General features: G+C 36.8%; 114 protein-coding genes, 21 tRNA genes, 4 pseudogenes, 1 riboswitch and 2 other annotated features (1 of these 142 running past the window's edge). Of the genes and pseudogenes, 35 read left to right on the top strand and 104 right to left on the bottom strand.

Annotated features, from left to right (window positions below; all coding sequences use genetic code 11):
* On the top strand, positions 1-128 hold the 3' portion of the coding sequence (locus ACFSCX_RS22600) for a DeoR family transcriptional regulator (protein ID WP_377930505.1). It extends 94 nt beyond the left edge of the window; the window shows 128 of its 222 coding nt (coding positions 95-222); its start codon lies off the left edge, out of view; the stop codon is at positions 126-128.
* A gap of 258 nt (positions 129-386) precedes the next feature.
* On the opposite strand, the gene ACFSCX_RS22595 is transcribed toward ACFSCX_RS22600, so the two are convergent.
* A complete protein-coding gene (locus tag ACFSCX_RS22595) occupies positions 387-1,109 on the bottom strand; it encodes a pseudouridine synthase (protein ID WP_377930504.1) in 723 nt (240 codons plus the stop codon).
* Positions 1,110-1,241: 132 nt separating this feature from the next.
* Here ACFSCX_RS22595 and ACFSCX_RS22590 point away from each other — a divergent pair, with 132 nt between their 5' ends.
* Positions 1,242-1,457: a hypothetical protein gene (locus ACFSCX_RS22590; protein ID WP_377930503.1), complete on the top strand. Its 216-nt coding sequence runs from the start codon at positions 1,242-1,244 to the stop codon at positions 1,455-1,457.
* A 23-nt stretch (positions 1,458-1,480) separates the two neighbouring features.
* Here the strand turns inward: ACFSCX_RS22590 and ACFSCX_RS22585 are convergent, their stop codons facing one another.
* Together ACFSCX_RS22585 and ACFSCX_RS22580 are read right to left on the bottom strand one after the other, a co-directional pair.
* Positions 1,481-3,118, bottom strand: coding sequence for a putative polysaccharide biosynthesis protein (locus ACFSCX_RS22585; RefSeq protein ID WP_377930502.1), 1,638 nt, complete (start codon positions 3,116-3,118; stop codon positions 1,481-1,483).
* A 99-nt stretch (positions 3,119-3,217) separates the two neighbouring features.
* Positions 3,218-3,604: a hypothetical protein gene (locus tag ACFSCX_RS22580; protein ID WP_377930501.1), complete on the bottom strand. Its 387-nt coding sequence runs from the start codon at positions 3,602-3,604 to the stop codon at positions 3,218-3,220.
* Between the two features lie 172 nt (positions 3,605-3,776).
* On the opposite strand from ACFSCX_RS22580, the gene ACFSCX_RS22575 reads away from it, so the two are divergent.
* Together ACFSCX_RS22575 and ACFSCX_RS22570 are read left to right on the top strand one after the other, a co-directional pair.
* Positions 3,777-5,054, top strand: coding sequence for a BaiN/RdsA family NAD(P)/FAD-dependent oxidoreductase (locus ACFSCX_RS22575; RefSeq protein WP_377930500.1), 1,278 nt, complete (start codon positions 3,777-3,779; stop codon positions 5,052-5,054).
* 256 nt (positions 5,055-5,310) lie between these two features.
* A complete protein-coding gene (locus ACFSCX_RS22570; RefSeq protein WP_377930499.1) occupies positions 5,311-5,850 on the top strand; it encodes a site-2 protease family protein in 540 nt (179 codons plus the stop codon).
* Between the two features lie 37 nt (positions 5,851-5,887).
* On the opposite strand, the gene ACFSCX_RS22565 is transcribed toward ACFSCX_RS22570, so the two are convergent.
* From ACFSCX_RS22565 to ACFSCX_RS22540, 6 genes are all read right to left on the bottom strand, one after another.
* Positions 5,888-6,199 (bottom strand): rhodanese-like domain-containing protein, encoded by a 312-nt coding sequence (locus tag ACFSCX_RS22565; protein WP_377930498.1) that lies wholly within the window; start codon positions 6,197-6,199, stop codon positions 5,888-5,890.
* Between the two features lie 34 nt (positions 6,200-6,233).
* Complete coding sequence (locus ACFSCX_RS22560) at positions 6,234-6,773, bottom strand: hypothetical protein (protein WP_377930497.1); 540 nt, start codon at positions 6,771-6,773, stop codon at positions 6,234-6,236.
* Between the two features lie 441 nt (positions 6,774-7,214).
* The gene (gene leuS / locus ACFSCX_RS22555) at positions 7,215-9,629 is read right to left on the bottom strand and encodes a leucine--tRNA ligase (protein WP_377930496.1); all 2,415 of its coding nucleotides are present in this window, start codon (positions 9,627-9,629) and stop codon (positions 7,215-7,217) included.
* Positions 9,630-9,745: 116 nt separating this feature from the next.
* Positions 9,746-9,976 (bottom strand) — a binding site (T-box leader).
* A gap of 75 nt (positions 9,977-10,051) precedes the next feature.
* Positions 10,052-11,236, bottom strand: a complete 1,185-nt coding sequence (locus ACFSCX_RS22550; RefSeq protein WP_377930495.1) for an MDR family MFS transporter — start codon at positions 11,234-11,236, stop codon at positions 10,052-10,054.
* Positions 11,237-11,523: 287 nt separating this feature from the next.
* The gene (locus tag ACFSCX_RS22545; protein WP_377930647.1) at positions 11,524-11,682 is read right to left on the bottom strand and encodes a glycogen biosynthesis protein GlgD; all 159 of its coding nucleotides are present in this window, start codon (positions 11,680-11,682) and stop codon (positions 11,524-11,526) included.
* Positions 11,683-11,745: 63 nt separating this feature from the next.
* Positions 11,746-12,012 carry a YtzC family protein gene (locus ACFSCX_RS22540; protein ID WP_377930494.1) on the bottom strand — a complete coding sequence of 89 codons (267 nt, stop codon included), beginning with the start codon at positions 12,010-12,012 and terminating at the stop codon, positions 11,746-11,748.
* Positions 12,013-12,229: 217 nt separating this feature from the next.
* Between ACFSCX_RS22540 and mnmL the strand changes: the two genes are divergently transcribed.
* Complete coding sequence (gene mnmL / locus ACFSCX_RS22535) at positions 12,230-13,195, top strand: tRNA modification radical SAM protein MnmL/YtqA (RefSeq protein WP_377930493.1); 966 nt, start codon at positions 12,230-12,232, stop codon at positions 13,193-13,195.
* Positions 13,192-13,767: a tRNA 5-(aminomethyl)-2-thiouridylate-methyltransferase MnmM gene (mnmM, locus tag ACFSCX_RS22530; RefSeq protein ID WP_377930492.1), complete on the top strand. Its 576-nt coding sequence runs from the start codon at positions 13,192-13,194 to the stop codon at positions 13,765-13,767. The genes mnmL and mnmM overlap by 4 nt, the downstream gene beginning before the upstream one ends.
* A 52-nt stretch (positions 13,768-13,819) precedes the next feature.
* Here the strand turns inward: mnmM and ACFSCX_RS22525 are convergent, their stop codons facing one another.
* Both ACFSCX_RS22525 and ACFSCX_RS22520 read right to left on the bottom strand, forming a co-directional pair.
* Positions 13,820-14,902, bottom strand: a complete 1,083-nt coding sequence (locus ACFSCX_RS22525) for a tetraprenyl-beta-curcumene synthase family protein (RefSeq protein ID WP_377930491.1) — start codon at positions 14,900-14,902, stop codon at positions 13,820-13,822.
* Positions 14,903-14,921: 19 nt separating this feature from the next.
* Positions 14,922-15,716 (bottom strand): alpha/beta hydrolase, encoded by a 795-nt coding sequence (locus tag ACFSCX_RS22520; RefSeq protein WP_377930490.1) that lies wholly within the window; start codon positions 15,714-15,716, stop codon positions 14,922-14,924.
* Positions 15,717-15,842: 126 nt separating this feature from the next.
* Here ACFSCX_RS22520 and ACFSCX_RS22515 point away from each other — a divergent pair, with 126 nt between their 5' ends.
* The 3 genes from ACFSCX_RS22515 (at position 15,843) to ACFSCX_RS22505 (ending at position 18,256) form a co-directional block, all read left to right on the top strand.
* A complete protein-coding gene (locus ACFSCX_RS22515; protein ID WP_377930489.1) occupies positions 15,843-16,355 on the top strand; it encodes a gamma carbonic anhydrase in 513 nt (170 codons plus the stop codon).
* 182 nt (positions 16,356-16,537) lie between these two features.
* Positions 16,538-17,092 (top strand): phosphatase PAP2 family protein, encoded by a 555-nt coding sequence (locus ACFSCX_RS22510; protein WP_377930488.1) that lies wholly within the window; start codon positions 16,538-16,540, stop codon positions 17,090-17,092.
* Positions 17,093-17,110: 18 nt separating this feature from the next.
* Positions 17,111-18,256, top strand: a complete 1,146-nt coding sequence (locus ACFSCX_RS22505) for a glycosyltransferase family 4 protein (RefSeq protein WP_377930487.1) — start codon at positions 17,111-17,113, stop codon at positions 18,254-18,256.
* Positions 18,257-18,484: 228 nt separating this feature from the next.
* Here the strand turns inward: ACFSCX_RS22505 and metK are convergent, their stop codons facing one another.
* Entirely contained in the window at positions 18,485-19,678 is a 1,194-nt protein-coding gene (metK, locus tag ACFSCX_RS22500; protein WP_377930486.1) for a methionine adenosyltransferase, read from the bottom strand.
* A gap of 298 nt (positions 19,679-19,976) precedes the next feature.
* Positions 19,977-20,086: riboswitch (SAM riboswitch) on the bottom strand.
* 106 nt (positions 20,087-20,192) lie between these two features.
* Positions 20,193-20,525 carry a hypothetical protein gene (locus ACFSCX_RS22495; RefSeq protein ID WP_377930485.1) on the bottom strand — a complete coding sequence of 111 codons (333 nt, stop codon included), beginning with the start codon at positions 20,523-20,525 and terminating at the stop codon, positions 20,193-20,195.
* A gap of 238 nt (positions 20,526-20,763) precedes the next feature.
* On the opposite strand from ACFSCX_RS22495, the gene pckA reads away from it, so the two are divergent.
* Positions 20,764-22,350, top strand: coding sequence for a phosphoenolpyruvate carboxykinase (ATP) (gene pckA, locus ACFSCX_RS22490; RefSeq protein ID WP_377930484.1), 1,587 nt, complete (start codon positions 20,764-20,766; stop codon positions 22,348-22,350).
* A 103-nt stretch (positions 22,351-22,453) separates the two neighbouring features.
* On the opposite strand, the gene ACFSCX_RS22485 is transcribed toward pckA, so the two are convergent.
* Positions 22,454-22,696, bottom strand: a complete 243-nt coding sequence (locus ACFSCX_RS22485) for a DUF2584 domain-containing protein (protein WP_377930483.1) — start codon at positions 22,694-22,696, stop codon at positions 22,454-22,456.
* 45 nt (positions 22,697-22,741) lie between these two features.
* Positions 22,742-23,524, bottom strand: coding sequence for an alpha/beta hydrolase family protein (locus tag ACFSCX_RS22480; protein ID WP_377930482.1), 783 nt, complete (start codon positions 23,522-23,524; stop codon positions 22,742-22,744).
* A gap of 115 nt (positions 23,525-23,639) precedes the next feature.
* On the opposite strand from ACFSCX_RS22480, the gene ACFSCX_RS22475 reads away from it, so the two are divergent.
* The 3 genes from ACFSCX_RS22475 (at position 23,640) to ACFSCX_RS22465 (ending at position 26,285) form a co-directional block, all read left to right on the top strand.
* A complete protein-coding gene (locus ACFSCX_RS22475) occupies positions 23,640-24,635 on the top strand; it encodes an ABC transporter substrate-binding protein (protein WP_377930481.1) in 996 nt (331 codons plus the stop codon).
* 80 nt (positions 24,636-24,715) lie between these two features.
* On the top strand, positions 24,716-25,483 hold the full coding sequence (locus ACFSCX_RS22470; RefSeq protein ID WP_377930480.1) for an ABC transporter ATP-binding protein: 768 nt from the start codon (positions 24,716-24,718) through the stop codon (positions 25,481-25,483).
* Positions 25,473-26,285, top strand: coding sequence for an ABC transporter permease (locus tag ACFSCX_RS22465; protein ID WP_377930479.1), 813 nt, complete (start codon positions 25,473-25,475; stop codon positions 26,283-26,285). Before ACFSCX_RS22470 ends, ACFSCX_RS22465 begins: the two co-directional genes overlap by 11 nt.
* Before the next feature lie 38 nt (positions 26,286-26,323).
* On the opposite strand, the gene ytkD is transcribed toward ACFSCX_RS22465, so the two are convergent.
* The 3 genes from ytkD to ACFSCX_RS22450 all read right to left on the bottom strand — a co-directional run bounded on the left by ytkD (position 26,324) and on the right by ACFSCX_RS22450 (position 27,775).
* Complete coding sequence (gene ytkD / locus ACFSCX_RS22460; RefSeq protein WP_377930478.1) at positions 26,324-26,794, bottom strand: RNA deprotection pyrophosphohydrolase; 471 nt, start codon at positions 26,792-26,794, stop codon at positions 26,324-26,326.
* A 201-nt stretch (positions 26,795-26,995) separates the two neighbouring features.
* Positions 26,996-27,304 carry a hydrolase gene (locus ACFSCX_RS22455; RefSeq protein WP_377930477.1) on the bottom strand — a complete coding sequence of 103 codons (309 nt, stop codon included), beginning with the start codon at positions 27,302-27,304 and terminating at the stop codon, positions 26,996-26,998.
* A 69-nt stretch (positions 27,305-27,373) separates the two neighbouring features.
* Entirely contained in the window at positions 27,374-27,775 is a 402-nt protein-coding gene (locus tag ACFSCX_RS22450) for a phage holin family protein (protein WP_377930476.1), read from the bottom strand.
* Positions 27,776-27,957: 182 nt separating this feature from the next.
* Here ACFSCX_RS22450 and ACFSCX_RS22445 point away from each other — a divergent pair, with 182 nt between their 5' ends.
* A complete protein-coding gene (locus ACFSCX_RS22445) occupies positions 27,958-28,215 on the top strand; it encodes a DUF6154 family protein (protein ID WP_377930475.1) in 258 nt (85 codons plus the stop codon).
* 38 nt (positions 28,216-28,253) lie between these two features.
* Here the strand turns inward: ACFSCX_RS22445 and ltaE are convergent, their stop codons facing one another.
* Positions 28,254-29,285, bottom strand: a complete 1,032-nt coding sequence (gene ltaE / locus ACFSCX_RS22440; RefSeq protein WP_377930474.1) for a low-specificity L-threonine aldolase — start codon at positions 29,283-29,285, stop codon at positions 28,254-28,256.
* A gap of 341 nt (positions 29,286-29,626) precedes the next feature.
* Between ltaE and ACFSCX_RS22435 the strand changes: the two genes are divergently transcribed.
* A complete protein-coding gene (locus ACFSCX_RS22435) occupies positions 29,627-29,995 on the top strand; it encodes a hypothetical protein (protein ID WP_377930473.1) in 369 nt (122 codons plus the stop codon).
* A gap of 633 nt (positions 29,996-30,628) precedes the next feature.
* Here ACFSCX_RS22435 and ACFSCX_RS22430 read toward each other — a convergent pair.
* Complete coding sequence (locus tag ACFSCX_RS22430; protein ID WP_377930471.1) at positions 30,629-31,186, bottom strand: GNAT family N-acetyltransferase; 558 nt, start codon at positions 31,184-31,186, stop codon at positions 30,629-30,631.
* Positions 31,187-31,520: 334 nt separating this feature from the next.
* Entirely contained in the window at positions 31,521-32,039 is a 519-nt protein-coding gene (locus tag ACFSCX_RS22425; RefSeq protein ID WP_377930470.1) for an LURP-one-related family protein, read from the bottom strand.
* A 243-nt stretch (positions 32,040-32,282) separates the two neighbouring features.
* On the opposite strand from ACFSCX_RS22425, the gene ACFSCX_RS22420 reads away from it, so the two are divergent.
* Complete coding sequence (locus ACFSCX_RS22420) at positions 32,283-33,272, top strand: nuclease-related domain-containing protein (RefSeq protein WP_377930469.1); 990 nt, start codon at positions 32,283-32,285, stop codon at positions 33,270-33,272.
* 31 nt (positions 33,273-33,303) lie between these two features.
* Here the strand turns inward: ACFSCX_RS22420 and ACFSCX_RS22415 are convergent, their stop codons facing one another.
* Complete coding sequence (locus ACFSCX_RS22415) at positions 33,304-33,744, bottom strand: Dps family protein (protein WP_377930468.1); 441 nt, start codon at positions 33,742-33,744, stop codon at positions 33,304-33,306.
* Between the two features lie 125 nt (positions 33,745-33,869).
* On the opposite strand from ACFSCX_RS22415, the gene ytzI reads away from it, so the two are divergent.
* The 5 genes from ytzI to ACFSCX_RS22390 all read left to right on the top strand — a co-directional run bounded on the left by ytzI (position 33,870) and on the right by ACFSCX_RS22390 (position 38,269).
* A complete protein-coding gene (ytzI, locus tag ACFSCX_RS22410; RefSeq protein ID WP_377930467.1) occupies positions 33,870-34,034 on the top strand; it encodes a YtzI protein in 165 nt (54 codons plus the stop codon).
* Between the two features lie 15 nt (positions 34,035-34,049).
* Positions 34,050-35,519, top strand: coding sequence for an amidase family protein (locus ACFSCX_RS22405; protein ID WP_377930466.1), 1,470 nt, complete (start codon positions 34,050-34,052; stop codon positions 35,517-35,519).
* A gap of 184 nt (positions 35,520-35,703) precedes the next feature.
* A complete protein-coding gene (locus tag ACFSCX_RS22400) occupies positions 35,704-36,834 on the top strand; it encodes a DUF2927 domain-containing protein (protein ID WP_377930465.1) in 1,131 nt (376 codons plus the stop codon).
* Between the two features lie 398 nt (positions 36,835-37,232).
* Entirely contained in the window at positions 37,233-37,799 is a 567-nt protein-coding gene (locus tag ACFSCX_RS22395; RefSeq protein ID WP_377930646.1) for a nucleotidyltransferase family protein, read from the top strand.
* A gap of 140 nt (positions 37,800-37,939) precedes the next feature.
* Positions 37,940-38,269 (top strand): hypothetical protein, encoded by a 330-nt coding sequence (locus tag ACFSCX_RS22390; protein ID WP_377930464.1) that lies wholly within the window; start codon positions 37,940-37,942, stop codon positions 38,267-38,269.
* Positions 38,270-38,448: 179 nt separating this feature from the next.
* On the opposite strand, the pseudogene ACFSCX_RS22385 reads toward ACFSCX_RS22390, so the two are convergent.
* Both ACFSCX_RS22385 and ACFSCX_RS22380 read right to left on the bottom strand, forming a co-directional pair.
* Positions 38,449-38,936 (bottom strand): annotated as a pseudogene (locus ACFSCX_RS22385) (SRPBCC family protein).
* 125 nt (positions 38,937-39,061) lie between these two features.
* Positions 39,062-39,838, bottom strand: a complete 777-nt coding sequence (locus ACFSCX_RS22380; RefSeq protein ID WP_377930463.1) for a recombinase family protein — start codon at positions 39,836-39,838, stop codon at positions 39,062-39,064.
* A 164-nt stretch (positions 39,839-40,002) separates the two neighbouring features.
* Between ACFSCX_RS22380 and ACFSCX_RS22375 the strand changes: the two genes are divergently transcribed.
* Positions 40,003-40,203, top strand: a complete 201-nt coding sequence (locus ACFSCX_RS22375) for a helix-turn-helix domain-containing protein (protein ID WP_026089141.1) — start codon at positions 40,003-40,005, stop codon at positions 40,201-40,203.
* Between the two features lie 328 nt (positions 40,204-40,531).
* Here ACFSCX_RS22375 and ACFSCX_RS22370 read toward each other — a convergent pair whose 3' ends face one another.
* Together ACFSCX_RS22370 and ACFSCX_RS22365 are read right to left on the bottom strand one after the other, a co-directional pair.
* Entirely contained in the window at positions 40,532-40,969 is a 438-nt protein-coding gene (locus ACFSCX_RS22370; protein ID WP_377930462.1) for a hypothetical protein, read from the bottom strand.
* Positions 40,970-40,978: 9 nt separating this feature from the next.
* On the bottom strand, positions 40,979-43,072 hold the full coding sequence (locus tag ACFSCX_RS22365; protein WP_377930461.1) for a polymorphic toxin type 30 domain-containing protein: 2,094 nt from the start codon (positions 43,070-43,072) through the stop codon (positions 40,979-40,981).
* A gap of 567 nt (positions 43,073-43,639) precedes the next feature.
* Positions 43,640-43,905: a binding site (T-box leader), on the top strand.
* 66 nt (positions 43,906-43,971) lie between these two features.
* Between ACFSCX_RS22365 and lysS the strand changes: the two genes are divergently transcribed.
* Together lysS and ACFSCX_RS22355 are read left to right on the top strand one after the other, a co-directional pair.
* Positions 43,972-45,432: a lysine--tRNA ligase gene (lysS, locus tag ACFSCX_RS22360; protein ID WP_377930460.1), complete on the top strand. Its 1,461-nt coding sequence runs from the start codon at positions 43,972-43,974 to the stop codon at positions 45,430-45,432.
* 274 nt (positions 45,433-45,706) lie between these two features.
* A complete protein-coding gene (locus tag ACFSCX_RS22355; protein ID WP_377930459.1) occupies positions 45,707-46,249 on the top strand; it encodes a ribonuclease FAU-1 family protein in 543 nt (180 codons plus the stop codon).
* 33 nt (positions 46,250-46,282) lie between these two features.
* On the opposite strand, the gene ACFSCX_RS22350 is transcribed toward ACFSCX_RS22355, so the two are convergent.
* The 4 genes from ACFSCX_RS22350 to ACFSCX_RS22335 form a co-directional block, all read right to left on the bottom strand.
* Complete coding sequence (locus ACFSCX_RS22350) at positions 46,283-47,245, bottom strand: TIGR03943 family putative permease subunit (protein WP_377930458.1); 963 nt, start codon at positions 47,243-47,245, stop codon at positions 46,283-46,285.
* Positions 47,246-47,263: 18 nt separating this feature from the next.
* Positions 47,264-48,277, bottom strand: coding sequence for a permease (locus ACFSCX_RS22345; protein ID WP_377930457.1), 1,014 nt, complete (start codon positions 48,275-48,277; stop codon positions 47,264-47,266).
* Between the two features lie 197 nt (positions 48,278-48,474).
* A complete protein-coding gene (fhuB, locus tag ACFSCX_RS22340) occupies positions 48,475-50,454 on the bottom strand; it encodes a Fe(3+)-hydroxamate ABC transporter permease FhuB (RefSeq protein WP_377930456.1) in 1,980 nt (659 codons plus the stop codon).
* 2 nt (positions 50,455-50,456) lie between these two features.
* Positions 50,457-51,473 (bottom strand): ABC transporter substrate-binding protein, encoded by a 1,017-nt coding sequence (locus ACFSCX_RS22335; protein ID WP_377930455.1) that lies wholly within the window; start codon positions 51,471-51,473, stop codon positions 50,457-50,459.
* Between the two features lie 483 nt (positions 51,474-51,956).
* Between ACFSCX_RS22335 and folE2 the strand changes: the two genes are divergently transcribed.
* The gene (folE2, locus tag ACFSCX_RS22330; RefSeq protein ID WP_377930454.1) at positions 51,957-52,862 is read left to right on the top strand and encodes a GTP cyclohydrolase FolE2; all 906 of its coding nucleotides are present in this window, start codon (positions 51,957-51,959) and stop codon (positions 52,860-52,862) included.
* 127 nt (positions 52,863-52,989) lie between these two features.
* On the opposite strand, the gene ACFSCX_RS22325 is transcribed toward folE2, so the two are convergent.
* From ACFSCX_RS22325 to ACFSCX_RS22220, 22 genes and pseudogenes are all read right to left on the bottom strand, one after another.
* Positions 52,990-54,513 carry a M3 family metallopeptidase gene (locus ACFSCX_RS22325; RefSeq protein ID WP_377930453.1) on the bottom strand — a complete coding sequence of 508 codons (1,524 nt, stop codon included), beginning with the start codon at positions 54,511-54,513 and terminating at the stop codon, positions 52,990-52,992.
* Between the two features lie 42 nt (positions 54,514-54,555).
* The gene (locus ACFSCX_RS22320) at positions 54,556-55,182 is read right to left on the bottom strand and encodes a TetR/AcrR family transcriptional regulator (protein ID WP_377930452.1); all 627 of its coding nucleotides are present in this window, start codon (positions 55,180-55,182) and stop codon (positions 54,556-54,558) included.
* A 551-nt stretch (positions 55,183-55,733) separates the two neighbouring features.
* Entirely contained in the window at positions 55,734-56,507 is a 774-nt protein-coding gene (locus ACFSCX_RS22315; RefSeq protein WP_377930451.1) for a GNAT family N-acetyltransferase, read from the bottom strand.
* 386 nt (positions 56,508-56,893) lie between these two features.
* Positions 56,894-57,049 carry a hypothetical protein gene (locus ACFSCX_RS22310; RefSeq protein ID WP_377930450.1) on the bottom strand — a complete coding sequence of 52 codons (156 nt, stop codon included), beginning with the start codon at positions 57,047-57,049 and terminating at the stop codon, positions 56,894-56,896.
* 3 nt (positions 57,050-57,052) lie between these two features.
* The gene (locus ACFSCX_RS22305; RefSeq protein WP_377930645.1) at positions 57,053-57,232 is read right to left on the bottom strand and encodes a CPCC family cysteine-rich protein; all 180 of its coding nucleotides are present in this window, start codon (positions 57,230-57,232) and stop codon (positions 57,053-57,055) included.
* Between the two features lie 32 nt (positions 57,233-57,264).
* Positions 57,265-58,182, bottom strand: coding sequence for an alpha/beta fold hydrolase (locus ACFSCX_RS22300; protein WP_377930449.1), 918 nt, complete (start codon positions 58,180-58,182; stop codon positions 57,265-57,267).
* A 119-nt stretch (positions 58,183-58,301) separates the two neighbouring features.
* Positions 58,302-58,565, bottom strand: coding sequence for a hypothetical protein (locus ACFSCX_RS22295; protein WP_377930448.1), 264 nt, complete (start codon positions 58,563-58,565; stop codon positions 58,302-58,304).
* A gap of 207 nt (positions 58,566-58,772) precedes the next feature.
* Positions 58,773-59,180: an NUDIX hydrolase gene (locus ACFSCX_RS22290; protein ID WP_377930447.1), complete on the bottom strand. Its 408-nt coding sequence runs from the start codon at positions 59,178-59,180 to the stop codon at positions 58,773-58,775.
* Positions 59,181-59,318: 138 nt separating this feature from the next.
* Positions 59,319-59,426, bottom strand: a pseudogene (locus ACFSCX_RS22285) (helix-turn-helix transcriptional regulator); the annotation flags it as partial.
* A 104-nt stretch (positions 59,427-59,530) separates the two neighbouring features.
* Positions 59,531-59,941, bottom strand: coding sequence for a histidine phosphatase family protein (locus ACFSCX_RS22280; protein ID WP_377930446.1), 411 nt, complete (start codon positions 59,939-59,941; stop codon positions 59,531-59,533).
* Positions 59,942-60,926: 985 nt separating this feature from the next.
* Positions 60,927-61,676, bottom strand: coding sequence for an ABC transporter permease (locus tag ACFSCX_RS22275; protein WP_377930445.1), 750 nt, complete (start codon positions 61,674-61,676; stop codon positions 60,927-60,929).
* On the bottom strand, positions 61,677-62,438 hold the full coding sequence (locus ACFSCX_RS22270; RefSeq protein ID WP_377930444.1) for an ABC transporter ATP-binding protein: 762 nt from the start codon (positions 62,436-62,438) through the stop codon (positions 61,677-61,679).
* Between the two features lie 184 nt (positions 62,439-62,622).
* Positions 62,623-62,790, bottom strand: a pseudogene (locus ACFSCX_RS22265) (DUF1048 domain-containing protein); the annotation flags it as partial.
* Positions 62,791-62,994: 204 nt separating this feature from the next.
* Positions 62,995-63,333: a DUF1048 domain-containing protein gene (locus tag ACFSCX_RS22260; protein ID WP_377930443.1), complete on the bottom strand. Its 339-nt coding sequence runs from the start codon at positions 63,331-63,333 to the stop codon at positions 62,995-62,997.
* Position 63,334: 1 nt separating this feature from the next.
* Positions 63,335-63,673 carry a PadR family transcriptional regulator gene (locus ACFSCX_RS22255; RefSeq protein WP_377930442.1) on the bottom strand — a complete coding sequence of 113 codons (339 nt, stop codon included), beginning with the start codon at positions 63,671-63,673 and terminating at the stop codon, positions 63,335-63,337.
* A gap of 269 nt (positions 63,674-63,942) precedes the next feature.
* Positions 63,943-64,749 carry a VanW family protein gene (locus ACFSCX_RS22250; RefSeq protein WP_377930441.1) on the bottom strand — a complete coding sequence of 269 codons (807 nt, stop codon included), beginning with the start codon at positions 64,747-64,749 and terminating at the stop codon, positions 63,943-63,945.
* A gap of 278 nt (positions 64,750-65,027) precedes the next feature.
* Positions 65,028-65,522 carry a DUF4825 domain-containing protein gene (locus tag ACFSCX_RS22245; RefSeq protein WP_377930440.1) on the bottom strand — a complete coding sequence of 165 codons (495 nt, stop codon included), beginning with the start codon at positions 65,520-65,522 and terminating at the stop codon, positions 65,028-65,030.
* A 175-nt stretch (positions 65,523-65,697) separates the two neighbouring features.
* Entirely contained in the window at positions 65,698-66,324 is a 627-nt protein-coding gene (locus tag ACFSCX_RS22240) for a Type 1 glutamine amidotransferase-like domain-containing protein (RefSeq protein ID WP_377930439.1), read from the bottom strand.
* 38 nt (positions 66,325-66,362) lie between these two features.
* Positions 66,363-66,872, bottom strand: coding sequence for a GNAT family N-acetyltransferase (locus ACFSCX_RS22235; RefSeq protein ID WP_377930438.1), 510 nt, complete (start codon positions 66,870-66,872; stop codon positions 66,363-66,365).
* Positions 66,873-67,061: 189 nt separating this feature from the next.
* Positions 67,062-67,268, bottom strand: a complete 207-nt coding sequence (locus ACFSCX_RS22230) for a hypothetical protein (RefSeq protein WP_377930437.1) — start codon at positions 67,266-67,268, stop codon at positions 67,062-67,064.
* Positions 67,269-67,466: 198 nt separating this feature from the next.
* Positions 67,467-67,931: a GNAT family N-acetyltransferase gene (locus ACFSCX_RS22225; protein ID WP_377930436.1), complete on the bottom strand. Its 465-nt coding sequence runs from the start codon at positions 67,929-67,931 to the stop codon at positions 67,467-67,469.
* Positions 67,932-68,282: 351 nt separating this feature from the next.
* Positions 68,283-68,693, bottom strand: coding sequence for a hypothetical protein (locus tag ACFSCX_RS22220; protein ID WP_377930435.1), 411 nt, complete (start codon positions 68,691-68,693; stop codon positions 68,283-68,285).
* A gap of 398 nt (positions 68,694-69,091) precedes the next feature.
* Here ACFSCX_RS22220 and ACFSCX_RS22215 point away from each other — a divergent pair, with 398 nt between their 5' ends.
* Positions 69,092-70,102, top strand: a complete 1,011-nt coding sequence (locus ACFSCX_RS22215; RefSeq protein WP_377930434.1) for a serine hydrolase domain-containing protein — start codon at positions 69,092-69,094, stop codon at positions 70,100-70,102.
* Between the two features lie 331 nt (positions 70,103-70,433).
* Here the strand turns inward: ACFSCX_RS22215 and ACFSCX_RS22210 are convergent.
* Positions 70,434-70,851: pseudogene (locus tag ACFSCX_RS22210) on the bottom strand (GNAT family N-acetyltransferase).
* A 166-nt stretch (positions 70,852-71,017) separates the two neighbouring features.
* A complete protein-coding gene (locus tag ACFSCX_RS22205; protein WP_377930433.1) occupies positions 71,018-72,031 on the bottom strand; it encodes a phosphotransferase in 1,014 nt (337 codons plus the stop codon).
* A 235-nt stretch (positions 72,032-72,266) separates the two neighbouring features.
* Here ACFSCX_RS22205 and ACFSCX_RS22200 point away from each other — a divergent pair, with 235 nt between their 5' ends.
* Complete coding sequence (locus ACFSCX_RS22200) at positions 72,267-72,851, top strand: helix-turn-helix domain-containing protein (RefSeq protein WP_377930432.1); 585 nt, start codon at positions 72,267-72,269, stop codon at positions 72,849-72,851.
* A gap of 567 nt (positions 72,852-73,418) precedes the next feature.
* Complete coding sequence (locus ACFSCX_RS22195; RefSeq protein ID WP_377930431.1) at positions 73,419-73,868, top strand: AraC family transcriptional regulator; 450 nt, start codon at positions 73,419-73,421, stop codon at positions 73,866-73,868.
* A 210-nt stretch (positions 73,869-74,078) separates the two neighbouring features.
* Here ACFSCX_RS22195 and ACFSCX_RS22190 read toward each other — a convergent pair whose 3' ends face one another.
* From ACFSCX_RS22190 to ACFSCX_RS22175, 4 genes are all read right to left on the bottom strand, one after another.
* Entirely contained in the window at positions 74,079-74,858 is a 780-nt protein-coding gene (locus ACFSCX_RS22190) for a nitroreductase family protein (RefSeq protein WP_377930430.1), read from the bottom strand.
* Between the two features lie 644 nt (positions 74,859-75,502).
* The gene (locus tag ACFSCX_RS22185) at positions 75,503-75,676 is read right to left on the bottom strand and encodes a DUF3934 family protein (RefSeq protein WP_377930429.1); all 174 of its coding nucleotides are present in this window, start codon (positions 75,674-75,676) and stop codon (positions 75,503-75,505) included.
* A 237-nt stretch (positions 75,677-75,913) separates the two neighbouring features.
* A complete protein-coding gene (locus tag ACFSCX_RS22180) occupies positions 75,914-76,870 on the bottom strand; it encodes a nucleotidyltransferase domain-containing protein (protein WP_377930428.1) in 957 nt (318 codons plus the stop codon).
* A gap of 722 nt (positions 76,871-77,592) precedes the next feature.
* Complete coding sequence (locus tag ACFSCX_RS22175) at positions 77,593-78,066, bottom strand: S-ribosylhomocysteine lyase (RefSeq protein WP_377930427.1); 474 nt, start codon at positions 78,064-78,066, stop codon at positions 77,593-77,595.
* 112 nt (positions 78,067-78,178) lie between these two features.
* Here ACFSCX_RS22175 and yidD point away from each other — a divergent pair, with 112 nt between their 5' ends.
* On the top strand, positions 78,179-78,406 hold the full coding sequence (yidD, locus tag ACFSCX_RS22170) for a membrane protein insertion efficiency factor YidD (protein ID WP_377930643.1): 228 nt from the start codon (positions 78,179-78,181) through the stop codon (positions 78,404-78,406).
* Positions 78,407-78,413: 7 nt separating this feature from the next.
* Here the strand turns inward: yidD and ACFSCX_RS22165 are convergent, their stop codons facing one another.
* Positions 78,414-79,328: a phosphatidate cytidylyltransferase gene (locus tag ACFSCX_RS22165; RefSeq protein ID WP_377930426.1), complete on the bottom strand. Its 915-nt coding sequence runs from the start codon at positions 79,326-79,328 to the stop codon at positions 78,414-78,416.
* Positions 79,329-79,411: 83 nt separating this feature from the next.
* Here ACFSCX_RS22165 and ACFSCX_RS22160 point away from each other — a divergent pair, with 83 nt between their 5' ends.
* On the top strand, positions 79,412-79,960 hold the full coding sequence (locus tag ACFSCX_RS22160; RefSeq protein WP_377930425.1) for a hypothetical protein: 549 nt from the start codon (positions 79,412-79,414) through the stop codon (positions 79,958-79,960).
* 212 nt (positions 79,961-80,172) lie between these two features.
* A complete protein-coding gene (locus ACFSCX_RS22155) occupies positions 80,173-81,237 on the top strand; it encodes a metal ABC transporter solute-binding protein, Zn/Mn family (RefSeq protein WP_377930424.1) in 1,065 nt (354 codons plus the stop codon).
* 380 nt (positions 81,238-81,617) lie between these two features.
* On the opposite strand, the gene ACFSCX_RS22150 is transcribed toward ACFSCX_RS22155, so the two are convergent.
* Positions 81,618-82,136: a hypothetical protein gene (locus tag ACFSCX_RS22150; RefSeq protein WP_377930423.1), complete on the bottom strand. Its 519-nt coding sequence runs from the start codon at positions 82,134-82,136 to the stop codon at positions 81,618-81,620.
* Positions 82,137-82,304: 168 nt separating this feature from the next.
* Here ACFSCX_RS22150 and ACFSCX_RS22145 point away from each other — a divergent pair, with 168 nt between their 5' ends.
* The gene (locus ACFSCX_RS22145; protein ID WP_377930422.1) at positions 82,305-83,411 is read left to right on the top strand and encodes an aminopeptidase; all 1,107 of its coding nucleotides are present in this window, start codon (positions 82,305-82,307) and stop codon (positions 83,409-83,411) included.
* Positions 83,412-83,598: 187 nt separating this feature from the next.
* On the opposite strand, the gene ACFSCX_RS22140 is transcribed toward ACFSCX_RS22145, so the two are convergent.
* The 4 genes from ACFSCX_RS22140 to ACFSCX_RS22125 form a co-directional block, all read right to left on the bottom strand.
* Positions 83,599-83,760 carry a DUF1540 domain-containing protein gene (locus ACFSCX_RS22140; protein WP_377930421.1) on the bottom strand — a complete coding sequence of 54 codons (162 nt, stop codon included), beginning with the start codon at positions 83,758-83,760 and terminating at the stop codon, positions 83,599-83,601.
* 68 nt (positions 83,761-83,828) lie between these two features.
* Entirely contained in the window at positions 83,829-84,824 is a 996-nt protein-coding gene (locus ACFSCX_RS22135) for a CobW family GTP-binding protein (protein ID WP_377930642.1), read from the bottom strand.
* A gap of 522 nt (positions 84,825-85,346) precedes the next feature.
* On the bottom strand, positions 85,347-85,952 hold the full coding sequence (locus ACFSCX_RS22130; RefSeq protein ID WP_377930420.1) for a hypothetical protein: 606 nt from the start codon (positions 85,950-85,952) through the stop codon (positions 85,347-85,349).
* Between the two features lie 16 nt (positions 85,953-85,968).
* The gene (locus tag ACFSCX_RS22125) at positions 85,969-86,259 is read right to left on the bottom strand and encodes a DUF2325 domain-containing protein (RefSeq protein WP_377930419.1); all 291 of its coding nucleotides are present in this window, start codon (positions 86,257-86,259) and stop codon (positions 85,969-85,971) included.
* 204 nt (positions 86,260-86,463) lie between these two features.
* On the opposite strand from ACFSCX_RS22125, the gene ACFSCX_RS22120 reads away from it, so the two are divergent.
* A complete protein-coding gene (locus ACFSCX_RS22120; RefSeq protein ID WP_377930418.1) occupies positions 86,464-86,619 on the top strand; it encodes a hypothetical protein in 156 nt (51 codons plus the stop codon).
* Here ACFSCX_RS22120 and ACFSCX_RS22115 read toward each other — a convergent pair.
* From ACFSCX_RS22115 to ACFSCX_RS22050, 14 genes are all read right to left on the bottom strand, one after another.
* Positions 86,603-87,934 (bottom strand): cobyrinate a,c-diamide synthase, encoded by a 1,332-nt coding sequence (locus ACFSCX_RS22115; protein WP_377930417.1) that lies wholly within the window; start codon positions 87,932-87,934, stop codon positions 86,603-86,605. The genes ACFSCX_RS22120 and ACFSCX_RS22115 overlap by 17 nt on opposite strands.
* A 54-nt stretch (positions 87,935-87,988) precedes the next feature.
* Positions 87,989-88,879: a metal ABC transporter permease gene (locus tag ACFSCX_RS22110; protein ID WP_377930416.1), complete on the bottom strand. Its 891-nt coding sequence runs from the start codon at positions 88,877-88,879 to the stop codon at positions 87,989-87,991.
* Positions 88,880-90,241 (bottom strand): metal ABC transporter permease, encoded by a 1,362-nt coding sequence (locus ACFSCX_RS22105; RefSeq protein ID WP_377930415.1) that lies wholly within the window; start codon positions 90,239-90,241, stop codon positions 88,880-88,882.
* An 11-nt stretch (positions 90,242-90,252) separates the two neighbouring features.
* Positions 90,253-91,002 (bottom strand): metal ABC transporter ATP-binding protein, encoded by a 750-nt coding sequence (locus ACFSCX_RS22100; RefSeq protein ID WP_377930414.1) that lies wholly within the window; start codon positions 91,000-91,002, stop codon positions 90,253-90,255.
* Positions 91,003-91,078: 76 nt separating this feature from the next.
* Entirely contained in the window at positions 91,079-92,020 is a 942-nt protein-coding gene (locus ACFSCX_RS22095; protein ID WP_377930413.1) for a metal ABC transporter solute-binding protein, Zn/Mn family, read from the bottom strand.
* Positions 92,021-92,743: 723 nt separating this feature from the next.
* On the bottom strand, positions 92,744-93,979 hold the full coding sequence (locus ACFSCX_RS22090) for an MFS transporter (RefSeq protein WP_377930412.1): 1,236 nt from the start codon (positions 93,977-93,979) through the stop codon (positions 92,744-92,746).
* A 70-nt stretch (positions 93,980-94,049) separates the two neighbouring features.
* Positions 94,050-94,232: a hypothetical protein gene (locus ACFSCX_RS22085; RefSeq protein WP_377930411.1), complete on the bottom strand. Its 183-nt coding sequence runs from the start codon at positions 94,230-94,232 to the stop codon at positions 94,050-94,052.
* Positions 94,233-94,328: 96 nt separating this feature from the next.
* The gene (locus ACFSCX_RS22080; RefSeq protein ID WP_377930410.1) at positions 94,329-94,787 is read right to left on the bottom strand and encodes a VOC family protein; all 459 of its coding nucleotides are present in this window, start codon (positions 94,785-94,787) and stop codon (positions 94,329-94,331) included.
* Positions 94,788-94,951: 164 nt separating this feature from the next.
* Positions 94,952-96,061 (bottom strand): o-succinylbenzoate synthase, encoded by a 1,110-nt coding sequence (menC, locus tag ACFSCX_RS22075; protein ID WP_377930409.1) that lies wholly within the window; start codon positions 96,059-96,061, stop codon positions 94,952-94,954.
* Positions 96,058-97,548: an o-succinylbenzoate--CoA ligase gene (locus ACFSCX_RS22070; protein WP_377930408.1), complete on the bottom strand. Its 1,491-nt coding sequence runs from the start codon at positions 97,546-97,548 to the stop codon at positions 96,058-96,060. The genes menC and ACFSCX_RS22070 overlap by 4 nt, the downstream gene beginning before the upstream one ends.
* Before the next feature lie 341 nt (positions 97,549-97,889).
* Complete coding sequence (gene menB, locus ACFSCX_RS22065) at positions 97,890-98,708, bottom strand: 1,4-dihydroxy-2-naphthoyl-CoA synthase (protein ID WP_377930407.1); 819 nt, start codon at positions 98,706-98,708, stop codon at positions 97,890-97,892.
* 2 nt (positions 98,709-98,710) lie between these two features.
* Complete coding sequence (menH, locus tag ACFSCX_RS22060) at positions 98,711-99,535, bottom strand: 2-succinyl-6-hydroxy-2,4-cyclohexadiene-1-carboxylate synthase (protein WP_377930406.1); 825 nt, start codon at positions 99,533-99,535, stop codon at positions 98,711-98,713.
* Entirely contained in the window at positions 99,532-101,277 is a 1,746-nt protein-coding gene (gene menD, locus ACFSCX_RS22055; RefSeq protein WP_377930405.1) for a 2-succinyl-5-enolpyruvyl-6-hydroxy-3-cyclohexene-1-carboxylic-acid synthase, read from the bottom strand. The genes menH and menD overlap by 4 nt, the downstream gene beginning before the upstream one ends.
* Positions 101,270-102,685 carry an isochorismate synthase gene (locus ACFSCX_RS22050; protein ID WP_377930404.1) on the bottom strand — a complete coding sequence of 472 codons (1,416 nt, stop codon included), beginning with the start codon at positions 102,683-102,685 and terminating at the stop codon, positions 101,270-101,272. Before ACFSCX_RS22050 ends, menD begins: the two co-directional genes overlap by 8 nt.
* Before the next feature lie 254 nt (positions 102,686-102,939).
* Here ACFSCX_RS22050 and ACFSCX_RS22045 point away from each other — a divergent pair, with 254 nt between their 5' ends.
* Positions 102,940-103,869 carry a 1,4-dihydroxy-2-naphthoate polyprenyltransferase gene (locus ACFSCX_RS22045; RefSeq protein ID WP_377930403.1) on the top strand — a complete coding sequence of 310 codons (930 nt, stop codon included), beginning with the start codon at positions 102,940-102,942 and terminating at the stop codon, positions 103,867-103,869.
* 140 nt (positions 103,870-104,009) lie between these two features.
* On the top strand, positions 104,010-104,774 hold the full coding sequence (locus ACFSCX_RS22040) for a TraR/DksA C4-type zinc finger protein (protein ID WP_377930402.1): 765 nt from the start codon (positions 104,010-104,012) through the stop codon (positions 104,772-104,774).
* Positions 104,775-105,080: 306 nt separating this feature from the next.
* Here the strand turns inward: ACFSCX_RS22040 and cspD are convergent, their stop codons facing one another.
* The 26 genes from cspD to ACFSCX_RS21910 form a co-directional block, all read right to left on the bottom strand.
* On the bottom strand, positions 105,081-105,281 hold the full coding sequence (gene cspD / locus ACFSCX_RS22035) for a cold-shock protein CspD (protein ID WP_377930401.1): 201 nt from the start codon (positions 105,279-105,281) through the stop codon (positions 105,081-105,083).
* Positions 105,282-105,517: 236 nt separating this feature from the next.
* Entirely contained in the window at positions 105,518-107,920 is a 2,403-nt protein-coding gene (locus ACFSCX_RS22030; protein WP_377930400.1) for a glycogen/starch/alpha-glucan phosphorylase, read from the bottom strand.
* Positions 107,895-109,352: a glycogen synthase GlgA gene (gene glgA / locus ACFSCX_RS22025; RefSeq protein WP_377930399.1), complete on the bottom strand. Its 1,458-nt coding sequence runs from the start codon at positions 109,350-109,352 to the stop codon at positions 107,895-107,897. Before glgA ends, ACFSCX_RS22030 begins: the two co-directional genes overlap by 26 nt.
* Positions 109,349-110,383: a GlgC family sugar phosphate nucleotidyltransferase gene (locus tag ACFSCX_RS22020; RefSeq protein WP_377930398.1), complete on the bottom strand. Its 1,035-nt coding sequence runs from the start codon at positions 110,381-110,383 to the stop codon at positions 109,349-109,351. The genes glgA and ACFSCX_RS22020 overlap by 4 nt, the downstream gene beginning before the upstream one ends.
* Before the next feature lie 17 nt (positions 110,384-110,400).
* Positions 110,401-111,564 (bottom strand): glucose-1-phosphate adenylyltransferase, encoded by a 1,164-nt coding sequence (locus ACFSCX_RS22015; RefSeq protein WP_377930397.1) that lies wholly within the window; start codon positions 111,562-111,564, stop codon positions 110,401-110,403.
* An 857-nt stretch (positions 111,565-112,421) separates the two neighbouring features.
* Positions 112,422-112,493: transfer RNA gene (locus tag ACFSCX_RS22010), tRNA-Glu, on the bottom strand.
* 16 nt (positions 112,494-112,509) lie between these two features.
* Positions 112,510-112,600 (bottom strand) — tRNA-Ser (locus tag ACFSCX_RS22005).
* A gap of 5 nt (positions 112,601-112,605) precedes the next feature.
* Positions 112,606-112,680 (bottom strand) — tRNA-Asn (locus ACFSCX_RS22000).
* A 19-nt stretch (positions 112,681-112,699) separates the two neighbouring features.
* Positions 112,700-112,776: transfer RNA gene (locus ACFSCX_RS21995), tRNA-Ile, on the bottom strand.
* 19 nt (positions 112,777-112,795) lie between these two features.
* Positions 112,796-112,869 (bottom strand) — tRNA-Gly (locus ACFSCX_RS21990).
* A 3-nt stretch (positions 112,870-112,872) separates the two neighbouring features.
* Positions 112,873-112,947, bottom strand: a tRNA-Gln gene (locus ACFSCX_RS21985).
* A 56-nt stretch (positions 112,948-113,003) separates the two neighbouring features.
* Positions 113,004-113,079, bottom strand: a tRNA-His gene (locus ACFSCX_RS21980).
* A 15-nt stretch (positions 113,080-113,094) separates the two neighbouring features.
* Positions 113,095-113,179 (bottom strand) — tRNA-Tyr (locus ACFSCX_RS21975).
* 33 nt (positions 113,180-113,212) lie between these two features.
* Positions 113,213-113,288: transfer RNA gene (locus ACFSCX_RS21970), tRNA-Thr, on the bottom strand.
* A gap of 160 nt (positions 113,289-113,448) precedes the next feature.
* Positions 113,449-113,524, bottom strand: a tRNA-Phe gene (locus ACFSCX_RS21965).
* 7 nt (positions 113,525-113,531) lie between these two features.
* Positions 113,532-113,607, bottom strand: a tRNA-Asp gene (locus ACFSCX_RS21960).
* A 4-nt stretch (positions 113,608-113,611) separates the two neighbouring features.
* A tRNA-Met gene (locus ACFSCX_RS21955) sits at positions 113,612-113,688 on the bottom strand.
* A gap of 43 nt (positions 113,689-113,731) precedes the next feature.
* Positions 113,732-113,824: transfer RNA gene (locus ACFSCX_RS21950), tRNA-Ser, on the bottom strand.
* Between the two features lie 10 nt (positions 113,825-113,834).
* Positions 113,835-113,911, bottom strand: a tRNA-Ile gene (locus ACFSCX_RS21945).
* A gap of 33 nt (positions 113,912-113,944) precedes the next feature.
* A tRNA-Met gene (locus ACFSCX_RS21940) sits at positions 113,945-114,018 on the bottom strand.
* A gap of 115 nt (positions 114,019-114,133) precedes the next feature.
* Positions 114,134-114,206 (bottom strand) — tRNA-Ala (locus ACFSCX_RS21935).
* Between the two features lie 13 nt (positions 114,207-114,219).
* A tRNA-Pro gene (locus ACFSCX_RS21930) sits at positions 114,220-114,296 on the bottom strand.
* Positions 114,297-114,303: 7 nt separating this feature from the next.
* Positions 114,304-114,380: transfer RNA gene (locus tag ACFSCX_RS21925), tRNA-Arg, on the bottom strand.
* A gap of 4 nt (positions 114,381-114,384) precedes the next feature.
* Positions 114,385-114,473 (bottom strand) — tRNA-Leu (locus ACFSCX_RS21920).
* Positions 114,474-114,485: 12 nt separating this feature from the next.
* Positions 114,486-114,570 (bottom strand) — tRNA-Leu (locus ACFSCX_RS21915).
* Positions 114,571-114,600: 30 nt separating this feature from the next.
* A tRNA-Val gene (locus ACFSCX_RS21910) sits at positions 114,601-114,676 on the bottom strand.
* Between the last annotated feature and the right edge of the window lie 226 nt (positions 114,677-114,902).

Here is a 114,902-nt window from a genome sequence, read left to right as displayed (position 1 = left end):
ACGAATTTGGAACGACGCAACGAACCATCCAAAGGGACTTAAACGTACTTTCATATAACGATTTGGTAGAGAGCCCAAGCCGCGGAAAATGGTCAGCAACCAAAAAGAAAGTGAAGTTGACTTCGTAAAAAACACCCAAGAGATACAGACAGGGTACATAGGAACAATAGGCGCATGCGCCCCGGTTAGCCCCGAAAAGCAAATGTTCTGTCATGAAGAAAAGGGCGATCTTTCCCTGTTATGCATGACAGGTTATTTGACCTCAGGCGGGCTGGGCGCTGGAGCCGGATTAGTACGCACATCACTCAGTTATCCACAAATGATGACCTTTTATAGTTTCTTCAATAACAAAAAAGGAAGGACGAGTTTGCTCCTTCCTTTTCATTCTAACTGTACGAGCTTTCTTGTCTCAATAATTCAACCTCTTCTTCTGTTAACTCTCGATATTCTCCAAGCTGAAGCGTTTCATCTAATGCTAATGGCCCCATCTTAATTCTCTTTAAATACATTACCCGCTTACCGACTGCTTCAAACATTCTTTTAACTTGATGGAATTTCCCTTCTGTTATAATCAATTCAATTTTCGAAGTAGGACCAGCTTCTATTATTTTCAACTCACCGGGCTTTGTAACATATCCATCATCTAATTCAACACCTTGTTTAAATGCAAAAACATCCTCTTCAGTTACCTCATCATTTATATGGGCAAAGTATGTCTTTGGCACGTGTTTCTTTGGAGAAAGCAATTGATGTGAAAGCTGTCCATCATTTGTTATTAATAAAAGGCCTTCTGTATCTTTATCCAGCCTTCCTACAGGAAATGGGTTAAAAATCGCATCCTCTATTTCCAATAAGTCAATCACCGTTTCATCGTGGTTATCCTCTGTTGCAGAAATGACCCCAGGTGGTTTATTCATCATTAAATAAATAAATTCTTTATATTCAACTGGCTCTCCATTTACTGTCACAGTTTGGACCTTTGGATCTACATGTGTTTTTGCGTCTTTAATAATCGTTTCATCTATCCTAACAGTTCCTGTTTTAAGTAGCTGTTTGACTTCCTTCCGTGTTCCAAATCCCATATTTGATAACAATTTATCGATTCGCATTTGTTTACCACCTAACTGATTAATTAAATTAGGCACATGTCTCATGCCTATCATCGTATAACAACATACACTATAGCGTAATGAAAAAACAGATGCCATATCAAAAGGCACATGTAAAAAGGAGAGGACATCATGTATTATCCACGTGAGCAAGCAGAAGGATACTATTTCCCATTCCCTATTCCAGGTTATCCGGGAGGCCCAGGCCATGGAGATGGTAACGTGAATCGCCGCTTAGATCGTTTAGAACGACAAGTAGAGCGATTAACAAGAAGAATAGATCGCTTAGATCGACGAGTAGATAGAATAGAACGACGTTTAGGTATGTATGGTGATGGTAATTACTAACCATTCCTCTTTCAAGCCATTGTTTAGTTGGACTTCTCTCCAGCTAAACTTTTTCTTTTTAAAAATGAAAATCTCTTACCCAAAAGTTTCCCTGCTAAATTGGAACGATAGCTTAAATATAAATAAATGGCAGCACCAAACACTGTAGCAATGATCGAAACAATGGTTGCTTCCCATCTTCCCTCTCTATAATCGATAAATTGTTGAAGGAGTCCTCCAATAAGAAAAATTCCAACCATCATGATCAAGGCAAAGATACTCATTAGTATTGCCCTTTTGATGAAAATCCGATAAGAATAATTAGCATGTCTTTTTATCATGAAGACACTGTAAACAACAGAACCAAGATAACCTAATGCTGTCGCCAATATAGAACCTATCCCACCAAACCAGGTGATGAAAGGTATATTAAAAACAAGCTTTAACAATAGTCCAAAAAACAAGCTGATGACAGCAAGCTTTTGCTTTTGAATGCCTTGAAGGATAGCAGCTGTAACTGTAAAGAAGGCAAATAATATCGCAACAGGTGCGTACCATCTTAACAAGGAACCACCCAGTGAAAGTTCTTCGATATTATAAAACATAGCATAAAATTTATAGCTTAATGTCGCTAAGCCTACTACTGCAGGTAACGTTAAAAAATACACGACTTGAAAGGATTGGTCAATTTGTACGCGAAGCTGCTTTCCATTATGGTCTGTAAATGCCTTTGTAATAGCCGGAACAAGTGTTAGTCCAAAAGCTGTTGCTAATGACACAGGAATCATGACCAATTTAGGCGCCTTAAATTGAATGATAGAAAAAATCGTTTCTGCTATCTCTCTCTTCCCGTTTTCAACAAGCGTGCGATTTAATGTATATTGATCAACATATTGATATAGTGGAATGGCTAGTCCTACAAACACAAAGGGACCTGCATATGTAAGTAGTTCCTTTATCATTTCCTTCGATGAAATCTTTACATTTGGTTTGCTATTTGCTAATAAGACGTTAAGACTCTGCCTTCGTTTTAAAAAGTACCATCCTAAAACAGCTAAACCTCCTAAAGCACCGACAAATGCTGCAAAAGTAGCATAGCCAATCGCTGTAGACAATTCTCCATTTCCAACTTTTAGGATAAAGTAAACAGACACTAGCAAAAAGATAATTCGAACGAGCTGTTCGATTACTTGAGAAACGGCAGTTGGCTCCATCGTTTGATTTCCTTGAAAAAAACCGCGAATGACACTCATAATTGGAACTATTAATAAGGCAAAACTAACCATTCGAATTACATTTGTTACATCTTCAACTGAGTTTCCAAGCTGGTCATCTCCAAGCTGAAGAGGTGCTAATACAGGTGCTAAGCTATACAATAATATAAATGAGACAATTCCCATTCCTACCATTAATAGCATACCCGTTTTAAACATTTTTCTACTTGTTTCGTAGTCTCCAAGCGCATTGTACTTCGAGATGAATTTCGAAACGGCCATAGGAACGCCTATGGTGGATAGGCTTAGGAAAATGGTATACTGTCCATAACCATACGCATATAAAGCTGTCCCTTGATCACCTACAAGAGCTACAAATGGAAAGACATAAATCATCCCTAATATTCTGGATATATATGTACCTAAAGTTAATATGAAAGTACCTCTTAATAAACTTGAGCTTGACATAAACTTCCTCCAACTACGAACTTAACGAATGAGTGTATTTTATCACACTTGCAGAACAAAAGGCTCAGGCCGCCCCGCTAGTATTGATTCCATGCTCTTCTACCAGCCTGCAAGCGGCTGGCGATTTATCGAAATATTTTCAAAAAATAAATAGGGTGTTTCCTCTTTAATATGTTTAAATTCTTCTGAGGTAATGGCAATGGAAAAGCGTTCGTAAGCTTCTGTTTCAAGTAATAATCGACCAGCATGCTCAAACTGAAAAATGACTGCATGTTCCGCCTTGGAGTTAATTTGAAAGCAAAATATATAAGCATTAATAGCCGGATCAAACAACCAGGCATAATCAAATTGATTTACCTTCATTGACGTAACCCCTGTTAATTCCGGAACACTCACAAGTAAAGTAGCTTCTGTACCTGCTTCTGTCCAACCTGCATCATGTGGGTAAAAACCTTCTGAAATATTTGGTTTATATGAATTCGTCATAATAACAACTCCTATCACTACCACTAACTATATTGAAAAACCTTCACTTAGCCAAGTGTTTACACGATTTTCTTTTTTACTTAGAAAATGATATTCTTCATTGTATAGAATATTTGCCTGAGTTTTAACACAATTGCTTCATCGCTACTTGGTTTGAGAGGATGTTATCTACATGAAATTTGATTGTATTGTAATTGGTGGTGGCCCATCTGGGCTTATGGCGGCTATTGCAGCTGGGGAAGTAGGAGCAAACGTTTTACTCCTTGATAAAGGAGATAAATTAGGACGAAAACTCGCTATATCTGGTGGAGGCCGCTGTAATGTAACGAATCGTTTATCCGTCGATGAAATCATTAAACATATACCTGGTAATGGCCGATTTTTATATAGTGCTTTTTCTATATTTAATAATGAGGATATTATTCGTTTTTTTGAAGCGCTTGGTATTCAATTAAAAGAAGAAGATCATGGACGAATGTTTCCAGTAACAGATAAGGCCCAGTCTGTTGTGAATGTCTTATTAAACCAACTGGATAAATATAAGGTGACAATTTGGACAAATACACCTGTGAAAACCATTGATTATAGAAATGGTCAAACAAAAGCTGTTCAGTTGCAAAACGGTAAAGTGATTGAGAGCGAGCATGTCATTATAGCAGTAGGTGGAAAATCTGTTCCGCATACAGGATCTACTGGTGATGGTTATGCTTGGGCTGAAAAAGCTGGTCATACCGTAACTGATTTGTATCCAACTGAAGTACCTCTTACATCAAGTGAGCCATTTATTAAAAATAAAAGCCTACAGGGCCTTGCTTTAAGAGATGTAGCACTAAGTGTCGTGAATCCAAAAGGCAAAGTCATCATTACACATAAAATGGATATGCTCTTTACACACTTTGGTATTTCAGGTCCTGCTGTTCTTCGTTGTAGTCAATATGTCGTAAAGGCACAAAAAAAATTCAACACTAAAACAATTGAAATGAGAATTGATGCACTTCCTGATCAAGGGGAAGAAGCTCTATTTCAACAGGTAATCAAGCTTTTAAAGGAAGAGCCAAATAAAGCCATCAAAAATGTTCTTAAGGGACTTCTTCCTGAACGCTATCTCCTTTTCTTACTTGAACAAAATGAGCTTGATGAAAAAATAACCTTTCATCATCTTTCTAATGAAAAAATACGGGCGTTCGTTCATAGCTGTAAGCAATTCTCTTTTACCGTCGATGGTACGCTACCGATTGAAAAAGCATTTGTTACGGGTGGGGGGGTGTCAATAAAAGAAATCCATCCGAAAGAAATGTCTTCAAAGCTAGTTGAGGGGCTGTACTTCTGCGGGGAAGTATTAGATATTCACGGATACACAGGTGGATATAATATCACATCTGCTCTTGTTACAGGGCGCTTGGCTGGCATGACAGCTGGAAAAAATGCAATGAAGGTAAAATATCAGTAACCCTCTTGTCTACGAAGAGAAAAACAACACTTGATAAAGCTATTTGTGAGAAACGCGTTTCAAGAAAGGATTTAATGTTTGGCTAATAAAAATGGTCGACAGCGTTAACGTTGAAGGTGTTTTAGTGGGACTTTTACTAATTGTTTTTTGCCAAACTCAAAAATAGGTTTGGTAAACTTTATTCAACAAATATACAGGATTCTTTTAGCTAATGTAGAAAATATCTGTAGGATTGTTTTGTTGAGTGGGGGATCTTATGGATAGTTATGTACAATTTACAATCACTTTCTTGTTGTTTGTCTCCTTAATCCTTCCGCTTACTACGTTCGTTCATGAACTTGGTCATGCACTTACTGCATTATTATTGTTCAAAGAGCCAGTAGGAATAAGATTGGGAAACTCTATAAAGGGTTCTGGTTTTAAAGTAGGTAAACTAACGATCAAAATTCAACCTTTAAGTGGGTTTGTCGGATTTGTTGACTATCCTATACCTAAAGATAAGAATAACAGTGTCCTCCATGCTTTGATTTTAATTGCAGGTCCCGTTTTTTCATTTACTTTATGTTTATTTAGTTATATGCTAATCACATTTTTAGACTTTCAATTCATAATAAACTATTTATTAAAGTCTATTATGAATGCATCTTTGGCACAATTCATTTTTACAATCATCCCGATAAGATACCCATCATTATTCGGTTCGTATAGAGGAATGCCAAGTGATGGTTATAGAGTTATGAAATTAATGATGAAGTGGCGAGAAATAGCTAATACAAATCGAGGGAAACCTGACTGAATCAGGTTTCCTTCGATTATATTAACATCCAAATTTTCTAAAATTCAACTTCTCCGTCCCATTCAAGCATACCACCAACCATATTCACACACTTGAAGCCTTGATCCTGCAAATAATGACATACATTTTCACTGCGACGACCAGATCGGCAAATAAAAATATACTCCTTTCCTTTATCCAGCTCTTCCATTCGAATTGGTATCTCTCCCATTGGCATGTGCTTAGCACCAGGAACCATTCCATTCGCTACTTCTTCATGCTCACGTACGTCAATTAATTCTAATTTCTCACCTTTTTCTATACGTTCGTTTAATTCCGAAGGAGTAATAATTTTAATTTCTTGTTCCACCGTTCAACACCCTTTCTCTTAAGTAAAATAATTATTATTCATGAATACTAACAAAATCATCAACCATTTTCTCGATTTTTTCTATATAGCTATCTCGATTTTTCAAATCTATTTTCAAACAGTTTGAATAATCAATGATAAAAAATGCTTGGCAATCCTCACACCAAATCATATGTTTACTAGATAATTGCTGATAAAACCAGCCATGATCTAGCATTGACGTTAAAGCACGAATTAAATCATCTTTAAATTCTACGAGTCCTATTCCTTCCTCTCTGCAGTAGGTTAAGAGGTCTGGTCCATGAACAACATCTAAATAAATGACATACTTATCATCATCAAAGCCAATCAAGATGGGTACACATTCTGCACTTTGTAACTCAAGGAAACAGTCACGTTCAAGGATATAGTCAAATCGTTCAGTTGTATGATAGGCCTTTTTCCATATATTACATTCCTCATGAAAATAATAACTCCCAAGACACTGACTTTTACTAAACTCAATATCAGCTTCTATAATGGGTAATAATTTTCTTTTCTCTCGTTCAGAAATATAGGGACCAAATGTTATCAAAACGTTCTCTCCATTTTCACATTCAATTTACAAAGGTTATTATAACTCTAAATTCAGGGATTATAAAGAAACAACCATACTTGAAATATAGTAACTAATCGATCCCTACATCAGTTTGCAGGATTTATTTTTTCAATGCGTTACTTTTAAGTTGCGAATCAAGACATCATCACCAAATTCATTTGGATTTTTAGACAAAAGGCTAAGGGCGCCCCGATTAGCCTCAGGCAGAGCAACTGTTCCTAAATGAGGAAAAGGGTGCATTTCCCCGTTTACTCATTTAAGGTTATTTGACCTCGAGTAGGATGAAATGGCAAAGATCGTCCCCATTTCCTCTTGGCTGGGTGCTGGAGCTGGATTTAGCAGTAACTTGTATAAACTAAACACCAGAAACTTATGCTTTCTTAACTTTTAAAAAAAGAAGCAGAAAAATCTGCTTCTTTAATTTGCTACAATATTTACTAGCTTCCCAGGGACCGCAATCACTTTACGGACCGTTTTCCCTGCAATTTGCTCTTTGACGATACTATCAGCTAAAGCCATTTCTTCAAGCTGTTCTTTTGTAGCATCAACCTTTACAAGGACTTTTGCTTTTACTTTTCCATTAATTTGAACTACAATTTCAACTTCATCTTCAACCAGTTTTGCCTCTTCATATGCTGGCCATGCCTCATACGTAATTGTTCCACTGTGTCCAAGTTTCTCCCAAAGCTCTTCAGCAAGGTGTGGAGCAACAGGAGAAAGAAGCTTCACAAATCCTTCCACAAATTCTTTCGGAATCTCTGTTGCTTTATAAGCTTCATTGATAAATACCATCATTTGTGAAATCGCTGTGTTAAAGCGAAGCCCGTCATAATCGTCTGTTACCTTTTTCACTGTTTGATGGTACACCTTCTCTAGTGAGGATGAATTCGAGTCTTTAATGATTGGATTTAACGATCCATTCTCGTCAACAAACAATCTCCACACTCGATCTAGGAAACGACGAGATCCGTCTAAGCCTTTTGTTGACCAAGCAATAGACGCTTCAAGTGGCCCCATGAACATTTCGTAAAGTCGTAATGTGTCTGCTCCATGACTTTCAATAATCTCATCAGGATTTACAACATTTCCTTTTGACTTACTCATTTTTTCATTATTTTCACCGAGGATCATGCCTTGGTTAAATAGTCTTTGGAATGGCTCTTTAGTAGGGACAACTCCAATATCGTATAAAAACTTGTGCCAGAAACGGGCATATAGTAAATGAAGAACTGCATGCTCTGCACCACCGATATAAATATCAACTGGTAGCCATTGTTTTAGCTTTTCAGGGTCAGCAAGCTTCTCTTGATTATGCGGGTCAATATAGCGTAGGTAGTACCAACAGCTTCCACCCCATTGTGGCATTGTATTTGTCTCACGACGACCTTTTTTACCTGTTTCCGGATCTACGACATTGACCCAGTCTTCAATCGCTGCAAGTGGTGACTCCCCTGTACCTGAAGGACGAATTTCAGTTGTTTTGGGTAAAACAAGTGGTAATTCCGAATCCGGCACAGCTGTCATTGTTCCATCTTCCCAGTGGATAATTGGAATTGGCTCTCCCCAATAACGCTGACGGCTGAACAACCAATCACGAAGGCGATAAGAAACCTTTTTCTCACCTTTTCCGTTCTCTTCAAGCCACTTTATGGCCTCTTTAATGCCGTCATCTTTATTTAGACCATTTAAGAAGTCAGAATTTACGTGTTCACCATCACCAGTGTATGCTTCTTTTGAAACATCGCCGCCTGAAACAACCTCTTTAATTGGTAGGTCGAATTTAACAGCAAACTCATAATCCCGTTCATCATGAGCAGGTACGGCCATAATGGCACCTGTTCCATATGACATCAACACATAATCAGCAATCCAGATAGGCATTTTCTCACCGTTGATTGGATTTACCGCGTATGCCCCAGTGAAAGCACCCGTTTTTTCTTTAGAAAGCTCCGTACGTTCTAAATCGCTCTTAGTCTTCATTTTCTCAATATAGGCATGTACCGCTTCCTTTTGTTCAGCTGTTGTGATGACATCAACAAATGGGTGTTCTGGAGCTAATACCGCATATGTTGCACCGAACAATGTATCAGGGCGAGTGGTGAAAACGGTAAAGCTTTCTTGATGCCCCTCGATTGTGAAGTGTACATGAGCACCCTCTGAACGACCAATCCAGTTCCGCTGCATGTCTTTTAGACTTTCTGGCCAATCAAGCTCTTCTAAATCTTCAAGTAGACGGTCAGCATATGCTGTAATTTTAAGCATCCATTGCTTCATTGGACGGCGCTCAACTGGATGCCCACCACGCTCACTTTTTCCGTCAATTACTTCTTCATTTGCAAGAACCGTTCCAAGCGCTGGACACCAGTTTACTGGAATCTCGTCTATATAAGCCAATCCTTTTTCATATAGTTTCAAGAAAATCCATTGCGTCCACTTGTAATAATTCGGATCGGTAGTATTTACTTCGCGATCCCAGTCATAAGAGAAGCCTAGCTCCTTTATTTGACGACGGAACGTATTAATGTTTTGTTCTGTAAACTCAGCTGGATCATTTCCTGTATCTAATGCATATTGCTCTGCAGGCAATCCGAATGCGTCCCATCCCATTGGATGAAGAACATTATAGCCTTGCATTCGTTTCATACGGGATACGATATCTGTCGCTGTGTACCCTTCAGGATGACCAACATGAAGACCTGCTCCGGATGGATACGGAAACATATCTAAAGCGTAAAACTTCGGATTACCTTTATCCTCCTTTGTCTTGAATGATTGATTACTTTCCCAATAGTGCTGCCATTTCTTCTCAATCTGTTGATGATCGAAAGCCATTTTTCTTCCTCCTTATGTGTTTCACTACCGTTTGGATAGTTACTTCCTGTATGTCTTCGTTGCTTACTACAAGTTTTTACAACTTGGGACGAAAATAAAAAAACCCCCATCCCTAATAAAGGGACGAGAGTTTATTGTTTATTCCCGCGGTACCACCCAAATTAATACTATTGCTAGTATTCGCTTGACTCCTTAACGCGGATGCACGTCAAACATTACTAAGTCGAAGAGACTGTTCACATTTGAAACTTGAAGGCGAGTTCATGATAGCCTTTGGATTGACTTGCACCTACCGTCAACTCTCTAAACCTATCTCCATCATTACTATTCCTTCGCACTGTTTTCTAATTTTTGTATTTGTATTGTATTGTAATGAAATCAACTAAAAACATCAAGCCTATTTTGGAACTTTTTCTTAAATTCTATACAGCAATCGCCTGAGTTTCCTCTTTTTTAAGATTTTTGTCATAGAAATAAGTTGTCACAATCGATAAGGCAAGCACGCCCATTAATAAGAAAAATAAAGCATGGATGCTATAAAAATCGACCATTAGGCCTCCTACAACTGGACCAAGCATTCTACCACCAGTTGCTGCACTATTTACGACACCTTGATAAAAGCCTTCTCTACCTTTTGGTGCTAATTCATTGGCTACAGTTGGAACAGCAGGCCATACAAACATTTCACCAATCGTTAAAATGACCATTGCCACGACAAAGCCAGTAAATTGTGTGGCATTCGAGACAATGACAAACGAACCTATGAATATGATTAATCCTAAAATAATCTGGGACTTTAATGTCTTAGCAAATACACGAACAATCGTCGAGACAAAAGGCTGTGCTAGAACGATAAGTGCTCCATTTATTGTCCATAATAAGCTATATTGATTTAATGATATATTTAAATCTTGTGTATAGGAAGCAATGTTTGACTGCCATTGTACATAGGCCATCCAGGAAAGCATATACCCGATACAAAGAACTAAAAGTGCAGTAAATTTTGTTTTATTTTTAATCGTTAGCTTCTGCTCTAATATACTTGTTTGCTTTGTCTTCTCAACATGAATACCTTTAAATGAAAAGATTGCTAGTAAGAAAAACAGTGCATACATACCTGCATTTGCTATGAATGTTAGTTCAAATGATATATTCGCAACGAACCCACCTAGAGCAGCTCCCACGGCAACCCCAATATTTTGAGCAACATACATTGAATTAAACGGCTTCCTACCACCTTCTGGCCAAACTGAACCAGCCATTGCATACATTGATGGGAAAACCATACCGGAGCCTAGTCCAAGAAACATTAAAAATACAACATAATATGGCCAGCTATGATTCCAAACTAAGCCAATTGCTGAAAGTGATGTGATGATAACACCGATTAAAATCGAACGATATCCACCGAAACGATCGAATAAAAAACCACCAACTAAGTTCCCAACAACACCAGAAGCACTATTTAACATGAGTACGACACCTGCCATCGTTAACGACTTCCCGAGGACATCGTGTATATAAATAACATTTAGAGGCCATAAAAACGAAGAACCAACAACATTAATAACCATTCCTATAAGTAATAGCCACAATTTTTTAGGCATGTTGTGACCTCCTCATTTTTCATATTTACCTCGTAAATTGTATTCCTTTTCTTTACAGGGGGCAATATGTAAAACGTAACATTTTTCGGTTTTCGAAATATTTAATAATTTTGAAAATTAGAAAGACTCACACCAACTTCTTAGTGGTAAGTGGTTACCGATTTTTTTCTAACTACAATACTCTAATTAATATGTTGTAAAAGTAAGTAGGCTTTCATTTACATGATGATTTTATCTAAATTCGTAATAAAAAAACTGCCCTCTTCGTAGAGAGGACAGTTTTTCTATTAGTGTTGACCCTTTGATCGATCTGGTTGTGCACGTTTTGCATTCTTTTTCTTTACTTGTTTCACAGGATCAAAGTCAGCACCAATCTCCATATCTTGGTTGTTAATACCATTTTTCGTTTTTTGCTCTGGATTATTTTGATCTGAACGGTGTTGCATGATTACTGCACCTCCAAAAAAATATTCGACAAAACGTGACAAGTGACTGTCACCTGTCGAAGTTTAGGCATGTGGATAGATGATCATTTCGTTTTGGATTTGTTGAAGCTGAAGTCTCATACGATCGATTTGTTCTTTTTGCTGCGTGTTCCCACTATGTGCTAGTTGGCCGAGCTCTATCACTGTTCTTTCGAGCTCTTGTTGAGCTTTTGTATATTCAGTTTGGTTATAGTGTTCTTGTTTTTTTGCTTCAGTGAACTGTTCCTTTGCATAGCGAAGTGTATCTTCCGCCATTTGTAAATATTCTTCAACAGATTGACGTGTTGCCATTATTATTACCTCCTTCACAATCCGAACAATCGATGAAGAAATAACTTCATCCACAATAGTTTATACAACAAACCAACTTCCTATCATAGCTATACACAGGTTGTTTTTCCCACTCGTTCCCTTTTTCAATCTATTGGTCATTCCATCAATTCATGATAAAATTTTCAGTATGTATGTAACGATACAAAGTCTTATACACAAAAAGGAGGACTGAAGCATGAATCAGTCTAATCCATTCCCATATACGGATGATCAAAAACGATACCATTCTTGGAATTACCATTTGCGTCAGCACTTTGGACATAAAGTTTTTAAGGTTGCGATTGACGGTGGATTTGATTGTCCAAACCGTGATGGTACAGTAGCCCATGGAGGCTGTACATTTTGTAGTGTTGCTGGTTCAGGTGATTTCGCCGGAAGCCGCGCCGAATCAATTGAAAAGCAGTTCCATACGATCAAAGATAAAATGCATCAAAAGTGGAAAGACGGTAAGTATTTAGGCTATTTTCAGGCTTTCACTAATACGCATGCCCCCGTTTCAGAGCTTAAGGAAAAATACGAGACGGTTCTAAAACAAGAAGGCGTTGTGGGCCTATCCATTGCAACAAGACCAGATTGTCTTCCAGATGATGTAGTTGAATACTTGGCTGAGATAAATGAACGAACTTATTTATGGGTAGAGCTTGGTTTACAAACAGTTCATGAGCACACAGCACATTTGATCAACAGGGCTCATGATTATGAATGTTATATAAAAGGTGTTGAAAAGCTCCGTAAGCATAACATTAACATTTGTTCTCATATCATTAATGGCCTTCCACAAGAAACACCAGAAATGATGATGACAACAGCCAAAGAAGTAGCCAAGTTGGATGTTCAAGGTATAAAAATACACTTACTACACCTTCTCAAAGGCACTCCAATGGTAAAGCAATATGAAAAAGGCTTGTTAGAATTTTTATCATTAGATCAATATGTCCAACTAGTGTGTGACCAACTTGAGTTATTGCCACCTGAAATGATAATCCATCGTATTACTGGGGATGGGCCGCCTGACCTAATGATTGGACCAATGTGGAGCTTAAATAAGTGGCAAGTTATTAATGCAATTGAAGCAGAGCTTATAAAAAGAAATAGTTACCAAGGAAAATATCACCAGAAAGAACGTGTGAATATCGGATGATTCTCGACAGAATATTACCATTTGCCAGGACATTGCTAACAAAAGCCATCTCTCAAGGGGATATTGCCATTGATGCAACAATTGGAAATGGGCATGATACCGTTTTTTTAGCAGAACTAGTTGGTGAACAAGGACATGTTTATGGCTTTGATATTCAAAAAGAAGCAATTGATTCCGCCTCTGGTCGGCTTCAAGAACATAACCTACAGGACCGAGCCACCTTATATCTAAGTGGGCATGAACATGTTCAAAGTATGCTTCCTTCAGACGAATCCAGAAATATTGGGGGAGCAATATTTAACCTAGGCTACCTTCCTGGTGGAGATAAAAAAATTGTTACTACACCTAGTACTACAATATCGGCTATTGAACAAATTATCTCTATGTTAAAGCCAGAAGGAATACTGGTTTTAGTCATTTACCACGGTCATCTCGAAGGGATAATTGAACGTGACCAATTAGTGGAGTATGTAGAACGTTTAGATCAAAAAAAAGTGCACGTCTTGCGTTATCAATTTATGAACCAACAAAATAATCCCCCTTTTATTATTGCCATTGAAAAAAGAACCTAGTTTTGAACTGCCCCCCAAAAGTTAGAATGATAACTTTTGGGAGGACATCTCATTACACAGGTTCTTTTTTCAATTTTTTCCACTTTCGAAAGGCTCGTCCATTTATATAAAAGAAATAGCTAATGATTCCGCCCTGCCTGATCAATGTCTTAGATAGATGACGGACATCTTTTTGATAATTCACTTTATCATCGGATAAATAAAGCCCTAACAAGCCTCGGTTGATTAAACGATGAAACTTTTCATGCGGTATTCCTTTTATTTGATTATCGGCTTCCACAATGAAATGACGAAATCGTTCTATTAACCGATTTCCATCGGGGTAATAAAAACAAAAATTGAGGTCCCCTCCTTTTTGATCCTCCTCTTGATCGATAAAATAATCTAGAAGTATATGTAAGCCTTGAACATATGGGAAATAGCCATTTCGAATTTTAAGTACATCTTGCTCATCTAAATGTTCCTGAAAGGCATACGAAACTAAGCAAAATATTCCTAAAGTAGATCCAGAACAAGCACCAAATTCATACCATTCCATGTCTGGCAAATTCCGTTGATAAGAAGAAAACCATTTTTCTAACCTTCCCACTCTCTCCTCTTTGGCTACATGCTTATGAACTTGTAAGGCACAGTAATACTCCGCTAACTCTAACAAATGAGATTGAATAAGATGATAGTGCTTTTTAGGCAGCAAATGTAATACTTCTTGACATGTTACGACTAAATCCCTTAAGTATCCACCATCATCTCGATCCTCACGAAAGCGATAATAATCCAAGGGTAGATTCCCATCTATTGTAAGAGCATGTGGCATTGATTCGTGTAACGCCTCAAAATCAGCAGGATCTAGAGAAGTACTTCTATCACATAAATTATCTAAATAGTCACTGATTGTTTGGTATGCCACGATAAAACGGATACATTCATCTATATGCTCGAATGAAAGAAGAGCTAGAATAGCTCCCCCTTCACAATGAAATGTTTTAGTTTGAATACTTGCCAATGCCTGTGATCGAAGTTCTGGATTTGGAATTTCTTCAGCACGCTTTCTCCAAACTGCTAAATGCTTCTTTACAAGCGGAAAAACGTCTTTATAGACTTTAGGCATTAAACTCAAAGGGTTTGATGGCACCATAGTCACCAACACTCCTTTCCTATTCGAGTTCGAGTTGGGTTTCTACAAATCTCTTCGCATATTCAAATACCTTATCTCGTTCAGGTTCGTTAAATAATTCATGATATAAGCCTGGCCATTCTTTGTACGTTTTATCAGTTAGTAGTGATAAATCAAACCACTCTTTCCCTTTCGTTTTATCAACTACCTCATCACTCCCACTCTGCATGAATAACACAGGTATGTCTGGAAACTTGTTGATATTACTGAAAGCTAAAGCATGTGCTTGGATTATTTCTCGAAACCATCTTACCGTAATCTTCTTAACATAAAGTGAATCATTTTTAGTAAAAGTGATCACTTCTTTATTTCTTGTAACCATCTCAGCATTTAGACCTGTACTGAATCGAAATGAAGGAAATAGATGATTTAGTACCTTAGACGCTGAATTTAACACCCTTGAAGGAGTTAATCCTTCTGCAAGGGCTAGCCATGGTGAAGACAACATAACACCCTTTACCGAGAGTTGTTTTTCTTGCAGGCTTCTTATTACAATTAATCCACCCATGCTATGACCAAGTAAAAAAATCGGAAGTTCATATCGCTGCGCTTCTTTATACCACATTTCAACTGTCTCAATATACTCATCGAAGCTGTTTATATGCCCCCTTTGACTACGTGAAGTAGTTCCGTGGCCAGGTAGGTCACCCATGATGACATGATATCCTTCACATCTCCACATTTCAATTAACCAGCGGTAGCGACCATGATGCTCAGCTGCGCCATGAACTATCACGATTACGCCCTTCGGATTATCAGCTTCCCACTTCCACATGCTTATCCCCCCTAGAAATCCTTAACAATAGCTTATCGGTTTTGATACAATACAACAAGATGGAAATACTCTAGTTTCCGCTACAAGAACTAAGCAAATAAAATATTTCACAAAGGAGACACATTCATGATTTACCCTTACCATGGCAAAACACCGATTATTTCAGATAGCGCTTTTATTGCGGACTTCGTCACAATTACTGGTGATGTAAAAATTGGTGAAAACAGCAGTATTTGGTTCAATACAGTGATTCGAGGTGATGTTTCACCGACAATCATTGGCAACAACGTAAATGTTCAAGATAATTGTGTTCTTCATCAAAGTCCAAATCGCCCCCTCATTCTTGAAGATGATGTGACGATTGGCCATGCAGTGATATTACATAGTTCCATCATCAAAAAAGGAGCATTAATTGGAATGGGTTCTATTGTACTTGATGGTGCAGAGATTGGCGAAGGTGCATTTATTGGTGCTGGCAGCCTAGTACCACCTGGAAAAATAATTCCTCCTAACTCATTAGCCTTCGGACGTCCAGTTAAAGTTGTTAGAACCTTGGAGAAGGAGGATATAAAAGATATGGAACGTATTCGAAGAGAATATGTTGAAAAAGGCCAATATTATAAATCCTTACAAAAGTAGATGCTTTATTTGTCCCTATTCATAAACTTTGTTAAATATTCATAAATTTTATATAAATATGAAGAAAAAATGATGCGAAAATTTAACAATTGCTTATTATTCGCAAAATATTTACCCTCTAAAATAAAGATAGAGTTTGTTCCATGTATAGCCTTTAAAGAAACCAAAGGGGTAGATATAGAATGACAAAAATTCTTGCCAATTTATATGATTTTGAGTGTCATATATTTCGGAGTGTGAATAGACATTTTGATCATAAATTCTTAAACTTCTATTTCCGAAATATTACTCATTTAGGTGGAGCTACCTTTACAATTGCTTCAGTCCTTATTTTTTTCGTATTGTCATCATCACAGACGAAATATGTCGGACTCGCTAGTGGGCTGTCGTTATTAATCAGCCACCTCCCAGTAGTGTTTGTAAAAAAAATATATCCGCGCCGTCGACCTTATTTAGCTTTACAAGAAACAAAAGTAACAGTGAATCCATTAAAGGATCATTCGTTCCCATCTGGTCATACAACTGCCATTTTTTCTATCGTAATTCCATTATTTCTTTGGATGCCAATTTTGGGACTTCTTCTACTACCTATCGCAATAAGTGTAGGATTATCAAGAATTTACCTTGGTCTTCATTATCCTTCTGATGTTTTAGTCGGAAGCATTCTCGGTACTCTTACTGGACTTGCTTCTTTTGCCTTTATAGAACATAAATTGATGAATTTTTTGATTCTATAAATGATGGAGGGACATTTGATGAAAATTGCGATTTTTACAGATACGTTTGCGCCACAAGTAAATGGAGTAGCCAGAACACTAAAACGCTTTACGGACTATTTAGATCAGCAAGGAATCGATTATAAGGTCTTCGCACCTGATTGTACAAAAGATGAAGAATTATTTTCAACACATATTCATCGCTTTACTAGCTTGCCCTTTTTTCTTTATCCAGAGTGTAGGTTAGCCCTGCCAAATATGCTTCACGTTAGAAACCAATTATCACAATTTAAGCCTGACATTATTCATGTGGCCACACCATTTAATGTCGGGCTCTGTGGTATTCATTATGCTAAAAAACTCAATATCCCTCTAGTAGGCTCATACCATACTGACTTTGATCAATATCTGGAGTATTATGACCTACAATTCCTTTCTACACTTCTATGGAAATACATGACTTGGTTTCACCGCTCCTTTTTAAAAACCTTTGTCCCATCACAAGAAACAAAAGAACAGCTCAGAAGGCATGGTTTCACAAATCTACATGTTTGGAGTAGAGGTGTAGATGGCTCTGTCTTCAAACCATTAGAAAGCACACAGCAATTACGTCAAAAATATGATATCCACGAAAAGTATATCCTTTCCTATGTAGGAAGACTAGCTCCTGAAAAAGACGTGGATACCCTATTGGGTATCATGAATCAACTACCTTTAGCTCTTCAACATAATGTTCGGTTTTTAATTGTCGGTGATGGACCATCAAAGGCTGATCTTGAACGACAAGTTCCTACTAACGTTACTTTTACAGGATATTTAGGTGGTCAGGAGCTAGCAGAAGTTTATGCAGGCTCTGATTTATTCATTTTTCCTTCACCTACTGAAACCTTTGGGAATGTAGTGCTCGAAGCATTGGCTTGTGGTACACCTGTTGTGGGTGCAAATTCTGGAGGAGTAAAAAATATTATTAAAAATGGAATAACCGGTATTCTTTGTGAACCTAAAAAAGTTAGCTCGTTTGTCCATGCTATTGAATCCCTTTTATCAAATGATGAACTACGAAAAAATATGCAACATGAGGCAAGGACATATGCTTTAACACAAACCTGGGACTCCATCTTTGAGAGTTTACTTTATGAATATGAAACAGCCTTGCATCGTTCTAATGAAAAAAAGTTTGCCTAACTTTTAATCAGAAGAAAAGGCACAAGCGCCCCGTTTAGCCACAGGCAGAGCAAATCGTCTGTCATGAAAAGAAGGTGGTTTTTCCTTTTATTCATGACAGGTTGTTTGACCTCGAGTGGCTGGGTGATTGTGCTGGATTCCAAGTCACTAGCCCATTCTCTTACTGAAAACTTATACTTTCATAATAATAAATAAAAGGAACTGCATGTTTGCAGTTCCTTCTTTTAATTATGCTTGAGATTTTAACGCAGCAGCCTTGTCTGTACGCTCCCAAGGTAGATCTAAATCATTGCGTCCGAAGTGACCGTAAGCAGCTGTTTGCTTATAAATTGGACGACGTAAATCTAGCATTTTAATAATTCCTGCTGGGCGAAGGTCAAAATTGTTACGGATAAGATCAACTAATACTTCTTCATCAACAGTACCTGTTCCAAATGTATCAACCGCAATGGATACTGGTTGAGCAACTCCGATTGCATATGCTAATTGAACCTCAGCCTTATCAGCTAAACCAGCAGCTACAATATTTTTTGCAACGTAACGTGCAGCATATGCAGCTGAGCGGTCAACCTTTGTAGGATCCTTACCAGAGAAGGCACCGCCGCCATGACGAGCGTATCCGCCATACGTATCAACAATAATCTTACGACCTGTTAATCCTGCGTCTCCTTGTGGTCCACCAATTACAAAGCGTCCAGTTGGGTTAATAAAATATTTCGTGTTTTCATCAATTAGCTCTTTTGGTACAACAGGATCGATAACATGCTCTTTTAAATTACGGTGAATTTGTTCATTTGATACTTCTGGGTGATGCTGAGTGGAGATAACGATTGTATCAATACGAACTGGTACATTATTTTCATCATACTCAACCGTTACTTGTGTTTTTCCATCTGGACGTAGGTAAGGTAAAATTTCCTCTTTACGTACTTCTGTTAAACGACGAGATAATTTATGTGCTAATGAAATAGGCAATGGCATAAGTTCTTTTGTTTCATTACAAGCAAATCCAAACATAAGCCCTTGGTCACCAGCACCAATAGCTTCAATTTCTGCATCTGTCATTTGACCTTCACGAGCCTCTAGAGCTTGATCTACACCCATTGCAATATCTGCTGATTGCTCATCAATAGATGTTAGTACTGCACAAGTTTCTGCATCGAAACCATATTTTGCACGTGTATAGCCAATTTCTCGAATTGTTTCACGAACAATTTTTGGAATATCCACATATGTAGATGTTGTAATTTCCCCAGCAACTAGTACTAGACCTGTCGTTACAGATGTTTCACACGCTACACGTGCATTCGCATCCTTGGATAAAATTGCATCCAAAATCGAGTCAGAGATTTGGTCACAAATTTTATCAGGATGTCCTTCCGTTACAGATTCAGATGTAAATAAACGGCGTTTGTTTGACATCTTTTCATTATTCCTCCCTTATTCAATAAGAGGTTGTTCACCTCAAAGTTGATACGGTACTCATTCCCTTATTATTCTTAATCAAACACATTTTTATTAGAAAATTTTTGCTTAGCCAGAGTAATATATGTTAGATAAAACAAAGGTGTTCTTCCTTATACATGTATACCTGATTAGCTTATACAAAAACATGTTTTCATAATCCGATGTCAGAAGATAGGGCTAATTATATGTAGATAAAATAAAAAAACCTCTCCCATTTATAGAGGAAAGGTTTGTTGTATGTGTTAGCCTTTCGCTCTTATCGTTCAAGGCAGCTGCCTTGCAACAGGTTAGCACCTTATCATATTTTCATGATGGTTGCTGGGTTTCATAGGGCCTGTTCCCTCCACCTGCTCGGGATAAGAGAGTATCCGTTCGGCTCATATCATAACGTACTTAGTCGAATCCTGTCAATAACGAAATCAATACTTTTTATTTTAGATTTTACTTGTTTCCTTTAAATATGGTAAAACTAATACGGAGTATCATTATTTTTTTGGTTTTTTGTATCATTTTCTTTCTTTATTTCATCATGTATTTTGTATTTCATTAGTTCCTTTTCATTAATTCTCGGTTTTACTTGACTGTAAACACCACTAGCTGTTAACCCAATGATTAATGCAGTTAAGAGCCTTTCTGTCCAAAATTGTGGTATAAATACAAATAGTAGACCGAATCCAACCGCTAATAGGGATCGATACTTTTTATCAATTGAAAAGGCATTTCCTACTACCGTTACAAATGCAGCAATGATCGCGGCAATGGTAGCATAATCAAATGTACTTAGATTCATTAAATCCATCATTTAATATCCCTCCTCTTATTAAGCTATGAAGAATGCCTAAAAAAGGGTGGGCTATTGCCTAATAAAGAACAAGATGGTGAAATAATGGTACATTTTTGTGAATGATGCGTACAATAACGTAAAATAGTATAGACTATTCACTTAAATATGTTATACTAATTTTCAGAGCGAGTAATCGTTATCATTCACCTTTTTTAGATTAATAGAAAAATTATCAGGGAAAAGGCAGGTTATGAACATGAACTCTGTTGATGTATCAATCAACTTAAAAGAATTATTAAGCGGACAAAACATTTATACAAATTTGTCTGTTCCAGGTCTAGTTGAAAAAGTACTTGCAAGACATGAGGGAGAACTAACAGCAACAGGCGCAGTACGTGCAACAACAGGAAAATATACAGGGCGCTCTCCTAAAGATAAATTTATTGTTGAAGAAGAATCTGTAAAAGATAAAATTGCATGGGGATCAATCAATCAACCTATATCAGTAGAGGTATTCGATAAATTATATAATAAGGTCCTACAATATTTAAAGGATAAAGATGAGTTGTTTGTGTTTAAAGGGTTTGCAGGTGCTGATGAAAAATATCGCCTTCCTATCCAAGTCATTAATGAATATGCATGGCATAACTTATTTGCGCATCAGCTATTTATTAGACCAACAGAAAACGAACTTACTTCACATGAAGCTCAATTTACAGTTATTTCAGCTCCGAATTTCAAGGCAGATCCAGCAGTAGATGGAACTCAATCAGAAACATTTATTATTGTCTCTTTCGAGAGAAGAATTGTACTTATTGGTGGAACGGAATATGCTGGGGAAATGAAAAAATCCATTTTCTCTGTTATGAACTACTTACTACCTGAGAACGGTATCCTTCCAATGCACTGCTCAGCAAACGTTGGTGCTGAAGGTGATGTAGCGTTATTCTTCGGACTATCAGGCACAGGAAAAACAACGTTATCTGCTGACCCGAACAGACGTCTGATCGGTGATGATGAGCACGGTTGGTCAAATACTGGTGTGTTCAATGTTGAAGGTGGATGTTATGCAAAATGTATCAACCTTTCAAGAGAAAAAGAACCACAAATTTTTGATGCCATTCGATTTGGAAGTGTGTTAGAAAACGTTATTTTAAATGATCAAACTCGTCAGCCTGACTATGATGATAATTCTTTAACTGAAAATACTCGCGCAGCATACCCGATTCAAGCCATTGATAATATTGTGGATCCAAGTGTTGCTGGTCATCCTAATACGATTATTTTCTTAACTGCTGATGCTTTTGGAGTATTACCTCCAATCAGTAAACTAACAAAAGAACAAGCGATGTACCATTTCTTAAGTGGTTATACAAGTAAACTAGCAGGTACAGAAAGAGGAATTACATCTCCACAAGCAACATTCTCTACATGCTTCGGTTCACCATTCTTACCATTACCAGCAACTGTTTATGCAGAAATGCTTGGGAAAAAGATCGATGAGCATAGTGTAGAAGTATATTTAGTTAATACAGGCTGGACTGGCGGAGAATATGGGGTCGGAAGCAGAATGAAGCTTTCTTACACTCGAGCAATGGTTCAAGCAGCGCTTGAAGGCGAATTAACGAATGTTGAAACAACAAAAGGTGCTTACTTTGGTTTTGATATTCCATTACATGTACCAGGAGTACCAGATGAAGTACTTCTCCCTGCACAAACTTGGGAAGATAAAGAAGCTTATGCTCAAAAAGCTACAGAGCTTGCGAACAAATTTAAAGAGAACTTCAATAAGTTCACAGACGTTTCAGAAGAAATTCGAACACTTGGTGGACCGACTGTGTAAAATAGAGAAACAGCAATCACCTGATTGCTGTTTTTTTGTATTCGAATGCATACGTTCTAGGTTATATTTGCTGTTGAAACTAACTATCTAATACATCCTTATTCTAATTTGTTGAATTTAACGAAACGAGTTCATATGTAATAAACGTTTTACCTTCTGTTAGTTCTACTTTTTTTATAACACCCATACCGCTCGTATCTGAGTCCTTCTGCTTCCTCACCTCAAGTGGAATATCCAATGGATACAACCGATAACCATCCTTTTGTAAACTAAATATGTTATGATCAATTCGTTGTTCATTACCCTTTGTAACAATCATTGTATTAAGCTCTAATGGCATTCCCATATGATCCCTCCTACGTTTCTTCTAGAAGCTAGTCGCTCCTTCATGTTATTGTTTCTTCATCCAGGTCGTTAAATCCTTCACAACTTTTCTATTCACTAGTGGCGGAAAGTAATGTGTAAATTCATCAAAGTACCATGCTTCAACTGGTTTATTTAATTCTTTTAATCGTTTTTCTAATCGGTAAGAATGTTCAACTGAGACATTATGATCATTTTTCCCATGTATAATTAGAACAGGCGCACTTAGACTTTCTAAAAAGAAAAGTGGCGTTCTCCATTTATACGCATCAGGTACTTTTGTAGGTGTCCCTCCGATTACCCTCTTCATCATTCTCCTAAGGTCTAATCGTTCTACATAGGTTAAGGCCATATCAGACACCCCTCCCCAGCAAACAACCGATCGAATATTTAAATCTATTATACCTGTAAAAAGGGCCATCACCCCTCCTCTTGAGAATCCAAATACATGAATACGATCATAATTCACCTTTGGATGTTTTCTCAATATATGCAGGGCAGAAAGTGCATCCTGCCTGTCCTCCCCAGCAAAATCTTCGTTCCCCTCTCCACCTTGGTTTCCCCTATAAAATGGAGCCATAACGACAAATCCTTCAGAAGCGAATTGGACAATTCTCCCAACACGCACTTTTCCAACGTTTTTAATTCCACCCCTTAAGTATAAAAACCCATCAAAACCCTTACCCTCTTTCGGTTCAGCAAGTAAGCCTTTTACCTTCAAACCTTGGCACAAATAAGTAATAATATGCAGATCTATCCTAGGGTTTGGTGATGGAAATCGCTGCTTCGATAGGATGATACCTTCTTCCATTTTATTCACTCCAAGACATTTTCTAATTTTTTTATAGGCATTCACACATTTTTTTACCCAACATATTTTATTGTAAGTAGTTTACTGCTATTTCACTCTCAAGGAGGATCATTCAATGCGAATTATAAAACTAGGCTTAACTATATTAGTGTCTACTGTTCTTTTATTTGCGTTAAGTGCCTGTGGCCAAAACGATATTCAAAAGGTACGTGTCGGTGAAGTTACACATTCTATTTTTTATGCACCTCAATACGTAGCACTTTCTCAAGGATTTTTTGAAGATGAGGGACTTGAAATTGTGCTACAAGGAACATTCGGTGGAGACAAGACGATGACTGCTTTACTCTCAGATGGAATTGATATTGCCTTAGTTGGCTCAGAGACTTCCATATACGTTTACGCGCAAGGTACCACAGATCCGGTCATCAATTTTGCTCAGTTAACACAAACAGATGGAACATTTTTAGTATCTCGTGAGAAAGTTGAAAATTTTACATGGGATCAATTAAAAGGTAGTACATTTTTAGGCCAACGTAAAGGTGGAATGCCACAGATGGTTGGAGAATTCGTCTTAAAAAAGCATGGAATTGACCCACATAATGATTTAAATCTCATTCAAAATATTGAATTTGCAAATATTGCAAGTGCGTTCGGGTCTGGTACAGGTGATTATGTACAATTATTCGAACCAACAGCTAGCGTATTTGAACAGGAGGGTAAAGGACACATCGTTGCATCATTCGGAGAAGAGTCTGGGCACGTTCCTTATACAACATTTATGACGAAACAAAGTTATTTAAACGACAACAAAGAGATTGTTGAAAAGTTTACTAGAGCCATCTATAAAGCACAACAATGGGTTGAATCCCATTCAGCACAAGAAATTGCGGAAGCCATTCAGCCATTCTTTGAAGATACGGATGTCGCTCTTATTGAAACAGTTGTAAATCGTTATAAGGAGCAAGGCTCGTATGCAACAAATCCTATTTTGGATGAAGATGAATGGAATAATCTTCAAGATATCATGAGGGAAGCTGGTGAACTACCTGTTGAGGTAGATCATAGTGTCTTAGTTGAAACAAAGCTTATTGAAGAAATCATCTCAGAATAAGTATTTACCACCTGAGTCGACTCCCGATGGGTTGGTTCATCTTTATAGTGCCAACCAGATTAGTAAAGGAGATGAATAGATTGAACTTTTTAACTATACAGGGCATCAATCACACTTATTTCACAAAAACCTCTATGACAACAGCCCTTGAAGACATCACACTAGGCATTGAGGAGGGAGAGTTTGTCTCCTTCCTTGGACCAAGTGGCTGTGGAAAAACGACTCTCCTATCGATTATTGCAGGTCTTATCAAGCCAACTGAAGGGGAAGTCATAATCGATAGCCAAAAGGTAACCAAACCCAGTCCTTCTATCGGCTATATGCTACAACAGGATTATTTATTCCCATGGAAAACAATAGTAGATAACGTTTTACTTGGTCCAGCTATTACTAAAACATTAACAAAAGAAAAAAAACAAGAAGCCATTAAGCTCTTAGAAACAATGGATTTACAAAACGTAGATAAGCTTTTTCCAAGCCAATTATCTGGCGGAATGAGGCAAAGGGTTGCACTTGTGAGGACACTTATGACTTCACCTAAAATTCTATTATTAGATGAGCCCTTCTCTGCACTAGACTATCAGACAAAGTTAAAACTTGAAAATCTTGTAGCCACAACATTAAAAAACTTCAATAAAACAGCTTTACTTGTGACGCACGATATAGGAGAAGCCATTGCGATGAGCGATCGAATTTTTCTGCTCGCCGCTAAGCCAGGAAGACTCGCAAAAACGTTTTTAGTACCACAGGAGCTAAGAGAACTTGAGCCTTTTGATGCAAGACAGCACCCGAGTTATTCGAAGCTCTTTCAATCTATATGGAAGGAGTTGGACTCACTTGAAACCTAATCACAATCACGTCTCCCTCTTACATCAACAATATATCCATCGCTTAACCGTGGAAAAAAGATGGGTCCGCTTTTACCAGTTGATTATTTTTGTTTTGTTTTTTGGTTTATGGGAGATATCAAGTCGTTTACACTGGATTGACCCGCTTATTTTTAGTAGTCCCAGCAAAGTGTTCAGCTTGATATTGACAAAGCTTCAAGATGGAAGCCTGTTGATGCACACGTCTGTTACTCTCTTTGAAACGGTACTTGGATTTATTTTAGGGACATTACTAGGAACAATTATGGCAACAGTGCTGTGGTGGTCCCCCTTTATATCAAAAGTGGTCGACCCCTATCTCGTGATTCTTAATGCCTTACCGAAGGTGGCATTAGGACCCATTTTAATCGTAGCACTCGGTCCCGGATTTGTTTCCATTATTGGAATGGGAGCGTTAATCTCTATTATCATCACAACTATCGTCATTTTCACATCCTTTAGGGAAGTGGATCCCAATTATATGAAAGTACTACAAACCTTTGGTGCTTCTAGAATACAATGCTTTCGCGATGCCATCTTACCTGCTTCATTTCCAACCATCATATCCACGCTAAAAGTAAATGTTGGTTTATCATGGGTGGGGGTCATTGTAGGTGAATTCCTAGTTTCATCGAAAGGGTTAGGCTACTTAGTTGTTTACGGTTTTCAAGTGTTTAACTTTACATTAGTGCTTGCGAGTTTATTAGTCATTGCATTTTTTGCTACGATAATGTACCAGGGGATAGAATGGTTAGAGAAGAAACTAATTAAACATCATCAATAAATAAAGCTCTCGACTAAACGAGAGCTTTCATTTCCCTTTTAAGCAAAGGACTTCCTAATATACTCAAGACTATATGTTAATACCTCATCCTTCATGATAAAACTAAAGCGAGGGTCATTCGTCACATTCGCAGGAAGGGCACTTAATAAAACGGGACCATTTGTCTCCAAGTAATCTTCTTGTTTCACAAGTTGATCGATGATAGCATAATAAATATTTTTAATAATGGTTTTTCCTTTTCCCGAAACCTTATACTGTCCAATATAAGTAATGGAATGAACGTTACCACCTGTTTCTTCTTTCACTTCACGAATAGCCGCATCCTTTGCTTCTTCTCCGTGTTCAACCTTACCGCCAGGAAACTCAAGTCCCCTGCGAGAATGAGAAGTTAACAACCACTTATCTTCATATCTACAAATAACCCATACATGCTTCGGATTTTTGGAAAAAGGGTGATCTTGAAAGGAAAGAATTACTTCATTGTTATAGTGATCGATAAAAGTATGCATACTATCTAGCTCCAATTTCAAACGTTTGTTATGATGATAACATAAGAATTCATCAAAAACTAACTAGAAATACTCCATCATTTCCTTTATTCTATATGTAAAGCATATATAGAGATGTGATATGGACGAATTATTCACCTCTCTAAACGGTATGATTCATACTTGTCTTGAACTAAAAAGAAGGCCACTGTTGTGACCTTTCTAATCCTTCAATATTCCTTCCTGATCAATATGCTCTCTCGTCTCTTCATCACCAAGTTCATAAATTAATCCGTAAACCTTTTGAATGGTCTCATCATATGCATCATTCGTTGGATCGTGATGGTACTCGATATATGGAGTGTGAGCACGGAAAAAGCCTTGCCAATCTGAAGAATAGATTTGATCAAAATATTCGCGTAGCTGAACAATTTCTTCGTCGGTTGCCTCAATTTTGTAATTCCATGGAGATGCTGTGCTTATTTGAGATATTTCTCCTCTTGCAAGGGAAATGTAGTACGTTTTCTTCACTGTCTCAACTCCTTACACCGTTACATGTTACTACTGTTACTTTTTCCAATAGCAGAAAAAATATTCTGCTTACTTCTTGTTTGATTTCGTCTTTAAAAGCTCAATTGCTTTTACGAGAAATGAGGGTACTGGCAATCCAACCCTTCCTGCATTTTCGATAATGGATAATGTCTCATTAACTAAATAAAAAAAGATAGTCGCATCCCTTATCATATGCTGTTCGCCTATTGCCACATCTATGGCATGAGCAACAGATACTAATGCAAAGATTATAACTTTTTGAGCAATGCCTTTAAATCCAAGCCTGCTCGAAAGTTTTCCTTCTATACCAGATGCGATGATCCCTGTGATAAAATCCAATATGATAATTAATGTTAATATAGATAGTAAGGATCCCCAGCCTCCAAACATAAATGACGTAAACGAACCTACTATGGATAACAGGATTGTAAATGGGACTTCAAATTTCAAATCATCTCCCTCCTTTTCCATTGTTTGCTTGTCTAAAATGAGGGATTTAATGCTAACACATTATGAAGTATCATCATAGACAAGTCTTCACCATATACTATTCGAAATAGAAAAAATCGTAAGGGTAAAGAACCTACTTAATGCGCAAGGTAGATAATAGTACATCATTTGAGGTGAAAAACATGAAATTTGTTGATGAATTGTATGAAATGTATAAGCACCATTTTACAGGCGATGAGGAAGATATCGATATTATTGCATTTTCTGTTCTAGAGCAACTTAACAAGAAAAGTTTATTGAATCTATTACATGAATTAGACGATCAGGAACTATATAATCTCGTTGGACTATACCTAATTGAGGGATTAAGGGGAAAGCTTGCTCAAGAGGGACTATTAACAATGTCTGACGAAAGATCAGAAAAAAGGACCATTCATTAAAAACATGCAAAAGAGAAAACCACTATTATTAATAGTGGTTACCTTTTGTAAAGAGATGCTAAAGTCGAAATAGCATTGTCTACTTGCTGTGTGGTCACATCATAATGTGTTGTAAATCGAACCATCGTAGGACCAAAAGGAACGGCTAAAATTCCGTGTTTCTTAATATCTTCAATAAATTGTGCTGAGGTTATACCTAATGTTTGAACATCCACTAATACAATATTTGTATCGACAGTATTTACAATTGAAAAAACAGGTATGTTTCGAAGGCCTATTTCTAGTCGCTTCGCATTTTGATGATCTTCACCTAGACGATCTACCATTTTAGTTAAGGCAATATAACCAGGGGCGGCGATTACACCAACCTGCCTTAAGCCACCACCAAGTCGTTTTCTCCATTTTCTCGCACGATGAATAAACTCCTTGCTGCCTGCTAATATAGAGCCAACTGGTGCACCTAAACCCTTGGACAGGCAAACTTGTACGGTCGTAGTAAATTTAGTGAATTCCGTTACCGGCTGATTTAAGGCTACCGCTGCATTGAATAGCCTTGCTCCGTCTAAGTGAAGCGGAATGCTATGTTTTGAGGCTACCTCAAAAATATCGATCATATTTTCAAGTGGAACGATAGCACCTCCTGCGCGGTTATGGGTATTTTCTAAGCAAATTAATCCGGTTTCAGGTAAATGAATATCATCACCTCGGATCGCACTTTCGACCATTTTAGGATCCATTGCACCACGATTTCCTCTAAGCGTGCGTGGCTGAACACCCGCAAATGCTGAGATAGCGGCACCTTCATAATAAAAAAGGTGTGCTTCTTCTTCCAATAATATCTCATTTCCTGGTTGACAATGAGTTAATACAGCAATTTGGTTTCCTTGTGTTCCACTTGTCACAAACAGCGCTGCTTCCTTTCCAAGAATCTCAGCGGCTTTCTCTTCTAGCTTGTTTACCGTGGGGTCTTCACCGTAAACATCATCACCTAGTTCTGCATCGTAACTTGCTTTCTTCATTTCATCTGTAGGCCTTGTGACCGTGTCACTTCTCAAATCTATAAATGACATTTAATCCCCCTCCCTCTTTCTTTGATGAAAACATTATACCACGAGAAAATTTATTTCTAATGAATGAAAATGCTTCCTTTTCCGTATACTAATAATACGATAAGATTTAGTAAGCCATTTTGAGTTAGACCTGAAAAGACACCTTTTTTGGTGTCTTTTTATATTTCCTTTTAAAAGACTAGGAAATTATATATATGTTTCCATAATCGATGAAGATTAAAGGGCCTAAAGAACTATCCCTTCCTCACCCTAAACTACCATCTTTAACTCCTCCTATTTACGTTTTACATAACTTTCCCGATAATGTTAGTAAATACCAATCGTATAAGGAGGGCCTTTTGATGAGGCTGCATGATTTAGTTGAAAAGATAAACAAATCGATGGCAGAATTAGATCTCATTACCGCTAGAGTATATATACAAGAAAACCTTCAAGTTTTAACAGAAAATCGTTCTTTACTTAATAGTAACGCAAGAGAGCTTCTGAGTTTTTTATCTTCTGTAAAAGACACTCCTTCGCAGCCTTTGAATCGAGTGCAGCTTGCAACGATCCAATCTGTAAATGCCTTTGCATCAAAATTTGATGTGAGAGGCATTAAGGTTACACTTAAAGACCATACAGATCTATTCTTAAGAAAAGACATCCACACCTATTTAAATGCTGATGCCCGCGCATTGTTGGCAAGTATGGGGGCTATCTCAAAAAATTAATTCGTTAAAAAGCATTGCCTATACAGCAAAGTTTTTTCGTTTCTATTCAATGAATCTCCTTATTTCTCATAGTAATTTTCATTTTTTGTAGCAAGCTCTACTAGTTCTACTAAAAACCGAGATTGAGGTATTTGCCCATTACAATATTTTTGATTCTATGTTTATCAGGTTGAAAACTACTCAAGATCTGGATCGAACTGGTAATTACGCATTTGTAATTTTTGATAACGATGTTGATTAGGATGACTTTAAAAAGACAAATCAAAATGTAAACCACGATAGTGTTAATGCTGTATGACCGGATTGAATAGAAATTCAAATTGTACCGATGCTAAATAACCTAGAAAAGTATGAAGAACAAAAGCTCAGGGCGCCCCGTTTAGCCTCAAGCATAGCAAATGTTCTGGCATAAAAAAGGGTGATTTTCCCTTTAATTCATGACAGGTTATTTGACCAAGGTAAAAGTGATTTTTCTTTTTCCCTCGAGTAGGATGAAATGGCAAAGATCGTCGCCATTTCATCTTGGCTGGGTGCTGGTGCTGGATTCCAAGTCACTAGCCCATTCTCTTGCTTAAAAATTTTATATTTTCTTAATAATCTAAATAAAGAGCGGGAACTCACTCCCGCTCTTTGTTATGATAGTTGATGTATTGCTTCCCATTCACGGCGCAAAATGCTCATCATGATCCGATCATAGCATTTTCCATCCCGATACACACTTTCACGCATTCTCCCCTCTTGCTTAAACCCGACCTTTTCATATGCTCGAATTCCTCTTTCATTGTATTCGATCACATCTAAGCCAATTCGGTTTAGATTCAATTCATGAAAAGCAAATCGAAGAATTAACTGAAGCGCATCTGTTCCATATCCTTTATTACGATTGGCAGCGTCACCTATTCCAATGGCGAGCATTCCAGCTCGGTTGTTCCACTCGATACTATGGATGACAACAAATCCAACTAATTCATTCTTTTCGATCGTCCGTAATCGAAAATAGGCACTGTTTGAGCTCGATCCAATTTCGGCTTCAAGCTGTTCTCTTCTTCTAGGCAGAGCAATGTCCGTATCTATATTACGAAGATATTCAGCATCCTCTCCCCAGCTAACCATGACATCTATGTCCTCTAGTCTTGGCGCTGATAGTTTTAATAGTGCTCCATGGAATAGATTCGAATAATTAACCGTCATTCTTTTACTCCTTTAAATTATGATATTCACCTCGGCTTCTGACATAACACGCATCGTTGTACGCAATATTCTATCCCCTTTGCATTTTGATAGTTTCATCTTATATAGCTTATGTAAAATTAGCAATGATTTTTTATAAGAAGCTCCCTTATAAATAAGAAGCAGCATCGTTCAAGATTAATGTTACTCTAAACGAGGCGCTTTAGACACTAGTAGTGGCTCCTCGGTTAAAAAACCCTCATGAGTCATGCCATTAAACTCCAATCACCAAAATCTTACAAAAAAAAGATACCTATTAAGGTATCGACTAAGTATACTCCATATAAATAATTTGTTAATGTGCGCCTCCTCCACTGTTTGCGGCACTTTGTCTCCGTTTTTTTATCTCATTTACACCCATTACAACCGCAATTAATTCAAACGAGTTGATATGTCCTGTTGAGTTGGTTAACTGGAATACTGGGGACGAAAAGAATCCACTAACTTTTTCAAATCGAGCAACCTCCTTTTCGTTCCGATCAAGAATTTGATACAGCTTTGAAAACGCTTCTGACTCAATCCGATATGATTCACCTGCATTCGCATAATACTCATATTTCTCCGAAAAGAAGGCAAATTTTGCTTTTAGCTCGCCAATTTCACGTCCAGCCTGGTCAGTGACCATCCACTTATTACTAAAGAAAGGGAATCTTCCACTCAATAATGCATTCCCATCCAAGTCATACACATCAAGACTTGAAGTGAAAGCACTTTTTAAATCAAGTTCTCCAATCTTAACCTTGTCTGAATTATAAATATCAGTTCTACCAGCCGAAAAAAAATTGTCAGATACATATAATACTTCATTGCTCATCCACGTATCACCCCTTATTTTTAATACGATTTAAGTGGGAAAAGGTTTCATTCTGGATAACAGGGATCTTTTTGTGGATAAAATTAATTTTTTCTGGATATCCTGGCTTTTTTCTGGATATATTAAAAAAATTCTCGATATATTTCTTTTTTTCTGGATATCGAAATTCCCCTTCATACGTAGCAGGAATCTAGCTAATAGTTATTGAATAAATCAGTAAAATTATTATTAAGGAGGGATTTTTTGATTATAAAAAACAGAGATGTCCCCATCCGTCTTCTCGCTAACGAAGCCTTACATCGCCGGCTTTCAAAAAACCATCCAAAACGAATAGAAATTGAACAGGATTCGATGAAAAGGCGTGCAGGACACCGCGGTGAAATAGCAGTGGACTACTTTTTAAACTATCTTCCTAAAAACCACTTCTTAATCTTGCAAGACCTGCGACTCCCCATTCAAAATAACTACTTTCAAATTGATACTCTTCTACTAACACCACGCTTTGCCCTTATTATCGAGGTGAAAAATATCACAGGAACTTTATGGTTTGATACCACGTTTAAGCAGTTGATTCGAAAAAATGCTGACAAAGAGGACGGTTTTTCTTACCCAATTACACAAGTAAAGCGTCAAGCAAATCTATTAAATGCTTGGTTCCATGATCATAAGTTACCCCCCATTCCAATTGAATGTTTAGTTGTCATTAGTCATTCCTCAAGTATAATAAAAACAGAAAATACATTTGAGAAGAAAAGCGTCCAAAAAACTGTTGTCCACGCCGAAAATTGCTTAGAATCCATTAACAGATTCAATGAACTACATCAAAAAGAATACCTCACAAAAAGCAATCTTAATAAATTTACTAGATTATTACTTAAACACCATCACCCTCAACCAGTAGATATTCTCTCTACCTATCAAATTGAACCTACAATGATCCTCACTGGAGTTCATTGTCCAAACTGTCATTTTCTTCCCATTCAAAAGGCTTCTACGAAATGGATTTGTCAACATTGCCACACCGTTTCTAAACATGCATATGTTGGAACCATACAAGACTATTTTCTAGTACTCTCACCAACTATAACGAACCAACAATGTAAGGCATTTCTTCACCTCCCATCATCTCATGAAGCGTATTACATGCTAAAATCCTTGAACCTACCTACTGAAGGGAAAAATAAAGGAAGGTTTTACATATGGGACAGGAGATCACTCTTACTACAAAACTAAAAAGAAGGTAGCCATTTAGCTACCCTCCTCATTATTTTCCTAAGAATGCACTTAACATCCAAACATGCTTTTCTAAGCTTTGGTGAATGGCAAGAAGCATGTCCCCAGTTGTCTCATCATCAACAGATTCTGCTAGACCCATCCCGTCTTTTAATTCACCAATTAGTATATTGAAGTCATCTACAATACTTTGAACCATTTGCGATGCCTCTTCCTGACCGTTTGCTTCTTTCACAGAAGAAATTTCTAACACTTCCTTCATGGTGGCTACCGGTTTTCCTCCTATAGATAACAGTCTTTCTGCTAGTTCATCAATATGGATTGAAGCTTCACCGTATAATTCCTCAAACTTATCATGAAGCGTGAAGAATTGTGGCCCTTTTACAAACCAATGATAATTATGAAGCTTCATATAGAGCACACTCCAGTTCGCTACTTGTTTATTTACGATTTGAACTAAATTGTTTGACATCATGACTCTCCTTTATGTAATATTCTACTATTTTAAATTCCCCAGAAACGATGCCTATAAACATAATATTTTGTAAATGTTATTCTTCGAACTCCGTGATAAAATAAAAGTTAGGAGGTGCTAGGTTGTTTACCGTACTTATCATTTCAATTATCGTCGTTATCATTGTCTTATTGCTTAGCGTATTAACCATTAACAAAGGCTATGCTTATAAGCAAACAATTGATCAGCTAGAAGATAATCCATACATAGATCATTCAGAGGTAGAAGAGAAAGAACATAACAAATAGACGGGGGGATACACCATGTTTAATCCTAAACTTGAAAAATTAAAAGTAGAGTGGCTAGTAGAAGCAACAATTGACCAAATTCAAAACGCAATGGAAGCAAAAGAAATAACAGCCAAGGAATTAGTATTGCTCTATTTAGACCGTATTGCATCTTTTAATAAAAACGGTATACGTGTAAATGCTGTCCTTGAAGTAAATCCTGACGCCCTTCATATTGCAGAAGCACTTGATGCTGAACGAAACATGGAAGGGCCTCGAGGGCCTCTACACGGAATTCCAGTTTTACTAAAGGACAATATTGATACAGGGGATAAGCTTCATACAAGTGCTGGCTCACTAGCTCTTCAACACTCGTTTGCTTATCAAGACTCGTTTATTGCAGCCCAGCTTCGTGAGGCTGGAGCCATTATATTAGGAAAAACGAATATGACAGAATGGGCAAATTTTATGGCAGAGAAAATGCCAACCGGATATAGCTCTCGTGGTGGACAAGTTTTAAATCCGTATGGACCTGATAAATTTGAGGTGGGTGGGTCTAGCTCAGGTTCAGGTGCCGCGATTGCTGCAAACTTCGCAACTGTTGCAGTTGGAACAGAAACATCTGGCTCCATTTTAAGCCCAGCGAGCCGAAACTCAATTGTTGGGATTAAACCAACGATTGGTCTTGTCAGTAGAACAGGTATTATTCCTATTGCTCATACGCAGGATACTGCCGGTCCGATGGCTAGAACGGTGAAAGATGCGGCTATTTTACTAAATGCACTTGCCTGCGCTGATGAAGCAGATATCGTTACAATGAAAAATTTGATTGAATATGACTACACTGAATTTTTAAAAGAAGACGGCCTTAAAGGTAAACGAATAGGAATTGCTCGTGAAGGATATTTCGATTACTTGTCAGATGAGGAAAAAGAAATTATGGAACGGGCAATTCAAGTATTAAAAGACCAAGGAGCTACTGTAATAGATTCCGTGACCATTCCTTCAAGTAAAGAAAAATGGGATTACAATGTATTAATATATGAATTTAAATCTGATTTAAATGCATATTTAAATACAATCGATCCTAAGATAGGAATTCACTCACTCTCGGATATCATTGAATTTAATAAAAAGGATCCAGAAAGAATGCTTCGCTATGAACAAAAAATTCTAGAAGAGTCCGACAAAACGAGTGGAACTTTAACCGAATCTGAGTATTTAACTAGCCTTGAAAAAGATCAGTACTTGTCAACAGAACAAGGAATTGATTATGTTCTAGAAGAGCACGAACTAGATGCTATAGTATTCCCGAATAACTTTGGTGCTGGAATTCCTGCGAAGGCTGGATATCCATCTATCACAGTCCCTGCTGGTTATTCTTCCGATAACGGTCCGGTGGGTATCACGTTTACTACTACAGCGTTTAATGAACCGACCCTTATTGAACTTGGATTTGGATTCGAGCAAGCAACAAAGGTTAGGAAACCACCAGTGTTAGAATAAGCATATTTAGATTACCCTGCTCTAGAACCTTCCAAAAATAGGAAAGGGCATTATGTAACCTAATAAGGACTATTTTAGAAAAAGAGAACCACAATCGGTTCTCTTTTTTGTCATATTTCCCTTCATATATTTACCACCTCATTTAACCTTCCCTCCCCTTTATAATGTAATAGGGAGGGATATTTTGAGATATTTTATGATGCTTACACTTTGCTTGCTATTGACCGGATGTATTTCAGAGCCTGAAATAAAAATTGATAGTATAGTAAATGGGGATATTTACTCTAGTGATGTGACCATTCATATCGATGAAAATCAGTCTGATCCATTTACTCTATTATTAAACAATCACCCTATTAAAAATCATCATGTCATTACAGAAAATGGACAATATGAATTAACCATTACATCCCGTCATTTCTGGAAAGAAAAAGTGGAGACTATCACCTTTGAACGAGATGACAAACCACCCGTAGTTCCCGCATTTTATCCAGAAATTCCATCCATGAACTTCAAAGAGGTTTCTTTTCAACTAATTGAAGAAAAGGATGTCACTTATTCTGCCACTATCAATGGAAATCCAGTTGATTTAAACCAAAAATTCACAGAAGAAGGGACCCATACCCTTGTACTAAAGGCTACAAAAGATAATGGCCTCACTTCTTCAAGAGCATACACTTTTATCATTGACAATCAAACGTATTCCAAAGAAACGATAAGTAAGTTTCTGAGCTTTTATTTTTCAGATGACATACAAAATGTTTATAAGTGGACTGAACCTATTGAGATTTACATTCATGGAAAACCAACAGCTAAAGATCGAAGCATCATTCTATCACAGGTTGCTTCACTCAATGAACTGTTACCAATTGATCTCAAAGTAATGGAAGGAAAAGGAGAAAATAGAACTGCCTTATCTAATTTCCGAATCGACATGCACTTTGTTCCCAATAATCGCTTTAAAGATTTTGGATTTGAAGGGGACCTTGTTACCCACAAAGGAGAAGTAGTTGGACTCGCTATTCCAACATTCCATTCTGTAGGGAAGCTTTATAAATCAGAAATCTTAATTGGTACGAATACGCCGCAAAGCGAGAGAGAGACGACCATTTTCCATGAATTTTTCCATGTATTAGGGTTTTATGCTCATTCCGATGAGCGTAGCAGTATTTTGTATCCTTATACTGATACCATGCTAACGAAGCTGAGTGATTTTGATCGAAAAGCAATCGAGATTTTATATAGAGATGATATTCATCCCAATATGACAAAGAAAGATGTAGAGAATGTACTGAAGGTAAGAACAATTGAGTAAAGTAAAGCCGACCTAAAGTTAGTCGGCTTTTTTTGATTAATCAAAAATTTTTAGGATTAATAATAATTTAGCTAACCCGAGCAAATGTTGAATAAGTAAAAAAGGATGAGGTTAACGTTGCTTCTAACTTCTTCACGAAACATATTCAAACACTTGGCGTTGCTGTATCAGCTCGAATTATATCCGGAACACCTGTACCTGGAGACGATGTTGAAGAGCTACGGTGGCACAATCTTGAAGAGGAACTGCCAAACATGGCGTTTGATGTTGATGTTTTTACAATAAAAAAAGAATTTGATATCAGGGTAGAAGTAAAAGAGCAGTTTAAATTAAAAATCCCCTTTAAATTTCCGCTATGCTATTATAGGAATATACGTTCGCGATTGGGGGGAGATTTCATGTTAAGGCACAAAGAAGATGTAATAATGTTAATCCAAAATGATGCTAGGATGATGGAAATAATTAATACTGCGAGTAGATTGGATTTGCCAGATTGGTGGATTTGTGCTGGATTTGTCCGTTCAAAAATATGGGACACATTGCACGGGTTTGAAGAAGGAACAAATACTCCAGATGTTGATGTTATATATTTTGACGATGAAAACATCAATGAGAAGACAGAAAAAAATTTTGAAGCTGAATTAAGGGCAATGCTTCCTGATATACCTTGGTCTGTTAAGAATGAAGCAAGAATGCACGTAATAAATGACCTTCCACCATATACTTCTTCTGAAGATGCTATTTCCAAGTTTCCAGAGACAGCAACGGCTCTTGGTGTAAAGATAGACAAAGATAAAAATCTAATAATTACTGCACCTTGTGGTATAGAAGATGTAATAAATTTAGAGTTGAAGCCGACACCATATTTTAAAGAAAAACAAAAACTTGCTGCGATTTATGAGGAGCGAATATTAAAGAAAAACTGGAAATCAGTTTGGCATAAAATTAAGGTCCATCATATATAAACTTATTCAATAAACGGATGCTTTTGCACAACAGTTTATATTACGAACGTGGGCTAATCTTCAAGAAGGAGATTGGCTATTTCTATTGAAGTTTAGAACAGAATAATCAAACAACTTATTGGGAGGTGTTTTTTTAATTAATGAACTTCATTAAAAAGTTAAATGTAAAGAAAGAGGTCATTTTTTTTATAGTTATCGCTATAATTTTTTTACTATTACATTCAACACCAAGTACCGCAATTAGAACAAAAGTGTTTTTTATGGGGTATCCAAATGCTGCTGTAACATCACCGATTATTGATGATGAATATCATAATGAAGTGGATAATGATAAATTTGCTGAATTAAACGCCAAAGCATATACTCTAACAAAACCACCAATTGAAAAAGCTACTCAAGGTGAGTTAAGAAACTATCTTGTAAGGAAATTTGGATTTTTACATTTTGCTGAATACTACGGAGAAGGTTAAAAACTTTATTCAATTAAATTGGTGCCATTTTTCAAGTGAAGAATGGCTTTTTTCGTTGATAATGAGGAAGTATTATTGAACAACGATAACTATATCACAAGTTATAATAAGACCATTTTTCAGGATATAAAAACCATCTTAATCACTAAAATTTAGATGGTTCATGTAAATATTATTTTTTATGGTTGGCAACATAAATTGCCTTCGCCTTTTTCGAGAGCAGATTTCAAACTATCTAGAACTCCTGACCATGCCATTTGGTGCCAGTTAATTGCATCTATCCAGTCCTATTATCTTTATATCCTACATGATCAACCATTACCTTAGTAGTATTCTCATCGATTGATGCGAAATTTACGTTTACTGTTGTTAGTTCATCCTCACAGTTCATTAATCCCTCGAATTGGTCTGGGCCTTTCCAAGTAAAATGTAGCTCTTTTTCATAAATGAGTTTAGTGATCTTACAACCCTGAGTATTCATACCCGTTCTATTTCCAGGTATAAAATAAAGTTCGTATGCACCACCTTCCCTATCTTCTATTATTGCTTCAGAAGCAAACCATTCAGAAACTCTTTCAGAGATTGTCCAAGCAAACCATACTAAGTTTAAAGGTGCATTAATTGTTACCTCTTTAATAATATTTTTATCATTTGTGGTAGTTGTCAAAAAAATCGCCCCTTCTGTAAAATTATTAAAGCAAGACAGAGAATGTCGGCAACCTTAGGTCGAGCGTTAGTCTCTTAGAGACTCGCAAGGGTACGAAAGCCTATCCATTCTCTATCTGTTAACCGTTATAAAATGGCTTGATGTTTGCCATTCGCTGTTATGTCTCCATAGTGGTATAACCCACTATAAAACGCTTTTCTATCTAAAATCCTTTTAACTTGGACTTTACTAAACCTCTTATCTTGTTTCGTTCGATGTCCTTCTTCATTCAATCGTTCTGCAAGTTGTGTTAATGTCCAAAAAGGATACTGTTCCTTTAAGTCAAACACTCTTTGAACGGTTTTAGCTTGTCTATCATCTATGACAAGGCTTTTCTTACCTTTCTCCACTTTGTAGCCTAATGCGACATTTCCACCTGCATATCCTCCCTGTTGGGCTTTCTTGTTTCGCCCTCTCCCTAGCTTCAAAGAGATTTCTAATCGTTGATATTGGTCTAATAACTCCATTAAGCCATTGATTAAAAAGTCACTAGGGTCTTTCTTGTGGATACTGTATTGTGGTTGCTCAATACTCCGAATGTCCACGCCATACTTTTTCAATTCTCGATGGACTAACACTTTTACAATATCTGACCGCCATAAACGGCTTGTATTCAGTGTGACAACATAATCCACCTCATGGTGGGAGAGATACTCCAACATCTCCTGAAAGCCTATTCTGTCCACTTCTAATGCTTCTTCATCTACTTTAGCCCCACTTATACCCTCGTCCTTAAATAAGCGTAAAAGCGTGTATCCTTGTGCCTGACAGTATGCTTTAATTTCATCTTCTTGGTATGCAAGGCTGTATCCATCCCTTGCTTGTCCTTGTGTGGATACTCGAATATATCCGATAACTTTCATGATATTTTCCCCCTCCGTTACACTAATCTCAATTAACGTAACGCTTAGCCGCTATATTTTGTATAAATTCATTGTATGCGGCTTTAGCGATACAATCAACCCCTTTACCGATACAAATTTATTGTGTATCGTAAAAGTAATATAAACAGAGAAAGGGAAATATCATGCCTATATCAATCAAACTTAAAGAAATCCTTAAAGAACGTGACCTTTCACAACGTGAATTGGCACGTATGACAGGGTTACGACCAAATACAATCAGCCATCTTTGTTCAGACAATGTGGACAGAGTTTATTTATCAACATTAGAAACAGTTTGCAAAGTGTTAGACATCGACATTCAGGAGTTAATCGAGGTGGAGTAGTCCTCTTGCTATAATAATCGTTCTATGTACGTAAAAGTTGCGAAAAAATTTAAAAGGCAGGGAGAAAACGAAGGTAAGGTTTTGAAGAATTGAAATGGTGGTAACTGATGATAATACGGTCATTTACTAAAATGATAAATCAATGAATAGGTTATCCATTTTAAAGTGATTGTGCGTACCATAATAATTGTAAAAACATCATATAGGAATTACAAAGATTACTATTATTCTCTGCATAAAAAATTAATTATTCGTCACTGGGTAGCCCCACCACCAAAAAAGAAACCTTGAAAGGTATTATTCCTTTCAAGGTTTTATTAGTGTTATTTTATCGACTACTACACAAATTACTGATAGCGTTATACGCTGCTTCTCTGACAAGATTATTACTATGATTTTTATATTGCTCTAGCAAGTTTAGATAACTTGAGTTATTTGATTGCCCCAACACTTCAAGCAAATTTGATAATGCAAAATCACTTAAATTATCTAAGACTAGAATAATACTATCAAAGTTAAACTCTTTAACTTGTTGGTACATAAACACTAAAGTTATAGCTTCTGATATTTGGTCTTTCAGCTTACTATCATTCTCAGTGTGTATTTTTGATACAAGGAAATTTAAAATTTCATTTAAATTATCAATATTGTAATCCTTGTATTCGTAACTCTCCAATATGTCACACAGTTCATATAATACTCTCTGCTTATCATGGTTATTGTTCCTAAACAAAGTCGTCAGTTTATTATAAATATTATATGTCATACAACCCTCCTAATGTCTTTTTATAGAAATATGGGTTTGGTTTGCGATTGTTTCGTTAAAGAATGGACTGTTTTTATTTAACAAATTGTTTTTATGCCAATTTCCTTGACTATCCATAAACCATTTACCTCTTTGAACTCTCATAGTCCATCCCATATTTGCATTTGAACCAATTGGAGCAGACAAATCTTCACTGTGCATTCTGACCCTCCATGTTGCTCCATCATTCCATTTGTACTCAACACCTTCTTTAATATTATCAGTTGGTGTTAAATTTCTTTTTTTAGCGTTAGAAGGGATATTGGATATTATATCATCAGCTGCAGAGTTACCTGTACCCTTAATAACAATTGCACTAACAACCTTTGTCCCAACCTTCTTCACAGGATTTACTGCGTATTCTAAAAGTTCAACAGGGGTTCCTTCAAATAATGAATCTGACCATATAACACCGCCAGTATCATAAAATTCAGCATTTTTATTATTGATATCATTACCAAGTTCTGATATCGATCCTCCATAGACACCACTTCCGGGGTCCTCTTGTGCATATCCTGATGGATCAACAAAGTTCACTGGATTATTTCCACTATAAGCATAAAGATTTACCGCAGGAATAACATCCCTCGTAATAAAACGTCCTAAACTAGGGTCAAAATATCTTGCATTTAAATAATACAATCCACTTTCTTTATCGTAAAAATAACTTGCATATCTAAACGGGTTTTCATCCTTTAACAATTTTCCATTGCCAAGAGTTTTTGATCCCGTAGATTTAACAATATTACCATAAGCATCATAACGATAAGAGACAACTTCTTTTCCACTTGTATCCCTAATTCCTAAAATATCTCCACGATAATTTTTTTGGTAGAAATAATTTACTGGTGCTATCCCAGTATGGTCTGTCATAGTTAGGAGACTTCCAAATGCATCTCTAGTGAAACTGTATATTAATTTATTGGTTGTATCTGTAATAAACGCTAGATATCCACCAACATAGTAATAGTTCTCTGTTTTCCCATCTACTGTCTTTGTTGTACGAAGACCTTCATGATTGTAGTCGTAGGTCCCTAGTGTTGCTCCAGTTGAGTTTTCGATACTCATTAAATTATTTTCAACGTTATATTTAAAGCTTAAACTACCATTAGATTCAAGATTCCCATTATTATCATGTACAGATACCCCTGAATCATTGATTAACTCGTTTACACTATTATATTTAAATGTTTTGGTAACTCCATTAGATAGTATAGATGTTATATTACCCATCTCATCATATTTAAACTCTTGAATACTTGTAGGTTCATTAATATAATTGTAAGTCACTTTCTCTATACGATCTGCAAGATCATAAACATAGTCTATTACTGAGCCATCCTGAAAGGTATTCTTAATACGATTCCCATGCTTATCATACACAAAGGATTCATCTGCAATAATTTCTCCATTCTTTTTTTGGACAAAACGGCGTTCGAGTTGATTTAAGTCATTGTAATGAAGATACGTATGATATTCCTGATTTCCGTCAAACGTGATCATTTTAGAAATATTTAGTGCCTCATCGTAATACACTATTGATTTTTCCTTATTAATACCTGTCACAGTTTTAGGTAGACCTGAATCATACGTATCAAAAATTATTGCATTGTTAAATACCGAATGTTTAATATTCGTTAGTGTTCCACTTGGATTATATGCAAAGTTACTCGTTAAACCTGATGGATACGTCACTTTATTCACCAAGTTTAAATCTGGATCCATTTGATAGCTTGTTACTTTGCTTCCCTCTTTCGTCACTGATGATAAGTTTCCTGCTTCATCATAATCATATGACCACTTTAAAAACGTACCATGCAGTACCGATCCTAATTGGTTAAGGGAGTCATATTGAAAGCTAATTTCATTTCCTACAGGATCATTTATAGTTTCAATATTGCCATTATCGTCATGGTATAACTTTGTCTCGCGTACTGTATTAGCCTGATTAGTAACATCAGTATATTCTTTAACTGCAATAACTTCTCCTAGGTTATTGTATTCTGTTGACTCAATAGATAATGGTATCAATTTTCCTTGATTACCTAGCTTAGAATATTGCAATTTTGTTACTAATCCAAATTCATTTCGTTCTAAAACTTCTGTTATTAGTCCAGTACTTGTATCAGTTGTTGTTTGAATTCTATTTAAACCATCATATGCAAAGGAAACTTTATTACCCTAAGAGGAATTTATTATCTCAATTAGTTTTTTATTTACTTGACGATAACCCTTGAAAGTTTCACCTAATAACCGAGCAAGAGAATATACTCCGAAAAAATTTACACCTAAAAACCGAATATGTTTATAGAGAAGAATACATGTGCATAATGATTAACAGCAACTTGTCCTTATCTATCAAGGGACAAGCTCAAATATTGATGTACCAAGCTCGGTCATTAGGTAGGGTTAGTATAGTAACTTCAACATAATGAAGCGTTAATCCTCTCTGAATGAACACAATCGCAGGGCTCATCAACATAATTAAACGAGTGGTAACAACTTAAACCTTTCAAGCATTTTGAAATCTCCAAAATAAAGGAAAGTTCCATTATCTATTCCATAAATATAAAATTTTATTGACTACACCAATTAATTCCAGTAGAATAACTGTTAATTATTGAATAGTCAGTGATAGCGATGAAAAGAAGAGTAATTTTGATTTATTATTTCCAGAGAGCTCCGGTTGGTGAAATGGAGCAATAATGACCAAAATGAAAAAAGACTTGGAGCTTTCGTATGGATCTAGGCTTTTTTGACCTAGTGATGTACGGGCGGGATCTCCCGATATAGAGATAGGGTATACTCAATTTTTTTGAAGTACCTGAAGAGGTTGGTATGGTGACATACCAATAAACTGAGGTGGTACCACGAAGTTCATAACTCTCGTCCTCAAGAGAATATCTTGGGGGTGGGAGTTTTTTTGTTGTCTAAAAGATGGAAAAATGAATGGAGTGAAAGAAATGTACCAGGAACAGACTAGCAGAAGAATCGAAAAACTAGAGTCTCTAAAGGCTTTTGGAATTCAGGCATATCCAGAAAGATTTGCAAAGAATTATGAACTATATCAAGCAGGAAATCTTGAAGATGGAATGACAGATGTAAAAGTGGCAGGTCGAGTTATTAGTATCCGTCATTTTAGTAAACTATTATTTATTACAATCTCTGATATACAAGGAAAATTACAGCTTCTATTGAAAAAGGATGAGACAGGAGAAGAATTATTTCAGCAATTTCTAGATTATATTGATATTGGGGACTTTGTCGGTGTGGAAGGAACGATGTACACCACTAAAACAAACGAGAAAACACTTCGTATAAAGCATTATGTATTTCTAGGAAAGGCATTACACCCACTGCCTGAAAAATGGCACGGGATCACTAACATTGAGCTTCGCTATCGTCAGCGTTATTTGGATTTATTGATGACAAAGGATACCCAAAATCGTTTATTAGCGAGAACACGTATGGTTCGGGCAATTAGAAGATTTTTTGAAGAGAAGGAATTCCTTGAAGTTGAAACGCCTATCTTGCAGCATACCTCATCAGGAGCATTAGCAAAGCCGTTTAAAACCTATCATCATTCACTCGATACTGAGTTAAACCTGCGAATAGCTCCAGAAACCTACTTAAAGAGATTAATCGTAGGCGGATTTACTAAGGTTTTTGAATTAGCTAAATGCTTTAGAAATGAAGGGATTAGCCCACAGCATCTGCAGGAGTTCACCATGGTCGAAGGATATGCTGCCTATTGGAACTACGAGGATACGATGAAGCTTATGCGCGAAATGGTTTTGTATCTTCTAAATCAAACCTTTCAAACAACAACCATTTCGATACACAATCAATCAATCGATTTCTCACTTGAATGGGACGTTGTATCATTTCGGGATTTAATCCTTAAGGACACAGGAATTGATATTGATCTATACCCAAATGTGAAAGATTTATTTCAAGAAACGAGGAAAAAAGGAATTGACCTGGATTACCCAGATGCTGAGTTACTTGGAAGAGGGAACCTTATCGATCTTTTATATAAAAGAAAATGTCGACCACATCTAGTTAAACCGACGTTCCTCATTCAGCATCCAATCGATCTATCTCCTCTAGCTAGGGCAAATGATGCTAACCCAGGACTAACAGACCGATTCCAGCTAGTCATAAATGGGGCTGAGGTAATCAATGCCTACTCAGAGCTAGTAGATCCGCTTGAACAAAGAAAAAGGCTAGAAGCTCAAGCATTACTTAAGAACAATGGAGATGTAGAAGCGATGGAAATGGATGAGGACTATTTACTAGCAATGGAATATGGTATGCCTCCAATTTCTGGCTGGGGGTTTGGAATTGAACGGTTGCTAATGGTATTAACTGACAGCGACACTATTAAAGACTGTGTGGTTTTTCCATTAACGAAAAAAGGATAATTCATCCAAGTAAGGTGATAAATCGTGGGTCGTTTCATCACCTTACTTGTTGTTCTCAAAGCTAAGTTTGGCCAATAAACGTTACCAAATTGTCCTGTATTTGGTCGAAAATTCAGCCGGTAATCTCTTTTTAGGCTGCTAACTGCTGAGATGTTTGGACGGTATTTATCCAATTAAGCTGGGAACCTAAATAATAGTAGAAAAAAGAGGACTTGGTTTACTATTTTCAGAAATGAACATCAGAATGATTGTATTTCTTATTAAAGGAGGACATATGATAAAGAGAAAATATGGAGATCGCTTAAATTGGAAACGAATCTTGAAAAGAGAATACACCCAGCAATTTCTTAACACAAATGATTTTAAAGGGTATATCACGTTAATCCATACCATTCAGGTAACTGAACCTTTATCTGTAATATATGGAGAAACAGAGATATGTATAGTTGATAATGGATATATGTGGCTACAACACTTTCCGCTAGAGAAGAACCATTCCGTTACAACCATGTTTGATGCTAATGGTCAAATTGTTCAATGGTACATTGATATATCCTTACAAAATGGAGAAGAAAATGGGACTCCATGGATGGATGATCTATTTTTAGATTTAGTTTTATTACCGACTGGAGAGATGATCGAAAAAGACGCTGATGAACTAGAAGAGGCATTGTCAAAAGGGGAAATTGAACTCCCTACGTATCATATGGCTTGGAATGAATTAATGAATATAAAAAGATTAGTATACAAAAAGGAGTTTGGTTTAATCAATCTATCTCATACACATAAGAATATTTTGCTTAAGGATTTAAAGTAATACAACGCTCAAGATTCTGAGCGTTGTTTTAACCTAATACGTTTCATATATATAAGGCTGGTCTGGCTGTTCAATTTTTTCTAATTGTTCAATTTGAATATAGGGCAAAGTCCAATCATTATAAATCGTTTTCGTAATGGTACCTGTTACGCGGATCCATTGATCCTCGTTTAATTCTTTTACCATTTCGCCTGTCGATAGAGTTCCATATACAGAGGCATCCGCCACACAACAGGATAAGCCAAAGCGAGCGACAACCATTTGGTCCTCGGTAAAGTTTTCTTCACGATACACAAAGCCAACCATTTCAATTTGTTTTCCTACAAATTTATCTACATTCATATCAATGATGTTCATCGTTTGAATGTACGTTTCTTCTTCAACTATAATTTTATCCATGGCTAGAAGCTTTTTTTCAAGTTCTTCATAGAAACCTTCTGGAGGGGCCTGTAGCTCAAACCCTTCAGGATGCTCTAATGGAGCGTCGGGTGGTATTTTACTCTCATCGATTCCTATTGATTCCTCTAACTGAGCGATGTACTCCTCAGGGTCATCCAAATATTCTAATACTTTTTCTTCATCAAATTGCTCTAATTCTCCAGCTGCCGTTTGAGGATTATTCCCACTAAACTTCACTCCACGTTTGGCAGCTATGGATGAATCGATCACTACATCTGAGAAAAGGAATCCAGTCACGACAGGAATGATAAAAATAGAATATATAATAATAGATTTTAACGCATTACCTGAAGCGCCATGATCTACTCCACAATCACAGTACAATTCGTCTTTATCCTTTGAACTACTTCTCCATACTTGTATAACTCCTAGTAGTAAAAAGGTAAGCGTGGCGAAATAAATAAACGGCATCATTCTTGGAGCGATAAAATTGAAGATATCTCCAGATAAAATCAGCTTAAATGATAACATGGAAAAACCAATTAATATAATCCCTCTTATATATAAGTGAAAGCTGTAATCTCTTGTTTCTTGCATGATAAACACCTCGCGATCCTACATGAAGGATTGATATAGTAAGACAAAACAATAAACGGAAACCGTAATAACTGCCATTAGCGCAAGGACAAATCGAGTCTTAAAATACGCAAATAACATGATTGTATTTTTCAAATCTAGCATGGGTCCGTAAACAAGGAACGCTATTAATGAGCCTACTGAAAAAGTATTTGCAAACGATCTCGCAACAAATGCATCAGCTTCCGAACAGAGTGATAAAATAAACGCAAAGCCCATCATAATAGCTGGGGAAGTTGTATCACTAGAAGCAATCTCTACTAATATATTTCGATCCAAGAACGTCTGAAATAAACTTGCGATAAACGCACCGAAAATTAAGAATTTACCCATTTCAAAGAACTCATCACTTGCATGATATAGAGTAGACTTCCAACGATTCGTTACAACCGGAGTAGCCTCTATTCCTCTCCCTAACAGCTCATCTTTTGAAACACGCAGCTCATTACTTTTATTTTGGAATAACAGATAAATAACCAACCCAATAAAAATAGACAAAATAAAGGCTAGTCCCATTCTGGCATAAACAACTTCAATGGTTGATTGGAACGCATAATAAGTGGAAGCAAATACGACCGGATTTAAGATCGGCGCACCTACTAATAGTACAATCCCAATGTGAAGTGGCATTCCTTTTTTAATTAACCTTCTTACAACTGGAATAATCGCACATTCACAAACAGGAAAAATCACACCTAATAAAGCGGCAGGTAAAAGAGCGGCAAATGCATTTTTCGGAATATAACGTTGCAATGTATCCTCTGATACAAACGTTTGAATTAAAGCTGATACAAATACACCTAGTAAAATAAAGGGAATGGCTTCAAGAACAATACTCAAAAAAATGGTATTTACATTTAGCCAAGCCTTTGGAATTGGTAGATTAGCAGAATCAAAGCTAGACAAATCGATGAAGAAGAATAAAAACATGAACAAAGCAATAAGTGCAAATCCAACCATATCTTTTGCTAATGATAGTCCCTTATGGTTCATTTCTTTTCTCCTATCTCCTTTACTTTCTCACAAGATTATACCATAGTATCTGGTCCGTTTTGATTGTCTAATTCTTGCAATATTATGTATATGGCTTGTCTAGTATGATTATGCAAAAAGATGTCACTAGTTCAGTGGGTCTTACTAGAGAAACAATTCAAAAAGCGAACTTCATGCTAGAAGTTCGCCATCATCTGTTACGTTTTTCTCAATAAATATAAAAGATAAGGAGTTCCTATTAATGCCACAACAAGCCCCGATGGTATCTCCTTTGGTGCTAGCACAAGTCTACCTAGAAAATCTGCCCCTACTAATAGAATACCGCCAAGAAGTAGACTCACGATAATCACTCTTTTATGTTCAAAACCTACTATTCTTCTAGCCGCATGTGGAGCTAATAATCCAATAAACCCTATTGTCCCCACAATGGAAACACTTGCTGCTCCCATACCAACACCTAGTAAAATGGCCATTATTTTCGTCTTGGATACCTTTAACCCTAATCCAGAGGCAACATCGTCCCCAAATGATAGTACATCTAATTTTCTTACAAGTAAAAAGCTGACTGGAATTGTCAGTAACGCAATCAGTAGGACGATTCGCAATTCTTCCCAGCCTTTTGCATAAGTAGATCCCGAAAGCCAAGTTAAGGCAGGAGCAACGCCAAGCTTTGCTTTTACAATTAATATTTGTATGATAGCTGATCCAATGGCAGAAACCGCCACTCCCATTAATGCTAGGAGCATTGAATTCCATCTTGATTTCCATGTTGAGACAAGAATGATGGTGATTGCCGTTAGTGCTCCAACTAGAGCAGCAAAAGGAAGGAATTGAATAGACACTCCTGGGAATAAAACTAGAAAAACCATGGCTCCAGCTCCACCACCAGATGTAATACCTAAAACAGAAGGATCAGCTAATGGATTACGTAGTACACCTTGTAACAATACACCGCTCATTGCTAATAACATTCCAACCACAAAGGCAGTTAGGATTCTCGGTATTCGGAATTGCATGACAAAAGGTGATGTAAGTGACCCGTCTAGCCACTCATCTATCGTTAAAAAGCTTGTTCCTCCAAATGAAACCGCGACTAATAGCATACAAGCAAGAAGAGCTGTTAAACTGACCAATAACCATTTAAACGAAAATGGGATTTCACGACCGCCTAACCTTGTCTCCCCCTTTTGGTACCTTTTACCCGTCCGATATGCTAAAACCATTAGCCATGGTCCTCCAATTAATGCTGTCATGGCTCCGACTGGTATTTCCTGACCTGGAGCAATCATCCTCGCCAACACATCTGCACCGATTAATAGGATAGCTCCCCATAAAAAGGTATGAACGATTTGTAACCTATGCCCTTTCACACCTAGAAGCCTTACAATGTGTGGTGCGATTAAGCCTACAAACCCAATAGGACCGACAACACTAACCGTTACGGCTGCTAAAACAATGGCTGCTAACCATGCAACAACCTTAACTTTAAAAACAGATTGTCCTAGTGAAGTTGCAACCTGATCACCTAATGTTAAAGCATCAAGTTTTGAACCTAATAAAATGGCTACAATGATTGCAATTGTAATAAATATGATCGAGAATTTTACACCTGACCAATCTAATTGAATGAGTGTTCCAGACCCCCATAAAAATAGTCCATTTGTTTCATTTTCAAATAAAAGCTGCAATGCTCCCGTGAAAGATGAGAACAATAAAGAAACGATCATTCCTGTTAAAGCAACACGAACCGGTTCTAATGTTTTGCCTACAAGACCCATTACTAATAGTGCCGAAACGGTGGCACCTAAAATAGAAATGAAGAAAGGATACTTTCCAATAACTGCTGGAAAAAAGATGGTACAGATTACTACGAATAAAAAAGCACCCGCATTAATCCCTAACGTACTAGCTGATGCTAATGGGTTTTTTGTTAACGTTTGTAAAAATAAGCCAGCTACTGCTAGTGCACCACCTGCAAGAATACCCATCACAACCCTTGGTAATCGTAACCCAAGGATGATATCTTGCACCCTACCTTCTCTCCAAACATCTGTGAGGAGCGTCAATAATGAGTAATCTGCCTGGCCTTGCGTTAGGTGAATGATGGATAAAAATAGTAACAGAAGAAAGCCCCCTAAAAATAAACTAGAGGGCTTCGGTTGTATGCGTACTTTCATATTTATTTTTGCTCCACCACAGCTAGGACACGGTCAACAACCGTTTCAGCTGAAAGCGGTCCACCAAAAAGCCATGCATCCCCACCTAATGGATACATACGATTTGATTTTACAAAGTCTAAGTTTTTCCATACAGCATTGTCTTTTAATTGATTTTCAAAGATATTGTCATTATCCTGAACAACATAGAAAAAGTTTGCTGCCTCTAACGCAGGCAATGCCTCTACGTTTAGCTGTGAAAATCCATAAACCTCAAAATTTTCTGGAACATAAGCATTTTTCAACCCAATTTTCTCAAAAATAACAGATGCCATTGCATTTGGCGTAAACACTCGTAAAACAGGTGTTTGTTGTGAACTATATGCTTGTGTTAACACGAACTCATTTGTAGATAAGCTAGCTTTTTCAATAGAAGCTTTTGCTTCTTCATACTTTTTATTTAAGCCATTTAATAGATTCTCTGCCTCTGCCTCTTTATCTAAAGCCTTCGCAATTGATTGAAAAGTAGAAACCATTTCATCATACTGACTTATCGATTCATCTGTTGGGTATGGCTCAAAGAACAATGTTGGTGCTATTCCCTCTAGTTCAGCTTTAATAGCCTCGTGTCTGAATTTTGGAGCAATAATTAAATCAGGTTGAAGTTGAGCAATCGCCTCTAAATTTGGCTCTTGGCGTGTTCCCACATCCACCACATCAGCTGATAACTCTGCATCAACCTTTACCCATGCTTTATATCCTTCAATATCAGCTACTCCGACTGGTTGCACTCCTAGAGCTAATAGATTCTCAGCATATACCCACTCTAATACGACAACCTTCTTTGGGGCCTCCTCAAATGTAGCAGTTCCTAGAACATGTTCAACTGTAATCGAATCGGCAGCTTCCTCTTTTTCATTTTCTGTTGTCTCTTGCTTCACTTCATTTTCATTTGGGGTAGCTTTCTCTTCATTTGTGTTACACGCTGCAAGTGTAAACAAAAGCGTTAGCATAAGTAGCAAGATGTTGATTCTCTTCATTCCTTATTCCTCCAATGATCATAACCAAAATTCGCATGATAATGATAATTATTTTCATTTTGTATTATAACGGTGATGATAATCACTTTCAATATATTTTAAAAAATTTTTGGGCATTCATCTTTACTTACTAATCCATTTCTATAGATAAAACCAGTTTGATGCCGTTCTCACTGAAAATATTACTCTCTTAGTTAAAACTTGTAGGAAATAAAAAACACCAACTGCCTATGACAATTCGGTCTTCCAACTTTGATTACGAAATATCCACCATTTGTAGATTTAATGTTTCTATTTTTAAACTCATGATAGTAAAGCTTCTTTGCTATCTTTTTATACCCTTTCTTTTCTTATAGCGGTTTTATCTAACTCAAGATCACTAGTTTTATTCTTTCATAGAGTCTAAATTGTTGATGTTTGCAAAGATCATTTGTATACTCCTAGTGATAGAATAAGTTCGTCTACCGAGAGGAGTTCCTATATATGAAAGAAAGAAAAAGATTAGTCTTACCATCTAAGCAAGAACGTCATCGATTATTCGGATCTATCACTCCAGGTCCAAAAACGAAGCCGACAGAAAAAAAAGATATGCCTGATCTACAAAATGCCAAAAAAGATTTCATATTTGAGATTGATGCAGTTGGTATTAGTAATGTAAAGCATCCGGTTACAGTTAATTCAAATCTTGCCCCTTTTGAACAAACAACGGTGGCAAACTTCACTTTTACATCAAAAGTTCCTAGCAATCAAAAAGGCACAAATATGAGCCGTTTTACGGAACAGCTTCAGCAATATTATTCTAAAGGTTTTAGTGTTTCGATTACTGAGCTTTACGACTTTGCAAGAGAACTTGCTACCCGATTAGAGCAGGATAATGCAGTGCTTGAGATGACCTTCCCTTGGTTTTATGAGCGAAAAGGCCCTGCTTCTGGAATTTCAGGTTTGAATCACGCTGAAGCATACATAAAGGTTGAATTTGATGTGAATAATGGTTATTCAAGTGAAGTAGGTCTAACATGTGCGGTTACAACCCTTTGCCCTTGCTCGAAAGAAATCAGTGAGTATAGTGCTCACAACCAAAGAGGTTATATAAAAATGACGACAGAGGTAGATGAAGATTTACTTGGGGATGTAGATTGGAAGGAAGCACTCTTACACGCAGCTGAATCTAATGCTAGTGCGATGATCCATCCTGTCTTAAAAAGACCTGATGAAAAGATGGTTACAGAAACAGCCTATGAAAATCCTCGCTTTGTAGAGGATATGGTTCGACTCGTTGCTGCCGATTTATACGAATTACAATTTGTCACTGCCTTTACCGTAGAATGTAGAAACGAAGAATCTATTCATTTACATGATGCGATCGCATCCCTTTCTTTTAGAAAGTAACTTGAAACCCGCTTTATATGTATGTAAGGATCACACATACTTGACATTTCTAATAAGTGTGATCCTAGTTTATATATGATCAAGCTACTATCCACTCATACTCCTTTAGCTTGTATATTCTACTAGTCTACAGCAAGGACTTAGCTAAATATTCAAATGTATGTGGTTTACCACACATTTTCTCTACTCTTTGTTTCCATGAAAATAATTGATTCGGTACAATGAATGTTTCAAGTAATTTCTCAAAGACTTCTTTTTCGTTATAAAGGCTCTGTACTTTGTACTTGTGCCTAATCATATCTCTACTTGCTAAGGCAAAATTATAGTCTTGGAAGAATACAGGATACTCAACATAAAACATTTCACTTGCTGGATGGAAGGTTTCGCCTCTAAACCCAAATACCCACTCGTAACACTCAGAAGCCATATCTTTGAACCTTTGGTCAGGATTTTTATACATGTTATACTCAACCAAGCTATGATAGTAATTCATTTTTACCATAAGCAAATTCATTAATTTATTTGTTTCTACTATTTGCGCGTAGTCATCATCTTGCAGATGGAAGTTCTGTTGGAGAAACTCTTTATCCGAAGCGATGGTTTGAAATAACTCTGCAATAGTCTCAGCTGCAATGCTGGAGTGAAAACGATAGAGCTCAGGATATTGGTATGAGCCATAGCAGCCATCTATTGCATGCCCTAGCTCATGGATTCCTGAGACGAATGCTGAAATCGAATCCCTTTTTCCCACAACTAGTTTAATTTCTTTCGGATTTATATTGGTACAAAACCCACCATAAGGTATTTCTAGACACTCAATTGATACTGGTATTTGTTGTAAAGAAATACCTAAACTTTTTATTGAATCGATCAGTACGTCATCCATACGTTCAGCCGAAAAGGCTTTGCTTTTGATATGATGAAAATTAAAGGCCGTATAGTAGATATCGTAATACTGTAAAGCTTCCACACCGAATTTTTTCTTAATTCTATCATTCCAACTGGATGAAGCTTCATTTGTCAATACAAGTAACCGGTTCATTTCTGTTATGTATGTCTCAAAATCAATTTCTTTTAAGCTGCAACGGAAATCAAAATAATTCTCAAATCCTAATTCGTGTGCAACTTGATTTCGGGCATGAATTAACAGCTTAAGTAATGCCTCATTCCTCTCACCTATTTCTACAGATTTTCTAAGTAGTTTTTGACGCAGTTCACGATCAGAGCTTTCCATTATACTAGAGTGCACCTTACTTAAGTTGTATTCCTCCCCATTAAGAGAAAAGGTACTTTCCATAAGTCTCTTTTGCAATGATCGCTGAATTTCAACCACTTCTTTTTTACTATCAAGTGATTCAATCTTCATCTGTGATAGAAATACCTCTAGTCTTCTATGCCATATTGGATCATCTTTAAACGTCTCTTGCCATGTTAATAAAGTTTCTTTTATATGATCGTTTGTCATCAAATCATGCTTTATTGCTACGATTTCATCCAGTCTCTTACTTTCTTTTCCATTAGCATACATCTCATAATATAGTCTCTCTTCTTCTTGATAGAGCTGGTCTAGTTTTACGATTTCCTCGTCATAAGCCCTCTTCCATTCATGACGATTTCTAATATGAAGGAGGCGAGTAAAATTCAGTTCCATATATATACCCCATTTGTATTTTTTTCTAAATCTAATGTAGCTCTATTTCGAACCTGATATGTTTAATGCCATCATTAAATACTCCAAAAACATCACATATTGCTCCTTCATTTTCAAATTTTCTTTTGAAAGATGAGAATCATCAACAGCTAGACCATCTACAAATGTGACAATCGTTCGAGCAAGGATTTGATTACAATAATGATTACTAAATTCGCCATGTCTTTGCCCTGCAGCAATAATATCCGCATACAGCTTTACCCCTAACGAATAACGTTCATTTCCATAAGCCCGCCGCCGCTCGTCACTTCTTCCAGTTAAAAAAAACTCTAGTTTACTTGGTGCGAGAGGATCCATCCTATCAGTTGGTTCCATCTGGTCACCAAACATTCTTAACAGTAGCAAATTCCAATACGATTCTACTTCACCCTCAAGTATTTGTTCTGTCTCGGATACGACTCTATGTAAATCTTCCTCTAAGATCGTTTCAAATAAGTTCTCCTTATTCGAAAAATATTGATACAAACCTCCTTTACTTATTTTTGCAGCATCCATCACATGTTCCATCGTTGTTCTTTCATAACCTTGGTCGATAAATAAATTTGTAGCAGCCTTTATTATGTTAGCTCTGCGCTGCTCCCGGTGTTCTTTACTAACTTTTGGAGACATACATAAACCTCCTACATGATGTGACTTTTTTTACTTGTCAAAAAAAAACGACGATAACGTCAATTTATATTATTATATAGACGTTATCGTCGTTTTTCAATATTCAGTTCACTCCATTATAAACTTTAGTGCCAGCTACAGAGTGTATGTTACGAGTTTAAACTACCTGTTTCATCAAAATTTCTAGCATGTATTTTCTTCATAGCAAACCTTGCTACTGGGTGTACAATCAATACTTCAACCAGAACATGTTAATACCATAGTTATTGTGCTGTACTATTGTATTTCTGATTTTGGCCCCTAATAATCTAATTCTTCTTGAGACATTCCAGCACAATTGATTTTATCCGACTATAATTTCCTTCTACCATAGAGTATAACATCCCTACAATGAGATCGATTTTAGGCTCGCCTTTTAAATCTAAAATCATTGAATCACTCTCAGTTCTTGGTCTACCATCATCCACTTTTTCACATAAACTATATGTCGTGTGACATGAAGACTGCCAGTTAAGTAAAGAGATTACCTTAATTACTAGCTTACTCACTTACTAGGAGTTCCTAATAAAAACAGAGTAAGATGTTGGATTGTCAAATCCTAATTTTTCTGCTAGATTAATTGAAACCACGTTGTTTACTGCACAATCCCACCTTGGCGTTTTTTTCTTACGCACACATTCTACAATGAATGCTTTAGCTAAAATCGTTGCTAAACCCATTCCTCTATAGTTTGGATTGGTTACAATATCTATTTCAGCATAATTAGGAGAAGCAAATATCGATACACATTCCGCAGCTATAATATCTCCAGTTTTAATGTAAAAACCAATTCCATTCTCAAGAAAATTATTGATAGTACCCCAATACTCTTTATAGTAGCTTTCATTAAACTCTTGACTTACTGCTATAGTGGTTGGATTAACTTTTGATAATTTGAATCCTAAAGGAAGTTCTTGATCGTACACTAAGCTAGGATTGGAAGTGTATTTAAAGGAGTATCTTTGGACAGATTTAACCTTATTTCCTAATAAGGAACTAATACGTTCATCCCATTCTTTTGAAGGAGAAAATAAGGTGAAGCGTTTGTGTTTTTGTTTACTTTCTTCAAATAATTCTACCAATAAACGATGAATTTCAGTGTTCGTAGAATCTCCAGCTAAAAGATAAATACCTGATTTAGTACCAAGCAAGGCTGCATTTTCCGTCGTATCCATATAAAGATTACCATCAATATAATTACTAATTATGGAGTCGGCCAATGTAGGATTGATAACTTGATTTTTACCTAGTAAAAGAGCAGCTTTTCCAAATTGATTTGTCGCCATATTAACTCCTTAATACTAATTTTAATTTGACAGCTCAAATATTCCATAGATCTTTCTAAAACGAATGTATTGACTTTTTATAACAATCTACTCGTTTGTATTATGGTCCGTTTGTGTATTTATTGTCACCCATTGTATAATTCGAGCTATCTCTCTGCTTCGAAATATAGTGGGATTGTCTCTAGTTTTCTTCCTCTTCCAGTCAATAATAAGGGCAAATATTAAGGGAATTACTACAACTTTAAGGAATATCAGCAACAGTTAAACACCAGTTATCACCATATTATAAGTATGATATTTAAGGTCCACACTTATTATTAATCATTCTCGAAAAATGATAAATTATCATTATAAGTAGGTTACCTTGTGCACTTTTTAAACATTAGTTACTTTAATCTCTTCTTTTCTTTTTCTAATAACTCTTTCAACATTTTATTAGTTTCTGAATTATCTATTGCTTTTTGAACAGCAGATAAGATTACAGAGTAGAGAAAAACAAAAAACATGACAAATCCAGCAATGATTGATACAGTAATCTCCATTTTTCACACCCCTTCATTCATTTCATTAGGCTTTCTCCCAAACTCTTTACATCTTTCTTTACTTGGACTATTATTAATGAAGTTTTCTTGAGCATGTCTTAATGAAGGTATATTGACACCACTCTCAAAATCAGGATCATCAAACTGAACTTCATCATCTACCCAGAAACATATATAGTAAATACCATAGCTTCCTCTTTACTCTCTATCTAATGTTAAACTCTTGATTCAAGATGCCGAACAAGCTTCCTTATAGATTCAATCACAACATCTGGTCTGTCAAGATGGATGGAATGACTTGCTTCTTTTGCGAATATCACTTCATTTTTCACAGAAAGGCTAGCTTGTCTCTTAATAAGTTCTTCCCACTTTTCTTCCAATAACCTTAACTCCCATTCTGGTAATCCTTCCTTTGATCCAAGCATAATGTTATATTCTTTATCTCTTCCAATAACAATCAAAGGTATATCAAGAGTATTACTTAACTTCCTAATCACCTCTGCATCCTTCTTCCAATTACTAATTTCAGAATGCATAGCCTTATATAAGTCAGGCTGAATCTGAAAATTGATTAAGTGTTGCTGGATATCAAAAGGAAGCTGCTTCTGCCATTTTGTAAGTGTTGGCTTTATGATTTCCTTCAGTTCATCTTTGTTCATTTTGGAGTAAGTATGGCATTTATCTAACCAGCTATCATCGGTTTCATCTTCATCTAAAACAGGTAGGTCTAACTCGTCTAATTCTTTTAAGTCAACTGAAGTTGAATCAACTAGTACAATTCCTGCAACCTTCTCAGGGTACTCCTTCACAAAATGCTGTGCACATAAACCACCATACGAATGACCCACCAAAACGATAGAACTAGATATGTAGAGAACATCTAACAGCTCATTTAATTCATTAACTACTGATTGTGTATTTCTCTCTTCACTTCCGATTTCGCTCTCACCAAGTCCAGGTCTATGAAACATGATCACTCGATTCGATTGAGACAAGGTCTCTGCAATCTCGGACCATTCATCAAAGGAACATCCCATTCCAGTTAGTATGATGATAGGCCTCCCATTCTTTCCCTTTTGAAGCACTTCTAAATTCTTTTGATTTATCTTTATCAATTGTCTAATTGATACCACTCCTTATTTTCATTCATAAGTACGAATCTGAGTGTAACTCTTTAGCAAATAAAAAACCGTAACTTTTTATTTTGTTACTTAAAAGACATCTATTCCAATTAGGATTCAACAATTTCCCTTTAAGATTTATAACTCAACTTAAATTCTAGAATGGTCTCTTTTTCATCTGTAATAATCTCTGCTACAACTTCCCTAATAACTGTTGAGAAATTAGTACTATTCTTTGCAGTTTGTTCTATGGCTGTGGAGAATTCTTCTACTTTCTTTAACCTCCCTACTGTTATGCGAGGAATATAAGTCACTTCTCTAAAAAGGTAGTTTCGTAAAATCCCTGTATATAACCTATCGTGAATTTTGATTAACTCGTCATTCCCTTTTTGCACATTTTAGTTTTCATAGAACTAATAAAAGGAAATACGAATGTTATATGTGGAGAAATTAAGTTATGTAACGGATCATATTTCTCTCTAATTTCATTAATCTCATTGCTATTCTCAAAATGTGGGACAAAGTTCCCCCTCCCTATTACTATTAATGTTTTATTTTAGAGAAAAAACATTTAATAATCTATTTTGGCAAGAAAAGCTTTATTAAAATTCAATGTAAAAAGGATGGTTTTTTTCGTCTAAACAATATTCAATCCTCTGTCTGAAATTTTTCCAAGTGACCATATCCAATGCTTGTTTTATTGGAAAATAACCTACTTCTATACTTTCCGAACTAGTCGTTGGTTCTCCTCCGATCGCTTTTCCCAGAAATAATGTATTACAAATGGATTGATCTACATTTTGAAAAATCCCACAAAATTTAATAACTTCTATATCTATACCTGATTCCTCTTTCGTTTCCCTAATGACAGCTTCCTTCAATGATTCTCCCTCTTCAACTTGTCCACCAGGCATCTCCCATCCTCTTCGTGGTCCTTTTATTAATAAAATTTCATTTTTGTTGTTCATTACAATGGACGCTGCTGAAACAATGTGCTTTGGTGGTTTCATTTAGTACTCCCCCGATTCAATCTATAATTTTAATAATATTTCCTTATTAAGCTTTCACTTTTATTTTACTTCAATAGTAACAGGCACTAATCCTGCTGATCAGTGCCTGAATGATTTCGATTATTTCAAATAAACGCCCTACTCTTCCCAAAACAATTCAACTAGGGTTTTATTTAATGCTTTACAAATGGAAATACATAAATTCAAGGTTGGATTATATTTCCCTACTTCAATTAAACCGATGGTGGTTTGTCAAGGAACAGGGTCTAAAATAAATATCTGACTATAGAAAAAACAGCTAATACAGTGGAAAATAAAATCCGTATGCTAAATAAGCGCTTCCGAAAAGATTATTTTCGCTGACTCCTCTCAAAGATATACAACTTACCATTTTCAGGGCGGCTACCGAAGTTGGGACCTGAAAATCCCCTTCGTAATAATTCTTTTCTCATAAACATCATGATGCCACCATGACCGACAACAAGTGTATCTTCATTACAAATCATTACTTGATCAATGACCTTGTTGATTTTTTGAATGACTTCCGTTTTCGTCTGATTTTGAGACTTGTGATTAAAATACCATGCCAATCGGATAAACAATAGATGAATAAATAATGGTAGTTTAAGAGAAGAGTAGAAAAATGGTGAAAGCTTCACCTCTCTCAAATCTTCCATAAAGACAATATCCCCATCGAAAGCCCGTTTGGCTGTCACTTTTGCGCGATACAAATCGCTAGAAATACACTTCTTCCATTCCACTTGACCTAAATCAATTTCTCTTTCTTCAACATCAGAATCATCATATTCCTATACCCATTGCATAAGCTCTTTACTTGATAGAATTGAATTCGGGTAGCCCCTTGTCACTTTAAAATGCCTGATCAATCCAATTTTCATATTATTCACCTTACAATTAAAGTTATATCTATCATATTCAAATATACCAGTCAATTAAATTATGGTTATATGTATGTGATGCCTTCATCTTATCACAGTACAGAGTAAAGTGTTTATCAAAATGGCTAATAGAATAATGATAAATTACCTTGACTTCTAAGGAGTACGAGTTATGATACTTAACTTCTAAATCAGAAATGCTGTCACGTTTGTCAATAAGAAACAGAGATTTTTTTATATTCGCTGATAACTCATTTTTAAGATTCTAAATTATTTAATGTAACGGGAGCAGTTCTATAAACGTTTGCACAACAAGATCTCAAGGAAATAATTCCCATTCGAAAGAGAAGGAATATGAACGGACAACGGTTCGCAAATAAGGCATCACACAAAAAGGGATCCTTTTAATGGATAAGATGGAAATAAAAATACTTAAGATATAAGGGAGCATAATCCTCTCTTTTCGTGCTGACTTACATTTTCTTCCCTCAATCAAAAAAAAACTATGAATTACATTCCAACTGAAAAATAATCCATAGTTCCTTAAATATATGATTACCAAAGCAGTTTTGCTTCAGAATCTACTCTTTTACTGTCAACTATATCCATGGGATTTACTCTTTTAATTTCTCCTCCAATGAATGAGCACTTACCCTGTAAATTCTACTAATGCACGGATGGTATCCCTCGCGTTGGGATAAGTAATCGAGCCACAACCAATCATACCAATTTCGAGGGTTTCCATATTTTCATCGATGGTTGCAGGCTTTTAAGCAGCCTTTCATGGATAGAGAATACATTCATTGCAGCAGCTGACTATTGATATGCTAATCACATATTGGTGAACTTACCCTAACACGCGTTTAAATGCTTTTCTGGCGAAGAAGTAAGCGATGACCATGATGACGAAGCACCAGGCAAGCGCAGTCCATATATCATTGCCAACAGACCCTTCATATAAGAGGGCTCGAATCGCATTCACGATTGAAGTCACAGGCTGGTTCTCAGCGAACACACGGACAATTTTAGGCATGGTTTCGGTAGGGACAAAGGCCGAACTGATAAACGGCAGGAAAATCAGCGGATACGAGTAGGCTGTCGCCCCTTCCATAGATCCTGCTTTCAATCCGGGAATGACCGCCATCCATGTCAGCCCCAGCGTAAACAGCCCGAGTATCCCAGCTACCGCGAACCAATCCAAGATATCAGCGCTGGAACGGAAGCCCATCAAGAGCGCGACGAGGATAACCACTACAACAGTAAGCGCATTGGAAACAAGCGATGTCAACACATGAGCCCACAATATCGATGAGCTCTTAATGGGCATAGTAATGAAACGCGCCATCAGCCCACTCTTAACATCCGTAAACAGCCGCAAGGAAGTGTAAGCGACCCCCGATGCGATTGCTATCAGCAAGATTCCCGGCAATAAATAATTAACGTAGTTGTCCGTGCCTGTCTCTATGGCGCCGCCAAATACATAGACAAACAGCAGCATCATCATAATCGGTGTAATCGCCACCGTGATAATCGTATCCGGGCTGCGCATGATGTTGCGCATTAAACGCCCTAGTAATACCCCTGTTTTGCTTTTCATTTACTTCTCCTCCTTTTTGCCGATGATCGCGAGGAAAATGTCCTCCAATGTTGGCTGCTTCTCGATGTACTCTACTTTCGCTGGCGGGAACATCTCTTTGAGTTCGGAAAGGGTACCGGTCGTAATGATTTTTCCGCCATGTAGGATGGCGATACGGTCCGCCAGCTGTTCAGCTTCTTCTAGGTACTGAGTCGTCAGCAAGATGGTTGTGCCGCCACCGGCAAGCTCCTTGACGGTATCCCAAACTTCAATCCGCGCTTCGGGGTCAAGCCCTGTGGTCGGTTCGTCGAGAAAAATGACTGCTGGCGTCCCAATCAAGCTCATGGCGATATCAAGCCGGCGCTTCATCCCGCCGGAATACTGGTCTGCCCTGCGGTTGGCCGCATCGGTCAGGCTAAATCTCTCAAGCAAATTGTCGGCGACTTGAGCGGGTTTGGAAACTCCCCGCAACTTGGCGATCATCATCAGGTTTTCCCGCCCGGTGAGCATCCCGTCTAAAGCTGCGAACTGCCCAGTTAGGCTGATGCTCTGGCGAACATGATCAGGTTGACGCTGGACGTCATAGCCGCAAATACCGACTTCACCGCCATCTTGACTCATCAGCGTCGAGAGGATGTTGACCGTCGTTGTCTTGCCCGCTCCATTTGAACCCAGCAGTGCGAAAATTTCACCACGCCTCACCTCAAAATCCACCCCCTTTAAGACTTCCTTGTCTTTAAAGGATTTTTTTAACCCTTTTACAGAAATCGCTGCATTGTTCATACTTTTTTCCTCCCTTAATAAAAAGCGCAACAAGGCGCTAGATTACCTATACTCACCTACTCAGTCTGACTGATATTCTGTATTACTTACTACTTAGCTGAAAATATAACTGAATAGTGAAGGTGGCACATTCATATTTGTAACCAGCTATTCAGTCGGAATTATCTATAGAATTTTACGTTTTTCACAATCGCTCCATGATGCTCTGATTCCAATCTTCACGATACACGTCGGCATAGATATTAGCGTTTACCACAAGTTTCTTCGGCAAAAGACGCCAAGTCGTCCCCTGTGATTTCCAGCACATGTCTGACTTCCACCGAACATGTTCGAACAACTCGAGTAATTCATACAATCGAGCAGTTTAGTTAAAGAAGGACAGTGAAATGTTTAAGATCGTTATTAATGTATTTATTACAAAGAGTACATGTAACTGAACTTTAATAAAATTATTAGTACTAACCTATAAAAAACAGAATATTATCAGTACACCGCAACTCAAACGGGTTTCTGTCGTTAGTGTAGGTGTAGGCGAAAATCCACAAGGATTTCACCGTTAGTCACGACCAATCGTATCGTTCAACTTCTCACGATATTTGTCTTTCCAAGTTTTCGTGTCCTTCACTAGTTCGTCGCAAAAAGCAGCCACGTCCTCACCCGTGAGGTCAGTAACTTTCTTGCCACCCGCTGCACCTTCCTCGAAGAGATCGAGAATGCCACCAAAGATACGGCTCGTTTCCTTCCAGTCGGTGAGGCCACTAGCGGTCCACATGTATTTTTGGATAGCTTTGTAAGCGTTAAGATACTCACTTGGAAGTGTCTTCGCTCGCGCCTCCATCGCCTTCCATTCCCGCTTCTCATCCAGACTCCCGATAATCTTTTCAATAAAACTCATTTTATCTTCTCCTTTTGATTTCTTTAATTTTGAGTTCGTTAATTTTGCTTGAAATGAAATCCCATTTCCCCCAAAAAATCTCAAGTTGCTCTTGACCTGCTGCGTTGAGTGTGTAAAATTTTCTCGGTGGTCCCATAGTGGATGGCTTTTTCTCGATGTCCACCAGATTGTGTTTCTCAAGCCGCATAGTAATCGTATAAACTGTGCCTTCTACCACATCGGTGAAGCCAAGTTCTCGAAGATGTTGCGTGATTTCATAGCCATAAGTTTCACCACGGCTGATGATCTCAAGCACACAACCCTCAAGCACCCCTTTCAGCATTTCCGTGATATTCTCCAATTATTTTCCTCCATTTGTATTTAATTTATTTTTTTAGTATTCTGTATCACAGGTATTTAGTATTACTTATTACCAGTACATAGTAACGCAGAATAGCACCACTTGTCAAGAATAAAACTTTTCGGAACAAAAGGCGCAAACGCCCGGTTTATCCTAAGGTAGAGCAAATGTCAACTAACCATCAGAAAAAAAATCTGATGGATGTTTCACTGTATCTGACCTAGAGTAGGATGAAATGGGAAAGATCAAATATACAAGAAAACAGGCTTTTAAAAAGATAATTGCTTAGTAGATAGTTCATATTTCACCTCTGAAAAATTCTTAATAAGAAGGGCTTCACTTAAATGATTTCCTGTTTTTTTATCAACAACTTTTCTCCAAATTTCATTTTCCCTATAGATCTTACCTGCTTTTTTTAAAAACTTATGATTTTTCTCTACGATATGATACGAATAGGCCCACTCCATATTCGTATAAATGGCTCCGTTTAAATGCTCACTTGTTAACCAGACTTTTATTTGGAAAGGTTGATCTGTTGGATTCTTAAATCTCAAATCTATGTAGTTGTAAAACACACTTGCACCACTTCCAAAAGGTAAGACTCTTCCTTCATCAGGAAATGGATCAAAACTATGATGGTGTCGTTCTACGACTTCTAATGGTGTATGAAGAACCAACCAATAAAGGAGATTGGCTAACTGACAGATTCCTCCACCAACACCCGTTTTAACCTCACCCATTGAAAGCTGCATCCCCTCTATATAGCCTTTCCTTGCAGTTGTTTTTCCGACTAATTTCCAAAAAGAAAAAACTTCTCCAGGATTTATTAGTATGCCGTCAATTTTCCTAGCAGCAAGTTTTATATTAGTAATTTTATTTTCTTGGAGTTGTGGGTCACTGCTACCTAACTTTCTTCGTAAGAGAGATTGGTGTTTCTTACAAGTATATGGAAAAGAGTTCATTCGATAATTTTTAGAAAAGCTTCTATCATCCATTAAATTATGCATAAAACGAAACAGCCGTTTCTGGTTTATTCTAAGATGATAAAGGATGGGATGGATTTCTGATATTCTCATGTTACTCACTCGATTCTTAACAATCTAGTTTCATCCGTTCCAAAATACCTGTGGTAACCTCTATTCTTACTGAACTTCTACTTCACTATCATTCAATATCATCACAATTCGATATGCGATTAGACCAATAACCGTCCAAGCGATAATTTCAGTAACTATCTCAACGATAATAAAAATTAACATTAAACAACTAAAATCATACTCCTTACACAGTTTTCCTTCACCCCTCGTACTAAATAACTCGAAGTTAGGGACTCTGTTTTTACGAAGAACACCATTTAATAAAAAAACTCATTCACTTTATGTTCATTTTCTAATTGTTCTTGAATAAAGTTACGTAGCTTTTCTTCATCATTAAATTGTCTTATATCTTTGCCGTACAAGTTTTGTAATTCCTCTCTAGTTACAATAAGTTCCTTTTCAACAAAATTAAATTGTACCCAATCAGCATTTGTAACTAATGCAAGGATTAATGTGGCATTAGTTAGAGCAAGCTCATTGTAATCTATTTCTATAGAGTCATTGGTTTCTACCTGGGAATAATTCAAAATAATTCCATAAAGTTCTTCGGTTGTCTTAAGCTCTAGTCCATTTAACTGTTCACCATTTGGATTTGGTAATTGCCTTGTGATTTTCCCAACCGCGCCATTATCTCCTACATAAGAGTTTTTATATTGGAATATATCTAACTCTTCATCAATAGTACTTGAGTTACATCCACTTATGAATAGTACTATTACTGAAATGCACAAAAAAAATGTTATATTCTTCACTGTTATTTCCTCCATAATTTTACTAATTACCCTATTTACTTTATCATAAAATTTCAGTATATTCTCCTTTACTAAGGGGAAATTGTTTATTAAGGCATATAAAAACTATTTCTACTTATCTATTGGCCCAGGATAGTTCAGTAACTGTTTATTTCTTTTTTTAATAACTCATATTTTATTTTTCCATATACATAGGAGCGTTTTTACCAATACCAAATATCTCCCCTTCATTAACAACTATTGCAGAACCTTCTGGAATTAAAAAAAATGAGTAATTATATCTTGTTATATATTCCTTTATTACTATGTCCTCTTCTTTTGAATAATGGCACCATACAGAATGATTGTTTACAAGATTTAATCCCTGCGTATTTTCCTTCGAACTATGTTCTGGACATGTATGAGCAATTTCTTTTCCGAAAATAATCGAGCCTGCACTTTGACCATAAATGATACCACCATTGTTATAGTATTCTTTTAATACTTTATCGAAGTTTTCTCTTTTAAATCGCTTTAACAAAGAAAGCGTATTACCTCCGCCAATATACACCGCACTATATCGATTGATATCTTCTATGTTTTTTCGGGCAACATCAGTCCACATCTGGACACTACTTAATCCCAATGGATTAAATATACTCCGTATATAGTTTACGTTTTCTTCATATGATCTAATTTCTTCATTTCCTGCAATCGGAATATATAGTAAAGGTTTATCCTCGTTGATCCTTTTTACAAAATACTGATTAATTTCTTTAGTGTTTGTAGCATTTCCTCCTCCAGATAATATAAGAGTTCCCATAATCTCCTCCTCTTAAGTACGTTTTAAAACAACAAGATTTAAAACTCTATTTTATATAATCTGAGCTCCTCTTTATCGTGTGGCAACAATACCATCCGCTCATACTCCATTCCGATTTTACAAAGTAACTTCGAGGAATTAGTATTTTTCATAGAAGTGATTGCCACTATTTTTTGAAGGCCTAGATGATCTCTAGCATATTTAAGAGTAGCTAATGCTGCTTCAAATCCATACCCATTTCGTTGGTGATCTGATGAAAAAGCAAAACCTATATCGATATCTTCCAACGATTCTCTTTTAATTAGTCCACATATTCCTATTGGGATATTTTCTTTCTTACGTTCAACGATATAAAGTCCTAATCCGAATTTTCTATACATACCCAATAGAACGGAAGAGATATACTCTTTAGCTTGTTCAATTGTTTTAATTCCTCTGTCCCCAAGGTGCTCTATCCAAGATGGGTCATTCAAAAGATGAAGTATAAATGCAGCATCCTCTTCTGTTGCCCATCGAAGTAATAACCTATCTGTTTCGAGAATCTTCATTATCAGAACCCCTTCTTCAACCATTATTTCACATAACTTTCAATCCTACCGTCGTCTATACTAGATCGTCTTATTTGAGTCTGTTTCGTACATATTCTGTAAAAATCCAACACCTACCTTTTCAATCATTAAAAAGCGATTTACGCATATATGAATCGATCCCAAAATTTAAAATACTACTATTCCTAATTACTTTTTTATCAAAATATGATGATGAATATGGTATTCCATATGCTCAAAGTAATCGTTTATTAACCATTCCAGTGACTTCTGTTGATTATCCCCTAAATGACAAAGGTTCGATAGTTTTTCGTTAGGGATTTGACTAACAATATAAACAATATGAAAAAGGTTTACTAGTTCATTTAATGGTCGATCTTGGTAATCCCGTTCCAACTGGCGCTAAGCTCCACTTCAAAACGTTAGATGAATCGAGTAGTTTAAGTGGGGGATAAGCGCCAGTATGAATCTTGTATAGGAACACAGACTAAGTCGCCACATCCTGTGGCAACGTCTGTGTGACCCACAGTGTGGGCCGGGGCTAACAATCAGTGGGGGATGAGGAACACCCCCACTGATTGAAGTTTCACTTTATCAACATATGTATTCCATTTTTAGAAACTCAAATGTCCCACCATTTGTATATTGCGTAAATATCTTCACATCTTTAAATCCAACCTTTCTATATACTTTAATCGCTCTTTGATTAAACGTGGCTACTGATAATGTAATTTTTTGAGGATCATATGTAGACTTCGCAAAATCCATTGCACTCTTTAAAAACTCCATCCCTTTACCTCTTCCAGTTAAATCTGGTCTCAATCCTAAACCGATCTCGAAAATATTCTCGCCTACATTATTAACACTTAAGAAGGCTATCAATTCATCGTCTTCTGTAACAGCAAACATTGAATTTTCCCGTGTTTCTGGATGTAAAAATTCTTGTAAATCTTCCTTATCAGCTTCTATATCATAAAATGAATATTCACCTTCATAATGCCAGCCGTAAGCTATATTCTCTGCTTGTTCTTGCGTCATAGTACGGAATTCAAATTTCATCAATAGCCCCCCCGTTTCTATTATTTTTCCATCTGCTAATCTATTAACCCCTTCTTAATATATCTGTTTGGTAAAACCAACAGAACAGCGGAAGTTGATTCCCTTTTTTTCGATTGCTGGTATCATTAGTTAAAGTCCTAGAATTAAACATCTTAACGAAACTCTATTTATTGTTAATTTCTATTACTGTAAGATATCTTATTACCATACTTGTTGTTCGATATGTATGTTGCAACCCTAGTATTAATGAATCAATCAAGACTAATGTTTTTTCTTTTCCGATTTCACTACCAAACCTACTTATTTCTAGTTCAATATAAGGTAAACCATTTTTTATTTCTTGTTTCTACTTTAAATTCTCGAACCCTTTTCTTCATACCAGCGGATTATTCTCCACTTCCCATCAGCTTCTTGACGCCAAACCTCTAAGGCTAATGCCCTAACCATCATTACTTGTTCTTTATTTTGGTGGATGACCTCATAAGATACTGCTGCTTGGTTAATGGATTGAGGTACAATTTTTAGTCCAGTATATATAAAAGTGATATCTTTACCTTTATAGTATTCGGCTGCTAATCTATTACCTTTCTTTATACTTGCTGCATTAAAGTGTTCTAATTCCCCAACCCATGGCATATAAAGCCAACCTTGAAAATCATCAGAATAAAGATTGTTCAATTCTTCAAATTTACCCTCTGAAAATTTCTGATGTAAATGCATCATCTTATAAATTTCATTAGATATTTCCTGTTCTATAGTCAAGTTATTGCCTCCATTGTAAGAATTCCTCATTTAAAATTATTTACTTATTCCTAACATCAACCTATAACCTACAAAGGAAAGTAGACTCCCTTCTCTATGTTTATACAGTAAGTAGTTCACTCACTTCTTCAATACAGAGAAGCACTTCTCCTTCTTAATGAAGAACCCATACAATTAATCTATCTTTTATGCCATTCTTGAATATTTTACTTTGAAGGACTTTCCTTATTGCGTATAGTATTACTTAATTGAAACACATTTTTTTCTAAATTGGTTGTATAGATTTGACAATAATCTATACAGGCATCAATAACCTTTTTATCGTGAAACAGTCCCTCCTTGTGGAAGGGGTTTTTTTCATGTATCAAAATAGTTGAAGTTAATTGGAGGGAATAATGATGACCACAAAATATGACACACTCATATCATTTGTTGAAGAAATTAAGGAGCGAAATTACAGTACTGCTGCCTCATTAATGATACTCCATAATGATGAGGTAGTACTCGAATACTATAATGGAACAAGTGGGAACCATCCTGGAAGTATGCCTATATCAGAAGTATCGCAATTCCATGTAGCTTCTGCCAGAAAAAGTTATTTAGGATTAGCCGTTGCTTTTGCATTATATGATGGGAAAATCAAAAGCTTAGATGAGTATGCGCAGGTTTACTTTAATGAGTATGACAAAGATATCCTTGGAAACACTACACTCAGGCATTTAGTTACTCACTCGCATGGTATAGATGATAACCACAATGTTATCTTCCGTGAATTCGAGCCTGGGACAAGTTGGTCCTACCGAGGAATAGGTGTCATTATGATTACCCAATTAATTAATAAGCTGTACAGTAAGCCCTTTACTGAACTCTTAAAGGAGCGAGTCTTTATTCCATTAGGGCTTAATGAAACAGCTTGGCGAACGGAAAATCATGAAAATTTGGTACGAGTGATTGTAAACCAAAACGAAGATGCAGTCTTACCAATTGGTACATCGAACAGTGGTTTAGAAGGAAACCTTTTTGTATCAACACGCGATTTCGCTAAATGGGGCTACCTACACTTAAAAAAAGGAAACATAAATGGAAAACAAATTGTTCCAAAAGAAGTCATTGAAACTGCCACGAGTATACAGAATCCTGTCTACAAAGATAAGACGTTACCAGAAAATGGATTATTTTGGTATGTACAGAAAATGCCACGAGAAAAAAGCGAAATGGGAGAAAGAGTTCCGACAGGTTCGTATCAAATCTTAGGGAACACGGGCGCTACCATCCTGGTCATTCCTAACCAAAATGTCGTAGTCGCAAAAATGTACAATAAAAAATACAATTACGAGGGGAAAGAAAAGAACTATTTATACTATTTACGAGAATTTAGCAATCTAGTGGCTGATACGTTTTCACACTAGTAAATCGATACAGAGCTTTCTTCATTCTTTTTATAAAAAGGATTTAGTTTTTAATCCATCTAACATACAGAACTGTTCGAACGATCGTTATGTTTCTATGGCCACATAAATCCTACTAGGTGCTATTAATGATGAACGTCTGGAGTGATATTACTGATGATAATATCGATTTTTTAATAAATATGAGATTTTTATAAAGAAACGTATCTGCTTATGTAGATACGTTCTTCTAATTAGCTAAAGATATTTGTATTTTTAAAAGTGAACGATTTCTATTACCCTACTCATCCATGAGTGAATAAGTCACTATATCTTCAAAGGGATATGACCTTTATAACCTTTTCTCCATATAAAATTGATTATGTCCTTTGGGGTGGTCCTTAACTGTACCAATCACTTCAAACCCTAATTTTTTATAAAATTCTGGCGCTTGAAAGCTAAATGTGTCCAATACAATGAGACGGCAACTCTTTTCAATAGCTAAACTCTCTAGTTTTTTTATTAATTTTCTACCGTATCCCTCATTACGATATTCATCAGATACCCATAGAAATTCTATATGCATATGGTGCCAAAATATCGTTGATGTCACTCCGCCAACCAATTCATCCTTCTCATTTCTCAAAACAAAACTCACATTTTCGAGGGGAGTTTTTACATCATCTGATAGACTTCTAGCGTTATGTTCAATTACTTTTTTTTCTAATAAAATCACTATCATCCTGGTTCCATTGCTGAATAATTTTCATAACATCCTCCACAAATTATTGAAAATCTATTGTATCACAATAAGGTCGGCACTCTCAGTTTTGAAACTAAACAACTCGGTAATTCAACTACCAAGATAGCTGTATTTGTAAAAATTAAGTTAGTGGTATAAACATTACTCTCCCTCTCTAGATGAATAATCTTAATCTAAAGCTCATTAGTTAACCAATTCAGTAACTTTGGAATTGTACCAGCATAGAGTCTAATCTCATTTATTGTTTCTGTTACCTGAATTGTCCCTATTTGCTGTTCTTCCTCGTCTGCACATTCAATCCATAAAGACCGTTTTAGATTGTATTCAAGCCAACCTAATTTACTTAAAAAGCCGTTTTCTAATACTGTTCTCCAGTCTCCATGTAGTTCACCATATCTTTTTTTATAGCCGTTTATAAAAGAGAAGAATCTTTCTTTATCAATACCCCCTCTTTTATTGCCAGACCAGTAAATTGCTGTTTCAATTAAGTCGTGCACTTGATTTATATAACCAGCTGATTCCCAATCAATAATCATTGGCTCATCTAGGTTCCATAACACATTCTTAGAATCTAAATCCCTATGGCTAATAACCATATTTGATGCTAGAATTTTTGAAGCTTCAATAGCCATAGAATCCCAACATTTAAGGTTTTCGATGTTTTCGAGTAGTAATTTAACCCAATCTAAATCATTTTCCTTACCCTTTTGTAAATAGTACTCCCAATCAACTAACAGTCCACTATCAGACCCATCATTTGTTAATCCTAACTCAGAAAAATCGGTTTTATGTATATCTGCAAGTATGGAACCTATTTTTTCGCAATGAATATTTTTGATTTCATCGTGCTTCAGACTTTTCCCTTCCGTCCAACTAAACACAAGGAAATACTGACCATTTATTTTTTGAATGCATTCACCATCAATTTTTTTAGCTGGAAGAGCTGGTATCTTACTAGATACGAAATCGGAAATTTCTTCTGAATTCATATAGTTCTTCCATGCTGTTGGTCTTATCATTATGTGAGGATTTAATAGTTTTATTGCATATTTTCCACTCGTCGTTTCAATTGCATATATTCTATGTAAAAAACCACCAGAAATAGATACAGGGACATCCAATAACTCACCAAGTTGAGATCTTTTACATAAATCTTCTATTTCTAATTGAAATTTTTTATTCTCCATCTTCTCACCACCTTACTAACAATAAATATAGAACTTTGGTTTGGATTTGTACAAACATTTTAATTGTATATTATAGGAGTATTTAGGGATATTCAGTGAGTTACGACTTAGAGATGACCTAAAATGAAATTCTAATACACAATAGCTAGTAAGAATTTTTATCATACTCTACGGAGCGTTTGTTGCAACACTAATTCTAAACATCTACTATGACAATAGAATAGGAGGAAACATGATGGATAATCGTAAAATTGGAAAATTAATTTATAGTTTACGGAAAGAAAAGGGGCTAACACAGAAACAATTAGCGGAGCAGATGAATATTTCTGATAGAACGATATCAAAATGGGAGCGTGGGTATGGTTGTCCAGATATCACACTATTACCAAGTTTATCAACCCTCCTTGGAGTAAATATAGAATATATTTTAGACGGCGAATTATCGTCTAATGAATTTGTAGGAGGAAATATGAGAAAGTCACATTATTATGTATGCCAATCATGTAATAATTTACTATTTTCAACTGGAGATAGTACTATATCTTGCTGCGGAAAAAAACTGGAACAATTGGTAGCCAAGAAAGCATTAGACGATGAAAAGTTATCCATTTCAGAAATTGACAATGAGTGGTTTATTACTAGCGAGCATCCTATGACGAAAAATCATTATATTTCATTTATTGCTTTTGCAACAGGTGATAGAGTAGAAATTATTAAAATGTATCCAGAATGGGGATTACAATCACTCATCCCTAAACGTAAACATGGCAAACTAATATGGTATGATACTCAACTCGGTTTATACTATCAGCTTATCTAGTTACATGGATAGGAAAATTAGGTAGATAAAGTGAAACTTCAATCAGTGGGGGTTTTCCTCATCCCCACTGATTGTTAGATGAGGCCCACACTGTGGGTCACACAGACGTTGCCACAAGAGGTGGCGACTTTAGTCTGTGTTCCTTTTCAGGGTTCTTACTGGCGCTTATCCCCCACTTAAACTTCTCGAATCATCTAAAGTTTTGAAGTGGGGGTCTTAGCGCCAGTTGGAGCGGGATAAAAGATTGATCGCGGATTGATGAGTATCCCTTCTTATGGCTTTCAGCGTTATAAAAAAATCCGATTATTTTTCTCATATGTTATCCCTAAAGCGCAAAATTTTGAACTTCACATAGAGAAACAAACAGGTGTTGAACTGTCCCTACTACTTCTTTCTATATGGAATTTTGACTATCTCACTTTACTGAGATAGTCTTTTTCTGATTATAAGGAAAGATATACTTTAAAAATTTACTGGAAAATTTTAAAAAATAAAATGTGTATATTTTTTAAGAATGTTACATTCGAAATGAGTCAACAAAAAAACAGACGAAAGGAAGATAAAATTATGATATTTAAAGTCGAAACACTCTCAAACTATCGTATCGCTTATATACGAAGAGTTGGTCAATATGGTCCAGCCAATATTGAGGTAATGGAGAAGGTAAAAGAATGGGCTAAGGAGAGAAATCTTCTTGAATCGGCAATCCTCCTTGCAATTCCACTAGATAATCCCGAGACAACACTTCCGCAAAACTGTAGATTTGATGCTTGTATTGTGATTTCAAAGGATTATCAAATAGATCATTCAATTAACGAAAGTGAACTTTCAGGTGGAACATACCTTGTTTACAAAGTTAAACATACTGTGGAAGATGTTCATAAAGCATATGCTGAGATTTTCTCAACTCTACAAAGTACTGGATATCAAATGAGTAACAAACCTATATTAGAAAGATATACTGGTGATTTAGTTAATAACCCTTTTTGCGAAATATGCATTCCTGTAAATTCCTGATCATTTGATTTGAGAAAACAGACAATAAATAAAAAAAGAAGAACAAAAATGTAGCTGTACCATTACATTCTTGTTCTTTTCTACTACTTTTCCTCGTTGGTGTAACGACATGTTGTGATTATTCTAACTGTGCCTCTGCTAGAGTTTTCTTATAGCCTTAATGAAGTTAATACTATAAGTATGAACAATATTTATATAAGAAAAAATACATCACTCATTTTTCATAAAATTCTGTCGCTCCAAGTAATTTAGTACTGTCTGTGAAAACTCGTGGTGAGATTCTTTCGTATACTTGGCAATAGTATAGATTTGAGCAAGATTCTTTAATCCTAATCGTTCAGTCATTTCCTTGAGCTTAGGGATGTCCATGTAGCGCCTCCATCCCTTTTCATCTCTCTCTTTATAGATTTCTAGAATGTCTTCAGACGAATAATCACGATATTGGTCATAGTGAACAAGACCATGCTTTGGCAATCGATCGCGCTTTGCAGGGTTTTCTGCGGGATAACCTAATGAATATCCAACAACTGGTACGACGTTTGGAGGTAGGTTTAGTAGTGCGCCAATTTGATCACAATTTGCAAGCGTTGAACCCATATAACAAATGCCTAGCCCGGCATTTTCTGCTGCTAAAGCACAGTTTTGTGCTACCAAAGTCGCATCAATGGCGCCTATCATAAAGCTCATGAAATTATCGAAATGTACAGGTGCTTCATTGAGCTCAAGCCATTTTCTCATTCTATTAAAATCAGCACAAAATGTTAAGAGGATAGGTGCATCAACAACCATCGATTGTTCCATATGTGCGGTGTACAACTTTTTCCTTAGCTCTTTGTCTTTTGTGACGATAATTGAATAAGATTGCATATTACCGCTTGAAGAGGCACGAATGCCCGCTTCTATTATTTGATCAAGCAGTTCTTGACTTACTTCCCTATCTTCGTATTCTCGTATCGATCTGTGCCCGTGGATTACATCATTTAATTCCAAAGCAATCGCTCCTTTTCTACTAGTAGTTTTATTATAGTTGATTCATTGTTTCTCTATTTCTGTACTAATCAAATATCATTTAAGCTTCTTTTATTGTAGCTTGTAATCTTTAACTCTAGTACGTTCAAAGAGTATGAATAATCAGATATTTAACCCCAAACCTATCTACCTTCACTAAGATTAACTAACTGTCACGGATCAAAAAAGTTTTACCCGTCCTTATTAAAAAGCTAATCTAGCCTTAATGTAATGACATGCATGTATTGGTATCCTTCATTGTTAACCAAATGATGAGATCATTTGTTTCTAAAATATGTACACCTAAGTATTTTTGTTTTATGGAGAAATTTTTCAAGTTGCATTATTACTAACACCAACGTTAAACGCAGATGTGATTGAAGCACAAAACAAGTTTGTCCTATGATTCAGAAGAATGTATTTGAATAGTTATTGCTTATATTAATAATATCACTATTTTTTTATATCCTAATAATGAAATTTTCTCTTCTCATTGTTAAAGATACATGCTCCATCTCTCATCCTTAAAAATAAAACTCGTCTCCAGTTTAGAGGCGAGTTATTTCCCATAGTACTAATGTAACAGACTTTTGCTCTGATCTATAAGGTTACATGGTACTTAACCTCTATTTATCAGAAGTATCTCCAGTACTCACTGTCTTAGAACCAGTAGAATTTTTAACACCTTTACTTTTATAAGGTTTGGCACTTTTCGCTTTATTTGCACTAGCTTGCCAACGATTCCAACCTTTCTTACCAGTTCCTCTACCTGTTCCGCCTTTACCCTTAGCTTTACTCATAAAATCAACTCCATTATTCTTATCCGTTAAGGTACCTATCATGGTTAGTCTTATCCATTATAATTTAATAAAATCCAAAACTTAATAAGCATATAACAGTCAGATATTATTATAAACATGAAACATTTTAAAAGATCGATTAATTTCTACTACTTTTTCGTCCGTAACGACCCTTTCAAAAGTATATGGATTAGCTGATGCTGACCCGCTATTTGTTCAATAATTTCCCAGGTTCATTCAATAGGATAAGGATAGTAGTTCATCACTTAACGTACACAATTCGTTAGTTCGACTTTTGTTTAATGGGACAAAACCTATTTTTGATAAATCCTTCTGTAAGGATACAGGCAAGTCTTGAGAATACAGCTCAAAAGGTAATCCATTCGATGTTTCAAAATACAGTCCTACTGATTCACCATACATTTGCCATAATAGATTGAGCTTCTCATTGTTATTAAGTAATCGTTGGATTTTCCTATTACATAATGTATCGTGAACTATTGATAAACTACTATATGTATGCCCTTGGTCTCTTAAAAATTTGCGATAACGACTTACAATCATAGATGCATTGGACACTTCTGTAAAAGTAAAAGGAGAAACTCTATTAAACCTCTTCATATGGTTATTCAACTTTTCAATTTGAGGAATTAATTCCCCTGTTGAAAGTAAATTGTCTTTTATATATAAGTATAAGAACCCTGCTTCTGTCCATGCCCCCATAGAAGCTATGCTCGCAGAGTAATTCATATTAGTTTCTAAACATTCCATTGCAAATTTGCATCTATTTTTAACAATATTAGTTACCTGTTCAATCATTTTTTGCTTTCCATTTTTCGAATTAAAATAAGTAATAGCCCATTCTTTTAAATCATGATAACTCCCCTCCTCATCTTTTAGTATTGCTTCCTCAGCTAAAAACCTGAAATCCCAAGGAGATTGAAGAATTACTTTTTTATCAGGTAGTTCGTCTATTGGTACTATTTCTAATTGAATGATCTCGTCACCATAAAGAATATCCAATTTGCTTGAAGAGGCACACTCATTAGTATATATCGTTAAATCTAGGTCACTATACTGGTCTGCGTCACCTCTTCCAACCGAACCTCCAACACAAGCATAAATTATTTTTGTATCCAGTGTTTCAATATAGTTTTTTGCAACCTGCATTAGAGCTTCACTTCTATTTTGCAAAAAATCCCTTCCCTCCTAATAAAGGTTTTTTGGATTTCCTAAAACAGAATCCTCCTAGTACAACTAGCGATTGTGCCCTTGTTTCGCAATGGCCTTCCCGTCATTAAGTAGCACCTAACCATTTCTTTCTTATTTCATTCACTACTACATTAGGATTATCCCAATGTAGCATGTGTGAAGAATCAGGGATCAACTTTACTGTTCCACCAGTTTTTTGTTCAAATAATTCTGAAGTTAAGTTCCTATAGGTTTTGTTGCCCTAAGTATCAAGATGTTAGAAGGAAGTTGTTCATATATATCTGCTGTCTCATGCTTATGCTTTGCCTTAATGATATTGGCTGCTGTTGTCACTCTTGCATGCCAATAGAATCGGTTATCCTTTTCTAAAGCAAGGTCTTTACCTGCAAGATCTAATAAATTGGATCTTCTAGATACACTACCGTATACAGCTAGCTCTAAAAATTGTTCCCTTGATTCTATATAGTCTTCAAAGTCTTTTAGATGGTACTATTTCGACTATACCGGCCAAACTCCTTTTTTCACTCACAGTTATAAGAAAAATCATATAAAATAGGCCGAATGTCTTATCGTTCTGGAACATACTCTACTAATCCTCGGATTTAATCTCTAAAACATCGAATGTAAATAAAAAAGGATAATCAGCCTTTAAAATAGACTAACTATCCTTTACATTTATTCTTATAGATAATGGTTGATCAACATTATCCAAATACTTTATGAAGGTCTTCCTTCGTTTGTTGTAACCAGAAATTCATTAGACGCTTCGCACCCTCTAGGTCATGTAGCTTTGCTTGCCCGCATTGCTTTTCATTTGCTGCTGGAATTTCTGTAATTTCCACCGCTTCTTTCATTGTATCTTCTAATAAGTCAATGATTTCTGTTACGGTTGGCTCACCACTGACTACAAGATAAAAGCCTGTTTGGCAACCCATTGGAGATACATCAATAATATCAAAATGATCGTATTTCTCAGCGTGCTTACGGATATTAAATGCTAATAAATGCTCCAACGTATGAATCGCATCAGGGTTCATCGCTTGCTTGTTTGGTTGGCAAAAACGAATATCATATTTATTAACTAACCCATCACTACCTACTTTATGAACACCACAGTGTCTTACGTAAGGTGCAACTACTGCATCATGATCTAATTCAAAACTTTCTACTGAAGGCATGTTTATCACTCCTTAAAAATCTTCTATACTAATAATAACTTGAATTGAATCTTTTTTCATTAATTTTGATTGAAATACTCAGAATTACCATATGTAATGGAGGAGCCATATGATAAAAAAAATCTTTATTCTTATCATACGTTTTTATCAGAAATTTATTTCACCTTTAAAACCACCTAGCTGCAGATTTTACCCAACCTGCTCTCACTATGGGATAGAAGCAGTTAGTAAACATGGTGCTCTTAAAGGTGGTTATTTAACAATCGTTAGAATAGTAAAGTGTCACCCATTTCATCCAGGTGGAATTGATCTTGTACCTGAAAAGAAAAACAAGAGATAAAGTCGCATTACATAAAGTCAAAAAAGTAGCGGATCACATGAAAGAATACGGGTGATGTATACGTTAAGCTATCTACTCTATTTAAGTATGCGTCTTTTAGCTGTTCTAATTTCTCTTTATTACCAATTAACAAGTCTCTCTTTAGAACGGAAATGGTTAAACTTCCTAAAAATCCACTAACACTAATCAGCACTCCAGAGAGTATCCCAAATGTTTGATCTAGTGGAGTCAAATAAGGATAAATGGAATACGATACTCCCGTAGTAATGACTAGGGAAATAAGGAATCCTTCCCACGTAATATTTGAATTGGAGGAAGGTACAACTTTCCTTTTCCCGATATACATCGAAATGACATATTGAATGACGTCATTTAATTGGGTTAACACCACTAAAAACAACACCAAATTAGCCCCATACGTGGAATTTGCTTGTTGGTAATAAGCTAGATGACTTAATCCAAATACCATCAGCATAAGCCCCCACTGTGTAGAACTGACAGACCGTAAAAAACCTGCAGTGCCCTTTCCTAATAATCTTGGCAGAGGCAAAAATAAAAAAACATAAACGGGAATAAAGACAATAAACATTCCATACCATCCAATATAAATCCAATAAAATTGTAGCGGTATCGATAAATATGCCCAAAGAAAAATTCTTCGATCCGCTTTTCTTGTACGAATCATTGAGAAATATTCCTTTAAAGAAAAGAAACAAAGAACCATCAAAGAAAGCAATGAAACGGTAGGGTTGAATAAAGTAGCTAGACTAAACACACCAAGCATTCCCCACCACGTTTTAATACGAAGTGAAATGCCTGAGAAGTCACGTTTCGGCTGACTTCTTTTAACAACAGCAAATATTATACTAAAAATGGAAAGTCCAAGTGCTATAATAGATAACGTTAGTAAACTCGCAAACATGCTTTTTCCCCCACTGAAATCGTTAAAATCATTATGCGGGAAAAATTACCAAACATCAACCATTTGTAAGGAGGACCACTGCGTTGACAAGTTCTGTTTATATTTTATTAACGGATACAGGTACACTTTTTACAAGGTCGATTAAACAATATACAAAAGCACCCTATAATCATGCTTCTATCTCATTTGATAAAGAACTAAGTGAGCTATATAGCTTTGGTAGAAAAAAGCCGAATAACCCTCTATCTGGAGGATTTGTGAAAGAAGATATTTTACATGGTACATACAGTCGCTATCCAAATACGACATGTGTCATTTATAAACTAGAAGTAACAGAGCGTGAAGTCGAGAAAATGAGGAGAGTCCTCGAAGTATTTATTAAGAACAAAAGTAAATTCTTGTATAACCTCTTAGGTGTGATTGGGGTTTCTTTAAAAGAACCCATTGAATTTAGTAACTCTTACTTTTGTTCTCAGTTTGTCTCAGAGATATTTCACCGTTCAGGTATCAAACTATGGGATAAGCTACCTGCACTTGTCACCCCCGATGATTTTCGTACATGCGAACGATTGCAACTTGTCTTTGAAGGACGCCTTTTTGATTATGGGCCAGTTAAGGATAAATTTCTATAATTCTTTTGACTGGTTCTTCCTTTTTTTAATAATCCCTTGTAAAGAAAACCATTATCTTGTATATTTACAATTATCAAATCGTAATAATTACTATTTAAACTACTAGGAGGTAGAAAAATGATATTTTTTAGTTTTAAAATCGTAATAATTACGATATAATGGCTAAGGAATGTTTTGTAAATCGAAACCATTTTGATTGAGAGGAAAAAATCATGAAAAAAATATATGTATTATTTGTTCTTATATTGTCCTTAGGTTCATTCTTATTTGGTTGTGGAGCAAATGAAGAATCGGCAAAATCAAATGCTTCTGCAAAACTTAAAATTTATACGACTATATTCCCGCTTGAAGATTTTGCTAAGAAAATTGGAGGGGACCATGTTGAAGTTGTGAGTGTATTCCCACCAGGTGTTGATGCACATACGTTTGAACCAACTGCAAAAACAATGGTAGACATTGCAAAAGCAGATGGGTTTATCTACTCCGGTGCAGGTATTGAAGGATTTGTAGAAGCGGCAATAGATGCATTAAAAAATGAGAATGTAAAAATGGTGAAGGCCGCTGAGGGGATCGAGTTGGTTTCTTTAGGTGACCATGCTCATGATGATAACGACTCTGAGAGTGAATCTGGTCACGATGACCATGCTCATGATGATAACGGCTCTGAGAGTGAATCCGGTCACGATGACCATGCCCATGACGAGCATGACTCTACAGGACAAGAAGAAGGACATGATTCACATAATCATGGAGATTTAGATCCACATGTATGGTTAGATCCAACACTAGCCCTACAACTTGCAGATACTATCTTACATGCTTTAGAAGAACTCAAACCGGAAGCAAAAGAAGAATTCGAAGAGAATTTTGATACATTAAAGCAACAGCTTGAAGAATTAGATCAAAAATTCAAAGAAGCTGTAGAACATGCACCTAAGAAGGAAATACTAGTTGCCCATGCCGCATACGGATATTGGGAAACACGATATGGAATTGAGCAAATTAGTGTAACGGGCCTTTCACCTACGAATGAACCTTCACAAAAAGACTTACGAACTATTATTGAAACCGCAAAAAATCACAACATAAAATATGTCATTTTTGAACAAAATGTTTCTACAAAAGTTGCAGAGATTGTTAGGAATGAAATTAATGCGGAAGCGTTAACGCTTCATAACTTAGAGGCGCTTTCGGACGAAAACGTGAAAAATAGCGAAGATTATTTTAGTTTAATGGAGCGAAATATTGAAACGTTAAAGATAGCTCTAAGTCAATAAAGTGAAACTTCAATCAGTGGGGGTTTTCCTCATCCTCCACTGATTGTTAGCCTAGGCCCACATGATGTGGGTCACACAGACGTTGCCACAGGATGTGGCGATCTTAGTCTGTGTTCATATTATCGGGTTCTTACCGGCGCTTATCCCCCACTTAAACTTCTTAATTCATCCAAAGATTTGAAGTGGGGGTCTTAGCGCCAGTTGGAACGGGATAAATGTAGCTTCTCTATCTAAAACCCGCCTTCATCACAACAAAACGTTCAGTCAATGACTGAACGTTTTGTTAAATAAAAAAGCATATTTTCATTATTTATAGTTTAAACGAAAATGTAATGACACAGTTTTTTCCTGTTCAACTATTGCACCCTTTATTGTCACTCTTATTCATCCTTCATCACTCCTTCATCGAATGGAATGTTTTGATACTGTGTAACCCCATATTTTTTATACTTAATTTTTAATGTATTAATATCATCTTCAGCAATAGTACCATTGAATTTAACACGGAGTACTAAGTAAAAATCTTCGTCTACTTGAAAATCCTTAACATTTATTAAATCTTCATTAAGTCCTTCTTTCATTACAGTTTCTTCATCTAGTACACCAATTCTTTCTGTCCTTGCAATATAGGGTTCAATATGAATTTCATCATCATCTTTCGTTACTATTGTTCCATCCTTCTTTATAAATTCAACCTTTACTAGTAAGGGGTTTCCAATCCCCTCCCATTTAAAGTTATATCCCAAGTAGATAACATTGTTATCATCAAAATGTTCTTTTCCTGCTCTTGAATGACTCCACTTTGTGAATTCCCCGTCTCGACTAATATAATCAAAAGACCACCAAAAGCTGATAAAGAGTATGATAAATACAAACAGTATGACTATAATTTTCTTCATAGTAAACAAACCAGCCTCCATCTATATATTAACATATTATTCCAAGTATTCTTGTTTTACTGAAAAAAACCATACTATTTGGGAGAACTATAAAAAAGATAGTTAAAGGACTTTTGGCAATTTATGTCGAATTATTTATTTAGAACCTAAATAGTGGAGGATTTGATGATGGATATACGATTAAAAAAGCTTGCCGAGACAGTTGTTCATTATTCTCTGGATGTAAAGCCCGGTGAGAAGGTATTAATTCAAGGTTTAAATATTAGTGACTTTGACATTCTGTCACCTTTCATGGATGAAGTGTACAAGGCTGGAGGGCAAGTATTTATACATACAACCAACTATCGTACGAACCGAAAAATGATGCTAATGGGAACCGAGGAACAGTTTAAGTTAGACGCGAAGTTAAAACTTAATCAAGTGAAGGAAATGGATGCTGTTCTCGTTATTCTAGGAGAAGACAATGCATCTGAATATGCAGATATTCCAGCTGAAAAACGAGGCGTGTACAGACAAGCTTATAAGGCCGTTAGTGACGAACAATTAAAGAAAAAATGGGTCCTTTTTAACTATCCGACAAAAGCCTACGCACAGTTAGCTGGCATGAGCACTGACGCGTATGCTGATTTCCTATATGAGACGTGTACAATGGATTATAGTAATATGTCAAAAGCTATGACTGCTCTTGTTGATCTCATGGATAAGACTCAAAATGTTCGAATTGTCGCACCTAACACCGATCTACGTTTCTCGATCAAAGATATGAAATCAATTAAATGTGATGGAAAAATAAACTTACCTGATGGAGAAGTGTTTACTGCTCCGATTAAGGACTCAGTCAGTGGAACCATTACATTTAATACGAGGTCCATGTATAGTGGTCAAACCTTTAATTACATTCAGTTAACCTTTGAGAATGGCAAAATTGTTAGCTGTGAAAGCGATAATAAAGAGCAATTAGAAGCATTATTGAATACTGACGATGGTGCAAGATACATCGGTGAATTTGCAATTGGAGTTAATCCTTTCATCAACAGAATTATGAATGATATAGGATTCGATGAAAAGATTAATGGAAGCATCCATTTTGCTCTTGGTGAAGCATATGAGGAAGCAGATAATGGAAATAAATCAGCCATCCACTGGGACATTGTCCTCTTAATGAAGCCAGAGTTCGGCGGCGGAGAGATCTACTTTGATGATGTATTAATAAGCAAAGACGGCAGATTTGTCGTCGATACATTATTTGGATTGAATCCCGAGAATTTATTATAAAACCTAACATATCCTTTTAGGATAGGAATTGCATAAAAGCTGCGATCCTTTTCTTTTTTCTTCATAAAGATTGAAAAATATAAATAGTGGTTTTCAAATTTCTTTACCATTTATGAATAATAATGATAATTATTTTCAATAATAGAAATGAAGAGACAACCACCGTCATGGTTGCCTCTTCCACTAGTTATAAATCAGCTGGTTCAAACGTTTTACAATCCGTTTCTCCACTGCTTGAAGCACTCTTTTCTTTATGATTCACAACATAAATTTGAGTTGCTCCGCACTTGTTCTCCCCATTTATGTTGTGAACACAGCTGCTTACTTCACATAATACATCTTGTGCCATTTTAGAAACACCTCCTTCATGGTTAGGATAAGCAAGTTTCTGTTATCCTATTCAAACAGAGATGTTCTTTATACAACTGCTCTTTTAAACATTTCATTAAAGGAACTAACCAGATTCTCCTCATTAAACCCCATTCCAATTATCACAATGCTTGATGAAACCTTTGGATCTTTCACACGCTTGATTACAAAACGTCTTGAAGCATATTGAAAATCAAAAAAACCAGCTGACTCCTCTAATTGAATAATCCCTTTCCCCCGAAACACTTCCTTTGGAAGGTCATTCAGCCACTTTTCTAGCTGTATTCGATTTATGGGCTTCTGTACCTCAAGCTTGATTGCTTTTATGGCAGAATGATTCCCCTGATGATGTTCATGACTACAGGTTTCACCAGGACCATGATTACACATATGTTTTTCTCCATTTGAGATAATCGTTGTAAATCGTTCTGTTAAAAGTTCTTCGATATCTAAGTTTGCATGAGTCGTTTTTACTATCGTAATATTATGTGAAATAGCTTTATTGAGCAGCTTTTCTACTTTTTCTAATTTACTTGCAGAAACTAAATCCACCTTATTCAATAGAAGGTAATTAGAGTATTGTATTTGATCTTTCAAAAGTTTTCTAACTTCCTTTGAACTTGTAAAAATACTTTGATAATCCAAAAATTGACTAGCATCCACTATTCCAATTATGGATTGTAACTGAAAGGTATCTATGTAAGTTGGATCCGTTAATGCTTCAATTACTTCTATTGGATTTGCTACTCCTGTACCTTCAATAAGAAGTAAGTCTATTGGGGATTCTTTTTGTGTATGTAAAAACTCATCTAACGTGGATCTTAAGTCATCCTGAATGGTGCAACAAATACACCCATTTAAAAGCTCAACTATTTTTTCACTTTCTAATAAATGTTCCTCAACATTCGATTCACCAAGCTCATTTAAAATAACTCCAGCTTTGAGATTTTTCTGTTTACAATACGATAGTATATTCATAAGTACTGTCGTCTTTCCACTTCCGAGAAAGCCGTTTAACACATAAACGGGAATGGCATTTTCCATATTCAAGTTTCATCCTCCCTTTTTAAATCAAAATGATTACGCTTTAATCATATTATACATCTTCTCTCAACATTCCTCCATTTTTCTTATTTATTTAGCTCTTCTTTTAACATCAAAGGTTGATCATTTGTTATTGCATGTTTGGGAAAACTGGTTGGAGAGAACAAAAGGATCAGTGCTCCCCGTTGAGCCTAAGGCAGAGCAAATAACCCTAAATGTGAAAAGGGTGTTTTTCCCCTTTTACTCATTTAGGGTTATTTGACCAAGGAAAAAGTGATTTTGCTTTTTCCCTCGAGTAGGATGAAATGGCAAAGATCGTCGCCATTTCATCTTGGCTGGGTGCTGGAGTTGGATTCCTAGTCATTAGCTCATTCTATTGCTGAAAACTTTTATACTTTCTTCATAATTAGTAAAAACCAATCATAACAATTCGGAGTGGTTTCTGTTTAGGAGGTATTTAATTGTATATTAAAGTATATAACAGATCCCCTAGATAGTAATCTCTTATCATCGTTGAAGCTTCTATTTACTTATCGAATAGAAAGTACCTATAACTTCATGGTTCGGCTCATACTTAAGTTTCCTGCATAAATTTTCTACTGCCGTTTTAACATTAATCAGGCTAAAACGATATACATGACAAGTATAAAGACAGCAAAATTCTACATCTGTCGGTCTTTCAATAAAAGCATAGTAAGAGTAAATAGATAGGATATCAATCAATAGCTGGTAGTCCTCTTGCTTCCATAAAAACTTTTTTAAGAGAAATGATGAGCCTGTCCATTCTACTATCTCCAATTTTACTGACATAAAAGCTTTTAATTCTCTAATAAAGACTGGAGGTGATGGACTAACAGCACATACCTTTTTTTCCTTTTCACCTGGAAGTGCCTGTAATAAATGATTACTTATTATCGCTAAAGGAACGATGGAAGTCGCACACTTGAAATAAGGAGTCCTGTCAATACATTGTTGAATGGCTTTCATAAGGTGGATCGTATCACGTGAATCCCCCATATAATATTGTTGAATAATTTGGTCAATGGTGTGTTGGATTATGTACTGTTCAGCATCGAATTTTTGTTCATTACGCTGTGAGGAAGAGTGGCGAATTATATTTCTGCTCATTGAATTTCTCATAAAATTAGCTTCCTACTTTTAATCCTTCAATGACTGGATAAATGGAACTCCATGATCTTTTCACGAAATAAATAGGTTTATCTTTTTCCTTTGCCTTCTGTTTAATAACCTTAGCCAGATTATGATTCACATAATCAGTTAGAACAAATACGATATCAATTCCCTCAGGAATTCCCTTTTTTACAGCATTAACCTTTCTTCCATCGATATGATGGATTTCTCCAAAGCCTGTATTTAATAACTTATCAGTAATATTCCCTAAATGATCAGCACCTACAACCATCAATGATCTCATTTGATCATTCCTCCCATTTCCAATCTCTTATTATCACCATTTTAATTGAGAATGATTATCTATGTCAATGTAATTGATAAAAATTATCATTATCATTTATTTTCAACTTATGTATGATTTATTATTCACTGGTAAAAATAATGCATGGCAAAGAAAAAGAGTCGATTATAGACTCTTTTCAATTTTTTTATGAGGAGGATAAAAGTGAACAATAACATTCCTTTTTTTGAAGATTCTTTCGGAAATATATGGCATCGTGATTTCTCACCTGTTGATGAAACAGCGTCAAAATTAAGTAGCGATTTTACAGAAACGGATCTTTATGAGGAATTTGAAAACGAGTCTAACTTCTTTTTTTAAATAATTGAGCGTTCACTAGCCAACGATCAATTATCCTTGGACAAGATAAGAAATGAAAGTGAACATAGCCAGCTATGGTCTGATGAATTTGATAACCATTTGGATCATACGCTGGCTTTATCGATTCTAGTGGTGTGAAGGAGGAATGATGAAAAACCTGCCCCTTAACCAAACTATTTGAAAATATCGGGTTTTGCGGTGATCCCATTACTTCCCTATAACCAATCTCAACTAGCTGATGATTCATTTTTACAGTCCCTTTAAATATACCTACCATTGGAAAAACTCCCTCATCTGTTTCAATGGACTCTGCCAAGTACATAAAGCCACCACACTCAGCGATAGCTGGCATTCCTTCTTCAAGCAAATGTTGGATTGATGCTTTTGTTCTGTCATTATTGGATAGTTCCCGTGCAAATACTTCGGGAAACCCACCGCCTAGATACAATCCACTTGCCCCTGGAGGAACTTCTTCATTATTTAAAGGTGAAAAGTAAACAATGTTTGCTCCTCTTGCCATTAGAAGTTGTATATTATCCTCATAATAAAAATGAAAAGCAGCGTCTCTTGCGACAGCAATCGTGATATCCAATTTGGGAATCATTTCAAAGATATTAATCGAAACTTCAGGCTGTTTTTTCTCAGCAAGGAGGAGAATTTGATCCAGATCGATTGTTTCTGAGACAGCTTGTCCTAATTTTCCAATTAAGGTGTCAAGGTTTCCTTGTTCAACTACCGGAATTAACCCAAGATGTCGCTCAGGCATCTCAAAAGATGAATCATGAAGTAAATATCCTATTACAGGTACCCCGCACTCTTCTTCGATGGCTTGTTTCACAAGGAAATAATGACCCTTGCTACCTACACGATTTGCAATTACTCCAACAATCATCTCCCCACCCTTCATCATCTGAAAACCTTTTACAATCGCGGCTGCACTTCTAGCTACCGCCCAGCAATCGACGACGAGCAGAACAGGGGTATTTGTTATCTGACAGATTTCTGCTGTACTCCCTATATTAGATGTAGGTTCTTTTCCATCATAATAACCCATTACTCCTTCAATGATGGAAATAGCTGCATCTTTACTTCCATGCTGTAATACATTGTTCAATTGGCTTGCTGTTAACAACCAGCTATCTAGATTACGAGAAGGTCGCCCTGTCACATGCGTGTGAAAGCTTGGATCAATAAAATCTGGTCCACATTTAAAACCTTGAACAGTTAACCCTCGATCTATAAATGCCTTCATCATGCCAATAGTTATAGAGGTTTTTCCCACTCCGCTACTCATCCCCGCAATTGCAATCCTCATGACGTGCTCTCCTTTAAAATTAAAAGAGAGAAGAGTTCGTGTTTCTCTTCTCTCCTACATGTCGAATTTTTTATTTCTTAAATGATAACGCATGATCCACTTTGACATCAACCCGTGAATGGGTGAAAACACAAAGGTTAAGGCAAAGATAATGCCAACGACCATAGCCATAGAACCCGCAATCGATACATTAAACAAAACAGCTACGTAATATCCGAGTATGGCAGAAATGATTCCCACAACAGCAGCTAATCCTAGCATGACACTTAATCTATCTGTCAGTAAATACGCTGTTGCACCAGGTGCAATTAGCATCGCTACAACTAAAATAGCACCAACCGCATCAAAGGATGCAACCGTTGATATAGATACCATCCCCATTAACAAGTAATGGATAAACATAATAGGGAAACCTAAGGCAACAGCCATTTGCGGATCAAAAGAGCACACTTTAATTTCTTTGTAGAAAAGTCCGATTAAAAAGAGATTGATTACCAGGACACTCCCCAATAAATACACTGCTTTTGGTCCTATATCCACTCCATTAATCGTGATAACATCCCAAGGAACAAATGCAATCTCTCCCATAAGGGCATGCTGAGCATCAATATGAACTTGATCTGCAAAAAGAGAAATGAGAATAACTCCCACTGCGAATAAAGAAGTAAATACGACCCCTATTGCGGCATCAGACTGAACTCCACTAGAATGTAACACCTGAACAAGATAGGCTGTTAATAGCCCAACGATTAGTGCTCCAATTAGCATGTTAACTCCTTGAAGTGAATGACTAACAAGAAATGCGCCGACAATTCCAAGTAACACCGTATGGCTAATTGCATCAGCTAACATGGCCATCTTCCTTAAAATTAGGAAGCAGCCAATCATTCCACAAGATATTCCAACTAGGGAACCTGTTAAGATAATCCAGCCATCATAGCTCATTCACTCGCCCTCCTCGTTCATTGTTCTCTTTTCTACTTTTTTAATATTCATTTCAACAGTCGACCTGTTTGTACCATGTGCTAAAGCAGGAGGTATGAGCTTAGGTTTGATATTGTAAACCTCTAATAACTTCAAAAGCTCCGTTTTTTCTTTCTCTGGAAGATCAAGAAATGAAAGGGTATGATCACTCTTTAATTGCAAGTGAGCAAACCTCATCTCATTCATTACATACACTTCCATCAATCGATTGTTTAACACGATTTGATAAGCTTCTTTAAGCCCTGTATTTGTGAATCGATAATGATCGCTTTCAACCTTTGTGACTAGTCGATCCCTCACTAACTTTTGAAAACGCTGCTTTTTATTAGCTTGATTAGGCAATACATCAGGTAATATAAATGAAGCGAACGGCTCTTCCCTTGTTGCAAGTCTTTCACAAGCTTCATAAATTGCTTGCAAGACTTGTTGCCTTTCCGTTCGTTTTCTCATTTTGTAATATCGGATTACCTTCGTTAAAAGCCCTCTCTTTGGTGAGAATACTAATGAAATGATAAAGATGATGGTAGCTGCCACAATGATTAATGGACCTGTTGGCATTCGATTAGCCACTGCACTCAGTAATGTTCCAAGTACCCCTGATAACGCACCAATCGCTCCAGCAATGATAACCATATAATCTAACCTTTCTGTCCAATACCTAGCAGCAATAGCAGGAGTAATGAGCATAGCTGACATTAAAACGACCCCAACAGCTTGTAGACCAATTACAACCGCTCCAACAATCAATATCATTAATAACGTATTTAACAGCCCTACCTGTAATCCAATACCTTTTGCAAATTGAGGATCAAAGGTTATGAGCTTTAATTCTTTAAACAGTAAGAATGTGACCACAAGAAGACTACCGGATATGAAGATCATCATTCTAACATCTTGACCAACTAATGATGCGGCCTGCCCAAAAATAAAATCGTCTAATCCTGTTTGATTTCCATTATTCATTTGAGCAATAAATGTCAATAACACAATTCCTATCCCAAAAAATACTGATAATACGAGACCAATCGCTGTATCTTCTTTGATCCTCGAATACTCCGTGATCACATGAATGCAATAGCTTGCTAGTAGTCCAAGCAGGGCAGCTCCAACCATAAATGCTAATATAGATTTTTCACCTGTAATAATAAATACTAAACATATTCCTGGTAAGGCTGCATGAGCCATAGCATCTCCAATTAAGCTTTGCTTTTTTAACAAGGAGAAACTACCTAACACACCACTTGCTAATCCAAGTAAAAGTGTTCCCATTAGCACCCATTGAGTGTTTCGGTCTTGCAATAGTTGAATCAATGTGTCTATCATGATTCTCACCTCTACTCCTGTTTAACGAGAAAGTTTCCTTTTTCAAGGAATGCTAGTCTACCACCATACGTTTTTTGTAAATTATCGATTGTGAAAACTTCCTCTGTCGGTCCAATCGCAATTTTTCGTAAGTTTAATAACAATACCCAATCAAAGTACTCCTTTACCGTCTGTAAATCATGGTGAACTACTAAAACCGTTTTACCTTGAGATTTAAGTTCATTTAATAATGTGATAATGGCTTTTTCCGTTGCGGCATCTACCCCAACAAAAGGTTCATCCATAAAATAGACTGTTGCGTCTTGAGCGAGGGCTCTTGCTAAAAAGACGCGTTGTTGCTGTCCACCAGACAGCTGGCTAATTTGTCTAGTAGCGAATTCTCTCATCCCGACCTTATCAAGACATTCAAGTGCAAAATCAACGTCCTTCTTGCTTGGTCTTTTGAACCAACCGATATGACCATACCGCCCCATTAACACGACATCCAGCGCATTCGTTGGAAAATCCCAATCAACCGATCCTCTTTGCGGGACATACCCTACTAATTTCCGCTGCAATTTATAAGGTTTATCATAGATCGAAACTTCTCCTGAAGCTTTAGGTACTAATCCTAATATCGCTTTAATTAAGGTTGATTTACCAGCTCCGTTTGGGCCAACTATTCCAATCAAATTCCCCTCTGGAACAGAAAAGCTTACATCTTGAAGAACTGGCTTCCTTCTATAAGCTACAGTAACGTTATCAACTTTTATTGGTTCCATTTTTAACCTCCTGTTCTACTCACTCTAAAATAACTCGGATGAACAGTATCTCATCCTATTCGAGTGTGGATTCTATTTACTTAAGTGCAGATACAATGGTGTCAATATTATGCTTATACATCCCTAGATAGGTACCTTCTTCTGTTCCTTCATCACCCATTGCGTCACTAAATAGCTCTCCACCAATCGTGACGGTATGACCTTTACTTGCTGCACCCTCAACAATCGCCTGAATCGAGCGATCAGATATACTTGTTTCTATGAATACAGCTTTAATCTTTTTATCTACTAACAGTTTTACTAAATCCTGAACATCCTTTAATCCATATTCCGAGTCAGTACTAAGCCCTTGTAACCCACGGACTTCTAAGCCATAGGCATTTCCAAAGTAACGAAATGCGTCATGTGCTGTTACTAGTACTCTAGCGTCTGAAGGAATCAATTCAATTTGCTCTTCAGCATATTCTTTCATTACTTTTAATTGTTCAATATAGGCATCTGCATTTTCTTTGAATGTACTCTTATGGTCTGGAGATAGTTTAGATAACTCCTCTTCGATCGTTTCAACAGTATAAATCCATAAATCAATATCAAACCAAATATGTGGATCATGGTATTTTGGGTTTTGTTCATCAGATAATAGCATTTCTTTTGGGACACTTTCTCCTACTGCAACAGTTGGCTTATCCTTTGCCATTTTTTCAAAGATTTCACCCATTTTTCCCTCTAAATGCAATCCATTGTAAAGAATAATATCTGCATTAGAAAGCTTTTGGATATCGCCTTGCGATGCATTATAAAGATGCGGGTCAACCCCTGGACCCATTAACGAGTCAACTGCAACTAAATCTCCGCCAACATTTTCAACAACGTCTTTGATTTGGGCAATTGTTGTCGTTACTCTAATTTTTTCTTCACCGCTGTTCCCCGTTGTTTCATTAGGCGTTGAACAACCAACGACCATACTAACAACTAGACTAAGCACCCCGACCATTTTAATCAATACACTTTTTCTCATCTTTCCCGATACCTCCATTTTTTGTTCAAGCTATAAATGTTTCTCTAGTGCAACTTTTAAGGTAAAAAAATTTCTTCTGCTCCATACGATATGCAATAATTAGTTTCGTGTGAATAAAAGAATTTTATTAGTGACATTTTTATGGACAAATAACAAAAAGTTTCCCTAATACAAAATTTAAATCCTAATCTAACTTTTGTCAACCAAAAAATTTCAACCATTACTTAGTGGGACAAGAGCCAGATCTTGTCTAATGCGTCTATTCTGAAAGGAAAATCGTTTCGTAGTTGTCGGCTTTTTTACCATTTGTAAAATAGTGGAAACGCAATGAAAAATCGTTGATTATTGGATTCTTTGCTCTAAAAATAATTAAAATAGTTGAAATGCTCCATTTTTTCGTTTGCTTAGTAAAACTGATCGAATCCTACACTAGAGGAGCATTTCTTTTCTGTATTAATTGGCGATCTAACACATTTTTAAAATCTTAGGATATGATTTATTAATTAGAACAAAAGGCTCAGGGCGCCCCTTTTAGCCTTAGGCAAAGCAAATGTTCCAAAATGATAAAAAGAGCGCACTTCCCGTCTTACTCATTTAGGGTTATTTGACCTCGAGTAGCTGGGTGCTGGAGCAGGATTTCTAAAGCACATCGTATGAAGGAATAAGATACAATCAAAACGTATCATTTCTAATTCATAAAAAAATAACCAGACCATTGTCTGGTTATAACATAGATTCACTCTGTTCGTTTTCCATGGAAGGACCTACTCTTTTAAAATGAAGGTATACAAGTCCAAACAAGGACGAACAGATAAGAAAAGCACCCGATAAAATATACACGAGTCGAACTCCAATTAAGTCCGTTAATGCTCCAATCCCTAGGATTGAAAAAATAAAAATAAGTTGTATCAACGTAGATTTTGCCGAGAGAATTTTAGTTAACGTATTCTCATCCACACTATTTTGATACATCGTTTCTTGAGCTATATCTCTTAATTGATAAGATGGCCCCATTAGTAACACTAACAGTAATGCGATGATAGGGACGGATATAAAGCCATAAATGAACGTAAGAATTCCAAATGTCATGGATCCTACTAACATTGCGATCGTTAATCTCCCTTTTAGATAAGAATTAAAACGAATAATTAGGATGCCTCCTAAAATTGTGCCTAAATAGTATCCGCCGTTAATATATCCCCACCATGTCTCCCCTTTTCCTAAAGCATCTTGTACATAGGTTAATGTAACGGCTCCAATCCAGATCGTCCCAACCCAGGCTTCGATTAAGTCCATAAAAACAAGAATTCTAAGTCCTTTATGTTTGAAGAGATATTTCCATCCAACTGTTAATCGACTCATAAAGGCTTCGTTTGGCTGAATTTCATGTTGTTCATTATTCATTTTTATTAGAAGTAAACAAACAATCGTCAGAACACATAATCCGATTGAAATGAATAGAGTGGTGTGTATCCCTGCGATGGCCAGTAATATACCACCAAATGTCCAACCCGCAAATAAAAATGTTTGATCCACACTCGATAACAGACTATTAGCCTTGACTCTACCATCTACGGGTACAATCGATCTGACAAGGGTTGATTTGATTGGTGTAAAAAATCCGTTAAAAAACGATATCAAACCTAATAGCATAAAGATAATTCCAATATGAACAGATGTATCTACTTGAGTAAATAGTACATACAACACTATCAGTAGAATGAATTGTACCGTTTGAGAGAATAATAGTAATTTCGGAAGTTTAAATCGATCAGATATCATTGGTAGCATTATATGACTAATCATTCGAAATATAATACTGATTAGCGTTACTGTCGCTGCAATGGTGGTTGATCCTGACTTATTATAAAGGTGTAAAACAACAACCATCGTATAAAGTGCAAATCCTAAATTTGTTGCAGTTTGGCTAACTAATACAGCGTAGAAAGAACGATTCATGTTGCTCAACCTCTCATTTCACTTCAAATAAGAGAGTCAAGAAGTCCCCTTCTTGACCCATTTACTCAATTTATTTAAACATGGACTGCATCTTTCTTCTCTTTCGATAAGACGTAATGCTAACATTTGCTTCAGTTTTTGAAGCGTTTGAATCCTTTTTTAATTCTACCTTAATATCATTATAATCTTCCAGAATAATTTGACGTTGCCAGTCTAACTGTTTTTCCATACTATCTTCCTCACCATCTATCAAGATCAATCTATCCTTTTAGACGAAGCGTCCTAACGAAAAGTTTCAAATTTTTTACAATAGTACGATAGTTTTTGAATAAAATTAGCTTTGGTTCCTTCATCCCTTGACCCGCTTCTCCCAATCCTCAATAACGTATTTGGTTGTATCAAGTCTATATTCGGCTGGAACCTCAATAAAACACATAAACTCTAAGCTATTCCCATCAGGATCTTCAAAATATACAGACGCATTTCCTTGGTAAGGTCTAACAAACGGCTCTACAAAAAAATTTTTTCCAAAAGGCTTTGCCTCAATCTCTCTTTCTTTTAACCAGTCTACTGATTGTTTCATAAACTCGTAGCTTACCCTAAATGCTATATGCCGTAGCGAAGGATGGTATGGAGTATCAACTTCCTTACCTTCCCAAAGGCCGAGCCAACTTTTTTCCTTCTCAATCCAAAAAAAAGCAGTATCTTCATCCTTCCAGGCTAATTCTAGACCTAACTTTTGATAGAATTCAATTGATTGCTTTAAATTACTGATAGGTAAATGCGCTTCAAAAAGTCCTTGTATCATTCGTTCTCCTCCGTTCAATCTGTTTTCTTGTCTTTATCATAACAAGAATAATTACAGACAAAATCATACATTAGGTAGGGACGTGTCTAAGTATTTAGTCGTAGGAACTTAAAGGGATAATAGGAAATAGTAGTACTTGTTTAAAAGTAAAAAAAATAAGGCAATCACCTTATTTTAAAATGTTGTTTGTATAATGTTAGGTTTGAAAGATGCTTACGGTCGATTTCAAAACCGAGTCCAGGCTCGCTTGGGACCTGAATCTTTCCATTTTCTATTTTTACTTCAGGCTGTATGATATCTTGACTCCAATATCGAGAAGATGCAGATATATCCCCTGGAATTTGAAATTGCGGGAGACTTGCTAAGGCAATATTGTGTGCTCTTGATACCCCGGTTTCTAGCATTCCACCACACCAAATAGGTATATGGTGAGATTGGCAGAGATTATGGATTTTTTGCGCTTCACGAAATCCCCCAACTCTTCCCATTTTAATATTGATGATTTTACAGCTACCAAGTTCAATCGCTTTTCTAGCATCCTCAAATGACACGATACTTTCATCTAAGCAAATTGGCGTGTCGATTTGCCTTTGTAATGTAGCATGATCAATAATATCATCAGAAGAAAGTGGCTGCTCAATCATCATTAATCGGAATTCATCTAATGCCTTTATCCTTTTAACATCCGCTAATGAATAAGCAGAATTAGCATCTGCCATTAAAGGTAATGTCGGGAAGGCACTCCGGATCTTTTTAAGAAGATCGTAATCTTGACCCGGCTTTATTTTTACCTTAAAACGCTTATACCCCTCATCCAAATATGATTGAATACTAGCAATCATCTGGTCATGGTCCCCAAGTCCAACAACGACCCCTGCTTCGACTTCCTTTCTCGTTCCTCCCCATAAAGAAGATAATGAAACTCCTTTTTGTTTAGCATCGAGGTCCCAAAGTGCAGCTTCGATAGAGGCTTTAGCCATGTTATGACGCTTATATTTGGAGCAGTCTATGAGATAATCTTCCATCTTTTTGTATGAATTTTGACTGAGCAAGGGTATTAAAAAGTCTTCAAGGATATGCCAACATGTTTTAACGGTTTCTTCCGTATACCATGGAACAGAGAATGCAACACACTCCCCCCAGCCCGTAACTCCATCACGATCCGTAGCTTCAACAATAATGACTTCGCGATCTTGTACTTGACCATAGCTCGCTTGAAAGGGTGATAAGAGCCTCATTTTCACATGATGAAGCGTCACTTGTGAAAGGTTCATATCGTAGCAGTCCCATCAAGTAAGGATAATAATTTGTGCCTTTGCAGCTTGTTAGTAGCATTTCGAGGCAAAGAGGTTACACTATATATTGCTTTAGGCAGCTTATAACGTGCAAGCTTTTCCCCGCAAAATGCCATTAGCTCTTCTTTGGAAATCGGGTTTTTGAGAACTACAAATGCTACTGGCACTTGTCCCCACTTCAGGTCTTCCTTCCCTGTTACTCCGGCCTCTGCTACTTCTGGATGAGAAAGTAAAACACTCTCAATTTCTGCAGGATAAATATTTTCACCGCCAGAAATAATTAAGTCTTTGCGCCGGTCCAGAACATATAAAAAACCATCCGCATCCAAATATCCAATATCGCCTGTATAAAGCCACCCGTTTTTCAAGGATGATTTTGTTGCATCAGGACAATTCCAATAGCCAGTTGAAACCGTTGGCCCCTTCACCAAGATTTCCCCTGGTTTATCATTATCTTGCTCCACGTCATTTTGAACAATTTTTACTTGTGAATGAAATAATGGTTTACCTGCCGATCCAAGCTTACTTAAACTATATTCAGATGAAAGAGTCACAACCTGTGAGGCAGTCTCAGTCATCCCGTATGTTTGAAAGACGGGAATATTACGTAATTTACTTTTTTCGAGTAACGTCTCTGGAGCAGGTCCTCCTCCAAGCAGAACACACCGTAAGCTCGGTGGATACCCAGAACCTCTTTCGTCTAAATGGTCAATCATTTGTTGAAGCATCGTGCTTACAACAGAAATAATTGTGACCTTCTCATTTACAATCTCCTTATTAACAGTCTCTGCCTGGAATCCATCCTGTACCACTACCTTCATTCCATAAATGACACTTCTCATCAAAATAGACAGTCCACTCACATGAAAAAATGGGACGCAAGCTAACCAACAGTCTTCTTGCTCAATCCCAAGATTAAGAGCTGAACCAATTGCACTCCAATAATGATTACCGTATGTCTGGATAACCCCCTTTGGATTGCCTGTTGTCCCAGATGTATACATAATTGTATCCGGTTTATCTAAAGAGAATTCTTTCACAACATGGAGTTCTCCCTTTTTGGGTTCGATAGTATATAGGGCATCAAAGGAGACAACCCTGGCCTTTGACTTACCTTCTAGCTGCTTCGCCATACTAGACTCAACTAATACAAAATCCACATGGGCATTTTCAATTTGCCAGAGTAATTCATTTGTTGTAAGTCTTGTATTGAGTAATACTGTAACTGCACCTATATATTTTAAAGCATGTAAGATTTCAATCATTTCAATACTATTATGTGAGAGAACTGCAATATTCGCTCCTCGCTTAATCCCCATCGCATGTAACCGTCCAGCCATCTGGTAAACCTGGTTATGGAGCTGATCGAACGTAATTTCTCGTTCCCCCATTTTTATGGCTATTCTTTGAGGTGTTAAATATGCTCTTTGCATGAGCCAATTAGGGACCACATTTACATTTTGCATTGATTTCCCTCCGATTACTTTTCCTATCAATAGTGTACTAAAAAATAGTAGGAGAAAAAAGTTTTTGGACAAGCACAGAAAAAATGGCGCAAGCGCCCCGTTTAGCCTAAGGCAGAGCTAATGTTCCTTAAAATGAGAAAAAGGGTTATTTGACCAAGGAAAAAGTGATTTTTCTTTTTCCCTCGAGTAGGATGAAATGGCAAAGATCGTCGCCATTTCATCTTGGCTTGACGCTGAAGCCGGTTCAGATTTGCTCATCAACTTACCCACAATAAACACCATGATAATTTCCTATACAACAAGTAAAACAAAAAAACCTGACCGAAGTCAGGTATTGCTGCTTATGGAAAACGAGGGAATTGTTTGAAGTCCGGTGTACGCTTTTCTTTAAATGCGTCACGTCCTTCTTTAGCCTCATCAGTTGTATAATAAAGTAACGTTGCATCACCCGCAAATTGTTGAAGTCCTGCTAGACCATCAGTATCTGCATTCATTGCAGCTTTTATAAAACGTAGAGCTGTTGGGCTTTTTTCTAACATTTCCATACACCATTGTATGGTTTCTTCTTCAAGTTTTTCAAGAGGTACCACAGTATTAACTAACCCCATATCTAACGCTTCTTGTGCATTATATTGACGACATAAGAACCAGATTTCTCTAGCTTTTTTATGACCCACAATACGTGCTAAGTAACCAGAACCATATCCTGCATCAAAGCTTCCGACCTTAGGACCCGTTTGACCGAAGATTGCATTATCAGCTGCGATTGTTAAGTCACATACGATATGTAATACATGTCCTCCGCCGATTGCATAACCAGATACCATGGCAATAACCGGCTTTGGAATGACACGGATAAGGCGTTGAAGATCTAATACGTTTAATCGTGGAATTTGGTCTTCTCCTACATATCCACCGTGACCACGAACCTTCTGGTCACCACCAGCACAGAATGCCTCGTCTCCTACCCCTGCTAACACAATAACACCAATATTTTCATCATCACGAGCATACGCAAATGCATCAATTAATTCCATTACTGTTTTTGGACGGAATGCATTTCTTACTTCTGGTCGATTGATTGAGATTTTCGCGATACCATTATATGTTTCGTATAAGATATCTTCATATTTTCTTTCAGCAATCCACTCTACTGTCATCTTTATTCCTCCTTGTTTGTCAAACTATGTAGAAACTCCACTACTATTTTACCAAAAAATTCAGGTTGTTCCACATGAATTGCATGGCCAGCATTAAATACTTTTTGAATAGTACTATTTGGAACTCGTACAGACATTTCTTCCGCAATCGTACAGAACTTTTCATCCCACTCTCCACAAATGAATAAAGAAGGTATCTTTATTTCTTGTAATTGGTCCCAATAGGAAGGCTGCTTCCCCGTTCCCATTCCTTTTAGACTACCTGCTAGTCCAATTGGATTATTGGTTAACCGCTCGGCACGAATAGCCGCTTGAATACTTTCTGGAAGAAGCTTTTGCGATTCGAATAACGGTATGTTTTCCCATTTATTCACAAATTCCGTAATACCCTTCTCAACTATTTCTTCAGCTAATTGTTCATCTGATAGAATTCGCAGATTACGCTCTTCTATACGTTCAATTCCTGGTGAGCTGCTTTCTAGAATGAGAGAGGAAACACGGTTAGGATACGATAACGCAAATGCAATTGCTAGCCGTCCACCCATCGAATAACCTACTAATTGAACGGTGTTTATGTCTAATTTCTCTAAAAATAAATTGAGATCCAAACAAGCAGCGTTCATCTCATACCGTGCTGAATCAAGCGGTGAATCTGTCTCCCCATGGCCAATCAAATCAATTGTAATGACTGTAAAGTGCTCAGATAAATTGGAGGCAATTCCCTTCCAATTTTGTTTACTTCCAGTAAAACCATGCAGGAACAATAGCTTCGGGCCACTTCCTATTATTTCATATGAATAAGTTATATTATTTAAAAGAATTCTCATGTTAACTGTTCCATTAAATATTGGTCAACTAATTCAACTGCTTCGTTCCATAGGTTTCTATGTAATATAACATTTTCATCTCTATTTTCAGTCGGAACCTCCACCACAACTAGTTGATTCATATCAAGACTATTCTTTATTGCCATTTGATACTCTTTCCAATCTTTGACCCTATGAAACACTCCGCCGTACATGTCGACCACTTTCTCATAATCTAAGTTTGTTGGCGTTCCAAATACCTCTTCAAAATGTTTCTTTTCCTTAGATTGGGGTAAGAAAGAAAAGATACCACCACCATTGTTATTAACAATAACGATCGTGATAGGTAGATTGTAGAGTTTACTCATAAGTAAACCATTAAGGTCATGATAAAAAGTTATATCGCCAACAATCAAGATGAGACGTTCATTGTGAGCACTGCAACCTAATGCAGTCGATATGATTCCATCAATTCCATTGGCGCCACGGTTTGCATAAATCTTAACATCTTTATCATTTGTAAAATAAAAGGTATCCAAATCGCGAATTGGCATACTGTTTCCTACAAATAAGCTAGTCCCATTCTCAAGAACCGGTGCTAATGTACGAATAACATCCCCTTCAAACATATACTCTTTTAACTCGCTTAACAGTACAGGTTTTACAAGCTTGTTTAACTTTTTCCAAAGAGTTAAATAGTCAGTTGTTGTTTCTACATCACGTAAAATCCGGGCTGCTTCGTCACAAAAAGAGTGTTCATTCACATGAAAGAAATAGTTCGCCCTTAATGTTGGGTCACGATAATCAGGATCCGAATCAATTACGATGTGATACTTTGCTAATGATTGACTGATAAATTGAGTTAGAACCTTTGAAACCGGCATAGCTCCAAACCGGATAATCACATCTGGTTTTAACGCAGAGAATGCCTTCTCACTTTTCAAAATGGTATCATAGCAATCAATAACTGATGACATATCGTGAGAGCCACTTCGGAGCTGGGAAAGTGGATCTGCCAAGATAGGAAACCCTAACATATTCGCCAAACGCACAACGGCATGCGGGAACCCTCCTTGATCATGTGAACCACACACAATAATACCTCTTTCACATCTAGATGCTTCTAAGAGAATATCTATCATTTCACTAGACATGACTGAACTAGTTGATGCACATATATTCTTTCTTCCATTTACTAAACCCCAATTAAGCTGTTCAAAATTTGGAACGAGTGGCTCACGAAATGGAAAATTCAAATGAACAACCCCTGCTGGTGAAGAAAGTGACGTTGCTACGGAACGAGCAGCGACCATCTTTACATATTGTAGCATCCCTGGGCTATTCTCCGGTATGCCCATCTCAACAAACCATTTACTATACTTTCCATATAAATCAAGCTGATTGATCGCTTGTGGTGCCCCTACATCTCGTAATTCATGTGGTCTGTCTGCAGTTAACACAATAAGAGGTACTCTGGAATACGTTGCCTCGATAATCGCAGGATAGTAATTGGCAGCAGCCGTTCCAGAAGTACATAGTAGTACAACAGGCTTTGTTGAAGCCTTCGCTAATCCTAGTGCAAAAAAAGCTGCCGAACGCTCATCAATATTAATCCATGTTTTTATGGAAGGATGCTCTGTAAACAACAAAGCAAACGGAGTTGATCTTGAACCTGGGCTAATGACTACCTGTTCAACCCCATTAAAAACTAGTTCTTGAATAAAGGTACCTAAATAATCTGTTAGTGCTTTACTGTCATTCATTTACCATGCCTCCAATTGCAGTAAGCATCGGTTTAAACTTAATTTGCGTTTCCTCGTATTCCTGATTAGGCTCCGATTTATCCACAATCCCACAGCCAGCAAATAGGGACGCCCTATTTTCTTGAAACAATCCTGAGCGAATCGCCACCGCAAATTCTCCATTTCCCCTCGAGTCCATCCAACCGATAGGACCTGCATACCAGCCACGATCTAATGCCTCATGCTCTCTAATCTCTTGTAACGCTTTTTCTTGTGGAAACCCGCCAAGAGCAGGGGTTGGATGAAGCTTCTGAACGATGGTTAGTAATGGCGTCCCTTCTTTAGCCTCACCTATAATTGGTGTGTATAAGTGTTGAATGTCTTTTGCTTTAAACACACTTGGTTTCGAAGGTTTTTTAATGTTTACACAGACTTGTTCCATTTCCTTCGCAATCATATCTACAACAAATTGATGTTCGACAAGATTCTTATGATCATTTAACAGCTCTTGTTCCAATAATTCATCTTCTTTTATACTTTCGCCTCTTCTAATAGATCCTGCTAAACAAGTGGAGAATAATTTCTCTTGGTCTTTTTTAATAAGACGCTCTGGTGTTGCACCAATAAATACTGATTTCCCGCTTTCATGGGCAAATATGTAGCTACTCGCCTGATTTTCTTGCAAACGATAAAGAATTGCTTCAACTGGAAAGCTCGTAGAAGTAACAAGTTTAAGTTCACGTGCAAGGACGGCTTTATCAAGCTCACCATTTTGAATATGGCTAACGACATCCTTTATTGATTGAAGCCACTTTTCTACCTCAATCTCTTCCTCTGTATACGTACATTCTTCAGAAAAGTCAAAGGGTTCCTTTACCGATTGAAGGATGTGCTTTTCCTCCATAAGTTGCTGTTGAAACACAACTTCAGGATTATTAGCTTCTGTTACAACCATATTGATTGTTAGCCACATTTTCCCATCAGAATACGTTAGCATAAACTTAGGAATGAAAAGCTTTGATTCCGGAAAATCTCTCCACAGTGGGGTTCTTTCTTTATAAGGGTCAAATGAAAACCCACCAAAAAGTAATGGTCCTGTTGCTTTTGTAGGTTCTTCTAAAAAAAGCAATCCATTATTAATCAAATCGTTCCACTCTTCTTCTATATTTTCAAATCGCTTTGAAGTCCGTTCATTTGATTGAATACTATATGCTGATCCAAGTCCAACAATCCATTCATTTTTGCTTGGCTCTCTCCAATAAAAACGTTCTCCTTTAAATAGCCTTCTTCCAACTGTAAAAAATATAAGGGGGTCTATATCTTCTATTTGATCGGAACGACTAATTAATATAGGTTGCTGTAATCTATTTGCTTCTTTTATTCCATCCACGATGTTGTCATGCCACTTGGTCTGTTGAATGGTTGCCATCTTAAATCCCCCTAAAAAACCTTCTATCTATGTAAACGTTTCAAATTGACTCTACTAAAATACACCTGACTACTGTCCATGTCAATATTTTGTCTATTTATTTCTATTTTATATTGTTTGTCCCGAACCTTAAAGGAAAACGTTTCAAATGCTGTAAAATCATGATGTTTATTCCTTTATAAAAGCGTTGACACTTCTTGTGTGTTCTCCTAAACTTAATGTGATACATTTTGGCGTGGAGAGGTGAAACGTCTATGGAATTACAAACAAATCAAGAACATAACATTAAAGAACAATCTAGCTGGAAAGTTTGGTGGGCATTGACAAGACCACATACGTTAACAGCTGCTTTTGTACCAGTTTTTATTGGAACAGCACTTGCTTTACCATATACGAATATTAATTCTTCTCTATTTATTATCATGTTGCTTGCCTGTTTAATTATTCAAGCTGCGACGAACATGATTAATGAGTACTATGACTTCAAACGAGGACTGGATCATGAAGGTTCTGTCGGTATTGGTGGAGCTATTGTCCGTCATGGAATTCAGCCCAAAACCGTTATAACACTTGCCTTTTTCCTATTTGGGATTGCAACAATACTAGGTGTTTATATTTGTATGCAAACTAGCTGGTGGCTCGCGATTATTGGTACGATCTGTATGGCGGCTGGGTATTTTTATACAGGTGGTCCAGTTCCTATTGCCTATACTCCATTTGGGGAAATGGTAGCCGGTCTATTCATGGGAAATATCATTATTTTACTTTCCTATTATGTGCAGACTAGTACAATTACAGTCGAAAGCGTTCTTATTTCAATGCCAATCTCTATTTTAGTTGGAGCTATCTTGCTTGCTAATAACATACGAGATCTAGATGGTGATAAAGAAAATGGAAGAAAAACATTAGCCATCCTAGTTGGTCGAAAGCGTGCGATTATGGTATTAGCAGGGATGTTTATCGTGTCCTATCTATGGGTCATTGTTTTAATTGGTCTAAAGATAGCCTCCCCTTGGCTACTACTTGTATTATTAAGTATCCCAAAGCCGATTCAAGCAACAAAAGGATTTATTGGAAAAACAATCCCTTTGCAAATGATGCCTGCCATGAAGGCAACTGCTCAAACAAATACGATCTTCGGATTACTCCTATCGATTGGATTAGTCCTTGCCTATTTTATTTAATCCAAAACAATAAACACAGCCTTTCATCTGGAGGGCTGTGTTTTGTTTTTCAGTTTTTCCTACATATGTTTTATTGAACATAGTACATACTATACAAGAAGGTGTTGAATTTAAACCTTATATAAAGGAGGGAACCCATTATGCTTACTGCTCTCCAAATGGAAAAGCTACGAAATCAATTGATCCAAGATAAAAGAGCGATAGTAGATCGATTTGAAAAAGTAGGACACTATGATTTAGAACGAGGAGCGATTCACGAATCAATGGGAGAATTATCAAGCTATGATAACCACCCAGCTGATAATGCCACTGAGCTTTATGAACGCGAAAAAGATATTGCGTTAAACGAACATACAGAAAAAGAACTTAAAGATATAGATGATGCTCTCCAAGCCATGCAGGATGGGACATATGGGATTTGTAAAGAATGTGGTAAAGAAATTGATCTAGAGCGTCTTGAGGCACTTCCAACAGTCCTATACTGTAAAGAGCATACTCCTGATCATCTCGTATCTCATGAAAGACCAGTTGAGGAAAATGTATTAATGCCTGCCTTTGGCCGATTTGAATATGATGAATCAGAAGGAGAGGCATATGATGCCGAGGATTCATGGCAAGACGTTGCCCGTTATGGAACTTCTGAAACTCCATCTGATATAGACATGGAAGTAGAGCATTATAATGACGCATACGTAGAATCAGATGATCCAGTAGGATATGTAGAGGTTTATGAGAACTTTATCGGCACAGATATAGAAGGTAAAAATATCACTGTTTATCCAAATCATCAACATGAACAATATGAAGATATATTAGATGAAGAAGGAACAATGACTATATTTGGAGATCTACCTCCTGGAGAAAAAGAGCCATACGTTGAAGAAGGAAAGGATCACTACAGATAAACACAACGATAGAACGATAAGTCTGCAGCCACAGGTTGTTTCCTTGAAGTTTACAATTTATCTTATAGAGGGATGAACAAACAAAAGGCGCAATCGCCCGTTTAACCTAAGGCAGAGCAAATGTTCCTAAATGAGAAAAGGGTGATTTTCCCCTTTTACTCATTTAGAAACATTTGACCTCGAGTCGCTAGGTGCTGGAGCTGGATTTCAAGTCATTAGCCCATTCTCTTACTGAAAACGTTTATACTTTCTTATAATTTTAAAAAGCAGTCCTATACAGGACTGCTTTGTCATTTATGGGTTGAATTATAGCTTAACTACGTTAGCTGCTTGTGGTCCACGGTTACCTTCAACGATTTCGAAGCTAACTTCTTGACCTTCTTCTAAAGATTTGAAACCTTCAGATTGGATTGCTGAGAAATGTACGAATACGTCGTCTCCACCTTCAACTTCGATGAATCCAAAACCTTTTTCGCTGTTAAACCATTTTACTTTACCGTTTTGCATTTAATTGACCTCCTAGAACTGGTACATCTCGGTACCAAAAGATTCACTGCCGAGAAGATGAAAAGACGCATAATAATACACATTAAAAAACCCTCAATCAAAATGTTTAGAAGTAAAAACTTACCAAACATTTCTCATGAAGGTATAACATTCTTACTTTCTAACTTTTCTAAACTTGCTCGATAGTAACTACAATATAACACACGAATTACGGTATAGTCAACAATTGCTAATGTTTATTTTACTAGTACCTTCGATAATCCCCAGATTCCATCTGCATATTCTTTGATCGTCCGATCACTTGAAAAATATCCAGATTTTGAGATATTTAACGTACTCTTACGATACCAGTCACTCTTCTTACCATATCCCCTTCCGACTTCTTGTTGAATTGGGATATAGGCTAATAAATCCTTTAAAACAAAGAATTCATCATTTTGAACAAGTAGAGAATCATAAATTAGCTCAAATTCGGTTCCAGTTTTAGGAAAAAATCCGTTAACTAATTGATCCACTACCATTTGAATCGGTTTATTATGATGATAATAATCAGTTGAACGATATCCACCATTTTCGTAATAATTTAATACTTCATCGGAAGTAAGACCAAACGTATAAATATTCTCCTTACCGACAGCATCTCCTATCTCAATATTAGCTCCATCCAAGGTACCTAGAGTTAAAGCACCATTCATCATAAACTTCATATTTCCTGTTCCAGAAGCTTCCTTACTGGCAGTAGAAATTTGAATACTAACATCAGTAGCTGGAATAATTTCCTCTGCTATAGAAACACGATAATTTTCAATAAATACCACTTTTAGAATGTTACTAATAACTGGATCATGATTAACTTTGTCCGCAACGGTGTTAATGAGTTTAATAATTTTCTTTGCATAATGATATCCTGGAGAAGCCTTCGCTCCAAAAATAAAGGTTCGTGGGTGAATGTCATAATTTGGATTTTCTTTTAACTTGTTGTATAGATGCATAATGTGTAAAACATTTAGTAGCTGTCGTTTATATGCATGCAGCCTTTTAACCTGAACATCAAAAATGGATTGGGTATCAATTTTTAATCCTGTTTGATTATATATTCGGCTTGCCAGTATCTCTTTACGTTTCTGTTTCACATTCATCAATTGTTCTTTAAACGAGTAATTATCGGCAAAGTGTTCAAGTCTTCTTAATTCTTCTGGTTCAGTTATCCATTTCTCTCCTATAGAATCCGTTATAAGTGTAGAAAGCTGAGGATTTGCCTTTAATAGCCACCTGCGATGAGTAATTCCGTTTGTTTTGTTATTAAATCGATTAGGGAATAACACATAAAAATCATTCATTTCACGATGCTTTAAAATCTCAGTATGGATTTTTGCCACACCGTTAATAGAATGACTTCCTACAATAGCCAGATGGGCCATTCGAATGACGCCATGAGATATAAGGGCCATTCTTTCAATGTGGTCCCATTCTCCTGTGTAAATATCCCATAACTCCCTACAAAATCTTTCGTTAATTTCTTCAACAATCATGAAGATTCTAGGTAATAACGGCTTAAAAATAGGAACCGGCCATCTTTCTAACGCTTCAGAAAGAGTTGTATGATTCGTATATGAAATGGTTTTGGTAGTAATCTCCCATGCCTCATCCCATGGAATACTTTCTTCGTCAACCAAGATTCTCATTAATTCAGGGATTGCTAACACGGGATGAGTATCATTAATATGAATCGCTACATATTGGTATAAGGTGGACAAATCCGGATACTGCTTACGATAGGAATTAATAATACTACGTAAACTTGCTGCCACAAGGAAGTATTGTTGCTTCAGTCTTAGTATTTTCCCCTCATCATTCGTATCATCTGGATAAAGAAACTCAGAAACAGCTTCTGTTTCACGCTTATATTGTAGGACATTTTTATGTGTTGGATAGGGTGCAGCCTCTGCATTCCACAAACGTAAAGTATTAACTGTACTTGTTTTATAACCGATAATGGGCATGTCGTAAGGTACTGCTGTAATCGTCTCAGCACCTATATGACGAAACTTTAAGTGGTCATTTTCACGATAGGCTTCTACCTCACCCCAAAACTTGACATCTACTGCCTCATCAGCCCTTCTAACCTCCCAAACGTTCCCATGTGTCAGCCATTGTTCAGGTAATTCAACCTGATACCCATTGACAATTTTCTGATCAAACAAGCCATGCTTGTATCGAATACCACAGCCATGGCCAGGTAAGTTTAGAGAGGCGAGTGAATCTAAAAAGCAAGCAGCCAATCTTCCTAATCCACCATTACCTAAGCCAGCATCAATTTCACATTCTTCAAGCTCTACAAGAGATATTCCTATTTCGCGTAATGCTTCTTCACATAAATCACGAATTCCAAGATTTAAAAGATTATTCCCAAGCATTCGACCAAGCAAAAATTCTATCGATAAATAATACACTTGTTTTCTTTTACAAGTTCTATGTTTTTCATTTGTTTCAATCCACTGAGCACTAATTTGTTCCCTTACCAGCTGTCCTAGGGCATGATATTGTTCACTTACAGTTGTGTCTTCAAAGCGCTTACCGTACATCATTTGAAGCTTCTGTAAAAAGATAAGCTTAAACTGCTCCTTGCTTTGGAACATACCCCTCACCCCTAACAGGTATAATTAGTTTTGAATATAGTTGATTGTACATAAATGCAGACCGACCTGAGCTATTATCTTCACTCATTGCATTTTGCATCAGTGACAGCCAAATGTCTTTATTATGATAGAAGGAAATAGCACGGTGAATGGTGTATAGCATGTCATGAGCATTAAAGTTAGTAAAACTAAAGCCGTTCCCTGTACCCTCTCCTTCATTGTACGAGGTCACGGTATCATTTAATCCACCGGTTTCTCGAACAATCGGGATTGTACCATACCTCATCGCAATAAGCTGCCCTAACCCACATGGCTCGAATTTCGAAGGCATTAAAAACATGTCTGAACCGGCATATATAAGCCTAGCTAAAGTTTCATCAAACCCAATATACGTCCGTACTTGATTTGGATACATATGACTCATCTTCTCAAAGAATTGTTCATATTCAGTATCACCTGAGCCAAGAACAATAAATTGAACATTGAACTGCATCAACTCTTGAAATATATGTTGTACTAACTCTATCCCTTTTTGCCTTGTCAATCTTGTAATCATGGCAATGATTGGAACAGATGTATCTTCATTTAGATGGAAGTGTGATTGGAGAACCCGTTTGTTCTTTTCCTTATACATAAGGTTATATTGGTCATACAAATATGGTATCGCAGGGTCCTGTGCCGGATCATACTCTTCATAATCAATTCCATTTAGTATGCCATAAAAAGATTCACGTCTTTCTCTTAATAATCCATCAAGCTTCTCCCCGAAATAAGGAGTCTGGATTTCATGGCAATAGGTAGGACTAACGGTTGTGATGTAATCTGACGCTAAAATACCCGCCTTCATAAAATTAACCATGCCATAAAACTCTAGAGAGCCTGCTGTAAAATAGGAATCGTCTATATTTAATAGATCATGAAGAATTTCTTTTGGAAACAGACCTTGAAAATGCAAATTGTGAATCGTAAATACCGTTCTTATTTCAAAGTGAAACACTTCCTTGATCAGAAAAGGTATCATTGCTGTATGCCAATCATGACAATGAACAATATCTGGCTTTACTTCTAATTGTGAGATAAACGAGATGACTGCGTGGGAAAAATAAGAAAAACGTTCACCATCATCAAAATGGCCATATAAGGTGTCTCTCTTAAAGTAGTACTCATTATCAATAAAATAATAGGTGATTCCGCCAAGCTCTAGCATATCTATCCCAACAAATTGCTCTCTCCAGCCGACTCGAACTGTAAATGAGTTTTGATGGTTCATGCTCTCTACAAATTGTCTTGGTATTCTACTATATTTCGGCAGAATGACAGATACATTTGCTCCATATTGTTTAAGTTCAATAGGAAGGGAACCAGCCACATCGGCCAGCCCCCCTGTTTTGACAAATGGAACACATTCAGATACAACAAACAGGATATTCATAAATTCATCACCGCTCCTTGTATCGTCCCTTTTTCCAACACAAAAGGTCGGCTTTTCTCCCCATAAAGCTTAACGTTTTCTCCAACTTTGACATCCTTATCCAATATCACTGATTCTAATGTACATCTATCTCTTATTAGACTTTGTTGCATAATCACACTATTTTTTATTACCGTCCCCTTCCCTACTCTAACTGCTCGAAACAAAATACTGTTTTCTATATGGCCTTCAATGATGCATCCATTGGCAATAATCGAATTTTTCACCTTTGCTCCATCCATATATCTTGCGGGTGGTTCATCCTTCACTTTTGTATAAATTGGTCTATTTTTTATAAATAATTGTTTCCATACATCATGATTCAGCATCTCTAAGCTGTGATAGTAGTAAGCTTCAATGGAATTGATTTGGGCAACATACCCGTCATACTCGTAACTATGCAACCGATACATCATGTGACGGTCACAAAGAACATCAGAAAAATGAGTGTAACCAGATTCTTTATAATGACAGAATAAATCCATTAAAAACTCTTTTTTTAATAGGTACATATTTAGTGGTCTGCCATTTTTTCGAACCGTTGTAATATCTGCTCCTGTCTCTTTATGACTCATTAGAACTTTTCTAAAGTCGATGTTACAAATCGTGTTACAGTTTGTTATGACCACATACTCCTGTGTACTTCTTAAAAAATAGTCGATATTTGCTTGCATATGAGAGAAAGAACCAAATTCATCTACAAAAGAATCATCATGCCCATCTGTTGGTGGAAAGAAAAATAGTCCATCTCTCTTTCTATTTAAATCCCATTGCTTTCCTGAGCCTAAATGATCCATGAGTGATCGATATTGATGTTTTGGAAATATAGCGACTGATTGAATCCCTGAGTTCACCATGTTGGATAGTACGAAGTCAATTAAGCGATAACGTCCTCCAAATGGTATTGCTGCTAACGATCGTTTGGATGTTAGTAATCGTAGTGATTCATGAATGGTGGTTGCATCAATTAAGCCCATCATTGTGTCTTTCATTTGCAGGAAAACCTCCGTTATATAGACTCTGCGTTAGCAGTTTGGTGTGAGGATAGCATCTCTTCTGAAACTAAAATGATTTCTTCAGAGTCTCTTTCTGATCGAATAATCGTGCCCGTTTCAATTTTTACACCAGAAGGAATAATGGCTCGTTCAATAAAAACATTCTCACCTATTTGAACATCTGGCATAATGACAGAGTCTTTAATATATGAACCCTTACCAACATATACCCCTTGAAATACGACACAATGATCTATGGTCCCATAAATTTCACAACCTTCATTTATCAGAGATTTCTCAATTGATGCGTCTGGTGAAATATATTGGGGTGGTTGATTTGGATTTACCGAATATACTCTCCAAGCATGATCATATAGGTTAAGCTCAGGCTGATCCTCTAATAAATCCATATTGGCTTCCCATAAGCTCTTTACCGTTCCTACATCCTTCCAATATCCTTGGAAAGGATAGGCCATTAGTTTTTTCTTCTCATCTAATAAAAGAGGAATTACATCCTTACCAAAATCATGGCTGGATTCTGGATTACGGTCATCCATCTCAAGATACTCCTTAAGAATAGAGTAAGAAAATATATAGATTCCCATCGAAGCCAAATTGTTTTTGGGAGCCGCTGGCTTTTCTTCAAATTCAATAATTTTCAGCTCATGATTCGTATTCATAATGCCAAACCGACTTGCTTCCTCCCATGGGACTTCGATAACTGAAATGGTGACATCGGCTTCTTTTTCAACATGGTATGAAAGCAACTCCGCATAATCCATTTTGTAAATATGATCGCCTGATAAAATGAGGACATAATCTGGCTCATACTGCTTGATATAATTTAAGTTTTGATAGATAGCACTAGCAGTCCCTGTGTACCATCTCATATTGTTCGATTCTAGATAAGGAGGTAATACAGTAACTCCACCATGCTTGCGATCTAAGTCCCAAGCACTTCCAATTCCGATATATGAATTTAATAGAAGGGGTTGATATTGCGTTAATACTCCAACTGTTTCAATCCCAGAATTTGTACAATTGCTCAGTGAGAAATCAATAATACGATATTTCCCACCAAATGGAACCGCAGGCTTAGCTAAATTCTTAGTGAGTGTACTAAGACGACTTCCCTTACCACCTGCTAAAAGCATGGCAACACATCTTCTCTGAATCATTGCAATAATCTCCCCTCTCGGAAATAAGTAGAAATAGTATTGTATTTAATATGCATAGAGAGATGCATACATGACATAACTGAAAAAAACGAAATATTTAGTTTTCATTAATCATTTTTTGTGCGAAGGTGCGAAATATAATTTGTTTAATAGGAAAGATTCATTCATGTAAAAAACGAAGAAATCCGAGTAATTATAACTATTCAAGTCGGCATTTTTATTTCCTTGTAAAAAAAATCGCGCGAAAGACACTTTCGTATGACAGCTTTTTACAAGAATAGAGGAAGGATATCATATAAAAAAGAATGTAGGCGAAACATGTAGAAGGTCATTACGAGGGGAATGGAAATTTGGTAATTAACGAAAAAAACAAGTCCCATTTTTGCAATAGGAGGCCTTTCTGTGCTAAAAGTCATTACTACTAAACCAAATAAAATACTACTAGAGGGTTACTGAAGGCGTTCAAGTTTATACTATTTCAACTGGCAGTATTTCTCAAAGGGACCACGGGCGAGTTCCAGTATTTGTCAAATGGTTGAAATGTGGTGAAAAATGGTTGAAATAATGTCACGAATGGTTGGAATCAGGTGGGAAAAAGTTGAAATAATGTCTCGAATGGTTGGAATCAGGAAAAAATCGTTGTATTAAGTGCAGATATCTATACTTTTCTTGATTGTTAAGGAGCTGACCCAATCATAATCAATTAGTTATTACTATTTCTCCTTATGTGCTGGTCTGGTTGGAGAACTAAAACATTTTGAATCATGGGCCTGTATCTTATTGAAAGCTTAGATACTACTTTCGGATTATATTACTAAAATAGAAAAAGCTCTGCATATTTGCAGAGCTTTAAGAGATGACCCATACGGGATTCGAACCCGTGTTACCGCCGTGAAAGGGCGGTGTCTTAACCGCTTGACCAATGGGCCGTTATATAAACATTTATGGCGGAGAAGGAGGGATTTGAACCCTCGCGCCGCGTTAACGACCTACACCCTTAGCAGGGGCGCCTCTTCAGCCACTTGAGTACTTCCCCATATTTGGCTCCACCAGTAGGATTCGAACCTACGACCCTTCGGTTAACAGCCGAATGCTCTACCGCTGAGCTATGGTGGAATGATTATAAAAAATTATATGGTGGGCCTAAATGGACTCGAACCATCGACCTCACGCTTATCAGGCGTGCGCTCTAACCAGCTGAGCTATAGGCCCTAAAGTTAGTAAGGTATAATGGAGCGGGTGATGAGAATCGAACTCACGACATCAGCTTGGAAGGCTGAGGTTTTACCATTAAACTACACCCGCATATGGCTGGGCTAGCTGGATTCGAACCAACGCATGACGGAGTCAAAGTCCGTTGCCTTACCGCTTGGCTATAGCCCATTAATCAAAAGACAGTAAAAATTATAGTTTAAAGTTCATTACATGTAAAGTTATAATGGGGCGACCGAAGGGAATCGAACCCTCGAATGTCGGAACCACAATCCGATGCGTTAACCACTTCGCCACGATCGCCATTGTTATATATAATGGTGGAGGGGGACAGATTCGAACTGCCGAACCCAGAGGGAGCGGATTTACAGTCCGCCGCGTTTAGCCACTTCGCTACCCCTCCATATGTTAAAGAAACAAAATAGTTTAAAGTAAATGGTGCCGGCTATAGGATTTGAACCCACGACCTACTGATTACAAGTCAGTTGCTCTACCAACTGAGCTAAGCCGGCGTATATTGGATGTCTTATTAATTGAATAATTGATAGTACTTGTCGTCCCAATTTCAGATAGTTAAAACAAGAAGAGACTCGATTGGTACGCTGACGCATATCCTTCGAAGCCAATTCCGACGTGCTCACCAACTGAGCTATGCCGGCAAATTAATAGAAATGGTGGCTCGGGACGGAATCGAACCGCCGACACAAGGATTTTCAGTCCTTTGCTCTACCGACTGAGCTACCGAGCCATAATAGTGGCGGTCCCGACGGGAATCGAACCCGCGATCTCCTGCGTGACAGGCAGGCATGTTAACCGCTACACCACGGGACCACTTTGGTTGCGGGGGCAGGATTTGAACCTACGACCTTCGGGTTATGAGCCCGACGAGCTACCAGACTGCTCCACCCCGCGACAATAGAAATTATTCAGTTTTCACTGTGCCATTTAAAGAATATGGCGGAGGAAGAGGGATTCGAACCCCCGCGGGCTGTTACACCCCTGTCGGTTTTCAAGACCGATCCCTTCAGCCGGACTTGGGTATTCCTCCGTATAGTAAATGGTGGACCTTGTAGGACTCGAACCTACGACCGGACGGTTATGAGCCGTCTGCTCTAACCAGCTGAGCTAAAGGTCCTTATTTAGCTCTATATAAATCCTTTTTTAAGGATAGCGGCGGAGGGGATCGAACCCCCGACCTCACGGGTATGAACCGTACGCTCTAGCCAGCTGAGCTACACCGCCATATTAGTATTTTTTAAGTTTTTTGAACAGAAGTATAATATATCATATCATCACTTGAGTAGGCAATATGAATTTACTTCCAATTTGCTAATGATAGTTCAATTATAACTTAAAGTGGAGCCTAGCGGGATCGAACCGCTGACCTCCTGCGTGCAAGGCAGGCGCTCTCCCAGCTGAGCTAAGGCCCCATATTATATTTAATGGTCGGGAAGACAGGATTTGAACCTGCGACCCCCTGGTCCCAAACCAGGTGCTCTACCAAGCTGAGCCACTTCCCGAAAATAATGGCGCGCCCGAGAGGAGTCGAACCCCTAACCTTTTGATCCGTAGTCAAACGCTCTATCCAATTGAGCTACGGGCGCTAAATGGTGCCGAGGACCGGAATCGAACCGGTACGGTAGTCACCTACCGCAGGATTTTAAGTCCTGTGCGTCTGCCAGTTCCGCCACCCCGGCGATATAAATATATGGTGCGGATGAAGGGAGTCGAACCCCCACGCCGTAAGGCGCCAGATCCTAAGTCTGGTGCGTCTGCCAATTCCGCCACATCCGCGTACTAAGAAGAAATACTAATTATTATAAATGGTGGAGGATGACGGGATCGAACCGCCGACCCCCTGCTTGTAAGGCAGGTGCTCTCCCAGCTGAGCTAATCCTCCAAAAGTATATGATAAAAACTAGCGACTCTTACTATTATACAAACTTATAAAAAAATAGCAAGAGAAAATCACAAAAAAATATTCCTTCAAAACTAGATAACAGATTTGTATTCAAGAAAGTTTTTGTCCAGCTACGGCTCCTTGCCTCTCGAGGTCGAATAACCTTCATCTATCAAAAGTCTATCGACTTTTGCAGCTGAAGAACATTCGCTTTTCGAGGCAGTAC

Origin of the sequence: Bacillus salitolerans (genome assembly GCF_042680805.1) — a bacterium.
In the GTDB taxonomy this organism is placed as follows: Bacteria; Bacillota; Bacilli; order Bacillales; family SA4; genus Bacillus_CJ; species Bacillus_CJ salitolerans.
Note: the sequence above shows the minus strand (reverse complement) of the source record. Positions and strands in the feature narration are given on the sequence as shown.

What these genes read in the sequence shown, in the direction of transcription:
- ACFSCX_RS22595 (WP_377930504.1), bottom strand. Translation starts at nt 1,109, where the DNA reads ATGCGAATCGATAAATTGTTATCAAATATGGGATTTGGAACACGGAAG.
- ACFSCX_RS22590 (WP_377930503.1), top strand. Translation starts at nt 1,242, where the DNA reads ATGTATTATCCACGTGAGCAAGCAGAAGGATACTATTTCCCATTCCCT.
- ACFSCX_RS22585 (WP_377930502.1), bottom strand. Translation starts at nt 3,118, where the DNA reads ATGTCAAGCTCAAGTTTATTAAGAGGTACTTTCATATTAACTTTAGGT.
- ACFSCX_RS22580 (WP_377930501.1), bottom strand. Translation starts at nt 3,604, where the DNA reads ATGACGAATTCATATAAACCAAATATTTCAGAAGGTTTTTACCCACAT.
- ACFSCX_RS22575 (WP_377930500.1), top strand. Translation starts at nt 3,777, where the DNA reads ATGAAATTTGATTGTATTGTAATTGGTGGTGGCCCATCTGGGCTTATG.
- ACFSCX_RS22570 (WP_377930499.1), top strand. Translation starts at nt 5,311, where the DNA reads ATGGATAGTTATGTACAATTTACAATCACTTTCTTGTTGTTTGTCTCC.
- leuS (WP_377930496.1), bottom strand. Translation starts at nt 9,629, where the DNA reads ATGGCTTTCGATCATCAACAGATTGAGAAGAAATGGCAGCACTATTGG.
- ACFSCX_RS22550 (WP_377930495.1), bottom strand. Translation starts at nt 11,236, where the DNA reads ATGCCTAAAAAATTGTGGCTATTACTTATAGGAATGGTTATTAATGTT.
- ACFSCX_RS22545 (WP_377930647.1), bottom strand. Translation starts at nt 11,682, where the DNA reads ATGCAACACCGTTCAGATCAAAATAATCCAGAGCAAAAAACGAAAAAT.
- ACFSCX_RS22540 (WP_377930494.1), bottom strand. Translation starts at nt 12,012, where the DNA reads ATGGCAACACGTCAATCTGTTGAAGAATATTTACAAATGGCGGAAGAT.
- mnmL (WP_377930493.1), top strand. Translation starts at nt 12,230, where the DNA reads ATGAATCAGTCTAATCCATTCCCATATACGGATGATCAAAAACGATAC.
- mnmM (WP_377930492.1), top strand. Translation starts at nt 13,192, where the DNA reads ATGATTCTCGACAGAATATTACCATTTGCCAGGACATTGCTAACAAAA.
- ACFSCX_RS22525 (WP_377930491.1), bottom strand. Translation starts at nt 14,902, where the DNA reads ATGGTGCCATCAAACCCTTTGAGTTTAATGCCTAAAGTCTATAAAGAC.
- ACFSCX_RS22520 (WP_377930490.1), bottom strand. Translation starts at nt 15,716, where the DNA reads ATGTGGAAGTGGGAAGCTGATAATCCGAAGGGCGTAATCGTGATAGTT.
- ACFSCX_RS22515 (WP_377930489.1), top strand. Translation starts at nt 15,843, where the DNA reads ATGATTTACCCTTACCATGGCAAAACACCGATTATTTCAGATAGCGCT.
- ACFSCX_RS22510 (WP_377930488.1), top strand. Translation starts at nt 16,538, where the DNA reads ATGACAAAAATTCTTGCCAATTTATATGATTTTGAGTGTCATATATTT.
- ACFSCX_RS22505 (WP_377930487.1), top strand. Translation starts at nt 17,111, where the DNA reads ATGAAAATTGCGATTTTTACAGATACGTTTGCGCCACAAGTAAATGGA.
- metK (WP_377930486.1), bottom strand. Translation starts at nt 19,678, where the DNA reads ATGTCAAACAAACGCCGTTTATTTACATCTGAATCTGTAACGGAAGGA.
- ACFSCX_RS22495 (WP_377930485.1), bottom strand. Translation starts at nt 20,525, where the DNA reads ATGATGGATTTAATGAATCTAAGTACATTTGATTATGCTACCATTGCC.
- pckA (WP_377930484.1), top strand. Translation starts at nt 20,764, where the DNA reads ATGAACTCTGTTGATGTATCAATCAACTTAAAAGAATTATTAAGCGGA.
- ACFSCX_RS22485 (WP_377930483.1), bottom strand. Translation starts at nt 22,696, where the DNA reads ATGGGAATGCCATTAGAGCTTAATACAATGATTGTTACAAAGGGTAAT.
- ACFSCX_RS22480 (WP_377930482.1), bottom strand. Translation starts at nt 23,524, where the DNA reads ATGGAAGAAGGTATCATCCTATCGAAGCAGCGATTTCCATCACCAAAC.
- ACFSCX_RS22475 (WP_377930481.1), top strand. Translation starts at nt 23,640, where the DNA reads ATGCGAATTATAAAACTAGGCTTAACTATATTAGTGTCTACTGTTCTT.
- ytkD (WP_377930478.1), bottom strand. Translation starts at nt 26,794, where the DNA reads ATGCATACTTTTATCGATCACTATAACAATGAAGTAATTCTTTCCTTT.
- ACFSCX_RS22445 (WP_377930475.1), top strand. Translation starts at nt 27,958, where the DNA reads ATGAAATTTGTTGATGAATTGTATGAAATGTATAAGCACCATTTTACA.
- ltaE (WP_377930474.1), bottom strand. Translation starts at nt 29,285, where the DNA reads ATGTCATTTATAGATTTGAGAAGTGACACGGTCACAAGGCCTACAGAT.
- ACFSCX_RS22435 (WP_377930473.1), top strand. Translation starts at nt 29,627, where the DNA reads ATGAGGCTGCATGATTTAGTTGAAAAGATAAACAAATCGATGGCAGAA.
- ACFSCX_RS22430 (WP_377930471.1), bottom strand. Translation starts at nt 31,186, where the DNA reads ATGACGGTTAATTATTCGAATCTATTCCATGGAGCACTATTAAAACTA.
- ACFSCX_RS22425 (WP_377930470.1), bottom strand. Translation starts at nt 32,039, where the DNA reads ATGAGCAATGAAGTATTATATGTATCTGACAATTTTTTTTCGGCTGGT.
- ACFSCX_RS22415 (WP_377930468.1), bottom strand. Translation starts at nt 33,744, where the DNA reads ATGTCAAACAATTTAGTTCAAATCGTAAATAAACAAGTAGCGAACTGG.
- ACFSCX_RS22405 (WP_377930466.1), top strand. Translation starts at nt 34,050, where the DNA reads ATGTTTAATCCTAAACTTGAAAAATTAAAAGTAGAGTGGCTAGTAGAA.
- ACFSCX_RS22395 (WP_377930646.1), top strand. Translation starts at nt 37,233, where the DNA reads ATGTTAAGGCACAAAGAAGATGTAATAATGTTAATCCAAAATGATGCT.
- ACFSCX_RS22390 (WP_377930464.1), top strand. Translation starts at nt 37,940, where the DNA reads ATGAACTTCATTAAAAAGTTAAATGTAAAGAAAGAGGTCATTTTTTTT.
- ACFSCX_RS22380 (WP_377930463.1), bottom strand. Translation starts at nt 39,838, where the DNA reads ATGAAAGTTATCGGATATATTCGAGTATCCACACAAGGACAAGCAAGG.
- ACFSCX_RS22375 (WP_026089141.1), top strand. Translation starts at nt 40,003, where the DNA reads ATGCCTATATCAATCAAACTTAAAGAAATCCTTAAAGAACGTGACCTT.
- ACFSCX_RS22370 (WP_377930462.1), bottom strand. Translation starts at nt 40,969, where the DNA reads ATGACATATAATATTTATAATAAACTGACGACTTTGTTTAGGAACAAT.
- lysS (WP_377930460.1), top strand. Translation starts at nt 43,972, where the DNA reads ATGTACCAGGAACAGACTAGCAGAAGAATCGAAAAACTAGAGTCTCTA.
- ACFSCX_RS22355 (WP_377930459.1), top strand. Translation starts at nt 45,707, where the DNA reads ATGATAAAGAGAAAATATGGAGATCGCTTAAATTGGAAACGAATCTTG.
- ACFSCX_RS22350 (WP_377930458.1), bottom strand. Translation starts at nt 47,245, where the DNA reads ATGCAAGAAACAAGAGATTACAGCTTTCACTTATATATAAGAGGGATT.
- ACFSCX_RS22345 (WP_377930457.1), bottom strand. Translation starts at nt 48,277, where the DNA reads ATGAACCATAAGGGACTATCATTAGCAAAAGATATGGTTGGATTTGCA.
- fhuB (WP_377930456.1), bottom strand. Translation starts at nt 50,454, where the DNA reads ATGAAAGTACGCATACAACCGAAGCCCTCTAGTTTATTTTTAGGGGGC.
- ACFSCX_RS22335 (WP_377930455.1), bottom strand. Translation starts at nt 51,473, where the DNA reads ATGAAGAGAATCAACATCTTGCTACTTATGCTAACGCTTTTGTTTACA.
- folE2 (WP_377930454.1), top strand. Translation starts at nt 51,957, where the DNA reads ATGAAAGAAAGAAAAAGATTAGTCTTACCATCTAAGCAAGAACGTCAT.
- ACFSCX_RS22325 (WP_377930453.1), bottom strand. Translation starts at nt 54,513, where the DNA reads ATGGAACTGAATTTTACTCGCCTCCTTCATATTAGAAATCGTCATGAA.
- ACFSCX_RS22320 (WP_377930452.1), bottom strand. Translation starts at nt 55,182, where the DNA reads ATGTCTCCAAAAGTTAGTAAAGAACACCGGGAGCAGCGCAGAGCTAAC.
- ACFSCX_RS22315 (WP_377930451.1), bottom strand. Translation starts at nt 56,507, where the DNA reads ATGGCGACAAATCAATTTGGAAAAGCTGCTCTTTTACTAGGTAAAAAT.
- ACFSCX_RS22310 (WP_377930450.1), bottom strand. Translation starts at nt 57,049, where the DNA reads ATGGAGATTACTGTATCAATCATTGCTGGATTTGTCATGTTTTTTGTT.
- ACFSCX_RS22290 (WP_377930447.1), bottom strand. Translation starts at nt 59,180, where the DNA reads ATGAAACCACCAAAGCACATTGTTTCAGCAGCGTCCATTGTAATGAAC.
- ACFSCX_RS22275 (WP_377930445.1), bottom strand. Translation starts at nt 61,676, where the DNA reads ATGAAAAGCAAAACAGGGGTATTACTAGGGCGTTTAATGCGCAACATC.
- ACFSCX_RS22270 (WP_377930444.1), bottom strand. Translation starts at nt 62,438, where the DNA reads ATGAACAATGCAGCGATTTCTGTAAAAGGGTTAAAAAAATCCTTTAAA.
- ACFSCX_RS22260 (WP_377930443.1), bottom strand. Translation starts at nt 63,333, where the DNA reads ATGAGTTTTATTGAAAAGATTATCGGGAGTCTGGATGAGAAGCGGGAA.
- ACFSCX_RS22250 (WP_377930441.1), bottom strand. Translation starts at nt 64,749, where the DNA reads ATGAGAATATCAGAAATCCATCCCATCCTTTATCATCTTAGAATAAAC.
- ACFSCX_RS22240 (WP_377930439.1), bottom strand. Translation starts at nt 66,324, where the DNA reads ATGGGAACTCTTATATTATCTGGAGGAGGAAATGCTACAAACACTAAA.
- ACFSCX_RS22235 (WP_377930438.1), bottom strand. Translation starts at nt 66,872, where the DNA reads ATGAAGATTCTCGAAACAGATAGGTTATTACTTCGATGGGCAACAGAA.
- ACFSCX_RS22225 (WP_377930436.1), bottom strand. Translation starts at nt 67,931, where the DNA reads ATGAAATTTGAATTCCGTACTATGACGCAAGAACAAGCAGAGAATATA.
- ACFSCX_RS22215 (WP_377930434.1), top strand. Translation starts at nt 69,092, where the DNA reads ATGACCACAAAATATGACACACTCATATCATTTGTTGAAGAAATTAAG.
- ACFSCX_RS22205 (WP_377930433.1), bottom strand. Translation starts at nt 72,031, where the DNA reads ATGGAGAATAAAAAATTTCAATTAGAAATAGAAGATTTATGTAAAAGA.
- ACFSCX_RS22200 (WP_377930432.1), top strand. Translation starts at nt 72,267, where the DNA reads ATGGATAATCGTAAAATTGGAAAATTAATTTATAGTTTACGGAAAGAA.
- ACFSCX_RS22195 (WP_377930431.1), top strand. Translation starts at nt 73,419, where the DNA reads ATGATATTTAAAGTCGAAACACTCTCAAACTATCGTATCGCTTATATA.
- ACFSCX_RS22185 (WP_377930429.1), bottom strand. Translation starts at nt 75,676, where the DNA reads ATGAGTAAAGCTAAGGGTAAAGGCGGAACAGGTAGAGGAACTGGTAAG.
- ACFSCX_RS22175 (WP_377930427.1), bottom strand. Translation starts at nt 78,066, where the DNA reads ATGCCTTCAGTAGAAAGTTTTGAATTAGATCATGATGCAGTAGTTGCA.
- ACFSCX_RS22165 (WP_377930426.1), bottom strand. Translation starts at nt 79,328, where the DNA reads ATGTTTGCGAGTTTACTAACGTTATCTATTATAGCACTTGGACTTTCC.
- ACFSCX_RS22155 (WP_377930424.1), top strand. Translation starts at nt 80,173, where the DNA reads ATGAAAAAAATATATGTATTATTTGTTCTTATATTGTCCTTAGGTTCA.
- ACFSCX_RS22150 (WP_377930423.1), bottom strand. Translation starts at nt 82,136, where the DNA reads ATGAAGAAAATTATAGTCATACTGTTTGTATTTATCATACTCTTTATC.
- ACFSCX_RS22145 (WP_377930422.1), top strand. Translation starts at nt 82,305, where the DNA reads ATGGATATACGATTAAAAAAGCTTGCCGAGACAGTTGTTCATTATTCT.
- ACFSCX_RS22140 (WP_377930421.1), bottom strand. Translation starts at nt 83,760, where the DNA reads ATGGCACAAGATGTATTATGTGAAGTAAGCAGCTGTGTTCACAACATA.
- ACFSCX_RS22135 (WP_377930642.1), bottom strand. Translation starts at nt 84,824, where the DNA reads ATGGAAAATGCCATTCCCGTTTATGTGTTAAACGGCTTTCTCGGAAGT.
- ACFSCX_RS22130 (WP_377930420.1), bottom strand. Translation starts at nt 85,952, where the DNA reads ATGAGCAGAAATATAATTCGCCACTCTTCCTCACAGCGTAATGAACAA.
- ACFSCX_RS22125 (WP_377930419.1), bottom strand. Translation starts at nt 86,259, where the DNA reads ATGAGATCATTGATGGTTGTAGGTGCTGATCATTTAGGGAATATTACT.
- ACFSCX_RS22115 (WP_377930417.1), bottom strand. Translation starts at nt 87,934, where the DNA reads ATGAGGATTGCAATTGCGGGGATGAGTAGCGGAGTGGGAAAAACCTCT.
- ACFSCX_RS22110 (WP_377930416.1), bottom strand. Translation starts at nt 88,879, where the DNA reads ATGAGCTATGATGGCTGGATTATCTTAACAGGTTCCCTAGTTGGAATA.
- ACFSCX_RS22105 (WP_377930415.1), bottom strand. Translation starts at nt 90,241, where the DNA reads ATGATAGACACATTGATTCAACTATTGCAAGACCGAAACACTCAATGG.
- ACFSCX_RS22100 (WP_377930414.1), bottom strand. Translation starts at nt 91,002, where the DNA reads ATGGAACCAATAAAAGTTGATAACGTTACTGTAGCTTATAGAAGGAAG.
- ACFSCX_RS22095 (WP_377930413.1), bottom strand. Translation starts at nt 92,020, where the DNA reads ATGAGAAAAAGTGTATTGATTAAAATGGTCGGGGTGCTTAGTCTAGTT.
- ACFSCX_RS22090 (WP_377930412.1), bottom strand. Translation starts at nt 93,979, where the DNA reads ATGAATCGTTCTTTCTACGCTGTATTAGTTAGCCAAACTGCAACAAAT.
- ACFSCX_RS22080 (WP_377930410.1), bottom strand. Translation starts at nt 94,787, where the DNA reads ATGATACAAGGACTTTTTGAAGCGCATTTACCTATCAGTAATTTAAAG.
- menC (WP_377930409.1), bottom strand. Translation starts at nt 96,061, where the DNA reads ATGAACCTTTCACAAGTGACGCTTCATCATGTGAAAATGAGGCTCTTA.
- ACFSCX_RS22070 (WP_377930408.1), bottom strand. Translation starts at nt 97,548, where the DNA reads ATGCAAAATGTAAATGTGGTCCCTAATTGGCTCATGCAAAGAGCATAT.
- menB (WP_377930407.1), bottom strand. Translation starts at nt 98,708, where the DNA reads ATGACAGTAGAGTGGATTGCTGAAAGAAAATATGAAGATATCTTATAC.
- menH (WP_377930406.1), bottom strand. Translation starts at nt 99,535, where the DNA reads ATGAGAATTCTTTTAAATAATATAACTTATTCATATGAAATAATAGGA.
- menD (WP_377930405.1), bottom strand. Translation starts at nt 101,277, where the DNA reads ATGAATGACAGTAAAGCACTAACAGATTATTTAGGTACCTTTATTCAA.
- ACFSCX_RS22050 (WP_377930404.1), bottom strand. Translation starts at nt 102,685, where the DNA reads ATGGCAACCATTCAACAGACCAAGTGGCATGACAACATCGTGGATGGA.
- ACFSCX_RS22045 (WP_377930403.1), top strand. Translation starts at nt 102,940, where the DNA reads ATGGAATTACAAACAAATCAAGAACATAACATTAAAGAACAATCTAGC.
- ACFSCX_RS22040 (WP_377930402.1), top strand. Translation starts at nt 104,010, where the DNA reads ATGCTTACTGCTCTCCAAATGGAAAAGCTACGAAATCAATTGATCCAA.
- cspD (WP_377930401.1), bottom strand. Translation starts at nt 105,281, where the DNA reads ATGCAAAACGGTAAAGTAAAATGGTTTAACAGCGAAAAAGGTTTTGGA.
- ACFSCX_RS22030 (WP_377930400.1), bottom strand. Translation starts at nt 107,920, where the DNA reads ATGTTCCAAAGCAAGGAGCAGTTTAAGCTTATCTTTTTACAGAAGCTT.
- glgA (WP_377930399.1), bottom strand. Translation starts at nt 109,352, where the DNA reads ATGAATATCCTGTTTGTTGTATCTGAATGTGTTCCATTTGTCAAAACA.
- ACFSCX_RS22020 (WP_377930398.1), bottom strand. Translation starts at nt 110,383, where the DNA reads ATGAAAGACACAATGATGGGCTTAATTGATGCAACCACCATTCATGAA.
- ACFSCX_RS22015 (WP_377930397.1), bottom strand. Translation starts at nt 111,564, where the DNA reads ATGATTCAGAGAAGATGTGTTGCCATGCTTTTAGCAGGTGGTAAGGGA.